Source organism: Azospirillum sp. UENF 211521 (assembly GCF_058780535.1).
This window is the reverse complement of sequence record NZ_JBSNCF010000003.1, coordinates 511,772-627,114: the sequence shown is the minus strand read 5'-3', so window position 1 is coordinate 627,114 and position 115,343 is coordinate 511,772. Positions and strand designations below refer to the sequence as shown.

The 115,343-nt window shown below is 68.7% G+C and carries 88 protein-coding genes and 1 pseudogene (2 of these 89 running past the window's edge); 45 read left to right on the top strand and 44 right to left on the bottom strand.

Annotation, left to right across the window (positions count from 1 at the left end; translation table 11 throughout):
- The 3 genes from ACWPN5_RS27540 to ACWPN5_RS27530 all read right to left on the bottom strand — a co-directional run.
- Nucleotides 1–962 carry the 5' portion of a DUF4862 family protein gene (locus ACWPN5_RS27540; protein WP_492298555.1) on the bottom strand. It extends 1 nt beyond the left edge of the window, so 962 of the gene's 963 nt are visible here — the first part of the coding sequence; its start codon is at nt 960–962; the stop codon is cut by the window's left edge — 2 of its three bases fall inside, at nt 1–2.
- Between the two features lie 100 nt (nt 963–1,062).
- Nucleotides 1,063–2,466 carry an MFS transporter gene (locus ACWPN5_RS27535; RefSeq protein ID WP_492298554.1) on the bottom strand — a complete coding sequence of 468 codons (1,404 nt, stop codon included), beginning with the start codon at nt 2,464–2,466 and terminating at the stop codon, nt 1,063–1,065.
- Between the two features lie 185 nt (nt 2,467–2,651).
- Nucleotides 2,652–3,689: a 2-hydroxyacid dehydrogenase gene (locus ACWPN5_RS27530; RefSeq protein ID WP_492298553.1), complete on the bottom strand. Its 1,038-nt coding sequence runs from the start codon at nt 3,687–3,689 to the stop codon at nt 2,652–2,654.
- 753 nt (nt 3,690–4,442) lie between these two features.
- On the opposite strand from ACWPN5_RS27530, the gene ACWPN5_RS27525 reads away from it, so the two are divergent.
- The 8 genes from ACWPN5_RS27525 to ACWPN5_RS27490 all read left to right on the top strand — a co-directional run bounded on the left by ACWPN5_RS27525 (nt 4,443) and on the right by ACWPN5_RS27490 (nt 30,460).
- Entirely contained in the window at nt 4,443–5,483 is a 1,041-nt protein-coding gene (locus tag ACWPN5_RS27525) for an L-idonate 5-dehydrogenase (RefSeq protein ID WP_492298551.1), read from the top strand.
- Between the two features lie 97 nt (nt 5,484–5,580).
- A complete protein-coding gene (locus tag ACWPN5_RS27520) occupies nt 5,581–6,780 on the top strand; it encodes a mandelate racemase/muconate lactonizing enzyme family protein (RefSeq protein ID WP_145681981.1) in 1,200 nt (399 codons plus the stop codon).
- 45 nt (nt 6,781–6,825) lie between these two features.
- Complete coding sequence (locus ACWPN5_RS27515; protein ID WP_492298550.1) at nt 6,826–7,590, top strand: SDR family oxidoreductase; 765 nt, start codon at nt 6,826–6,828, stop codon at nt 7,588–7,590.
- Between the two features lie 124 nt (nt 7,591–7,714).
- Nucleotides 7,715–8,380, top strand: a complete 666-nt coding sequence (locus ACWPN5_RS27510; protein WP_492298549.1) for a GntR family transcriptional regulator — start codon at nt 7,715–7,717, stop codon at nt 8,378–8,380.
- A gap of 149 nt (nt 8,381–8,529) precedes the next feature.
- Complete coding sequence (locus ACWPN5_RS27505; RefSeq protein ID WP_200476574.1) at nt 8,530–9,348, top strand: FadR/GntR family transcriptional regulator; 819 nt, start codon at nt 8,530–8,532, stop codon at nt 9,346–9,348.
- Nucleotides 9,349–10,195: 847 nt separating this feature from the next.
- Nucleotides 10,196–11,755 carry a ShlB/FhaC/HecB family hemolysin secretion/activation protein gene (locus ACWPN5_RS27500; RefSeq protein ID WP_247888214.1) on the top strand — a complete coding sequence of 520 codons (1,560 nt, stop codon included), beginning with the start codon at nt 10,196–10,198 and terminating at the stop codon, nt 11,753–11,755.
- Nucleotides 11,756–11,776: 21 nt separating this feature from the next.
- Complete coding sequence (locus tag ACWPN5_RS27495; protein ID WP_492298547.1) at nt 11,777–29,692, top strand: filamentous hemagglutinin N-terminal domain-containing protein; 17,916 nt, start codon at nt 11,777–11,779, stop codon at nt 29,690–29,692.
- Between the two features lie 42 nt (nt 29,693–29,734).
- A complete protein-coding gene (locus ACWPN5_RS27490) occupies nt 29,735–30,460 on the top strand; it encodes a SapC family protein (protein WP_145681975.1) in 726 nt (241 codons plus the stop codon).
- Nucleotides 30,461–30,539: 79 nt separating this feature from the next.
- Here ACWPN5_RS27490 and ACWPN5_RS27485 read toward each other — a convergent pair whose 3' ends face one another.
- Together ACWPN5_RS27485 and ACWPN5_RS27480 are read right to left on the bottom strand one after the other, a co-directional pair.
- Nucleotides 30,540–31,046 (bottom strand): hypothetical protein, encoded by a 507-nt coding sequence (locus ACWPN5_RS27485; protein ID WP_492298546.1) that lies wholly within the window; start codon nt 31,044–31,046, stop codon nt 30,540–30,542.
- A 388-nt stretch (nt 31,047–31,434) separates the two neighbouring features.
- Nucleotides 31,435–31,806, bottom strand: coding sequence for an Rrf2 family transcriptional regulator (locus tag ACWPN5_RS27480; RefSeq protein WP_145681973.1), 372 nt, complete (start codon nt 31,804–31,806; stop codon nt 31,435–31,437).
- 332 nt (nt 31,807–32,138) lie between these two features.
- On the opposite strand from ACWPN5_RS27480, the gene ACWPN5_RS27475 reads away from it, so the two are divergent.
- Nucleotides 32,139–33,593 carry a TrkH family potassium uptake protein gene (locus ACWPN5_RS27475; RefSeq protein ID WP_145681972.1) on the top strand — a complete coding sequence of 485 codons (1,455 nt, stop codon included), beginning with the start codon at nt 32,139–32,141 and terminating at the stop codon, nt 33,591–33,593.
- On the opposite strand, the gene ACWPN5_RS27470 is transcribed toward ACWPN5_RS27475, so the two are convergent.
- Nucleotides 33,568–35,205, bottom strand: a complete 1,638-nt coding sequence (locus ACWPN5_RS27470) for a lysylphosphatidylglycerol synthase domain-containing protein (RefSeq protein ID WP_200476570.1) — start codon at nt 35,203–35,205, stop codon at nt 33,568–33,570. The genes ACWPN5_RS27475 and ACWPN5_RS27470 overlap by 26 nt on opposite strands.
- 107 nt (nt 35,206–35,312) lie before the next feature.
- Between ACWPN5_RS27470 and ACWPN5_RS27465 the strand changes: the two genes are divergently transcribed.
- The 6 genes from ACWPN5_RS27465 (at nt 35,313) to ACWPN5_RS27440 (ending at nt 41,767) form a co-directional block, all read left to right on the top strand.
- The gene (locus ACWPN5_RS27465; RefSeq protein WP_145681970.1) at nt 35,313–35,552 is read left to right on the top strand and encodes a hypothetical protein; all 240 of its coding nucleotides are present in this window, start codon (nt 35,313–35,315) and stop codon (nt 35,550–35,552) included.
- A 131-nt stretch (nt 35,553–35,683) separates the two neighbouring features.
- Complete coding sequence (locus ACWPN5_RS27460; protein ID WP_492298544.1) at nt 35,684–37,672, top strand: BCCT family transporter; 1,989 nt, start codon at nt 35,684–35,686, stop codon at nt 37,670–37,672.
- 199 nt (nt 37,673–37,871) lie between these two features.
- A complete protein-coding gene (locus tag ACWPN5_RS27455) occupies nt 37,872–39,512 on the top strand; it encodes a sensor domain-containing protein (RefSeq protein ID WP_492298542.1) in 1,641 nt (546 codons plus the stop codon).
- An 84-nt stretch (nt 39,513–39,596) separates the two neighbouring features.
- Complete coding sequence (locus ACWPN5_RS27450; RefSeq protein ID WP_200476567.1) at nt 39,597–39,986, top strand: hypothetical protein; 390 nt, start codon at nt 39,597–39,599, stop codon at nt 39,984–39,986.
- Nucleotides 39,987–40,069: 83 nt separating this feature from the next.
- A complete protein-coding gene (locus ACWPN5_RS27445; RefSeq protein ID WP_492298540.1) occupies nt 40,070–40,834 on the top strand; it encodes a histidine phosphatase family protein in 765 nt (254 codons plus the stop codon).
- A 39-nt stretch (nt 40,835–40,873) separates the two neighbouring features.
- Nucleotides 40,874–41,767, top strand: a complete 894-nt coding sequence (locus ACWPN5_RS27440) for an NAD(P)H-hydrate dehydratase (RefSeq protein ID WP_145682153.1) — start codon at nt 40,874–40,876, stop codon at nt 41,765–41,767.
- Between the two features lie 25 nt (nt 41,768–41,792).
- On the opposite strand, the gene ACWPN5_RS27435 is transcribed toward ACWPN5_RS27440, so the two are convergent.
- Nucleotides 41,793–41,966 carry a hypothetical protein gene (locus tag ACWPN5_RS27435; RefSeq protein ID WP_186466006.1) on the bottom strand — a complete coding sequence of 58 codons (174 nt, stop codon included), beginning with the start codon at nt 41,964–41,966 and terminating at the stop codon, nt 41,793–41,795.
- 525 nt (nt 41,967–42,491) lie between these two features.
- Nucleotides 42,492–43,799, bottom strand: coding sequence for an MFS transporter (locus ACWPN5_RS27430; protein WP_145681965.1), 1,308 nt, complete (start codon nt 43,797–43,799; stop codon nt 42,492–42,494).
- Nucleotides 43,800–44,009: 210 nt separating this feature from the next.
- Here ACWPN5_RS27430 and cyoA point away from each other — a divergent pair, with 210 nt between their 5' ends.
- The 9 genes from cyoA (at nt 44,010) to ACWPN5_RS27385 (ending at nt 51,981) form a co-directional block, all read left to right on the top strand.
- A complete protein-coding gene (cyoA, locus tag ACWPN5_RS27425; RefSeq protein ID WP_492298538.1) occupies nt 44,010–45,185 on the top strand; it encodes a ubiquinol oxidase subunit II in 1,176 nt (391 codons plus the stop codon).
- 13 nt (nt 45,186–45,198) lie between these two features.
- Nucleotides 45,199–47,205: a cytochrome o ubiquinol oxidase subunit I gene (gene cyoB, locus ACWPN5_RS27420; protein WP_200476565.1), complete on the top strand. Its 2,007-nt coding sequence runs from the start codon at nt 45,199–45,201 to the stop codon at nt 47,203–47,205.
- 3 nt (nt 47,206–47,208) lie between these two features.
- Nucleotides 47,209–47,844 carry a cytochrome o ubiquinol oxidase subunit III gene (gene cyoC, locus ACWPN5_RS27415; protein ID WP_353861087.1) on the top strand — a complete coding sequence of 212 codons (636 nt, stop codon included), beginning with the start codon at nt 47,209–47,211 and terminating at the stop codon, nt 47,842–47,844.
- Nucleotides 47,841–48,257: a cytochrome o ubiquinol oxidase subunit IV gene (gene cyoD, locus ACWPN5_RS27410; RefSeq protein WP_492298536.1), complete on the top strand. Its 417-nt coding sequence runs from the start codon at nt 47,841–47,843 to the stop codon at nt 48,255–48,257. Before cyoC ends, cyoD begins: the two co-directional genes overlap by 4 nt.
- Nucleotides 48,254–48,988: an SURF1 family protein gene (locus ACWPN5_RS27405; protein WP_492298535.1), complete on the top strand. Its 735-nt coding sequence runs from the start codon at nt 48,254–48,256 to the stop codon at nt 48,986–48,988. Before cyoD ends, ACWPN5_RS27405 begins: the two co-directional genes overlap by 4 nt.
- Nucleotides 48,989–49,187: 199 nt before the next feature.
- On the top strand, nt 49,188–50,462 hold the full coding sequence (locus ACWPN5_RS27400; protein ID WP_145681963.1) for an ATP-binding protein: 1,275 nt from the start codon (nt 49,188–49,190) through the stop codon (nt 50,460–50,462).
- Nucleotides 50,452–50,985 (top strand): response regulator transcription factor, encoded by a 534-nt coding sequence (locus tag ACWPN5_RS27395; protein WP_492298533.1) that lies wholly within the window; start codon nt 50,452–50,454, stop codon nt 50,983–50,985. Before ACWPN5_RS27400 ends, ACWPN5_RS27395 begins: the two co-directional genes overlap by 11 nt.
- Nucleotides 50,986–51,111: 126 nt before the next feature.
- Entirely contained in the window at nt 51,112–51,465 is a 354-nt protein-coding gene (locus ACWPN5_RS27390; RefSeq protein ID WP_014241891.1) for a hypothetical protein, read from the top strand.
- A gap of 231 nt (nt 51,466–51,696) precedes the next feature.
- Nucleotides 51,697–51,981, top strand: a complete 285-nt coding sequence (locus ACWPN5_RS27385; RefSeq protein ID WP_014241890.1) for an HU family DNA-binding protein — start codon at nt 51,697–51,699, stop codon at nt 51,979–51,981.
- Between the two features lie 69 nt (nt 51,982–52,050).
- Here the strand turns inward: ACWPN5_RS27385 and ACWPN5_RS27380 are convergent, their stop codons facing one another.
- The 6 genes from ACWPN5_RS27380 to napE are packed head-to-tail and all read right to left on the bottom strand — an operon-like array spanning nt 52,051 to nt 56,841.
- Nucleotides 52,051–52,737, bottom strand: a complete 687-nt coding sequence (locus ACWPN5_RS27380) for a cytochrome c3 family protein (protein ID WP_492298531.1) — start codon at nt 52,735–52,737, stop codon at nt 52,051–52,053.
- A complete protein-coding gene (locus tag ACWPN5_RS27375; RefSeq protein WP_200476553.1) occupies nt 52,734–53,216 on the bottom strand; it encodes a nitrate reductase cytochrome c-type subunit in 483 nt (160 codons plus the stop codon). The genes ACWPN5_RS27380 and ACWPN5_RS27375 overlap by 4 nt, the downstream gene beginning before the upstream one ends.
- A gap of 15 nt (nt 53,217–53,231) precedes the next feature.
- Complete coding sequence (napA, locus tag ACWPN5_RS27370; protein WP_145681959.1) at nt 53,232–55,724, bottom strand: periplasmic nitrate reductase subunit alpha; 2,493 nt, start codon at nt 55,722–55,724, stop codon at nt 53,232–53,234.
- A 45-nt stretch (nt 55,725–55,769) separates the two neighbouring features.
- Complete coding sequence (locus ACWPN5_RS27365) at nt 55,770–56,096, bottom strand: chaperone NapD (RefSeq protein ID WP_200476544.1); 327 nt, start codon at nt 56,094–56,096, stop codon at nt 55,770–55,772.
- Complete coding sequence (napF, locus tag ACWPN5_RS27360) at nt 56,074–56,595, bottom strand: ferredoxin-type protein NapF (RefSeq protein ID WP_145681957.1); 522 nt, start codon at nt 56,593–56,595, stop codon at nt 56,074–56,076. The genes ACWPN5_RS27365 and napF overlap by 23 nt, the downstream gene beginning before the upstream one ends.
- 12 nt (nt 56,596–56,607) lie before the next feature.
- Complete coding sequence (napE, locus tag ACWPN5_RS27355; protein ID WP_145681956.1) at nt 56,608–56,841, bottom strand: periplasmic nitrate reductase, NapE protein; 234 nt, start codon at nt 56,839–56,841, stop codon at nt 56,608–56,610.
- Nucleotides 56,842–57,618: 777 nt separating this feature from the next.
- Here napE and oxlT point away from each other — a divergent pair.
- A complete protein-coding gene (gene oxlT / locus ACWPN5_RS27350; RefSeq protein WP_137105898.1) occupies nt 57,619–58,947 on the top strand; it encodes an oxalate/formate MFS antiporter in 1,329 nt (442 codons plus the stop codon).
- A gap of 141 nt (nt 58,948–59,088) precedes the next feature.
- Nucleotides 59,089–59,577, top strand: a complete 489-nt coding sequence (locus tag ACWPN5_RS27345) for a hypothetical protein (RefSeq protein ID WP_145681955.1) — start codon at nt 59,089–59,091, stop codon at nt 59,575–59,577.
- A 71-nt stretch (nt 59,578–59,648) separates the two neighbouring features.
- On the opposite strand, the gene ACWPN5_RS27340 is transcribed toward ACWPN5_RS27345, so the two are convergent.
- The 3 genes from ACWPN5_RS27340 to ACWPN5_RS27330 are packed head-to-tail and all read right to left on the bottom strand — an operon-like array spanning nt 59,649 to nt 61,870.
- On the bottom strand, nt 59,649–60,371 hold the full coding sequence (locus tag ACWPN5_RS27340; RefSeq protein WP_109139186.1) for a Bax inhibitor-1/YccA family protein: 723 nt from the start codon (nt 60,369–60,371) through the stop codon (nt 59,649–59,651).
- A 60-nt stretch (nt 60,372–60,431) separates the two neighbouring features.
- Nucleotides 60,432–61,319: an anti-sigma factor family protein gene (locus tag ACWPN5_RS27335; RefSeq protein WP_492298527.1), complete on the bottom strand. Its 888-nt coding sequence runs from the start codon at nt 61,317–61,319 to the stop codon at nt 60,432–60,434.
- 2 nt (nt 61,320–61,321) lie between these two features.
- Nucleotides 61,322–61,870, bottom strand: coding sequence for a sigma-70 family RNA polymerase sigma factor (locus ACWPN5_RS27330; protein ID WP_035683374.1), 549 nt, complete (start codon nt 61,868–61,870; stop codon nt 61,322–61,324).
- Between the two features lie 177 nt (nt 61,871–62,047).
- Between ACWPN5_RS27330 and ACWPN5_RS27325 the strand changes: the two genes are divergently transcribed.
- Both ACWPN5_RS27325 and ACWPN5_RS27320 read left to right on the top strand, forming a co-directional pair.
- Entirely contained in the window at nt 62,048–62,332 is a 285-nt protein-coding gene (locus ACWPN5_RS27325; protein WP_014241890.1) for an HU family DNA-binding protein, read from the top strand.
- A gap of 86 nt (nt 62,333–62,418) precedes the next feature.
- Nucleotides 62,419–62,607 (top strand): hypothetical protein, encoded by a 189-nt coding sequence (locus tag ACWPN5_RS27320; RefSeq protein ID WP_492298524.1) that lies wholly within the window; start codon nt 62,419–62,421, stop codon nt 62,605–62,607.
- A 15-nt stretch (nt 62,608–62,622) separates the two neighbouring features.
- Here ACWPN5_RS27320 and ACWPN5_RS27315 read toward each other — a convergent pair whose 3' ends face one another.
- The 7 genes from ACWPN5_RS27315 to ACWPN5_RS27285 form a co-directional block, all read right to left on the bottom strand.
- Complete coding sequence (locus tag ACWPN5_RS27315; protein ID WP_492298522.1) at nt 62,623–62,997, bottom strand: response regulator; 375 nt, start codon at nt 62,995–62,997, stop codon at nt 62,623–62,625.
- 99 nt (nt 62,998–63,096) lie between these two features.
- Nucleotides 63,097–63,828, bottom strand: a complete 732-nt coding sequence (locus ACWPN5_RS27310; protein WP_200476534.1) for a helix-turn-helix domain-containing protein — start codon at nt 63,826–63,828, stop codon at nt 63,097–63,099.
- A gap of 204 nt (nt 63,829–64,032) precedes the next feature.
- Nucleotides 64,033–65,337, bottom strand: a complete 1,305-nt coding sequence (locus tag ACWPN5_RS27305) for a four-carbon acid sugar kinase family protein (RefSeq protein ID WP_492298520.1) — start codon at nt 65,335–65,337, stop codon at nt 64,033–64,035.
- Entirely contained in the window at nt 65,334–66,605 is a 1,272-nt protein-coding gene (locus ACWPN5_RS27300; RefSeq protein WP_492298519.1) for a ribulose-bisphosphate carboxylase large subunit family protein, read from the bottom strand. Before ACWPN5_RS27300 ends, ACWPN5_RS27305 begins: the two co-directional genes overlap by 4 nt.
- Nucleotides 66,606–66,613: 8 nt before the next feature.
- Nucleotides 66,614–67,153: a VOC family protein gene (locus ACWPN5_RS27295; RefSeq protein WP_492298517.1), complete on the bottom strand. Its 540-nt coding sequence runs from the start codon at nt 67,151–67,153 to the stop codon at nt 66,614–66,616.
- A gap of 44 nt (nt 67,154–67,197) precedes the next feature.
- Nucleotides 67,198–69,087 carry a TRAP transporter large permease gene (locus ACWPN5_RS27290; protein ID WP_492298516.1) on the bottom strand — a complete coding sequence of 630 codons (1,890 nt, stop codon included), beginning with the start codon at nt 69,085–69,087 and terminating at the stop codon, nt 67,198–67,200.
- Nucleotides 69,088–69,126: 39 nt separating this feature from the next.
- On the bottom strand, nt 69,127–70,182 hold the full coding sequence (locus tag ACWPN5_RS27285) for a TRAP transporter substrate-binding protein (protein ID WP_492298514.1): 1,056 nt from the start codon (nt 70,180–70,182) through the stop codon (nt 69,127–69,129).
- A gap of 134 nt (nt 70,183–70,316) precedes the next feature.
- On the opposite strand from ACWPN5_RS27285, the gene ACWPN5_RS27280 reads away from it, so the two are divergent.
- Entirely contained in the window at nt 70,317–71,402 is a 1,086-nt protein-coding gene (locus ACWPN5_RS27280) for a LacI family DNA-binding transcriptional regulator (protein ID WP_492298726.1), read from the top strand.
- Here ACWPN5_RS27280 and ACWPN5_RS27275 read toward each other — a convergent pair.
- The 11 genes from ACWPN5_RS27275 to ACWPN5_RS27225 form a co-directional block, all read right to left on the bottom strand.
- Nucleotides 71,368–72,306 carry a DMT family transporter gene (locus ACWPN5_RS27275; RefSeq protein WP_145681948.1) on the bottom strand — a complete coding sequence of 313 codons (939 nt, stop codon included), beginning with the start codon at nt 72,304–72,306 and terminating at the stop codon, nt 71,368–71,370. The two genes, ACWPN5_RS27280 and ACWPN5_RS27275, sit on opposite strands and share 35 nt — an antisense overlap.
- 166 nt (nt 72,307–72,472) lie before the next feature.
- On the bottom strand, nt 72,473–73,420 hold the full coding sequence (kce, locus tag ACWPN5_RS27270) for a 3,5-dioxohexanoate:acetyl-CoA acetone transferase (RefSeq protein ID WP_492298512.1): 948 nt from the start codon (nt 73,418–73,420) through the stop codon (nt 72,473–72,475).
- Between the two features lie 58 nt (nt 73,421–73,478).
- Nucleotides 73,479–75,041, bottom strand: a complete 1,563-nt coding sequence (locus ACWPN5_RS27265) for an acetolactate synthase large subunit (protein WP_492298510.1) — start codon at nt 75,039–75,041, stop codon at nt 73,479–73,481.
- Nucleotides 75,038–76,099, bottom strand: coding sequence for a histone deacetylase family protein (locus ACWPN5_RS27260; protein WP_492298508.1), 1,062 nt, complete (start codon nt 76,097–76,099; stop codon nt 75,038–75,040). Before ACWPN5_RS27260 ends, ACWPN5_RS27265 begins: the two co-directional genes overlap by 4 nt.
- 147 nt (nt 76,100–76,246) lie before the next feature.
- Nucleotides 76,247–77,476 carry a Zn-dependent hydrolase gene (locus tag ACWPN5_RS27255; RefSeq protein WP_492298507.1) on the bottom strand — a complete coding sequence of 410 codons (1,230 nt, stop codon included), beginning with the start codon at nt 77,474–77,476 and terminating at the stop codon, nt 76,247–76,249.
- A 27-nt stretch (nt 77,477–77,503) separates the two neighbouring features.
- Nucleotides 77,504–78,454, bottom strand: a complete 951-nt coding sequence (locus ACWPN5_RS27250; RefSeq protein ID WP_492298505.1) for a ketopantoate reductase family protein — start codon at nt 78,452–78,454, stop codon at nt 77,504–77,506.
- 10 nt (nt 78,455–78,464) lie between these two features.
- Nucleotides 78,465–80,129 (bottom strand): ABC transporter ATP-binding protein, encoded by a 1,665-nt coding sequence (locus ACWPN5_RS27245; protein WP_492298503.1) that lies wholly within the window; start codon nt 80,127–80,129, stop codon nt 78,465–78,467.
- A complete protein-coding gene (locus tag ACWPN5_RS27240; protein WP_145673851.1) occupies nt 80,129–81,001 on the bottom strand; it encodes an ABC transporter permease in 873 nt (290 codons plus the stop codon). The genes ACWPN5_RS27245 and ACWPN5_RS27240 overlap by 1 nt, the downstream gene beginning before the upstream one ends.
- Nucleotides 80,998–81,978, bottom strand: a complete 981-nt coding sequence (locus tag ACWPN5_RS27235) for an ABC transporter permease (protein WP_119507207.1) — start codon at nt 81,976–81,978, stop codon at nt 80,998–81,000. The genes ACWPN5_RS27240 and ACWPN5_RS27235 overlap by 4 nt, the downstream gene beginning before the upstream one ends.
- Before the next feature lie 122 nt (nt 81,979–82,100).
- Nucleotides 82,101–83,711, bottom strand: coding sequence for an ABC transporter substrate-binding protein (locus ACWPN5_RS27230; protein ID WP_145681939.1), 1,611 nt, complete (start codon nt 83,709–83,711; stop codon nt 82,101–82,103).
- Between the two features lie 41 nt (nt 83,712–83,752).
- The gene (locus ACWPN5_RS27225) at nt 83,753–85,066 is read right to left on the bottom strand and encodes a M20 family metallopeptidase (protein ID WP_492298500.1); all 1,314 of its coding nucleotides are present in this window, start codon (nt 85,064–85,066) and stop codon (nt 83,753–83,755) included.
- 222 nt (nt 85,067–85,288) lie between these two features.
- Between ACWPN5_RS27225 and ACWPN5_RS27220 the strand changes: the two genes are divergently transcribed.
- The 4 genes from ACWPN5_RS27220 (at nt 85,289) to rffA (ending at nt 91,128) form a co-directional block, all read left to right on the top strand.
- Nucleotides 85,289–86,302: a LysR family transcriptional regulator gene (locus ACWPN5_RS27220; protein WP_247888210.1), complete on the top strand. Its 1,014-nt coding sequence runs from the start codon at nt 85,289–85,291 to the stop codon at nt 86,300–86,302.
- A 301-nt stretch (nt 86,303–86,603) separates the two neighbouring features.
- Nucleotides 86,604–89,417 carry a carbohydrate-binding domain-containing protein gene (locus tag ACWPN5_RS27215; protein ID WP_492298498.1) on the top strand — a complete coding sequence of 938 codons (2,814 nt, stop codon included), beginning with the start codon at nt 86,604–86,606 and terminating at the stop codon, nt 89,415–89,417.
- A 139-nt stretch (nt 89,418–89,556) separates the two neighbouring features.
- Nucleotides 89,557–89,757, top strand: a complete 201-nt coding sequence (locus tag ACWPN5_RS27210; protein ID WP_492298724.1) for a hypothetical protein — start codon at nt 89,557–89,559, stop codon at nt 89,755–89,757.
- Between the two features lie 84 nt (nt 89,758–89,841).
- Nucleotides 89,842–91,128 carry a dTDP-4-amino-4,6-dideoxygalactose transaminase gene (gene rffA / locus ACWPN5_RS27205; protein WP_492298496.1) on the top strand — a complete coding sequence of 429 codons (1,287 nt, stop codon included), beginning with the start codon at nt 89,842–89,844 and terminating at the stop codon, nt 91,126–91,128.
- A 17-nt stretch (nt 91,129–91,145) separates the two neighbouring features.
- Here rffA and ACWPN5_RS27200 read toward each other — a convergent pair whose 3' ends face one another.
- The 6 genes from ACWPN5_RS27200 to ACWPN5_RS27175 are packed head-to-tail and all read right to left on the bottom strand — an operon-like array spanning nt 91,146 to nt 100,792.
- Nucleotides 91,146–92,411, bottom strand: a complete 1,266-nt coding sequence (locus ACWPN5_RS27200) for a glycosyltransferase family 4 protein (protein ID WP_492298494.1) — start codon at nt 92,409–92,411, stop codon at nt 91,146–91,148.
- Entirely contained in the window at nt 92,408–93,763 is a 1,356-nt protein-coding gene (locus ACWPN5_RS27195; protein ID WP_492298492.1) for an O-antigen ligase family protein, read from the bottom strand. The genes ACWPN5_RS27200 and ACWPN5_RS27195 overlap by 4 nt, the downstream gene beginning before the upstream one ends.
- Nucleotides 93,760–94,986: a glycosyltransferase family 4 protein gene (locus ACWPN5_RS27190; RefSeq protein ID WP_492298490.1), complete on the bottom strand. Its 1,227-nt coding sequence runs from the start codon at nt 94,984–94,986 to the stop codon at nt 93,760–93,762. The genes ACWPN5_RS27195 and ACWPN5_RS27190 overlap by 4 nt, the downstream gene beginning before the upstream one ends.
- Complete coding sequence (locus ACWPN5_RS27185) at nt 94,973–96,238, bottom strand: lipopolysaccharide biosynthesis protein (protein ID WP_145681933.1); 1,266 nt, start codon at nt 96,236–96,238, stop codon at nt 94,973–94,975. The genes ACWPN5_RS27190 and ACWPN5_RS27185 overlap by 14 nt, the downstream gene beginning before the upstream one ends.
- Nucleotides 96,235–98,484, bottom strand: a complete 2,250-nt coding sequence (locus ACWPN5_RS27180) for an NAD-dependent epimerase/dehydratase family protein (RefSeq protein ID WP_492298487.1) — start codon at nt 98,482–98,484, stop codon at nt 96,235–96,237. The genes ACWPN5_RS27185 and ACWPN5_RS27180 overlap by 4 nt, the downstream gene beginning before the upstream one ends.
- A 52-nt stretch (nt 98,485–98,536) precedes the next feature.
- The gene (locus ACWPN5_RS27175) at nt 98,537–100,792 is read right to left on the bottom strand and encodes a GumC family protein (RefSeq protein WP_492298486.1); all 2,256 of its coding nucleotides are present in this window, start codon (nt 100,790–100,792) and stop codon (nt 98,537–98,539) included.
- Between the two features lie 54 nt (nt 100,793–100,846).
- Here ACWPN5_RS27175 and ACWPN5_RS27170 point away from each other — a divergent pair, with 54 nt between their 5' ends.
- From ACWPN5_RS27170 to ACWPN5_RS27120, 11 genes and pseudogenes are all read left to right on the top strand, one after another.
- Nucleotides 100,847–101,005, top strand: a complete 159-nt coding sequence (locus ACWPN5_RS27170; RefSeq protein ID WP_186466002.1) for a hypothetical protein — start codon at nt 100,847–100,849, stop codon at nt 101,003–101,005.
- Nucleotides 101,006–101,446: 441 nt separating this feature from the next.
- A complete protein-coding gene (locus ACWPN5_RS27165) occupies nt 101,447–102,394 on the top strand; it encodes a UDP-glucuronic acid decarboxylase family protein (RefSeq protein WP_200476798.1) in 948 nt (315 codons plus the stop codon).
- Nucleotides 102,395–102,470: 76 nt separating this feature from the next.
- Nucleotides 102,471–104,069 (top strand): undecaprenyl-phosphate glucose phosphotransferase, encoded by a 1,599-nt coding sequence (locus tag ACWPN5_RS27160; protein ID WP_145681929.1) that lies wholly within the window; start codon nt 102,471–102,473, stop codon nt 104,067–104,069.
- 50 nt (nt 104,070–104,119) lie between these two features.
- Nucleotides 104,120–105,199, top strand: coding sequence for an NAD-dependent epimerase/dehydratase family protein (locus tag ACWPN5_RS27155; protein WP_200476799.1), 1,080 nt, complete (start codon nt 104,120–104,122; stop codon nt 105,197–105,199).
- Entirely contained in the window at nt 105,196–106,002 is an 807-nt protein-coding gene (locus ACWPN5_RS27150) for a WecB/TagA/CpsF family glycosyltransferase (RefSeq protein WP_492298483.1), read from the top strand. Before ACWPN5_RS27155 ends, ACWPN5_RS27150 begins: the two co-directional genes overlap by 4 nt.
- Nucleotides 106,003–106,199: 197 nt before the next feature.
- A complete protein-coding gene (locus ACWPN5_RS27145) occupies nt 106,200–107,444 on the top strand; it encodes a glycosyltransferase family 4 protein (protein ID WP_492298481.1) in 1,245 nt (414 codons plus the stop codon).
- A 73-nt stretch (nt 107,445–107,517) separates the two neighbouring features.
- Entirely contained in the window at nt 107,518–108,597 is a 1,080-nt protein-coding gene (locus ACWPN5_RS27140) for a GDP-mannose 4,6-dehydratase (RefSeq protein WP_492298479.1), read from the top strand.
- 27 nt (nt 108,598–108,624) lie between these two features.
- Nucleotides 108,625–108,693: pseudogene (locus ACWPN5_RS27135) on the top strand (NAD-dependent epimerase/dehydratase family protein); the annotation flags it as partial.
- A 52-nt stretch (nt 108,694–108,745) separates the two neighbouring features.
- Nucleotides 108,746–109,633, top strand: coding sequence for an NAD-dependent epimerase/dehydratase family protein (locus tag ACWPN5_RS27130; protein WP_492298477.1), 888 nt, complete (start codon nt 108,746–108,748; stop codon nt 109,631–109,633).
- A gap of 80 nt (nt 109,634–109,713) precedes the next feature.
- Complete coding sequence (locus tag ACWPN5_RS27125; RefSeq protein ID WP_492298722.1) at nt 109,714–111,150, top strand: UDP-glucose dehydrogenase family protein; 1,437 nt, start codon at nt 109,714–109,716, stop codon at nt 111,148–111,150.
- A 124-nt stretch (nt 111,151–111,274) separates the two neighbouring features.
- Nucleotides 111,275–111,811: a response regulator transcription factor gene (locus ACWPN5_RS27120; protein ID WP_145681922.1), complete on the top strand. Its 537-nt coding sequence runs from the start codon at nt 111,275–111,277 to the stop codon at nt 111,809–111,811.
- Here ACWPN5_RS27120 and ACWPN5_RS27115 read toward each other — a convergent pair.
- Entirely contained in the window at nt 111,774–112,553 is a 780-nt protein-coding gene (locus ACWPN5_RS27115) for a response regulator transcription factor (RefSeq protein WP_145681921.1), read from the bottom strand. The genes ACWPN5_RS27120 and ACWPN5_RS27115 overlap by 38 nt on opposite strands.
- Nucleotides 112,554–113,262: 709 nt before the next feature.
- Between ACWPN5_RS27115 and ACWPN5_RS27110 the strand changes: the two genes are divergently transcribed.
- The gene (locus ACWPN5_RS27110) at nt 113,263–114,030 is read left to right on the top strand and encodes a response regulator transcription factor (RefSeq protein ID WP_145681920.1); all 768 of its coding nucleotides are present in this window, start codon (nt 113,263–113,265) and stop codon (nt 114,028–114,030) included.
- 70 nt (nt 114,031–114,100) lie between these two features.
- On the opposite strand, the gene ACWPN5_RS27105 is transcribed toward ACWPN5_RS27110, so the two are convergent.
- Both ACWPN5_RS27105 and ACWPN5_RS27100 read right to left on the bottom strand, forming a co-directional pair.
- Entirely contained in the window at nt 114,101–114,973 is an 873-nt protein-coding gene (locus tag ACWPN5_RS27105) for a LuxR C-terminal-related transcriptional regulator (RefSeq protein ID WP_492298475.1), read from the bottom strand.
- A gap of 355 nt (nt 114,974–115,328) precedes the next feature.
- On the bottom strand, nt 115,329–115,343 hold the final stretch of the coding sequence (locus tag ACWPN5_RS27100; protein WP_247888209.1) for a right-handed parallel beta-helix repeat-containing protein. Its footprint extends 1,488 nt past the window's final position; 15 of the gene's 1,503 nt are visible here — the last part of the coding sequence; the start codon falls outside the window, past its right edge — the gene reads right to left on this strand; it ends in the stop codon at nt 115,329–115,331.

Here is a 115,343-nt window from a genome sequence, read left to right as displayed (position 1 = left end):
CAGCGCGCCGAACGCGCCGCGTCGACCGCATCCAGCGTGCCGCGGATCAGGGCGATGCGGTCCGCCATGGCGGCCTGCCGGGGCCGAACGGCCACCTTGACGCCCTCATAGAGCAGATCGGGCCCGGCGGCTTCGAGCGTCGCCGCGACATGGCCCCGCTCCATCACGGACTCGGCGACCTGTTCGCGCAGCGGCGGATGCACGTCGCTCCAGGCCGGGCCATAGGAACCGTCATCGCCGGTCGCGCCGGAGAACATCACCCCACGCAGCAGCCCGGCCGAGCGCAGCTGGTGTGCGTGCCGCTCGGGGGCCGTCGCGTCCCGCTCCTCGATGGCGGAGCGTCCCCAGTTCACGGCCATGCCCAGGGGCGTCCTTGCCCCGGCGGCGGCGGCCGTCACCGCGGCGCTCTCAATGGCGAGGGGAAGCAGGCCCTTCTGCCAAGGCCCGGCCATGGGGCGGGCGTCGCAATGTTCGACGACGAGCGTCGTGTCGCCCCAGTCCCAGGAGGCGATCTCCCAAAGCGATGTTTCCAGCGCATGGCCCCCCTCTTCGGCCGCCGCCGGCGGAAGGGTCGGGAAGGCGTGGACCTCGACGGCCAGGATGCGCTGCCCGCGCGCCGCGAAGCCCGCGAGCGCCCGGTGGGCCGCGGCAACCAGTTCGATGGCGCGGGCACGCCCGGCCGGATCGGTGGACGCCAGCCCGACCCTTGGGTCCGCCGCCGCCGCGCTGGCGGCCGCACCGATCAGGGTCAGCACATGCCGCCCCTGCGCGCCACGGCTGTCGAACAGCGCGGCCAGAATCCGCTCATCCTCGTCCCAGCCGGGCGCCCCCCAGGAGATTTCCAGGCCGTCGACGCCGGGAAGGGACAGGACGCCCTCCAGATAGGGTTGGCGCTCCGCCGCGGTGTCCGGCTGGGCGGCGTAGGCCCCCACGATGCGAAACGGTTTGTGATGGGAATTCATGATGCTGCCTCTCCGCTTGGCTTGGACGCGCCGAAGGTCGGACGTTCGGGGCCGCTCCCCTGGTCGGAGGGGCGGCCCCGGTTCGTGGATTACGCCCCGGTCAGGCGCGGGATTCGGACGGCCGGGCCTCGCCCCACTCGGCGTCCGTCGGCGTGCTCAGGTCACGGTTGAGCGTCTCGGGCAGCGAATAGGTGACCAGGAAGGAGACCAGCATGGTGACGGCCATGTAGATCGCCACCGGGACCCAGGAGTTGGCGTACCAAGCCAGCAGCGCGGCGCTCAGCAGCGGGGCGATGCCGCCGCCGATGATGGACGAGAATTCGCGGCCCAGCGTCACCCCGGCGTAGCGGTAGCGGCTGCCGAAGATCTCGGGGAAGAAGCTCATGTGCACCCCGGTCACGCCCTGGGCTGCGACCATGTAGCCGAACACGATGATCGCGGTGATCAGGACCGGCGAACCGGTGTTGAGGCCGGGGAAGACCAGGAACGGCGTGACGGTGAGCAGGCCGGTCAGCACGAGGGTCATGCGGCGACGGCCGAAACGGTCGGACAGCATGCCGGTCAGGAAGGCGGCGAAGGACGCGGCGATGGCGGCGGCCAGCTGCACCGGCGGGATGAAGTGGGTGTCGACGCCCACCACGCTCACCAGATAGGTGATCATGAAGACCTGATAGATGTAGGACTGCGTCGACACGCCCCAGTTCATCAGGATCACCTTGACGACGTTCTTCTTGCCGTGCTTTGCGACGACCTTGAGCGGGGCCTGGTTCTTGACGTCCACCTTCTTCTTCAGCTCGATGAAGATCGGGCTCTCGGCGAGCTTCAGCCGGATGATGAAGGCGGCGATGGTGACGAGGATGCTGCTCCAGAAGATGGCGCGCCAGCCCCAGCTCATCAGCATGTCGGTGGGGAGTTGCTGGGCCCCGATCCAGGCGATGGCGCCCAGCGCCGTGCCGAAGGCCGCACCCACCATGATCAGCGACGAGAGCCGGCCGCGCTGGCCGAGGGGGGCCGTCTCGGTCAGCAGCGTGGCGCCGCCCGACTGCTCGGCGCCCGCGCCGAAGCCCTGCAGGAAGCGGCAGAGAACCAGCAGGAGCGGCGCCCAGATGCCCGCCGTCTCATAGGTCGGCAGGCAGCCGATGGCGAAGGTCGCCCCGCCCATCAGGAACAGCGTCGTGACCAGCACCCATTTGCGGCCGTACTTCTCGCCGTAATGCGCGAAGAAGAGCCCCCCGAGCGGCCGCGCCAGGAAGCCGATCGCGTAGGCGCCGAAGCTGGCGATGATCCCCGCCGCCGGCGAGATCGTCGGGAAGAACAGTTTGCTGAAGATCAGGGCGGACGCCGTGCCGTAGATCACGAAGTCGAAGTTTTCGAGCATCGTGCCGATCAGGCCGGCAAGGGCGGCCCGTCGGACGTTGGCGGCGTCGGCGGGGGCCGTGTCCTGTGTGGCTGTGTCCTGGGCGGCGGTGCCCGGTTGGGCGATGGTGCTGGATATCTCGGTCATAGGCTGCTTCCTTCACGAACCACCGGAAGGGTGGAGTGATGATGGCACGCGACGCGCGGCACGCGGTCGTGGGGCGCCCCACGGGGGGAACGGGTCCGGCCGTGCAGGGCGATGAAGGGGGGCGTCGCGGGCCGTCCCCGGTCCGCCGGAAAATCGGCGAACCGGTCCGGCCGGGACGGGCGGTCCTAGCGGGGGAAGACCACGTTGCGCAGCGGTTCGCCGGCGGCGAGGCGACCGATGTTCGCGGCGATGTCCCGCACCCGGCCTTCGAAGGTCTGGCGGGTGACGCCGGAGATGTGCGGCGTCATCAGGACGTTGTCGAGCGAGGCGAAGGGCAGCGGCGACGGCTGGGCGTGGGCGCCGCCGGCCGGGTACTGGTACCAGACGTCGATGACGGCGCCGCCGATGCGGCGCTCCTTGAGCGCCTCGTACAGCGCTTCGGGATCGACCAGCGGGCCGCGGCTGACGTTGACGAGCAGCGCGTCGGGCTTCATCGCGGCCAGCCGCGCGGCGTCGATCAGGTGGCGGGTGTCCGGCCGCAGCGGCAGGCACAGCACGACGACGTCGCTCTCGGCCAGCAGCCGGCCGAGCCCGTCGATGCCGGCCGCCCAGCGCAGCCCTTCCCGTTCCACATCGACCGGACGCGGCGTGACCGTGACGCCCGCCGCGCCGAACGCGCGCATGAGCTGCCAGGTGCGCGACCCGATGTGCCCGTAGCCGACGATTCCGACGGTGGCACCGGCCAGGGAGTTCAGCTGACAGCGCTGCGATTCATAGACCGACGAATCCCAATGACCGGTGCGCAGCGCGCGGTCCTGCTGCAGGAACTGGCGGCGCATGACGACGCTGGTCGCCGCCACATATTCGGCGATCGAGGATTCATGGCAGAAGGTGTTGGCGCAGACGGCGCCGTCGGGCAGGGCCCCGGTGTCGATGCCGTCATAGCCGGCGCCGCCGACATGGACGAGACGCAGGGAGTCGGCCGCGGCCCCCATCGCGGCGGTGAAGCGCGGGCCGACGAAGACGTCGGCGCCCGCCAGATCGGCCGCGACCGCCGCTTCGTCGAAGGCCGGATGCCAGGAGACGACGCTGTCCGCCGGAAGCTGCGCCTCCATCAGCGCGCGGTGAGGCACGAAGTTGGCGTCGGCGATGACGACGCGCAGTGGGTGTGGCGGTCGTGCGACGCCGTCGCGGTCGCCGGCCTGTGATGTCCCGTTGGGCATGGCGCAGATGACTCCCTCTAGAAATTTTTCACTCGGCATCGTTTGGTGACGGCGCAGCGCCGTCGGTGAAACCGATTGTCCGACCCGTTCCCCCGCCGCCCGGCCCTGACCGTTCCGCGTTCGGGAAGCCATGCGTCGCGGGGTCCGCCATTGCGGCCCCTGCGAGGCCTCCCAACTCCCGGCGGTTCCCGCAGGACCGCGATGCCGACGTTTCTGGGATATTGGTACACTGGTCTTCTGAATCATTGGATAGGACAGCGCGCCGTCGCCTGTCAACAGCATAACGCTGGGCATGCGAAATGTTGCGAGGTCGTGCGGCTAACGGTCGCAGCGTGTTCCAGCAGAAAGCGCTTTCCTTCGGCCCGCGCGCGTCTCGTCGGCGTGACGGACGGGTGGCCGGCGCCGGGCATCGCGCTCCGCCGGACTCGCGGGGGCATCGCCAAGACCACAGCAAGTCTCTGATGCAGCTTGATAAACGGATTGTCGGCTCGGAGTGGAGTGCGCTCTGCGCGGAGGGGCAATGCCCCACAAGCCTTGGGACGATGCGCGCGATCCTCACTCTTCGTGTTGACAAGCCGGTGCGTCGGTCGTAGCTATTGAACCAGTATACCAATTTGCAGTTTGGTTCTCTGGAACCACGGCAGCGGATTTTGCCGGGACCGGACGGGACCGGGGCCCACCGTTCCCCCTCGATCAACATCTCACGCGGTTCCAGGCGCGACGACGCGCCGGCCCCCCTTCAGGAGACATCAGATGCGCGGCTGTGTTCTGCACGGACAAAAGGATCTCCGCCTCGAAGCGCTGGACGAGCCGTCCCTGCGTCCCGGCGAGGTCCGGGTCAAGATTGCCGCAGGCGGGATCTGCGGGTCCGATCTGCACTACTTCTTCGAGGGGCGCGTCGGCGACTTCAACGTCCGGGAGCCGATGGTGCTGGGCCACGAGATCAGCGGCGACGTCGTCGAGGTCGGGCCGGAGGTCACCCGGACCAAGGTCGGCGACCGCGTCGCCGTCAACCCCGGCAAGCCCTGCCACACCTGCCCGCACTGTCTGGGCGGCCGGGAGAACCTGTGCGCCAACATGGTTTTCTTCGGCAGCGCCTCGCGGTTCCCCCACGTCCAGGGCGCTTTCCGCGAAACGCTGGTGGTCCGCGACTTCCAGTGCTTCCCGGTTCCGCAGGACACGCGCCACAGCAATCTGGTCTTTGCCGAGCCCTTCGCCGTCGCCCTGCACGCGGTGGCGCAGGCCGGCAGCCTGCTCGGCCGGCGCGTCCTGATCACCGGCGCCGGGCCGATCGGCTGCCTGATCGCGGTCGCCGCGCGGCGGGGGGGCGCCGCCCACGTCACCATCACCGACCTGTCCGACAACGCCCTGGAGATCGCCGCCAAGGTCGGCGCCCATGAGACGGTCAACGTCCTGTCCGACAACGAGACGCCCAGCCGCTGGCAGGCCGACCGCGGCTGCTTCGACGTGAGCTTCGAGGCGTCGGGCAGCGCCAGGGCGGTGGAGACCTGCGTCCTCAGCACGCGGCCCGGCGGCGTGGTCGTCCAGGTCGGCATGCTGGCGCCGGGCCTCACCCCGATCCCGCTCAATCGGCTGCTCGCCAAGGAGGTGACGCTGAAAAGCTCCTTCCGCTTCCACGAGGAGTTCGGCTGGGCCGTCGCCGCTCTGACCACCGGCGGCGTCGACCTGTCGCCGCTGGCCACCGCGCAGTTCCCGTTCGAATCCGCCGCCGAGGCGTTCGACGCGGCGCACGACCGCAGCCGGAACATGAAGGTGCAGATCATCTTCGGGTGATCCCCGGACCGAGCCCTTCCGACGGACCCGTCCCTCCGGCGGGTCCGCCATGGAACCGACCGCTTGCGGACGTCCGCAAGAGCTTTGCGAGTGACCAATGAAAATCACGCAACTGGAAACCTTGAGGACGGAGGAGTTCTCCAACGTCGTTTGGGTCCGCGTCCACACCGACGCCGGAATCGTCGGGCTCGGCGAGACCTTCTACGGGGCGGGCGCGGTCGAGGCGCACATTCACGATGTCCTGGCGGCGCGCCTGCTCGGCAAGGACCCGCTGCGCATCGAGGCCCACGCCCGCGAGCTGGTGAACCTGCCGATGGCGCAATCCTCGACCGGCGCCGAGTACCGCGCCGCGTCGGCCATCGACCTCGCGCTGTGGGACATCCTCGGCAAGGTGTGCGGCCAGCCGGTGCACCAGATGCTGGGCGGCCTCTGCCACGACCGGGTGCCGGTCTACAACACCTGCGCCGGCTACGGCTACGTGCGGTCCAACAAGATCAAGCCGGTCGACACCTGGAACCTCGGCTCCAGCGAGGGTCCCTACGAGGACCTCAACGGTTTCATGACCGACGCCGGCCGGCTCGCCGAGAGCCTGCTGGAGCAGGGCATCACCGGCATGAAGATCTGGCCGTTCGACCCCGCGGCCATCGCCAACGACGGGCGCTTCATCACCGCCGAGCAGATGAAGCGCGCGGTCGAGCCCTTCGAGAAGATCCGCAAGGCCGTCGGTGACCGGATGCAGATCATGGTCGAGTTCCACTGCCTGTGGAACCTGCCGACCGTCAAGAAGATCGCCCGCGTCCTCGAGGACTACGAGCCGACCTGGTACGAGGACCCGATCCGCATGAACTCGGTCAACGCGCTGGCCGAGCTGGCCGGCTCGACGAGCGTGCCGATCTGCGCGTCGGAGACGCTGGGCTCGCGCTTCCCCTACAAGGACATGCTGGAGGCCGGGGCGATCGGTGTGGTGATGACCGATCTGGTGTGGACCGGCGGGCTGACCGAAGGGCGCAAGATCGCCGCGCTCGCCGACACCTACCATCGCCCCTACGCGCCGCACGACTGCACCGGGCCGGTGGCCTACGTCGCCGCCGTGCACTCCTCGCTGTCCAACCCGAACACGCTGATCCAGGAATCGGTCCGGGCCTTCTACACGGGCTGGTACACGGAGCTGGTCACCGAAGTGCCGCGCATCGTCGACGGCCACGTCCTGCCGATGGAAGGGCCGGGCCTCGGCACGGAACTCCTGCCCGCCGTCTTCGAGCGCCCCGACCTGAGCGTCCGCCGCAGCAGCCTCTGACCGGCAGCTTTCAACCGGCAGCATTTCAACGAAAGACCCGCCATCATGACGACCATGTTTGACCTGACCGGCAAGACCGCGCTCGTGACGGGATCGGCCCGCGGCCTTGGCAACGCCATCGCCGAAGGGCTGGCCAAGGCCGGCGCCGCGATCATCCTCAGCGACATCAACCCCACCGCCCTGGCCGACGCCGCGGCCAGGGCGCGCGACAAGGGCTACACCGTCCACGAATCGGCCTTCGACGTGACGGACGAGGACGCGGTGACGAAGGCCTTCGCCGATCTCGACGCGCAGGGGATCACCGTCGACATCCTGGTGAACAACGCCGGCATCCAGATCCGCAGCCCGCTGGTCGATTTCCCGGTGGCGGATTTCCGCAAGGTCATCGACACCAACCTGACCAGCGCCTTCCTCGTCGGCCGCGAGGCGGGCCGCCGCATGGTCGCGCGGCGGGCGGGCAAGATCATCAACATCGGCTCCCTGACCAGCGAACAGGCCCGCGTCACCGTCGCGCCCTACGCCGCGGCGAAGGGCGGCATCCGCCTCCTTACCAAGTCGATGACCGCGGAGTGGGCGGAGTTCAACGTCCAGGTCAACGCCATCGGTCCGGGCTACATCGTCACCGAGATGAACAAGCCCTTGATCGAGAACGAGGAGTTCGATTCCTGGGTGAAGAAGCGCACGCCGGCGCGGCGCTGGGGAAACCCGACGGATCTGGTCGGGACGGCGGTGTTCCTGGCCTCCCCGGCCTCCGACTTCGTCAACGGCCAGCTGATCTTCGTCGATGGCGGCTTCATGGCCATCTACTGATCGCGCAACGGCGCTCCCCCGTCCGCCCCCACGTTGCGGGCGGATGGGAGTAGCCGGTCCCATCGGAACAGGTCCGACCAGAATGAAGCCGACCCCGTCGCGGCCTTGGCATGCCGACTCCCGCATGATCCACCGGGATCTGCGCAACGCCATCGTCTCGTTCCGCCGCCGGCCGGGCGAGACGCTCGCCGAGCGTCCCCTTGCCGAGGCTTATGGCGCCAGCCGCCCGAAGGTTCGGCAGGCGATCAACCGGCTGGCCGACGAACAGCTGGTCGAGCGCCACCCGCACCATCAAGGGATGCGGGTGGCGCGCATTCCCCTGCGGGCGTTGCCGGAGGCCGGGGAAATGCGCAAGGCCCTCGAAACCCGCGTCGTCCGCTACGCGGCCCGCCGGGCGACGCCCGATCAGATCGCGCGCCTGCGCGCGTCCGTCGAACGGCAGCGCGCCTGCGAGACGGCCGGTGACATCGACGGCTTCCACGCGGCGGACGAGGCGTTTCACGCCCTGCTGTCCGAGGTTGCCGGCCATCCTGGCTTCTGGGACACCGTCGGGCGGATCAAGGCGCAGATCGACCGCTGCCGCCGCCTCGGCCTGCTGGTCTTCGGGAGCATGGGACCGGCCATCGAGGAGCATGATGCCATGGTCGCGGCCATCGCCGCGCGGGAGCCCGACCGGGCCGCCGCGCTGATGGCCAGCCACCTCGACGGCGTGGCCGGGACGATCGCCACCTTGCGCCGCGTGGTTCCATGCTATTTTTACGAACCCGACGACCCGTCTTTCTCTCGCTGAGACACGCGCGGGGAGGGCCGGTGCCATGCCGCCGATTGGTGGCGGCAGCCCCTTTCTGCCCAGGCGTGCGGTTGACTTGTCCGCCACGGATGCCTAAAGAACTGGAACCGCTGCGTACCAGCGAACCAGTTCAGCGACCGGAGAGCGGCATGGATGATCCCGAATTCGACGTCTCCCGCCACCTGCAGAAAATCAAGGTCCGGCGCCCACCCGACATCATCATCGAACAGATCAGCGACCTGATCGCGCGCCGCATCATCAAGGCGGGACAGAAGCTGCCGGCGGAACGGGTGCTGGCCGAGCGTTTCGACGTCAGCCGCGGCACGGTGCGCGAGGCGCTCCGCCGCCTGGAATTCTTCGGGATCGTCCGCACCTCGCCGCAGAGCGGCACGGTGGTGGAGAATCTCAGCGAGCATGTGCTGCTCGGCCTGATCAACAACATCCTCAACGCGGACGACACCAGCCCGGAGATGCTGATCGAGGTGCGCGGCGCCCTGGAGGCCCTGTCCGCCCGTCTGGCGACGGAGCGCGCGCACAGCGGCCAGATCGACGAGATCCGCAAGGCCCAGCGGCGGATGCGCGAGCAGGCGGAAGCCAACGCCTACACCTTGGAGGAGGATCTTCTCTTCCACCTCAAGGTCGCGGAGGCGACCAACAACAATCTGCTCCGTTCGCTGATCGCCCTGATGGGGCCGGATGTGCTCCGCTTCTCGCATCAGCACGCCACGTACAAGGATGGCCGCATGCACGCCGCGGCGAACGAGCACGATGCGATCATCGAAGCCATCGAGCGCCGTCAGCCGGAGGAGGCCGAGCGGCTGATGAAGCAGCACATCGACAAGTCCTACGAGCATTACCGCCGCAACGGCAGCGCGGACGATCACCCTGAGAACGACGGGGCCAAGAGCGACAAGCCGGCGCGCACCCGGCGCGCCAAGGGAGCGAAGTCCCTGCGGGAGCCCGAATAAGGGCGCACCCTCCGCCACTCGCTGATTCCGCGCTCGGCCCGCGCACAAGCCACAGCCGCCCGTCCCGCCATGGGCGTCGTCAGTTTCTTGCGGCGAGACGCCTGAGCGCGGCGCCGTCGCGCATCGTCGCGGCCAGAAGACAAATCCGGCGGGTCTTCGTGCCCACCAGCGTCTTCGGCCGCCGGGCCCTCGCCGCCGCCGGACCGCCGCGCGTCGCCGTCCGCCGGATGGATGTCCCCTCGCGCTGCTCCCGTGTTCGCGCCGGATTTCAATAACCTGTTCCTCGCCGAACCGGCCTTTTTTCCTGTCCGTCTGCTTGCTGGACGGGCTGTGAACTCAGGGTGGAAACGTGTCAGGGATCAGGGCGCCGAACACGGCCCGCCCACGCGCCCAACGCGATGATCCTGCCATCCATGACCTTGAAAACGCGCGGGTCGGCGTGAGGTCGGCGCGTGCGAGGACCTATGTCAGGTTGCGGCTCGCCGCTCCGGAAGTCCTCATGACAAGGTTATGAATGTTACAAATTCCGACAAACTAGGACTAACACCATCTCCAAAATCGTATGATAGAAATAGCTACCTCAGATGGAGATCCGACGGGGTCTTCGTTAATCAAAAGTTAGCAACGACCATCGCGCGAAGGTATCGGTCCCATGAATTTGTCCACCAAAGCCGCCCCTTCAATCCCTGTCCTTAAAAAAGATATGGATAAGAAAAAAGCGTCAAGGTGGGCGTGCGTCGCAGCAAGCGCTATTCTTGCTGGATTCGTGGCTCCTGCATTCGCTCAACAGTTGCCGGCGCAGCTCCCCTCGGGCGCGGAACCCCGTCCGGAGGCGCCGCGCCCGGTGATGCCGCTGCCCTCCGTGCCGGGCGGTGCGGTGACCGTGCCGAAGGCTCCGGCGGCGGAAGCCCCGGCGGGGGCCGAGAATTACCGCCTGACGCTGCGGGGCGTCACGATCGAGGGCGCCACCGCCTACAGCCAGGACAGCCTGAAGACCGCCTATCAGGACCTGCTGGGCCGCGAGGTGTCGGTGGCGGACCTGTTCAAGATCGCCAACGACATCGAGTTCCGCTACCGCAACGACGGCTTCATCACCAGCCGGGTCATCGTTCCCGCCCAGACGATCGAGGACGGCACCTTCCGCCTCCAGGTGGTCGAGGGCTTCGTGTCCGACATCACCTATCCCGACGACATCGGCCCGGCGCTCGTCGCGGTGAAGCGGCTGGTGGAGCCGCTGCGCGGCGTCAAGCCGATCAACGTCGCCGAGGTCGAGCGCCGCCTTCTCCTGGCGAACGACCTTGCCGGCCTGACCGTGCGCGCCAGCCTGGAGCCGGCGCCGGACACGCTCGGCGCCTCGGTGGTGGTGGTGAAGACGGACCGCAAGGCGGTGGACGCCCTGGTGTCGGTCAGCAACCGCAACACGCCCTATCTCGGCACCGCCCAGACGACCGCGACGGCGGCGCTGAACTCCTTCGGGCCGAACGCCGACACGGTGAACCTCAGCGGGCGCGTGTCCTCGCCGGCATCGCGGGCCTGGTCGGTCGGCGCCGGCTATCAGGCGCTGGTGACCGGCGACGGGCTGACCTTCTCCGCCACCGGCTCCTATTCCAAGTCGCGGCCCGGCCTGACGCTCGACCCGCTGGACGTGGAAAGCTGGGTGGCAGCTGGCGTGGGCACGCTCAGCTACCCGGTGATCCGCTCGCGCCTGGAAAACCTCCGGGCCGTCGGCGAGTTCGAATACCGCGACGTGAACACCGACATTTCCGGCGACCGCTTCAACCGCGACCGCCTGCGCATCCTGCGCGGCGGCTTCAGCTACGACCGGACGGACGGCTGGGACGGCATCACCGCGGTGCGCGGCCTCGTGCACCAGGGGCTGGACATCCTCGACGCGACGAAGCTGGGTTCCGCCTACGCCTCGCGCGAGCGCGGGCGCAGCGACTTCACCAAGCTGACCGCCGACATCACCCGCGTGCAGCAGCTGCCGGCCAACTTCAGCATCCTCGCGACGGCCACCATGCAGGCCGCCGGCACGCCGCTGCTGGCCAGCGAGCAGATCGCGCTGGGCGGGCCGAGCTACGGCCGCGCCTTCGACGAGGGCGAGATCTCCGGCGACAGCGGCTGGGCCGGGTCGCTGGAGCTGCGCTACACGCCGGTGGTGCCGGAGAACGCCTTCGCGCAGGCCGTCCAGATCTACGGCTTCGTCGATGGCGGCGAGGTGTGGAACCGCTCCAGCCTGGAGCAGAACAGCCGCAATTCGCTGGTCTCGGTGGGCGGCGGCGTGCGCGCCAGCCTCGTGGAACGGCTGTTCGCGACGCTTGAGATCGACAAGCCGCTGACCCGCCGCGTCGCGACCGAGGGCGACAAGGACATGCGGGTCTTCTTCAACATCACTGCGCAATACTGATAGGGCCGGGGGAAACAGGACATGGGCAAGGGCAACGTCACCACCACCTCCGGCTTCACCGAGATCCCCGGCGCGCGCCGTCACCGACAGACGCTGCGCCAGCGGCTGCTGCTGTCGTCCGCGACGGAGGCGCCGCAGCGCGGCGGCGGCACCCGGCGCCAGCGCCGCGCGGCGAAGGCCCGGGGCGGCGTCGACTTCGCGCGGCTGGCGCTGCGCAGCGTGATCGGCGTGGCGCTGTCGACCCTGTTCGCGGGCGCGGCCTACGCCAACCCGCTGGAGGGCACCGTCACCGCGGGTGCTGCGACCATCCAGTCGTCGACCCCGAAGTCGATGGAGATCCTGCAGTCCACCGACAAAGCCATCATCAACTGGAAGTCCTTCAGCATCGATGCCGGTGAGAAGGTCACCTTCCAGCAGCCCTCGGCCGCCAGCGTCACTCTGAACCGGGTCACCGGCGCCGACCCGTCCAAGATCATGGGCAGCCTGTCGGCCAACGGCACGGTCATGCTGGTCAACCCCAACGGCGTGGTGATCGGCGCCGGGGCGAAGGTGGACGTCGGCGGGCTGGTGGCGACCACCGCCAACATCTCCGACGCCAACTTCATGGCGGGCAAGTACCAGTTCGACCAGGCCTCCACCAAGCCGAACGCCATGGTGGTGAACGAGGGCGACATCACCGTCAAGGACAGCGGTCTCGCCGCCCTGGTGGCCCCGCATGTCCGCAACTCCGGCGTCATCCGCGCCAAGCTGGGCAAGGTCGCGCTGGGCGGCGCCGAGACCTTCACGCTCGACTTCCACGGCGACGGGCTGATCAGCTTCGACGCCAGCTCCGCCGTCAAGACGGTGGCGAAGGACGCGGACGGCAAGCCGGTCGCGGCGCTGGTCGTCAATTCCGGCGAGATCGCCGCCGAGGGCGGCAGCGTCACCCTGTCGGCGCGCGCCGTGAAGGGCGTGATCGACAACGTCATCAACACCGACGGCGTCATCAAGGCCACCTCGGTCGGCAGCGCCAACGGCAAGATCGTCCTGTCGGGCGGCGACAGCGGCAAGGTCACCATCGGCGGCACCGTCGACGCCAGCGGGCGCGGGGAGGGGCAGACCGGCGGCACCGTCGTCGCCACCGGCGCCGAGATCGTCGTCAAGAAGAACGCCCGCGTCGACGCCTCCGGCAGCAAGGGCGGCGGCGAGGTCGCCATCGGCAGCAAGACGGGCCGCTCCGGCACCTGGTCGGACAAGGCGACGGTCGAGGCCGGTGCCACCCTGTCCGCCGATGCCGTGAAGTCCGGCAAGGGCGGCAGCGTGACGGTGCTGTCGCAGAAAAGCACGAAGCACGCCGGTAAAATCTCCGCCCGGGGCGGCGCCGAGGGCGGCGACGGCGGCTTCGCCGAGGTGTCCAGCCACAAGGACATCACGCTGACCGGCAGCGTCGACCTGACAGCACCCAAGGGTGCGGCCGGCACCTTCCTGCTCGACCCGGAAAGCCTGCGCATCGTCAGCTCCGCCGGGGGCAGCCAGAACGGCGCCGCGGCGGACGGCACGATCGGCGTCAACGACCCCAACCAGGGCACCGGCGACAACGTCAACACGGTGTCGAAGCAGGTGCTGGAGAGCATCGCCGGCAACGCGAACATCGTGCTGGAGGCGTCGGGCCTCATCACGGTGGAGACCAGCCTCGACCTCCAGACCACGACGGGCCACAGCTTCACCCTGCGGTCGCTGACCTCCAGCGGCATCGCCTTCACCGACGCCAGCTACGAGATCCGCACCGACGGCGGCGACATCGTGCTGGAAGCCAACGGCATGGCCAGCAACCTGACCAACATCGGGAAGCTGACGACCCGCGGCGGCGCGGTGCGGCTGACGGCCACCAACAACGTCCAGCTCGCCAACCTGATCGACACCACGCCGGCCTCGGGCAGCGCCGGCGCGGTCTCCGTCAAGGCCGAGAGCGGCTCGCTGAGCGCGCTGGACGCCGGCCGGATCGTCGGCGGCCCGGTCACCCTGACCGCCGGCGGCGACATCGGCGCCACCGGCGCGGCGGTGTCGACCAGCAGCACCCAGCTCTCCCTGGTCACCGGCGGCAACCTGTTCGTCACCAACGACCGGACGCTGACCGACCTCTCCGTCACCAGCACGCACCGGGCGGCCGGGGTCGACAGCCAGTTCTTCGTGGCCTCCACGGGCCTGACCTTCACCGTCACCGATTCGGCCGGCACCACCGCGCTCGACACGGTCGGCCAGACCGGCGGCCTGAACAGCTTCGCCTTCACCAGCGACCGCAACATCCAAGTCGGCACGGTCAGCGCCGGAACGGGGGCCGTCGCGCTGGCCAGCACCGCCGGCAACATCACCGGCACGGGCGCGAGCCTGCTGACCGGCGGCGCGCTGACGCTGACGGCCAAAGGCTCGTCGGGCAGCAACGGCGGCATCGGCACGTCGCTGCAGGCGCTGAACACCGCCGGCACCAGCCTGACGGCCACGGCCGGCAGCGGCGGCCTGCATCTGTCGAACGCCGGGGCTCTGGCGCTGACCAGCGTGACCACCAGCGGCGGCACCTTCGTGACCGCCTCCGGCGACCTCACGGTCGGCGCGGTGTCCGTCGGCAGCAACACGCTGACCCTGACCAGCAGCGGCGGCAGCATCCTGAACGACGCCGACGCCTCGACCACCATCAGCTCCTACAGCCTGGTCCTGAACGCCGCCGGCAGCGTCGGCACCAGCGGCACGGCCCTGACCGCCAGCTCCTACAACATCGACGCCACCTCCGGCGCGGGCGGCGTCTTCCTGACGACGTCGGGTTCGGCGGTGCTGGGCTCCATCGTCTCGACCAACGGCGACGTCGCCATCACCACCGGCGGCACCACCGCCATCGGGACGATCACCAGCGCCAACGGAACCAGCACCATCGCCGTCACGGCGAACGGCGCGGCGTCGGACATCACCGCGACCACGGTCAATGCCGGGGCCAACGGCGACGTCACCCTCACGACCGCCAACGGCAGCATCTCCGCCCTGTCCGGCACGATCACCGGCGACAACGTCACCCTCGCCGCCGGGGGCAACACCTCGACCGTTATGGTGAACACCGCGGCGAAGCGGCTGACGGTCACCAACAACGCGGGCAACGTCACGGTCATGCAGACCGGCGCCGTGACCGTGGAGAACATCACTTCCACCGGCACGTCGGTTTCGCTCACCGTCACCGGCGGCGCCGCCACGCTGGGAACCATCAAGGCGTCGAACTCCGGCGGGATCTCCGTGACGGCGACCGGTGGCGCGATCCTGGGCAAGGACGCCAGCAACCGGCTGTCCGCCGGCATCATCAGCCTGACCACGGACGGGGCCATCGGCAGCTCCGCCACCCATCTGCGCACCTCGACGGGGTCTCTGACGCTGAGCAATGTCGGGGATCTGTATCTCGACAACAGCGGTGTGATCCTGACCGGTCTGGCGATCACCAACCGCCATGTCGGCGGGGCCGCCAACGCGCTGGACCTGACCTCCGAATACTTCAACTTCGTGGTCGGCGACAACGGCACCGCGACCATTCTGGAAGCGATCGGCAGCCCGAAGCTGTCGACCCTCAGCTTCAACAGCGACATCGACCTGATCGTCGGCGATCTGGCCACGGTGGGGGTGGGCGGCAAGGTCACGCTGACCTCCACCACCGGCAGCATCCGCGACGACGGCAGCGTGAACACGCGGATCGACGCCGACACCGTGACGCTGAGCGCCGCGTCGGGCAGCCTGGGCGACGTCTCCGCTCCGCTGGGGCTCAACGCCACGAAGCTGACGCTGACCACCGGCGGCGACCTGCACGTCACCAACCTGTCCGACATGGCGGAGCTGACCGTCACCAGCACCCATGCCGACACGACTGTGGTGAACGGCTACACGATCACCGCGCCGAACTTCATCTTCGACCTGACCGACGACGCCACCAACGGCTATCTGCTGCGCACGCTGGTCGACACCACCGGCCAGATCTTCTCCTTCAAGGGTGACCGCGACATCCGGCTGGGCCGGGTCGATTTGACCTACAAGAACGGCGTCCTTCCCGACAACGGCACGCCTTCGCCCAGCGAAACCTACAGCATCTTCAACGCCGAGACGACGAACGGCTCCATCCTGGACGACGGCTCGAAGACCACGGTGGTTCTGGCCGGCTCGGTCAATCTGGTCGCCAGCAAGGCCATCGGCAGCGGCACGGGCACCGAATATCTCGACGTCGTCACCCCCGTCCTGAACGCCCGTGCGTCGGACGGCGGCATTTACGTCACCTTGCCGACCTCGACGGGCGTCAGCAACCAGAAGAACCTCGTCACGCTGGGCAGCCGCTTCTTCAGCGCCGCCAACAACCCCATCGTGGTGACGGCGACCTGGGGCGACATCGCCTTCGGCTCCGGCTTCTCGTCCAGCGCCAGCAGCGACATCACGGTGACAGCGACCCACGGGTCGATCCTGAACCCGAACAGCGCCACATTGCGTGGTGGCGACACCGGAACGGTGACCCTCACCGCCGGGAAGGACATCGGCTCCGCGTCCAACGCCCTCGCCGTCAGGGGCGGCACGGTGGTGGCCAATGCGGGCGGCTCCCTGTGGCTCGGCCTGACGGGCGGGAACGCGGTCGCGCTGAACAGCCTGACGGCAGGCGGCGACATCAGCGTCGCGCAATCCAGCGGAACCATGACCGTCGGATCGGTCAACGCCAACAGCGGCACCGGAACGGTCACGCTGACGAACAGCAGCGGCAACATCCAGGACGATTCGAACAGCGCGACGCTCATCGCCGCCGGCAAGGTCATCCTGAGCGCCAACGGAGGCGTCGGCAGCACCAGCGCGTTGAATCTGGCGACGGCGAACCTGTCGGTCACGACGGGCGGGTCCATCGGCATCACCAACACGATGGCGCTGACCGACCTGACGCTGACGCGCGGCTCCTACTCCGGCGGCACGATCGGGATCACCACGGTCAACGGGCAGGTCTTCACCCTGTCGGACAGCTCGTCGCAGTCCACGATCCAGACGGTCACCAGCAGCACGGCGCTGAACTTCGCCTTCAATTCGTCGCGCGCGGTCAAGGTCGGCACCGTCAACGTCGGGTCCGGCGGCAGCGTCGCCATCGTCTCGTCCAGCGGCGTCACCAACACCGGCAACGGCAGCAAGATCACCGCCGGCAAGGTGTCGCTGGAGGCGGGAACCAGCTCCTCCATCGGCGATTCGACCCTCTACGGGGCCATCGGCCTCGACACCGGCGACCTGTCGCTGACCGCCGGGCGGAACATTTACGTCGACAACAACGGGCGTGCCTTCAACAGCCTGGCGATCGCCAGCACGAACAGCACTGTCAGCTCTTCGACGGCGAGCACCTTCTCGATCGGCAGCACCGGTTCCCAGATCTACTCGCTGGCCGACAACGGCACCACGAACACGATCGACATCACGGGTGCGGGCAACAGCAACTTCAGCTTCTCCGGCAAGAAGCACATCGTGGTTTCCGAGATCGTCGCCACCGGCGGCTCGGTCAGCCTGACGACGGCGGGCGGCGGGGAGAACTCGACGATCACCATGTCGGGTGGCGGGGCCATCGCGGCGTCCTCCGTCACCCTGTCGGCCAACGGCACCGGCACCAACGGCGGCTCCATCGGCACCAGCACGCGGGCGGTGAAGACCTCCGCCTCCTCGCTGACCCTGGTGAGCAACGGCGACCTCTACATCAACAACAGCAACACCGCGCTGACCGCGCTGGATGTCACCGTCACGCACAAGACGTCCACCGCTACGGGCACCTATCAGTTCAACGCCCTCGGCTCGAACCGCAGCTTCACGGTGACGGAAGCCAACGGCATCCAGACGCTGGCCCTGTCCACGCCGAGCAATGGCAGCATGAATCTGCGCTACAGCGTGGATCGCGGCATTGTGGCCGGCACCATCGACGCCGGCACCAGCTCCACCGGATCGGTGGCGCTGATCTCCACCGGGTCGGCCTCGGGCGCGTCGGGGGGGCCGTCGATCAACGGGTCGGGCACGATCACGGCGGGCTCAGTCTCCCTGACCGCGACCGGCGGCAGCGGCAACGTCGGCGGCACCAACCAGGTGCAGACCAGCACGCAGAAGCTGTCCATCGCGTCGGGCGGCAACGTGGCGGTCAGCAACAACACGACCCTGACCGATCTGACGCTGGACTTCCGGCACAACAAGTCCGGCGGCGGCACCAACACCTATTCCATCAGCTCGACCGGCCTGACCGCGTCCTTCAGCGATGCGACGACCCAGGAAGGCCTGACGGTGACGAACGTCACCCAGAGCGGGCTGAAGCTGAACATCAGCAACGACAAGGCCCTGCGGATCGCCAAGATCGATGTCGGGAACAGCGGCACCGTCGACCTGACGGCCAATGCCGGCACGTCCGCCATCAACGCCTCGAACAGCAGCGGCGCTGCGATCACCGCGGGCAGCCTGACGCTGAAGGCGACCAGCGTCGGCCACACCAACGGCAGCGGCTCGTACTTCACCACCCAGGTCGGCACGCTGTCGGCCAATCTGACGGGGTCGCTGACGCTCAGCAACACCGGCACCCTGACGCTGAAGGATGTGAAGGCCGGTTCCTCGGCGGACATCAAGGTGACCAGCAACGGGTCGCTGCTGCAGTCCGGAACCAAGCCGCTGAGCGCGGACAGGGTGACGCTGACGGTCGAAGGGGGCTCCATCGGGGCGTCCGGCACGCCGTTGCTGACCGAGACGCGGACCCTGCAGGTGACCGCCGGGCGCAATGTCTATCTGACGAACAGCGCCGACCTGCACGCCCTCAGCCTGGATGTCCGGCACGCCTCGACCGGCGCGCAGAACGTCTACGACATCCGGTCGGAGGCGCTGACCTTCGCACTGACCGACACCAACACCGGCAGCCAGTACACCCTCGGCAACGTCGTGGACGCGAGCGGCCTCGACTTCTCGTTCAAGAGCGACAACAGCGTCGCGCTGGGAACGATCAACGGCGGACTCGCCCGCAATGTGACCATTGAGACCACCGGCACCGGCAAGGACATCCTCAGCAACGGCAGCTCGATGGTGACCGCCGGCACGGTCACCCTCACCGCGACCGGCGGCATCGGTCAGGCGGGATCGTCCTCCAACCACATCGCGACGCTGGCCGACACGTTGGCGCTGACCACGGCGACCGACGCCTTCGTGGACAACGGCAAGGACCTGACCGGCCTGTCGCTGACCAGCTCGCGGACGACCGGCGCCGGCACCTACCAGATCACCGCGCCGCAGCTCGTCTTCACCATGACGGACGACGGCACCACCACCACGCTGTCCAATCTGACCGACACCACCGGTCTCGCCTTCAAGCTGAACACCCAGCACGCGCTGTCCATCGGCACGCTCAACGTGCAGAACTGGGGCACCGTCGACCTGACCAGCGCAGGCGCCATCACGGGCGCCGCCTCGGCGAACGCCGGCAACCCGGCCAACCGCATCACCGCGGGCACCGCGACCCTGAGCAGCGGCGGCGGCATCGGCTCCTCCAGCAACAACATCCACCTGTCGGCGTCGTCGGCGACCTTCAACGTGAAGGGCGATCTCTACGTCGAATCCGACACCCGCATCGGCACGCTCAAGATCAAGAGCGCCCTGTCGACCATCAACGACCGCACCTACAGCCTGACCTCGGTGAACAGGGCGGGCGCGGCCATCGCGCTGAGCGGCCTGGAGAGCAGCGCACAGGCGGTGCTGGTCTCGCTGAACGACGCCGACGGCGTGCGCTTCTCCTTCGACAGCCATCGCAAGCTGTCCATCGGCGGCCTGGACGTCGGCAAGACCGGGACGCTCACCCTGAACGCGGCGCCCGGGATCGTCGGGGTCGGCCATTCCACGCTGAAGATCAACGCCGGCATCGCGAGCCTGACCGCCTCTTCCGGCGCGGTGGGCAAGACCGGGGGCGAGTTCATCGCGGTCACCGCCGGCAACCTGACGGTGAAGGCCAACGACGGCGCGGTGATCAACCTGCGCGGCTCGACGTACATCGACGAGATGGTCATGGGCGGTGCGCTGACCCTGAACAACTCCATCGGCGACATCGCGCTCGGCTCCATCTCCATGAACGGCGCCAACGCGTACATCAACAACCAGGGCGGTTCGATCCTCAGCGGCACGATCAGCGGCAGCAATCTGGTGAACCTGACGGCGACCGGGTCCATCGGCAACGTCTCCGCCATTGCGACGCAGGCCAATTCCACCAGCACCACGCTGACCGCAAGCGCCGCCGGCAGCATCGCGGTGTCGGAAAGCAAGAGCATGATCGCCCAGTCGGTGGTGAGCACCGGCGGGGGTGCGATCAAGCTGTCCACCGGTTCCACGGGGGCCGGCCTGCTGACCGCCGGCACCATCACCACGACCGGGTCGGTGTCGCTGACCAGCGGCGACGGCAGCATCGACGCCAGCAACGGCAATCTGGTGTCCGGCGGCAGCGTCGAGCTGTCCGCGATCAATGGCGGCATCGCCGCCACGGGCTCGACGCTCAACGTCGCGACGACCGATCTGACGATCAAGACGCCCGGCACCTTCAAGGTCGCCGACACACTCGACCTCGCCAAGCTGACCATCGACCGCACGCCGTCCACCGGAACCGCCACGTCCGGCACGATGAGCCTGACGGCGACCAACTTGAACTGGAACGTCACGGACAGCGGCGGCGTTACCACCTTCACCACGCTGACCGACAGCACCGGCCTGGACTTCACCTTCAAGGCTCCGGGGGCCATCGCCATCGGCACGGTGAACACGGGCGCCTCGAGCACGGTCAGCCTGACGGCGACGGGCAACAGCGCGACCGCCGGCAGCATCACGGCGGTGAACAACAGCTCCACCATCACCGCCGGCTCGCTGAAGCTGGACGCCCAGAAAAAGACCAACGAGCAGGGCAACAGCAGCGCCATCGGCAGCAACGCCACGGCGCTGGGCATGAACGTGTCCAGCCTGACCGCCAGCAGCGGCTCGGGCGGCCTGTTCGTCAAGAACGCGGCGGGGTTGAACCTCAGTTCGATCACCACGGGCGGCGCCCTGACGGTGATCGCGGCGGCCGGCGACCTGACCGTCTCCAACCTCTCCTACGACAGCAGCAAGGCGCTGACCCTGACGGCGACGGCCGGCCGGATCCTCAGCGGGGGCTCCAGCCTGAGCCTCGGCTCCGGCAGCGCCACTCTGACGGCGGGGGCCGGCATCGGAACGGCGGATTCGGCGTTCAAGGTCACGACGTCCAGCACCGGGGCATTGACCACCAACGTCACGGGCACGGGCGGAGTCTATCTCAACATCGCCGGGTCTCTGACGGGCGGGCTGACGGCCGCCGTCCAGAACGGCCCGGTGGTGGTGACGAGCAGCGGCAACATCACGCTGACCAACGTCGCCATCGCCACCGACGCGGCGGGCAACTCCATCGCCGTGACCTCGACCGGAGGGTCGATCACCGCCGGGACGGTGACGGCGGGCGCCAACAACGGGTCGGTCACGCTGAGCGCCACCGGCAACGGCGGCAAGATCCTGGCCGCCAACGGCGGATCCGCGGTCACCGGCAAGACCGTGGTGCTCAACGCCAAGGCCGGCATCGGCACCTCCTCCGCCCGCGTCGGCGTGGGCGGCGCCCAGGTGCAGGCGAACGGCGGGTCGGGCGACATCTATCTGAGCACGACCGGGGCCACCGCGCTGGCCTACGCCGCGACGACCGGCGGCAAGATCGACGTGCTGGCCGGCGACCGCCTCCAGGTGGTCAGCGCCAGCACCGGCGGCGGGGCGATCACCATCGCCTCCACCGCGGTGGACGCCGACATCATCGCCGGCGGCATCAACGCCGGCAGCGGGGCGGTCACGCTCAGCTCCACCGGGGGCGGCGTCTATGACGACGGCCTTGCCGAGACGCGGATCGTCGGCGGTTCGGTCTCGCTGACCGGCGGCAAGGGCGTCGGCACCTCCAGCCGGTCCGTCCAGACCACCACCGGCGGCCTGACCCTGGCGAGCGCCACCGGCAGCGTCTACGTGACCGACGACACCGCCGCCGGCGTCACCGTCACCTCGGCCACCGCCTCCAGCGGCTCGGTCACCATCGGGTCGGCCGGCACGATGACGGTCCAGTCGGTGTCGGCCAACACCACCAGCGGAGCGGTGGCGCTGACCGCCGCCGGCTCCATCCTGGGCAGCGGCAACGGCACCCATGTGACCGGCCACTCGGCCAGCCTGACCGCCAACGGCGGCAGCATCGGCACGGTGACCGACGCCGCCACCGGCGCCGGCACGCCGATCAAGATGAACGTGTCCAGCCTGACCGGCCTGACCGCCAACGGCTCCACACCGGTCATCTCGGTCGACAACATCAACAGCGCCGCCCTGACGCTGACCAACAACCTCGTCACCCTCGGGGCGGGCGGGTCCGCCTACATCCGCACGGCCGGCAACCTGGACGCCAGCGCCGGCCTGTCGATGACCAGCGGCAACCTGCTGCTGCAGTCCGGCGGGGTGCTGACCCTGCCGACCACGGCGATCAACCTCGGCACGGGCGCTCTGACTCTGAAGGGCGCCACCGACGTGGTGGCCGCGGGCGCCTCGCCGCGCTCGCTGTCGATCACCGCGGGTTCGCTGACCTTCGCCAGTGGCTCCAGCGGCGGCAACACCACCCTCAACACCACGGTCGGCACCATCGACGCCAGCCTGACCGGCTCCGGCAAGAACCTGACCGTCAACAACACCGGCACGCTGACGGCGGCGACCCTCGGCGCCAACGGCACCGTCACCGCCACCAGCAGCACCGGCATGACCGCGACCTCGGTGACCGGCGTCGGCACGGTCAGCCTGACCGCGACGACGGGCGACCTGACGGTCGGCACGGTCAACGCCGGGACGAACGGAACCATCAACCTGTCGGCGGCGGGTGGCAGCCTGCTGACCGGCAACGGCACCAGCCTGACCGGCGGCGCGCTGAACCTGACGTCGAACACCGGGATCGGGACCAGCACCGCCGCCTTCACCAGCAGCATCGCCAACATCTCGGCGATGGTGACCGGGACGGGTGGAATCTATCTGGCCGGCACCAGCTTCAACCTGGGCAACCTTTCCACCACCAACGGTGACATCGCCGTCACCGCCAGCGGCGCCATCAGCGACGGCAACGCCACCACCGGCATCACGGCCGGGGGCAGCGGCACCATCTCGCTGGTCTCCACGGGCGGGGCGGTCAGCCTGACCAAGGCGGTGACCAGCACCGGTCCGGACGACACCCGGGCGAGCGTGACGGTGCAGGGCACCACCATCGCCCTGGGCACCGTCACCAGCACGGGCGCGCAGACCTACACCGGCAACACCACGCTGGGCGGCGCGCTGTCCGGCAAGTCGGTGACCGTCACCGGGAACCTGGCCCTGTCGGGCGGCAACCGCACGGTGACCGCGACCGGCGGCGACCTGTCGGTGACCGGCACGCTGAACGGCGGCGGCTACGGGGCGACCCTGAACGCGGCGCAGGGCGGCGTGACGCTGGGCGGAGCGGCCAGCAACCTTTCCTCTCTGTCGGCCACCGCCGGGACCATCGACCTGCGCGCCGTGACGACAGCGGGTGCGCAGACCTACACCGGCGCGACCAGCCTCCAGGGCGCCTACGCCACCGGAAACGGCGCCTTCACGGTGACCGGCGCGACGACGCTGGCGGGCGGCACCACGGTGAACTCGGGCAGTGGAAACGTTCTGTTCAGCGGCACGGTGAACGGGGCCAACTCGCTCGTGATCACCAGCAGCGGCGCGACCCAGTTCACCGGCACGGTGGGCGGCACGACGGCGCTGACGACCCTGACCATCGACGCCGGCGGCACCAGCAGCGTGAAATCGGTGACGACCACCGGCGCCCAGACCTACAGCGGCACGGTGACGCTGGATGGTACCTACACCACCGGTGCGGTCTTCTCGGCCATCGGCGCGGTGACGCTGGCCGGCAACACGACGGTGGACGGCACGTCGAGCGTTGTGTTCATGAGCACGGTGGACGGCGCCTATGCCCTGGCGGTCAACAACAAGGGTATGGCGCAGTTCAACGGCACGGTGGGCGGCACGACGGCTCTGGCCAGCCTGACCACCGACGCCGGCGGCACCAGCAGCGTGAAATCGGTGACGACCACCGGCGCGCAGACCTACAACGACGCGGTGACGCTCGACGGCACCTACAGCACCGGCAGCGGCGCCTTCACCGCCAACGCGGCGACCACGCTGGCCGGGGCGACGACGGTGAACGGCGGGGCGGTTCTGTTCGCCGGCACGGTGGACGGTGCCCAGTCCCTGGTCATCAACAGCAAGGCCGCAACCCAGTTCACCGGTACGGTGGGCGGCACGACGGCGCTCGCCAGCCTGACGACGGATGCGGGCGGCACGAGCAGCCTGAAGTCGGTGACGACGACGGGGGCCCAGACCTACAACGACGCGGTGACGCTGAACGGCACCTACACCACCGGCGGCGCCTTCACCGCCAACGGTACGGCGACCCTGGCCGGCGACACGACGGTGAACGGCGGTTCGGCGGTCCTGTTCGCCGGCGCGGTGGACGGCGGCTACGCCCTTGCGGTCAACAACAAGAGCACGACGACGTTCAGCGGCACGGTGGGCGGCACGACGGCGCTCGCCAGCCTGACCACCGACTCCGCCGGCACGAGCAGCCTGAAGTCGGTGACGACGACGGGAGCCCAGACCTACAACGACGCGGTGACGCTGGACGGCACCTACACCGGCGGCACCGTCACCACCAACGCGGCGGCGACGCTGGGCGGGGCGACGACGGTGAACGCCGGGACGGCGACCTTCAACGGCACGGTGAACGGCGCCCAGGCGCTGACCATCGCCGGGACGGGCACGGCGCAGTTCAACGCGGCGGTGGGCGGCACGACGGCTCTGGCGAGCCTGACCACCAACGCGGGCGCCACCGTCAGCCTCCTCAACGTCGCCACCACGGGCGCCCAGACCCACGGCGCCGCCACCACGCTCAACGGCACCTACACCACCGGCGGCGCCTTCACCGCCAACGGGGCGGTGACCCTGACCGGCGACACGACGGTGAACGGCGGATCGGCGGTCCTGTTCGCCGGCACGGTGGACGGCGGCCATGCCCTGGCGGTCAACAACAAGAGCACGACGACGTTCAGCGGCACGGTGGGTGGCACGACTGCTCTGGCGAGCCTGGCCACCGACGCCACCGGCACGAGCAGCCTGAAGTCGGTGACGACGACGGGAGCACAGACCTACAACGATGCGGTGACGCTCGACGGCACCTACACCGGCGGCAGCTTCACCGCCAACGGTGCGGCGACCCTGGCCGGCGACACGACGGTGAACGGTGGTTCGGTGCTGTTCGCCGGTACGGTGGATGGCGCCCAGTCCCTGGTCATCAACAGCAAGGGCACGACAACGTTCGCCGGCACGGTGGGTGGCACGACCGCTCTGGCGAGCCTGACCACCGACGCCACCGGTACGAGCAGCCTGAAGTCGGTGACGACGACGGGTGCCCAGACCTACAACGACGCGGTCACTCTGGACGGCACCTACACCGGCGGCAGCTTCACCGCCAACGGTGCGGCGACCCTGGCCGGCGACACGACGGTGAACGGCGGGTCGAGCGTGCTGTTCGCCGGTACGGTGGATGGCGCCCAGTCCCTGGTCATCAACAGCAAGGGCACGACGACGTTCGCCGGCACGGTGGGCGGTACGACGGCGCTCGCCAGCCTGACCACCGACGCCGGTGGGACGACGAGCCTGCGCAACGTGGTCACCACGGGCGTGCAGACCTACAACGACGCGGTCACGCTGCACGGCCTCTACAGCGCGGGCAATGCCTTCACCGTCAACGGTGCGGCGTCGCTGGCCGGCGACACGACGGTGTACGGCGGTTCGGCGGTGCTGTTCGCCGGCACGGTGGACGGCGCCCATGCCCTGGCGATCAACAACAAGAGCACAACGACGTTCAGCGGCGCGGTGGGCGGCACGACGGCGCTCGCCAGCCTGACCACCGACAGCGGCAGCGCCAGCCTGAAGTCGGTGACGACGACGGGCGCGCAGACCTACAACAATACGGTCACGCTGGACGGCACCTACACGGGCGGCACCGTCACCACCAACGCGGCGGCGACGCTGGGCGGAGCGACGACGGTGAACGCCGGAACGGCGACCTTCAACGGCACGGTGAACGGCGCCCAGGCGCTGACCATCGCCGGGACGGGCACGGCGCAGTTCAACGCGGCGGTGGGCGGCACGACGGCTCTGGCCAGCCTGACCACCAACGCCGGCGCCACCGTCAGCCTCCTCAACGTCGCCACCACGGGCGCCCAGACCCACAACGCCGCCACCACGCTCAACGGCACCTACACCTCGGTCAACAGCCCGATCACCTTCAACGGTGCGACGACGCTGGCCGGGACGACGACGGTGGATGCGGGCTACGGCACGATCACCTTCAACGGGACGGTCAATGGGACGGTCAACGGCGCCCAGGCGCTGACGGCGACCTCGACCGGGGCGATGGTGTTCAACGCGGCGGTGGGCGGTACGACGGCGCTGGCCAGCCTGACCACCGGCACGGGCTACACCAGCCTCGTCAACGTGACCACGGCGGGCGACCAGAGCTACGGCGGCGAAACCAGCCTGATGGGCAGCTACGCCACCGGCAACGGCGCCTTCACCGTCGCCGGGCCGGTGACGCTGGCGGGGACCACCACGGTCGATGCCGGCAGCGGCGCGGTGACCTTCAACGGAACGGTCAACGGCGCCCAGGCGCTGACCATCAACGGCAGCGGCGCCACGCAGTTCAACGCGGCGGTCGGCAACACCACGGCGCTCGCCAGCCTGACCACCGACGCCGACGGCTCCACCAGCCTCAAGGCGGTGACGACCAGCGGCGCCCAGACCTACAACGACGCGGTGACGCTCAACGGCACCTACACCTCCGCCGACAGCGCGATCACCTTCAACGGTGCGACGACGCTGGCCGGGACGACGACGGTGGATGCGGGCTACGGCACGATCACCTTCAACGGGGCGGTCAATGGGACGGTCAACGGCGCCCAGGCGCTGACGGCGACCTCGACCGGGGCGATGGTGTTCAACGCGGCGGTGGGCGGTACGACGGCGCTGGCCAGCCTGACCACCGGCACGGGCTACACCAGCCTCGTCAACGTGACCACGGCGGGCGACCAGAGCTACGGCGGCGAAACCAGCCTGATGGGCAGCTACGCCACCGGCAACGGCGCCTTCACCGTCGCCGGGCCGGTGACGCTGGCGGGGACCACCACGGTCGATGCCGGCAGCGGCGCGGTGACCTTCAACGGGACGGTCAACGGCGCCCAGGCGCTGACCGTCAACGGCAGCGGCGCCACGCAGTTCAACGCGGCGGTGGGCAACACCACGGCGCTCGCCAGCCTGACCACCGACGCCGACGGCTCCACCAGCCTCAAGGCGGTGACGACCAGCGGCGCCCAGACCTACAACGACGCGGCGACGCTGGACGGTGCCTATCAGGCCGGCACGGTCTTCACGGCGGCGAAGGCGGTGACGCTGGGTGGCGACAGCCGGATCACCGGCACCGGCGGGATCGTCCTCGCCTCCACCGTCGATGGCGGGCGGGCGCTGACGCTGACCAGCGGCAGCGGCGACATCCTGCTCGGCGGTGCCGTCGGCGGCACCAGCCGTCTGGGGGCGCTGGCGATCAACGGCGGCGGCACCACCACCGTCACCGGCGCGGTGAAGGCGGCCTCGCTGGCGACCGACGCCACCGGGATCACCATCCTGAACGGCGGCAGCGTCGACACCACCGGTGTGCAGAGCTACGCCGATGCGGTGACGCTGGGGACCGACACCGTCCTGACCGGCACCCAGGTGTCGCTGTCCGGCGGCATCGACGCGGCGGAGGCGGGCCGTCAGGGCCTGACGATCGCCGGCAACGCGGCGCTCACCGGCACCCTTGGCACCCGGCAGGCGCTGGCCGCGCTGACCGTCGGCGGCGAGACGCTGCTGACCGGTGCCACCGCCGTCACCAGCGGGGCGCAGGCCTACGGTGGCGCGGTCCGTCTGGCCGGCGCCCCGTCGGTCCTGACCGGCACCGGCATCACCTTCGCCGGGACCTTGGACGGCGGGCAGGCCCTGGCCGTCACCAGCGGGACCGGCGACGCCGTCTTCGCCGGAACGGTCGGCGGGACCGAGCGGCTGGGCGCCCTGGCGGTGAACAGCGCCGGCCAGACCCGCTTCGCCCAGTCGGTCCGCGCGGCTTCGGTCGTCACCGATGCGGCGGGCACGCTGGCCCTGAACGGCGGTTCCGTCGACACCACCGGGACCCAGACCTACGGGGAACGGGCGGTGCTCGGGACCGACACCCGTCTGACCGGCGGCACGGTCGTGCTGGCCGGCGGGCTCGACGCGGCCACCCGTGGCGGGCAGGGGCTCACCATTGCCGGCAACGCCGTCATCAACGGCGCGGTCGGCGGCACGCAGGCGCTGAGCCGCCTGTCGGTGACCGGCACCGCCGCCCTGAACGGCGGCGCGGTGACCACCGTGGCGGAGCAGAGCTTCGGCGGCGCGGTGACGCTGGGGACCGACACCGTTCTGACCGGCGGGACCGTCTCCCTGCTGAACGGCGGCAGCGCCGCCAGCGCCGGAGGGCAGGGGCTGACGGTCGAGGGCGACGCCGTCCTGGCCGGGGTCTTCGGCGAGACCGGCGCCCTGCGGCAGATCGCCGTCAGCGGCGGCACCCGCCTGGACGGAGCCACCATCACCACCACCGGGGCGCAGCGCTTCGGCGGTGCCCTGACGGTGGCCGCCGCCAGCGCGCTGTCCAGCACCGGCGGCGACCTCGTGTTCGGCGGGACCGTCGACAGCGCCAACCGTTCGGCGCTGTCGCTGGACGGGGCGTCCATCCGGGCGTCGGGCGACATCGGCGCGTCGGGCCTGATGGGCGATGTCACGGTGCGGACCTCGGGCGGCGTCTTCTACGACGGCGCGGTGACCGTGCGCTCGCTGACCCAGACGACGGGCGGCGAGAGCCGCTTCGCCAAGGCGTTGACCGCCACCGGGACGGACGGCCTCCGCCTGACCGGTGCCGGCTTCACCTTCGGCGCGGCGGTGAACAGCGCAGGCTCGCTGGCCCTGGTCACGACGGATGCGGCGGGCACCGTGACCTTTGGTCGTGATGCCACGGTTGTCACGGAGGGAGGCTTTACCCAATCCGGTGGATCGGGCATTGTTCTGCCCGCCAGCATTACGGCCAAGACCGGCCCGATCACGCTGGGCGCCGTGGCGTCCCTGCCGGACGGCCAAGCGTCCATCGCGGCGGGCGGCCCCATCACCATGGCGGGGCTCCAGGGCAAGGCCACCATGCTGACCATGGCGTCCGACGGCGGGGCGCTGCTCATCGGACAGGAGATCGGGACCGCCTTGCAGAAGATCGACGTGCTGAGCCTGACCGTCCCCAAGGCCGGGTCCGCCCGGATGTTCGGCACCGTGGCCGGCAAGACGGACGCGTTGGCCGCCAGTGCGATCGACAGCCCGCTGCGGGCCGCCCCGTACTTCATCAACAACACCCCCTGGGGTCCGACGGAGCAGGTCAGCCGGGTCGCCGCCACCGTGGTGGTGGTGGTCCCGGTTCCCAGCACCCCCGGCGTCACCAGCCTGTTCACCGGCACGACGACCCGCGCCGGGCTCACGCCCAACGCCCTGGCCGCCTACGCCGCGCCGCAGGTTCTCACCCTGGCCGGCACGCCCCCAACCCTGACCGGCGCGGGGGCCCAGCCGGAGGTTCTGTCCACGGGCGCCGGAACCACCCCGTCCACCACCGGCGCCGGCGCGCAGCCGGAGATCCTGACCACCGGCCCCGCGCCGTCCGCCACTGGCAACCAGCAAACGGAGGAGGAGGAGGCGCGCTGAGGCGCGCCTTTCTCCACGGCCTTACCCTTTGGATAGCGAACGATGACCAACCCGACCCTGCCCCTGTTCTACAAGAACCCCCGCCCGCTGGTGGCCGCCCGTGACGCCGATCTGTCGCTGCGGACCGAGCCGAACTTCGCCTTCGCGACCGCCACCAACTCGGTGCCGCTGATGGCGGCGGAGTTCCCCGCGGCCTGCAAGCATTTCCCCATTCTGTTCTCGGAGGGCCCGACGGCCCAGCCGGTGGCGCTGCTCGGCCTGCGCAGCGGGGAGAATCTGTTCGTCGACGCGAACGGCGTGTGGGACGAGGGGGCTTACATTCCCGCCTATGTCCGCCGCTATCCGTTCATTTTCCTGGAGAGCGAGGACAAGTCCCAGCTCACCCTGTGCATCGACGAGGCGGCGGATTCCGTCGTCCCCGGCCGTGACAACCCCTTCTTCGTCGATGGGCAGCCGTCCGCCCTGACCAACAACGCCTTGGAGTTCGTCAAGGAAGTCCAGGCGCAGAGCGCCTACACCACGCAGTTTGTCGAGGCGGTGGTCGCCGCCGGCCTGATGTCGGAGAAGCGCGCCGACATCACCCTGAACAACGGCGAGCGGCTGAGCCTCGCCGGCTTCAACGTGATCGACGAGGCGGCCTTCAACCAGCTTCCCGCCGAGACGCTGGTGGAGTGGCGCGACCGCGGCTGGCTGGGGCTGGTCTACGCCCACCTGATCTCGGTCAGCAGCTGGTCGGGTCTGGTCGACCGCCTCGCCCACCGCGGCTGATCCGGTCCGCCGGAAACGGAAAGGGCGGCGCCACGGTGGCGCCGCCCTTTTTCGTTGCGGACCGGCGGAGGGCCGGCGATCAGAAGCCCTTTTCGATCTTGAAGACGTCCGGCTCGTTCGGCTTCTCGATGTAGGAGAGCTGGAGCGACGGCGGCAGGGCCGGGGTATCGTCCGACGGCTTCGGCGGGACCGCGAGGGTCAGCAGACTCATGCGCCCCTGGCTGTCGGTGCCGCGGAAGACCACCACCTGCGATCCGTCGCCGACCGGCGCGTTGAGCAGCATGCCCTCCTGCCGGTAGCCCTGCGCCACGAAATAGTTGCGCAGCGCGTTGGCCGCGCCGACCAGGGCGTTGGGATCGACCTTCGGATTCACCGCGCCGCCCCACATGATATTGACTTGGAACAGCTTCTGCGTCGAATGGCCGAGGATGTAGGCGACGACCGCCGGGCCGGCGCCGGTTTGCAGGTCGTCAACCTTCACGATCAGGCTGGTGGTCCGCTCCGTCGCGTTGGTCTCGCGGCGGATGTCCTTGCCCTCGATCTTGAAATCCTTGGCGATGGCCTTCGCGACCTCGTCCCCCGTCATGCCGAAGCGCGCGGAGCGGAAGCCTGTGACCTTCGCGGCGGGGGCCGTCTCGGCCGCGCCGGCAGGCCCTGTGGCAGGCCCGGTGGCTGGAGCGGTTTGGGCCGCGGGAGCGGGGTTGCGATCCGTGGTTGCGGCCTGGGCCGCGCCCGTCAGAATTCCGGCCAGGGCAAGGGCGGCGAGGGACAGCCCCAGGGCCGGTCGCCCAAAGGCCGGTCGGTGAAACGGCATAATGGAAACTCCACAGGACATCGAAGCCATTCGGTCGGCGGCTCAAAGCAATCGCGGCGGTCCGCCCGCTTCAGGAAACGGCGACGGGGCAATTGCCGTTGATTCGAACGGGAGTTTAGCAAAATCCGACCCGACTCCGGGGTGAATTATGATCGACCCCTCATGTCCTTTTTCCGACACGGAACGCGTCGGCGAAGGTCTGGACCTTGTCCGACGACACGGAGAGCAGTGCCTTCGTGACCGCCGCCGGGCGTCGGGCCTGTGCGGAGGCGATCTCCCCAACCAAGCGCTCCAGGGCCGGTGTCGCGCTGCGGTAGCGGATGGGATGGTCACCCTCCGCGTCGATCAAACCAGCCTGATGAAGATTCGCCAAGACTTCCTGGAGGATGAGCGTGCTGCTGCGCGATTCGCGAATGATTTCCTCCGAACTCCATGTCCGGTTTGGATCACGCCGCAAAATCAGAAGGATCTCCAGAGTCCACACCGTCTTGATCGAATGCTGAAGAAAGATAAGGGCATCGTCCGAAAGCACGCCGCCAGTCCATTGTCTGTTCCAGTTCCCCGCGGGTCCCGATCATCCGGGAAGGCTCGACGATTTGAGCCGTACGTCTGGGCGGAGTGTGCACAGGATGTCCGCCGCCGTCCAGCCCCGCGCCCCTCTTTGCGGGGGCGCATCCGGCCCGATTCCAGACATCTTTCGGAGTATTTCCGTGCTCACTGGGTGAATTGGCCGGCGTGGCCGGGCGCAATCCGGCCCATTGGGGTAACCCGAAGGAAAAATCGCCGCGCGGATCGGTTCGGGAATGCCGAGCCGGCGCAATCATGACAGTTTAGGCCGCAATTCCGATCGGCTATGGCTCGTGCATGACTGGTTTCGACACCCGCCCCGTCTTCTTCATCATCGGCGCGCTTCTCAGCGTCCTGGCCGTCGCGATGCTGCTTCCGATGTCCGTCGATCTGGCGGCTGGCAATCCGGACTGGATGGTCTTCGCCATCGCCTGCGCCCTGACGTTGTTCTTCGGCGTCCAGTTCATGCTGGCCAACCGCATGGATCGGATCGCGCTGAACGTTCGCCAGGCTTTTTTGCTGACCGCCCTGTCCTGGGTGGTCATCTGCGCCTTCGCCGCCGTGCCCTTCATGGTGTCCCAGATCGATCTGACGGCGGCCGACGCCTATTTCGAGGCGATGTCGTCGCTGACCGCCACCGGGGCCACAGTGATCTCCGGGCTGGACGGTCTGGCGCCGGGGCTGCTGCTGTGGCGGTCGCTGCTGCAATGGCTGGGCGGCATCGGCATCATCGGCATGGCCATCGCCATCCTGCCCTTCCTCCAGGTCGGTGGCATGCAGCTCTTCCGCTCGGAATCCTCCGACCGGTCGGACAAGGTGACCCCGCGGGCCAGCGACCTCGCCATCGCGGTGGGCTGGATCTACCTGTGCCTGACCGCGGTCTGCACGGCGATGCTCGCCTACGCCGGGATGTCCTGGTTCGACGCCGTCAACCACGCGATGACCGCGGTGTCCACCGGCGGCTTCTCCACCCGCGACGCGTCCATCGCCAGCTGGAACAGCCCGGCGATCGAGTGGGTGCTGGTGGTCTTCATGGTGCTGGGCGGCATGCCCTTCGTCCGCTTCATCAGCCTTGCCCAGGGGCGGGCGGCCAGCTTCTGGGCGGACACGCAGATCCGCTGGTACCTCGGCTTCCTCGCGGCGGTCTCCTTCGGCATGTCGATCTGGCTGACTCTGACGCGGGATGTGCCGTGGGATGACGCCATCCGTGTGACCACCTTCAACGTCGTCTCGGTGGTCACCACCACCGGCTACGCCTCCATCGACTACGAGCGGTGGGGGCCGTTGGCGTCGGTGGTCTTCTTCATCCTGACCTTCGTCGGCGGCTGCACCGGATCGACCTCGGGCGGGCTGAAGATCTTCCGGTTCGAGATCCTGTTCATTGTGCTGCGCGCGCTGCAGCGCCGCCTCTACAGCCCCAATCTGGTGATTCCGCTCAACTACAACGGCAAGCCGGTCAGTGCCGACGTGATGATCTCGGTGATGGGTTTCGGCTTCGTCTACCTGATGTCGGTGTTCGTGCTGGCCTTCGTCCTGGCCTTCCTCGGGGTGGACGTGGTGTCCGCGCTGTCGGGGGCGGCGACGGCGGTCAGCAACGTCGGCCCCGGCCTCGGCCCGACCATCGGACCATCCGGGAATTTCGCCACATTGCCGGACGGCGCGAAATGGGCGCTGGCCGCCGGCATGCTGCTGGGGCGGCTGGAGTTCTTCACCATCCTGGTCGTGCTCAGTCCGTCCTTCTGGCGGCGGTGAGGGGGCCGGGGGGCTTCTCCTCCCGTTCCTGTTCCCGCGGGTCGCGGCTGGCCGCCGACACCAGATGGACCAGGGCGGCGCCGAGCGCGATCACGCCCACCGCCACCGACGCCCGCAGGAAGCGGGAGGCGTCGCCGTGCAGCGTGAAGTGCCACCACAGCTCGTCGCTGAAGGCGATGTGCTTGTAGGAGAACAGGCCGAGCCAGAAGGCGCTGGCCAGCGCCACGCCGGTCGCGATGAACCAGCTCGGCGTCAGGGGGTTGCGCAGGATGTTGCCGCGGCGGTGGAACTCCTTGCGGGCCGGCAGCAGGGCCAGGAAGATCAGCCCGGGCACGATGGCCTCCGGCCAGTCGCCGCCCTTCAGCAGGGCCGAGGCGCAGCCGGTCGCCAGCAGCACCAGCGACAGAACCCAGGCGGCGTGCAGCCGCCGCTGCACCGCGTGGGCCAGCAGGATCAGCAGCACCCCGGCGACGCTGCCGGTGAAGTGCGACATCTCCACCAGCGGCAGCGCCGTGGCGTCGAAGGGGGCGGGCAGCGTCTCCTCCGGCGTGGCGCGGGAGAACAGCAGGAAGGCCCCGGTGATGAAGATGCAGGCGGCCAGCACCAGCGGCACCGCTGGGCTGATGGCGGCAGAGATGTCCCGCGACAGGCCGCCGATGCGGCGCCGGGCCTGGAAGGCCTCCACCCCGCCGAACATCAGCCCGGCGATCACCAGCGGCGCCAGATAATAGATCAGCCGGAAGACCAGCAGCCCCGCCATCACGTCGTTGCCCGGCATCGCCGGGGTCAGGCTGACCAGGACGATGGCGTCGAACACCCCCAGCCCGCCCGGCACATGGCTGATGATGCCGGCGACCAGCGCCAGCCCGAAGGCGACCAGCACGTCGGCGTAGCTCACCGCGTCACTCGGCGGCAGGCAGAGATAGAGGACCAGCGCGGCCAGCGACAGGTCGCACAGCCCCAGCAGAAGCTGCCGAATCGCGATGGACGGGCGGGGGAAGGCGATGGCGTGCCCGAACAGCCGCAGCGGCCGGCGCAACCAGAATCCGCCCACCGCATAGGCCGACAGGATCGCCAGCGCCGCCAGCCCCAGCAGAACGGCGCTTCCCGGCGGGACATGCAGCGCCTTCAGCGCCGTGGGGTCGATCAGCATGACCACCGGCATCACCGTCGCCAGCCCGAGCATGAAGGTGGTGACGACGAACAGCGTCACCTGGGCCACTTCCACCCCGCCCAGCCCGTGCGGCGCGTAGAGGCGGTAGCGCACGGTCGCCCCGATGATGCTGGCGAAGCCCAGGCTGTGGCTGAAGGCGTAGCTGGTGAAGGCGGTGAAGGCCACCCAGCGGTAGGGCAGGGGCCGCCGCAGGTGGCGCAGGGCCAGCAGGTCGTAGAGCGTCAGCAGCCAGTAGCTGACCGCCGCCGCCGCCGAGGCGGCAAGAAGCTGCACGCCCGTGATGCGGTTCAGCGCCTGCCGGATGTCGGCGACGCTGTACTGTTCCAGCCAGCGGTTCAGGATGACCAGGGCCCCGGCCAGCAGGGCCAGGATCAGCACCCCCGTGCCGTAGCGCAGGAACCGCTGGGTCCGGGTCGGAGGGCTTTCGGTGTGGGCCATGGCTGACAGGATCGCTCCGGGCGCCTAGGATGACGGGGCTTCGGACAAGAACAACACCGCGCACCGAAAAAGCGCATGGCCGGGCCGGGCTCTTCGGGAGGCAACGGATGCATCTTGTGCTTTATCTCGCCACCGGCCTGTCGGGGACCAACACGCTGATCCTGCTGCTCGCCTATCTCTGGGACAGCTCGGTGACGCTGTTCGGTGGCGCCACGGGCTATGATCTGCGCCCGGACGGCGTGTCCTTCACCCTGTCGCTGCTCACCACGGTCCTGCTGGTCTGGTACGCGCTGATCCTGCGGCGGCGCTCGCGGTCGGAGCGCAAAGCCAGCGCCCTTCGGCAATAGCGGGGCGCCGCTCCGTCCGCCGGAAGCATGAGCGCGGCTTTTTTTTGAAACTCCGGCCGGGTTGATCCGTTGTCTGGACCAAGACGCCGCGCCTCGGATTCGGGTGCGCTGCCCGGACCCGGAGAAAAACCATGCACGGGATCAACAAAACCGTCTCCTTCACCGCAGGGGGGCTGATTCTCCTGTTCGTCCTTCTCGCCAGCGTCTTCACCGAGCCGTTCGGGGAGCGGATTTCCGCTCTTCAGTCCGCCATCGTCGGCAACTTCGGCTGGTTCTACATTCTGTCCGTCGCCGGCTTCCTCTTGTTCGCCTTTTGGTTGTTTTTCAGCCCCTACGGCTCGATCAAGCTCGGGAAGGACGACGACGAGCCGGAATTCAGCTACCTGACTTGGTTCGCCATGCTGTTCAGCGCGGGCATGGGCATCGGCCTGCTGTTCTACGGCGTGGCGGAGCCGGTGCTGCATTTCGCCAACCCGCGGGTCGGCGAGGCGGGAACCCCCGATGCGGCGCGGGAGGCGATGAATCTGGCCTTTCTGCATTGGGGGCTGCACGCCTGGGGCATCTACATCGTCGTCGGCCTGTCGCTGGGCTACTTCGCCTACCGGCACGACCTGCCCCTGACCATCCGGTCGGCGCTCTACCCGTTGCTGGGCGACCGGTTGCGCGGCTGGCCGGGCCATCTGGTCGACATCGTGGCGATCGTCGGCACGCTGTTCGGCATTGCCACCTCGCTGGGGCTGGGGGTCATGCAGATCAACGCCGGGCTCGATTACCTCGGGCTGGTCGGCGTCGGCACGGTGCAGCAGATGGTGCTGATCGCCGTCATCACGGCGATCGCCACCGCCTCGGCGGTCAGCGGCGTCGGGAAGGGCATCCGCCGGCTCAGCGAGCTGAACATGCTGGCGGGGTTGCTGCTCCTGCTGTTCGTCTTCCTGCTCGGCCCGTCGGTGTTCCTTCTGTCCACGCTGGTGGAGAGCATCGGGCGCTATCTGTGGACCTTGCCCTACACCAGCTTCCGCACGCTGCCCTACACCGGGGCGGAGTGGCAGGCGAGCTGGACGATGTTCTACTGGGGCTGGTGGATCTCCTGGGCGCCCTTTGTCGGGATGTTCATCGCGCGGGTGTCGCGCGGCCGCACCATCCGCGAATTCATCGGCGGCGTGCTGTTCGCCCCGGTGGCCCTGACCTTCGTCTGGTTCACCGTGTTCGGCGAGACGGCGATCCATATGGAGATGTTCGAAGGCGGCGGCATGGCGGCGGCGGTCAAGGACAACGTGCCGACGGCCCTGTTCGTCATGCTGGACCGCCTGCCGCTCAGCGTGATCACCTCGGCGCTGGCGACGCTGATCGTCGTCACCTTCTTCGTCACCTCGGCCGACTCCGGCGCCCTGGTGATCGACATCATCGGGTCCGGCGGCAACCAGGACCCGCCCATCGCCACGCGCATCTTCTGGGCGGTGCTGTGCGGCGTGGTGGCGGCGGTGCTTCTCCTCGTCGGTGGGTTGCAGGCGCTTCAGACGGCGGCGGTGACGACGGCGCTGCCCTTCGCGGTGGTCATGGTGCTGATGTGCGTCGGGCTGGTGACCAGCCTGCGGGCGGAGCGCCGGGCGGGACCGGACCGGCGGGTGGCGCGGGTGCCCACCGCGTCGGAGGGCGGCGCCCCGGTGCAGCCGGTGGGCGACGGCGACTGGCGTCAGCAGCTGGCCGCGGTGATCGGGCGCAAGGCGGCCATCGCGGCGACGGCCCCGCCCGGCGCCGCCAGCGCGCGGCGCGAGGTCGCCCGCTTCATCACCGAAACGGTCGAGCCCGCCTTCCGCGACATCGCGGCGGAGCTGGAGCGGCTCGGCCGCCGGGCGGTCATCGAGGTCGGCCCCTTCAACGCCGGTCTGGCCGTGCTGCGCGACGGGGAGGAGGAGTTCAGCTACGACATCCGCGCGCGGGCCTATCACCCGTTGACCTTCGCCTTGCCCGATCTCAAAGAGGCGGACGAGCGGTGGCAGATGCGCGTTGAGGTGATCCTGCGCGGCGGCCTGCACAAACAATTGTTGCCGGCGCTCGCCGGGCGGGAAGCAATCGTCCGCGACTTCGTGCAGGAGTATGGAAAGTGGAGGGGCTGGTGAAAGAGCGCGGCCTCTTGCGGTAGCAGGAGAAGATTGCCTCGAATTATGCTAGAAAGCCGTCCGGTGCTTTCTTCGTGCCGAGGCGGCGGCGACCACCATGGGTCATCAGGCGGATCAGAACCAGTCCGGGGTCGGCGCCCCCGGCGAGGAGGCGTGCGCGTCAACGGGCCGCCCGATGACGGCTCCAATGACGGCTTCGATGACCGTTGCCGACCTTCCCTTGCTCGACGGGCTGTGGGCGCCGGTCTGGCTGCAGGACGGCGGCCGGATGCTCTGGGGCAACCGCGCCGCCCTGGAGCTGTGGAACGCCGCGTCGCTCGCCGATTTCCAGACCCGCGACTTCAGCAGCCAGCCGGAGGGGGCACCGCAGGCCGAAGGAGAGACGGCGGCGGGCCGCTGGACCTTCTATCCCAAGGGACGCCCGGTTGCCGCCTGGGTGCGGCGCAGCGGCATGGCGTTGCCGGACGGGCGCCTGGGCATCCTGCACGAGGCGCAGCTCGCCGCTCCCCTGGCCGATCCGGACCACGGCCGGACCGACACCGAGGCGCTCGACCGCGAGCGCGCCATGCTGCAAAGCCTGATCAACTCAATGCCGGACATCGTCTTCTTCAAGGACGTGAACGGCACCTATCTCAAGGTCAACCGGGCGATGCTCGACTATGCGGGGCGACCGCCGCTGGGGCTGACCGACCACCGGCTGTTCGATGCGGAAACGGCGGTGCGGCGGCGGCGGACCGACCAGATCGCCATGCAGAAGGGATTCTCGCGCAGCGAGGAGTGGTTCGTCCACCCGGACGGCCGCCGCGTGCTGATGGAGACCGCCAAGGCCGTCTGCCTCGACCGCAGCGGCAAAATGCTCGGCGTCGTCGGCATCGCCCGCGACATCACCGAGCGGCGGCAGACGGAGAAGCAGCTTCTGCGGCAGCACGCCCTGTTGCAAGGGATCATCGACACCATCCCCGACGCCGTCTTTTTCAAGGACCGCGACGGCGTGCTGCGCAAGGCCAACCGCGCCTTCGCCTCCTGGACCGGGCGCCCTCTGGAGCAGCTGATCGGGCTGGACAGCCACGAGATATGGCCTGACGAGATGGCCGACGGCATCCGCGCGGGCGATGCCTCGGTCTATGCCAAGGGTCAGCCGCGGCGCAACGAGGAGAGCATTCCGCTGCCCGACGGTGGGCGGATTTGGGTGGAAATCCTGAAGGCGCCGATTCGCGACGCCGGCAACGAGCTTCTCGGGCTGGTCGGCGTCGGGCGGGATATCACGTTGCGCAAGGCCGCCGAGGAGGATCTGCGGCGGAGCGAGGCGGAGAAGGACCACCTCGCCAACCACGACGCCCTGACCGGGCTGCCCAACCGTCGGCTTCTCTTCGACCGGCTGGACGTGGCGTTGGCCCGGTCGCGGCGGTCGGGGCGCCCCTTGGCCCTGCTGTTCATCGACCTCGACGGCTTCAAGGCGGTCAATGACCGCATGGGGCACGATTGCGGGGACGAGGTGCTGCGCATCGCCGCGGCGCGAATCGCCGGATGCCTGCGCCGCAGCGACACGGTGGCCCGTGTCGGCGGCGACGAGTTCACCATCGTGCTGGAGGATGTAACCTCCGCCGCGGACGCCGGTGGCGTGGCGGCAAAAATCGTCGAGGCGGTGGCGCTGCCCATCCCGGTGCAGGGGATGACCGCCGTGATCGGCGCCAGCGTCGGCATCGCCTTGTCCCCGTCCGACGGGTCGGACGCCCGCAGCCTGCTGGTGGCGGCGGATGGCGCGATGTACCGGGCCAAGCAGGCGGGCCGCGGCACCCATGTCTTTTACAAGGATATTCTCCGCAAGAATCCGGACTGACCGGGTGCGGAATCCGCTTGCGGAGTCGGAACAAAAGAAGAACAATACCCGCCTGACCGGTTCTTGACGGGAGAGGATGGGATCATGTTCGTCTGCGTCGATGGTGACCGCACCACCCGCCTGCGCCAATGGGCCTGGCTCGATATCGGTGCCGGTATGGGCGGTGCCGGGACGGGTCCCGGCGAACGCCGCCTCGTCGGCTGGAGCGTCACGGACGAGGCGTGGCTCGTCTCCGAACCGATCGGCGTGGTCGCCACCAGCCCGCTCGGCCGTCCGCCGGGTTGGGCTGTGACCGACAACCAACGCCGGTATCTGCTCGAACAGCCCGGCCTGCCCCATGGGGACGAGCCGCTGGCCGCCATCGACTGTCTGCGGGCGAACGGCAGCCTCGACCCGGCGGCTCCCATCAGCATCGTGCCCTGGCGCCCCGGCAAGTCCACCGCCGAACGCATCTTCGAGCGCCGGACGGCCTGATGGCGGAAAGACGGACTGCTGCGTGACGGAACGGCCATTTTCCCGTTGAAAGCCTTGGTTGAGGCGGGAAGGGGTCGTTCACCATGCAGCAGCGCTGGCCGCAGAGGTTGTGGATCGTCCGTCACGGGGAAAGCGCCGGCAACGTCGCGCGCGACGCCGCCTATGCCGCCGGGGTGGGGCGGATCGACATCGCCGAGCGCGACGTCGACGTGCCGCTCAGTCGCCAGGGGGAGCAGCAGTCCGAGGCGCTGGCGCGCTGGTTCGCCGCGCTGCCGGCGGGCGAGCGGCCCGACGTGGTGCTGACCTCTCCCTATCTGCGGGCCAGGAGGACGGCGGAGATCATCCACGCCGGGGGCGGCCTGCCGGTCGAACCCGCGGAGTTCGTGGTGGACGAGCGGCTGCGCGAGAAGGAGTTCGGCATCCTCGACCGGCTGACCGCGCTGGGCATCGCGCAGGAGCATCCCGAGCAGGCGGAGTTCCGCCGCATCCTCGGCAAATTCTACTTCCGCCCGCCGGCCGGGGAGAGTTGGTGCGACGTGATCCTGCGGCTGCGCAGCGCGCTCGACACCATCAGCCTGCACCATGGTGGGCAGCGCGTGCTGGTGGTCAGCCACCAAGTCGTCGTGCTGTGCCTGCGCTACCTGCTGGAAGGCATGACGGAGGAGCAGATCCTCGCCATCGACCGCGAGGGCGACGTGGCGAATTGCGGGGTCACCGAATACGCCTTTGATCCCGACCAGGGGCACAGCGGGCGGATGCAGCTTCGCCGCTACAACTTCGTCGCCCCGCTGGAGGTGGCCGGAGCGCCGTTGACCGCCGAGCCCGACGCCAACGCGGCTGTCCGATGAGTGTTTTCCGATGAGCGCCGTCCGATGAACGATTCTCCGATGAACGACTCGATCCCGGTCACCCGCGACTTGCTGCGGTCCATGCCGCTGCCTCATCCCGGCGATGGTGCCGACAAGGACGGGCGGGGCCGGGTGCTGGTCATCGGCGGCAGCGTCGAGGTGCCGGGCGCCGTGCTGCTGGCCGGGACGGCGGCGCTGCGCGCCGGGGCGGGCAAGCTGCAGATGGCGACCTGCCGCAGCGTGGCCCCGCATCTCGGGCTTGCCGTGCCGGAGGCGCTGGTGCTCGGCCTGCGGGAGACAGCGGAGGGCGGCATCGCCCCCGACTGCGTCGACACGCTGTGCGAGCGGGCGGCCCGCTGCACCGCGGTGCTGGTCGGTCCCGGCATGATGGACAAGCGGGCGGTCGCCGACCTGACCGGCGCGCTGATCGCCGGGCTGGACGGGGAGGGCGGCCCCGTTTTGGTCATCGACGCCGAAGCGCTGATGGGCCTGGACAACGCCAACGAAGCGCTGTGCCGCCGCGGCGGGCGAACGATCATCACGCCGCACGCCGGCGAAATGGCCGGTCTGTCCGGAATCAGCCGGGAAGAGGTCGAGGCCGACCCACCCGCCGCCGCCCGCCGCGTTGCGAACCTTCACAAAGTGATCGTCGTGCTGAAAGGGGCCTGCACCCACATCGTCACGCCGGACGGGCGGATGTGGGCCTATGACGGCGGCAATGTCGGGCTTGCCACCTCGGGCTCGGGCGACACGCTGGCGGGCGTCATCGCCGGGCTGGCCGCGCGGGGCGCCGACCCGGCCCAGGCGGCGATCTGGGGAGTCCATTTGCATGGCGAGGCCGGCAACCGTCTGGCCCGCCGCGGCCCGCTGGGTTTCCTGGCCCGCGAGCTGCTGGCCCAGGTGCCGGAGATCATGGCCGAACTGTCGGCCTGAGACCGCCGGCCTCGAAACGCCAGTCTCAGAACACCAGTTTGGCGGCCTGATAGAGGACGACCCAGGGAGCGGCGATCAGCCCGCCCCACAGGGCGACCAGCGGCAGGCCGCGCAGCTTCTTGGCCGGGGCCGGAGCGGAGAGGGGGAGCGGGAAGGAAACGGTCTCGGTGGTGCCGACAGCGGGATTGTACTGGGACATGATGACCTGCCGATCTGTGTGTAAGGGCAGGATGCACGCCGATCTCTTAACGACGATTAAAGTCGGGGGTAGCCGCTGTGCGGGATTCCGGCGTACCGCCGCCGGGTAGCGAAGCGCGTTCGAGTGAGCAATTTCGGAAAGTTCCTGGCGTCTTGACAAAGATTGCCAATCGTCCCGAGATGTCCTTCGGAAGAAGGACGTGGTCGATGCAAAGCATGAACAGCGGCCCGCCCGAGGCGCTTCGTCGGCTTCATCGGGGAAAAGGCGGTCGAGCGTGAAAAGCTGGGGAAGCTTCGGCGCGCCATCCTGATGGGCGTCGACGACTGCAAAAACGGCCGCCTGGAAGACCGCCCCATTGCCGCCATCCTGAACGACATTGACGATTGACCGGCGATTACCGGCCGCATCATGAGCGCTGCGAAGCGCCGGCTGTCGTCGTCCTGCGCCTTCTGCATGAAAAGATGGAACCGGACCGGCCGCATCCCGCAAGGACAAGGCCGGTCCGGTTCCCGACGCCTGCTCAGGTCACTTGGCCAGCGTCTTGTTGAGCCACAGGGCCAGCAACGTGCAGACCGCGCCCGACAGCAGGTAGGCGCCGGCCGAGAACAGGCCGTAGTTGGCGGACAACACCAGCGCGACCAGCGGCGCGAAGCCCGCCCCGAACAGCCAGGCGAGGTCCGACGTGATCGCCGCACCAGTGTAGCGGTAGCGCTGGGTAAAGCCCGACGCGACCACGCCCGACGACTGGCCGAAGGACAGGCCCAGGATCACGAAGCCGACGATCATGAAGACCAGTTCGCCCAGCGGCCCGCCGTTCAGCAGCAGGGGCGCCACGCCGCTGAACACCGCGATGGCGGCGGCGCAGCTTCCCAGCAGGGTGCGGCGGCCGATGCGGTCGGCGATCCAGCCGGAGGCGATGATGGCCCCCAGGCCGAAGAAGGCCCCGACCACCTCGATCAGCAGGAAGTCCGCCGGCGTGTCCTGCGTGTAGAGGAAGATCCAGGACAGCGGGAAGACGGTGACCATGTGGAACAGCGCGAAGCTGGCCAGCGGGGCGAAGGCGCCCAGCACGACGCGCATGCCCTCGTTGCGCAGCATTTCGGTCACCGGGACCGGCTGAAGCTCGCGGCTTTCGAACAGGTGGGTGTATTCCGGCGTCACCACGATGCGCAGCCGCGCGAACAGCGCCACGACGTTGATGGCGAAGGCCACGAAGAACGGATAGCGCCAGCCCCAGCTGAAGAAATCCTCGGCCGACAGGTTGCCGGCGAAATAGGCGAAGAGAGCGCTCGCCACGATCAGCCCGATGGGGGCGCCGAGCTGCGGAATCATCGCATACCAGCCGCGGCGGTTCTCCGGCGCGTTCAGCGCCAGCAGCGAGGCGAGGCCGTCCCAGGCGCCGCCCAGCGCGAGCCCCTGGCCGATGCGGGCCGCCGCCAGCAGCCAGATCGCCGCAGCACCGATCTGCTCGTAGCTCGGCAGAAAGGCGATGGCGACCGTCGAGGTGCCCAGCAGGAACAGGGAGAGGGTGAGCTTGGCGCCACGCCCGTGGGCACGGTCGATGGCCATGAACAGCATGCTGCCCACCGGGCGGGCGACGAAGGCCAGCGCGAAAATCGCGAAGGACCACAGCGTTCCGGTCAGCGGGTCAAGATAGGGAAAGACCAGCTTCGGGAAGACGATCACCGAAGCGATGGCATAAACGAAAAAATCGAAGAATTCGGACGTCCGTCCGATGATGACGCCAATCGCGATTTCACCGGGATTCACCCTGTGGTCGCGGGCATTGACCAGTCTTGCGTCCCGTTCGGTCGCCGTGGTCGATGATCCCATGGTCCCCCCACCGTCTGGCAATTGCGTCAGAGGGAATTAAATAGGCACCGCAACGGCATTCTGCCACGCCCATGGGCGCATTGCTTTGATGTGCGTCAATGGCGGCGTGGAATCGCGGCGCATTGGACAAATTGTCCAATGTCCTACCGGGCCCGTGGGGGTTAGCTCTTCGCCCAAATCCAAAGCGAACCCCTGCTGACAGGTCCTGCCTTGACCCGTTTCCGCGCCTTGGCCCTCCTGCCGCTGATGGCGGTTTTGAGCGGCTGCAACCTTGTGGTGATGAGCCCGTCCGGCGACGTGGCGAGCCAACAGGCGAACCTCATCACCATTTCCACCCTCCTGATGCTTCTCATCATCATTCCGGTGATGGTGCTGACGGTGCTGTTCGCGTGGCGCTACCGCCAGTCGAATAGCACGGCCCAGTACGACCCGGATTGGGACCATTCGACGCAGCTCGAGCTGGTGATCTGGGCGGCCCCGCTGCTCATCATCATCTGCCTGGGCGCCCTCACCTGGATGGCGACCCACCTGCTCGACCCCTACCGCCCGCTCGACCGCATCGCCGCCGGGCGCCCGGTCCCGGCCGACACCAAGATGCTCGACGTCAACGTCGTGGCGCTCGACTGGAAGTGGCTGTTCATCTACCCGGAATACGGCATCGCCACGGTGAACGAGGTGGCCGCCCCGGTGGACCGGCCGATCCGCTTCAACATCACCTCCTCGACGGTGATGAACTCCTTCTACATCCCGGCGCTGGCCGGGCAGATCTACGCCATGGCCGGCATGGAGACGAAGCTGCACGCCGTCATCAACGAGCCGGGCAGCTACAAGGGCTTCTCCGCCAACTACAGCGGCGCCGGCTTCTCGCACATGCGCTTCACCTTCCACGGTCTGGCCGCCGACGGCTTCGACAAGTGGGTGGCGGACATCAAGGCGGGCGGCGGCAAGCTCGACCGCGACGGCTACCTCCAGCTCGAGCGTCCCAGCGAGAACGAGCCGGTGCGCCGCTACGGCGCCGTCGACTCGGGCCTGTTCAAGGCCATCGTCGGGATGTGCGTCGAGCCGGGCAAGATGTGCATGCACGACATGATGGCCATCGACGCCAAGGGCGGCCTCGGGCTGGCCGGCATCGACAACGTGATGCCGCTGATGCACGACAAGCTGTCCCGCCGCGGCACCGCCGTTCTCGGCCCAGCGCCGGTCTATGTGGCGGGCATCTGCTCGACCGAGGAACTGACCGGCCGCGCCGTCGAGTCGTCGCTGGGCGTGCTGAACGCTCCCGCCGACGAGTTCCCGATTTCCGGCGCGGGTCTGCCGCGCTCCTCCATCACGCCGATCTCCGCGCCCGCCCCTGCGTTCGGGCCGCGGCTGACGGCCAATCCTTGAGCGGCCCACCGCCATGCTAGACACATCGACCGTCGCAACCCACCCGCTCTTCGGGCGTCTGACCCTGGAGTCCTTCCCCTATCACGAGCCCATCGTGGTCGCGACCTTCGTCGCGGTCGTGCTGGGCGGCCTCGCGCTCGTCGCGGCGCTGAGCTATTTCCGGTTGTGGGGCTATCTCTGGAAGGAGTGGTTCACCACCGTCGACCACAAGCGAATCGGCATCATGTACATGGTGCTGGGCCTGGTCATGCTGCTGCGCGGCTTCGCCGACGCCATCATGATGCGCCTCCAGCAGGCCATGGCCTTCGGCGGCAGCGAGGGCTACCTCAACGCCCACCACTACGACCAGATCTTCACCGCTCACGGCGTCATCATGATCTTCTTCGTGGCGATGCCCTTCGTCACGGGCCTGATGAACTACGTGGTGCCGCTGCAGATCGGCGCCCGCGACGTGTCCTTCCCGTTCCTGAACAATTTCAGCTTCTGGATGACGGTGGGGGGCGCGGTGCTGATCATGGCCTCGCTGTTCGTCGGCGAGTTCGCGCGCACCGGCTGGCTGGCCTATCCGCCGCTGTCCAACATTGCTTACAGCCCTGAGACGGGCGTCGACTATTACATCTGGGCGTTGCAGATCGCCGGCGTCGGAACAACATTGTCCGGCATCAACCTGATCTGCACGATCGTCAAGATGCGCGCCCCCGGCATGACCATGATGAAGATGCCGGTCTTCACCTGGACGTCGCTCTGCACCAACGTGCTGATCGTCGCCTCCTTCCCGATCCTGACCGCCACGCTGGTCCTGCTGTCGCTGGATCGCTACGTCGGCACGAACTTCTTCACGAACGATCTCGGCGGCAGCCCGATGATGTACGTGAACCTGATCTGGATCTGGGGCCACCCGGAAGTCTACATCCTGATCCTGCCGGTCTTCGGCATCTTCTCCGAAGTCACCTCGACCTTCTCGGGCAAGAAGCTGTTCGGCTACACCTCCATGGTCTACGCGACGGTGGTCATCACGATCCTGTCCTACCTGGTGTGGCTGCACCACTTCTTCACCATGGGGTCGGGCGCCAGCGTGAACTCGTTCTTCGGCATCACGACGATGATCATCTCGATCCCGACGGGTGCGAAGATCTTCAACTGGCTGTTCACCATGTACCGCGGCCGCATCCGGTTCGAGCTGCCGATGATGTGGACCGTCGCCTTCATGCTGACCTTCGTGGTCGGCGGCATGACGGGCGTGCTGCTGGCCGTTCCGCCGGCGGACTTCGTCCTGCACAACAGCCTGTTCCTGATCGCCCACTTCCACAACGTCATCATCGGCGGCGTGCTGTTCGGCCTGTTCGCCGGCATCTACTACTGGTGGCCCAAGGCCTTCGGCTTCCGCCTCGATCCCTTCTGGGGCAAGGTGTCCTTCTGGTGCTGGGTGATCGGCTTCTGGGTCGCCTTCATGCCCCTCTACGTCCTGGGCCTGATGGGCGTCACCCGCCGCCTGCGCGTGTTCGAGGACCCGTCGCTGCAGATCTGGTTCCAGATCGCCGCCGTCGGCGCCGTTCTGATCGCCGCGGGCATCGGTGCCTTCCTCCTCCAGATCGCCGTCAGCGTCTGGAAGCGCCGTGAGTTGGTCGACCGCACGGGCGATCCGTGGGACGGCCGCACCCTGGAATGGGCGACCTCCTCGCCGCCGCCGGACTACAACTTCGCCTTCACCCCGATGATCCACGACAACGACGCGTGGTGGGACATGAAGAAGCGCGGCTACAAGCGTCCGCTGGGTGGCTACAAGGCGATCCACATGCCCAGCAACAGCGGCACCGGCGTGATCCTGGCCGGGATCAGCGTGGTCCTCGGCTTCGCCCTGGTCTGGTACATCTGGTGGCTGGCGGCGGTGAGCTTCGTCGCCCTGCTGGCGGCCGCCATCCACCACACCTTCAACTATCACCGCGACTTCCACATCCCAGCGGACGTGGTGGTGCGGACCGAGAACGAGCGGACCCGACTCCTCTCCGGGCAGGTGTAAAGCATGAGCACGACCCTGACAGCCGAGCGGAGCCGCAGCCAGGCTCCGGCCTTCCACGTGGTGGACGAGCACGCGCACCCCGAAGGCTCCAGCACCATGCTGGGCTTCTGGATCTACCTGATGAGCGACTGCCTCATCTTCGCGGTGCTGTTCGCGACCTACGGCGTTCTCGGCGCCAACTACGCCGCCGGGCCGGCGCCCAAGGACCTGTTCGACCTGCCGCTGGTGGCGCTGAACACCGCCATGCTGCTGTTCTCCTCCATCACCTATGGCTTCGCCATGCTGGCGATGGAGAAGGGGCGGGTGTCGCAGACCCAGCTGTGGCTGGCGGTGACGGGCCTGTTCGGCGCCGCCTTCCTGGCGATCGAACTCTACGAGTTCGCCCACCTGATCCACATCGGGGCGACCCCGCAGCGCAGCGCCTTCCTGTCGTCCTTCTTCACGCTGGTCGGTACCCACGGCCTGCACGTCACCTTCGGCCTCGTCTGGCTGGTGACGCTGATGGTCCAGGTCAACAAGCGCGGTCTGATCCCGGCCAATCGCCGGCGCCTGATGTGCCTGAGCCTGTTCTGGCACTTCCTGGACGTCATCTGGATCGGCGTCTTCACCTTCGTCTATCTGATGGGAATGCTGCGATGAGTTCTCACGCCGAACATCATTCCGGTCATCACGGGGCCGGTCACCATGGGGCCGGCCATCACGACCACGGCCACGGGGACGACGGGCACGCCCATGGGACGCTCGGCAGCTACGTGATCGGCTTCGTCCTGTCGGTGATCCTGACGGTCATTCCCTTCTGGCTGGTCATGGACGGGACGATCCTGGACAAGAACATGACCGCGATGGCGATCATGGCGCTCGCCGCCGTCCAGGTCGTCGTCCACATGATCTTCTTCCTGCACATGAACGGGAAGGCGGAAGGCGGGTGGACCATGCTGTCGCTGATCTTCACGCTGATCGTCGTGGTCATCATGCTGGCCGGTTCGCTGTGGGTGATGTACCACCTGAACACCAACATGATGCCGATCCACGACCCGAGCCAATTGCCGTGACCGGCACGGCGACCCACCGTCCGCGCCGGGGGCTGATCCTTCTCGGCATCCTGGCGCTGGCGGGAGTCGCGGTCTTCACGTCGCTCGGCGTCTGGCAGGTCGAGCGGCTGTTCTGGAAGCTGGACCTGATCCAGCGGGTGGAGGAACGGGCGCGGGCCGCCCCCGTTCCCGCCCCCGGCCCGGAGGACTGGCCCGCCGTCACGGCGGCCAGCCAGGAATACCGGCGGGTCGGCGTCACCGGGCGTTTCCTCAACGACCAGGAAACCCTGGTCCAGGCGGTGACCGAGCGGGGCGGCGGCTTCTGGGTGCTCACCCCCTTCCGGACCGACCGGGGCTTCACCGTCCTGGTCAACCGGGGCTTCGTGCCGCCCGAGCGGCGCAGCACCGACAGCCGCCCCGACGGGCTGATCGACGCGGACACCACCGTCACCGGCCTGCTGCGGGTGACGGAGCCGGGAGGCGGTTTCCTGCGCTCCAACGATCCCGCGCAGGACCGCTGGTACTCCCGCGACGTGGCGGCCATCGCGGCGGCCCGCGGCGTGACGGAGGCGGCTCCCTATTTCATCGACGCCGAGGCCAGCCCGCCGGGCGGTTCTCCGGTCGGCGGGCTGACCGTCCTGAAGTTCCCGAACAACCACCTCGTCTATGCGCTGACGTGGTTCGCTCTGGATCTCATGCTGATCGCCGCCGCCCTCTATGTCGCGCGCAGTGAATGGCGCCGCCGCGGTTGAAGAAATAATCTCTTTTTCTTCATGGTCTTTTTGCCGTTTGGAAAGGGATGCCTCGCGGACCCTTCCGCTTGGCTTTTTTGTGCTATCAAGGCCGGACGGAGTCCGGGTCAAGGCTGCCAAGCCGGGCCGTCATGCCCATATGAGTCGGGCCCATATGAATGGGGACCGAAGGAAGCCGGCGAAGGGCCAGACGTTTTCCGTGCGCGACACCACCGACAAGAAGAACCTGTTCCTGCTGGTGCAATTGCGCTGGCTCGCCGTCGCCGGGCAGGTGATCACGATCCTGATCGTGCACCACCGGATGGGCATCACCCTGCCGCTCGACCAGATGGGCGCGGTGATCCTGTTCCTGGTCGCGCTGAACATCGCCAGCGTCCTGCATCTGCGCCGCCAGACCTCGGTGTCGAACACCCAACTGTTCCTGGAGCTGCTGATCGACGTGTCGGCGCTCACGGTGCAGCTTTACCTCAGCGGCGGCGCCTCCAACCCCTTCATCTCGCTCTACCTGCTGCAGATCACCCTGGGGGCGGTGCTGCTGGAGGCGTGGTCGGCCTGGGCGCTGGTCCTGGTCGCCACCGCCTGCTTCACCTTCCTGATCGGCGCCTACCGCCCGCTGGCCCTGCCGCCGGGGCTGGAGGGGCTTCTGCTGGGGCTGCACATCCAGGGCATGTTCCTGTGCTTCGTGCTGACGGCCAGCCTGATCGTCCCCTTCATCACCCAGATCACCCGCAACCTCCGCGCCCGCGACGCCCATCTGGCCGATCTGCGCCAGCGCTCCATGGAGGAGGACCACATCGTGCGCCTCGGCCTGCTCGCCTCCGGCGCCGCGCACGAGCTGGGGACGCCGCTCGCCACGCTGTCGGTGATCGTGAACGACTGGCGGCGGATGCCCGTGGTCAAGGGCGACCCTGACATGGCCGAGGACATCGCCGAGATGCAGAACCAGATCAACCGCTGCAAGGCCATCGTGTCGGGCATTCTGCTGTCCTCCGGCGAGGCGCGGGGGGAGGGCACGCTGCGCACCACCGTGACCGCCTTCCTGGACGATCTGGTGGAGGAGTGGAAGGCCAGCCGGTCGCCGGCCTGCGTCGATTACGACAACAGCGTCCGCTCGCGCGAGGGGATCATCTCCGACCTCGCGCTGAAGCAGGTGATCTTCAATGTCCTGGACAACGCGCTGGAGGTGTCCCCCGGCTGGGTCGGCATCGCCGCCGGGCGGCAGGGCGACAGCCTCGTCCTGACGGTCAACGACGCCGGTCCCGGCTTCGAGGAGCGGATGCTGGCCGAATTCGGCAAACCCTACCGGTCGAGCAAGGGGCGGCCCGGCGGCGGGCTTGGCCTCTTCCTGGTGGTCAATGTGGTGCGCAAGCTGGGCGGCACGGTCGCCGCGCGCAACCGCCCCAGCGGCGGCGCTTCCGTCACCATGACCCTGCCGCTCGCCGCCCTGTCCGCGGGAGAGAACCATGGAGACTGACCGTTCCCTCGTCCTGGTGGAGGACGACGCCGCCTTCGCCAAGGTCCTGCGCCGCTCCTTCGAGCGCCGGGGCTACCGGGTCTACTGGTGCGACACCCTGGACGGGCTGCGGGCTCTGCTGGACACCGTGCCCTTCGCCTACGCGGTGGTCGACCTGAAGCTGGGCAGCGGCTCCGGCCTGGAATGCGTGCGGGAACTGCACGCCAGCGACCCGGAGACGCGGATCGTCGTCCTGACCGGCTTCGCCAGCATCGCCACGGCGGTCGAAGCGATCAAGCTGGGCGCCTGCCACTACCTCGCCAAGCCGTCCAACACCGACGACATCGAGGCGGCCTTCGAGCGGACGGAGGGCGACCCCTCCATCGCGCTGGGCGCGCGGGCGACCTCGTTGAAGACGCTGGAGTGGGAGCGCATCCACGAAACCCTGGCGGAAACCGGCTTCAACATCTCCGAAACCGCCCGCCGGCTGGGGATGCACCGGCGCACCCTGGCCCGCAAGCTGGAGAAGAAACAGGTGCCCTGATTCCGTTTTCTCCTGTCCAGTCGGTCAAAGGATGCGCAAGGCCGCTGGACAATGGCGGCCAGTCCGCCCATTTTTCACGGCCTGTTACAGTCGTGTGTCATACGCAGCAGCAAGGAGCAGTGTGAAGTGTCTCTTTCCACGTCGAGCAGCAGCCCCTCCGATCCGCGGACCGAGGCCCGCCGTCTTCTGACGGACGCCATTTCCACGTACCTGCAGTCGTGCAAGGATCTGGCTGCTGCGACCGAACGCGCGACCGAGACGAGCGGCAGCATCGACACCCAGGCCCGCCGCAAGGCTTACCAGACGCTGACCGAGCTGGGCGATCAGGTCCGTCTCGCGCAGCGCCGCCTCGTCACCGCGGCCAAGCAGGCCCGCCGGGTCATGCCGGTCGCCGAGATCGAGGAGGTCGCCAAGAAGCTGGACAAGCGCGACACCACGGAAAGCGCCGCGGTGCTGGTCAAGGCCGCCCTGGTCAATTGACTTGGACGATTGACTTGGTCAACTGACGTCGGTCGGGGGAGGGCTCGCCTGTTCGGCATAGTCGAATCCGCCGGATTGGCGGGAAACGCCGTTTTTTTGCGGGTCACAGCGTCGCGCCCGGTCGATTCCGGGCGGGAGCATCTTGCGCGCCGCCGCCCGGCAGGGTAGGTCAAAGGCGCCTGGAGCCCTGGAACATGCTGGGGTTCCGCCACGAACAAGGGGAATTTGGGAATGACGAAGGCCGATCTCATCGACGCGATCGCCGGCAAGCTGGGCGGCACGAAGGCCGACGCCGGCAAGGCGCTGGACGCGGTTCTGGAGAGCCTGCAGGACGCGCTGGTCAAGGGGGAGACGGTCAAGCTGCCGGGCTTCGGCCAGTTCGAGATCGCCGAGCGCGGCGAGCGCACGGGCCGCAACCCGCAGACCGGCGCGGAGATCAAGATCGCCGCCTCCAAGGCGCCGAAGTTCTCCGCCGGCAAGGCCCTCAAGGACGCCGTCAACGGCAAGGCCGAGTAAGGCGGCAAGGCCGAGTAACGGAGCCGGTAACCCCTCTCCCTTCCCGGGAGAGGGGATTTCACCGCCCGCTCAATGCGGGTTTGCCGGTCCCGGCGTGGCGTCGGCCAACCAGCGGCCGAGCGGGTCGTCCGGTTCGCTGCCCGTATCGCTGGACGCCTCGCTCCAGCCCGGCGGCACACCGTCCATGTTCGGCAGGCGGTGGGCGATGCCCTTGTGGCAGTCGATGCAGGTGCGCTGACCGCTGAACAGATACTGCTGATGGATGCGCGCCGCCCGCGCGCCCTGCTTGGTGATGTCCATCGATTCCGCGCTGTGGCAGTTGCGGCATTCCAGCGAATTGTTGGCCTTCAGCCGCGCCCATTCATGCTCGGCCAGCTCGCGCCGCTTCTCCAGGAACTTGTCGCGCGTGTCGATTGTGCCGAAGATCTTGCCCCAAACCTCCTTCGACGCCTGCATCTTGCGGGCGATCTTGTCGGTCCAGTTGTGCGGGACGTGGCAGTCCGGGCAGGTCGCCCGCACGCCGGAGCGGTTGGTGAAGTGGATGGTGGTCTTCAGCTCCTCGAACACGTTGTCCCGCATCTCGTGGCAACTCGTGCAGAACTTCTCGGTGTTGGTGACCTCCAGGGCGGTGTTGAAGCCGCCCCAGAACATCACGCCGGCCAGGAAGCCGCCCAGCGTCAGGAAGCCGAGGCTGAGGTAGCGGCTCGGCCCCGCGATGATCCGCCAGGGCCGCAGCAGGAAGTCGGGCAGCTTCATCGCCGGTCACCCCCGTCCGATGGGCGGCTGACGAGGCTGTCCATGTCCCTGAAGGTGTTCGGGACGATGGGCTGGGCCATGGTCTGGGGAACGTGGCACTGCGTGCAGAAGTAGCGGCGCGGGCTGACCGCACCCAGCGTCTGGCCGTCGCGGTCCACGTAATGGGTGATGCTGATCATCGGCGCCTGGGTGGCCCCGGTGAACTGCCGGCTGTGGCAGGTCAGGCACTGGTTGTTGTTCAGGCTGATCTGATAATCGCGGATGTTGTGCGGGATGACCGGCGGCTGCTCCGGATAGTTGCGGGCGACCCGCCGATCGTCGGTGACGTCGGCGGGGATCGGCGGGGCGGGGTCCTCGTCGGTGAACTGGATCGGCGGACGGAAGGGCTCCCGGACCTGTCCGGTTCCCTGGGCGGCGAGCAGTGCCGGCACGAGGCAGGGCAAAGCCGCGGCCAGCGCGAGCATGAGATGGCGGCGCATGGTTGCGGTCCTCCCTCAGACGGCCACGATCTTGACGGCGCACTTCTTGAAGTCCGTCTGCTTGCTGATCGGGTCGGTGGCGTCGAGCGTGCATTTGTTGATCAGGCGCGCCGAATCGAACCAGGGCACGAAGACCACGCCGCGCGGCGGCCGGTTGCGCCCGCGCGTCTCCACCCGCGTGCGCATCTCGCCGCGCCGCGACATCACCCGCACCTCCGAGCCACGGCGCAGGCCGCGCGACTGCGCGTCGTCCGGGTGCATGTAGACCAACGCCATCGGCATGGCCTTGTAGAGTTCGGGCACCCGCATGGTCATGGAGCCGGAGTGCCAGTGCTCCAGCACGCGCCCCGTGACCAGCCACAGGTCGAAGTCCTTGTCCGGCGATTCCGCCGGGGGTTCGTAGGGGAAGGCGAACAGGTTGGCCTTGCCGTCCGGGTTTCCGTAGAAGCGCACTCCCTCGCCCTTCGGGACGTAGGGGTCAAGCCCCTCCCGGTAGCGCCACTTTGTCTCCTTGCCCTCGACCACCGGCCAGCGCAGCCCGCGCACCTCGTGATAGGTGTCGAAGGGCGCCAGATCGTGGCCGTGGCCGCGCCCGAAGGCGGCGTACTCCTCGAACAGCCCCTTCTGGACGTAGAAGCCGAACGCCTTCGACTCCCGGTTCTCGTAGGCGGGGTCCATCTCCGACAGGGGGAAGCGGTCCACGTTGCCATTGCGGAACAGCACGTCGAACAGGCTCTTGCCGCGGAAGTCGGGGTTGGCGTCGAGGATTTCCTTCGGCCACACCTCGTCGGTGGTGAAGCGCTTGGAGAACTCCATGAGCTGCCAGAGGTCCGAGCGCGCCTCGCCCGGCGCGTTGACGAGCTGGTGCCAGAAATGGGTCCGCCGCTCGGCGTTGCCGTAGGCGCCCTCCTTCTCCACCCACATGGCGGCGGGCAGGATCAGGTCGGCGGCGGCGGCGGTCACCGTCGGGTAGGCGTCCGAGACGACGATGAAATTCTCCGGGTTGCGGTAGCCGGGATAGGTCTCGTTGTCGCTGTTGGGCGCCGCCTGGAGGTTGTTGTTGACCATGATCCAGTAGGCGTTGAGCTTCCCGTCCTTCAGCATGCGGTCCTGCAGGACGGCGTGGTAGCCGATCTTGCCGGGCAGCAGCCCCTTAGGGATCTTCCAACCCTCCTCGACGTGGGAACGGTGGGTGGGGTTGGTCACCTGCATGTCGGCGGGCAGGCGGTGGGCGAAGGTGCCGACCTCGCGCGCCGTGCCGCAGGCCGAGGGCTGGCCGGTCAGCGAGAAGGGGCTGTTCCCCGGCTCGGCGATTTTGCCGGTCAGCAAGTGGATGTTGTAGACCATGTGGTTCACCCAGACGCCGCGGACGTGCTGGTTGAAACCCATGGTCCACAGCGACATGACCTTGATCTTCGGGTCGGCGTACATCTCGGCGAGCGCCAGCAGCCGTTCCTTCGGCACCTTGCTCAGCTCCGCCACCTTGTCCAGCGTGTAGTCGCTGACGAATGTGGCGAACTCGTCGAAGCTCATGGGCTTGGAATCGGTCGGGTCCTTGGCGTTCGCGGCGCGCACCTCCAGCACGCTTTCGGGACGCAGGCCGTAGCCGATGTCCTTCTGGCCGAGGCGGAAGCTGCAATGCTTCTCGACGAATTCCTTGTTCACCCGCCCGGTCTGGATGATGTGGTTGGCGATGAAGTTCAGGATGGCCAGATCGGTCCCCGGCTCGAAGATCATCGGCACGTCGGCCAGTTCGAAGCTGCGGTGCTCGAAGGTCGAGAGGACGGCCACCTTCACATGGTTGTGAGCCAGCCGCCGGTCGGTGATGCGCGTCCACAGGATGGGGTGCATCTCCGCCATGTTGGAGCCCCAGAGGACGAAGGCGTCGGCGTGCTCGAAATCGTCGTAGCAACCCATCGGCTCGTCCATGCCGAAGGTGCGGATGAAGGCCACGGCGGCCGACGCCATGCAGTGGCGAGCGTTGGGGTCGAGGTTGTTGGTGCGGAAGCCGGCGCGCATCAGCTTGGACGCGGCGTAGCCCTCCCAAATCGTCCATTGGCCGGACCCGAACATGCCGACGGCGTCCGGCCCCTTCTCCTTCAGCACCCGCTTCCATTGGCGGGCCATCTCGTCGAAGGCCTCGTCCCAGGACACCGGGCGGAACTCCCCGTCCTTGTGGTACTTCCCGTCGCGCATGCGCAGCAGCGGCTGGGTCAGCCGGTCCTGTCCGTACATGATCTTGGACAGGAAATAGCCTTTCACACAGTTCAGGCCGCGGTTGACGTCCGCCTGCATGTCGCCGTGGGTGGCGACGACGCGGTTGTCCTTGGTGGCGACCATGACGCTGCACCCGGTGCCGCAGAAGCGGCAGGGCGCCTTCGACCAGGTGAGCTGGGCGTCCTCGCCCGCCACCATGGATGGCTGGGCCATGGCGGGCAGGCTGATGCCCCCCGCCGTCGCGGCGGCCGCAACCGCCTGCGCCTTGATGAAATCCCGCCGGTCAAGCATGGGTTCCTCCCCCCTTTTTCTTGACGAATGTGAAATCCGGACGCGTCAGAGCTGCGCCGGGCCGGCCTCCTCCGGGGTCCGGGCCGACAGCGGCTCGGCGTGGTGGAAGACCATGACCGCCGACATCACGCCGGGCATCAGGTGGATGGCGGTCATGCGGTCGGCGATGCAGCCCTCGTGGGGACCTTCCACGGTCACCACCATGCGGCCCCGCTCCTCCGCATGGACCTCCACATCGCCCAGCGCGGCGACGGCGGCGCGCACGTCGGGGCTGCGCTCGGGCCGCAGATGGACGAGGATCGAGGCGATGTGCCATTCCGCCGACGCGTCGGCCGGCCGGTCTCGGGCGTCAGGATGCTTGGACGGTCTCATGGACGGTCTCCGCTGGGTGCAGGGTGACGGCGTCGGCGGGGCAGGCGGCCAGGCAGGCGCCGCATCCGGTGCAGGCGCCGTCCTCCACCGTGGGAACCGCCACGCCGCCCGGCGCCAGGGCGAAGCGGATGGCCGATTCCGGGCAGGCGTCGCGGCAGCTCCGGCAGACGATGCGGTTCATGGCGAGGCAGGACGGCGCCATCCGCGCCGTCAGCGTCCAGGGGCGGGCGGCGGCGCGGTCGAAGACCGCTTCTGGGCAGGCGTCGGCGCAGGCGGCGCAGAAGCTGCATTCACCGCGTCGGAAATCGATTTCCGGAAAGCCGCCGTCGCCCCGGCGGACGATCCCCTCCGGGCAGGCCTCGGCACAGGCGCCGCAGCGCGTGCACAGATCGGTGAAGCGGTCCGCGCGGGACCAGGGCGGGCGCAGCGGCGCCGGCGCGGCGCGGCGCTGTCCGCGCAGAAAGCCTCGCCGCCCCAAGTCGACGTGGTCATCGGCCATGGCGTCGCCCCCTCAGACCGGGGGCGGACCGGGCGGACCCATGATGAGTTGCGACATCCAGACCAGGAAGCCGTAGCCGCCCACAATGGCGACCGACAGGATCGGCCAGATCACCACCGCCAGGATCAGGAACATGGCGATCTCCCGCCGCTTTGCGCCGGGATCGGGCAGGGGCGGGTTGGCGGCGGGGCGTGCTGGGAAGCGGACGGGGTCCGGTAACGGGCCCTGGGATTGGCGGCGGTTCATGGCGGCTCCCGTTTATGGCGGGCGGTGGCGTTGCCGGCAGCCGGAAAGGCGGTCGGACGCCCCCAACAACAGGTTGCGCACGCCTTCTGTTCCACGCGGCCGGACTCAGGACGGAAGACACCGCCGGCGCGACGGCTCCAACGCCTCATCGATGGTCGCTGGAGCGAATAATTTGCCAGCCGAACTTTTTTTTGAGGGGGTACGGGATTAAGCGGCGCGCCGGACCGTAAACTGAGTGAAGAGGGGATAAGGAGGTCGGACGGCCTTGGTGTGATTTGGGTCTCCGGATTGTTTATTTCCGATTCGTACAGGGCATGCAGATTAGATCGACGACGAGGTTGCTGATGATCTGAAGTTCTGTAAGATTGGAACAGCCGTTCTTGGTGTAACGGCTTCTCCACTGTTGTGATCGTAAGTGAAGCGAACTCAATCAGAGGCCGCGCCTGCTTTGGCGCGGCCTTTTTTTTGTTATTTCGAAGTCATAGTACGAAAGTGAAGTGTCGCTGATGCTGGCCTTGCGCAGCGCATACCTTCAACGATAGTTGCGACAGCGAGGATTAATTGTGCTGTGATTCCTGAAACGGATGTTGTGTTCCGCTGATTGTGTGGTATACCAAGTACGAAATGCGGAACACCAAGCCTCTCCCAACGGTGGCGGTGGTGCTCCTGCCAAGATGCGAAGGGCACGCAAGCCCCAAAGAAAGGCAATGCGACAACAACCATCGGCCCCGCCCGGCTGAGTTGAGTGTTCGATCACCGCATTGGGGAGGAAGAGTAATGAGTCAGTCCATCGCTGCACCGCCTGGCGGCAAGCAGGCGCCCATTTCCGAAGGCGCGCGTTGGATGCAGATCGTCGTCGGCATCGTCTGCATGGTGGCCGCGGCCAACATCCAGTATGCCTGGACGCTGTTCGTGCCGGAAATCCAGGCCACCCATGGCTGGACCCGCGCTTCGATCCAGACCGCCTTCACCGTCTTCGTCGTCGTCCAGACTTGGCTGACCCCCATCGAAGGCTACTTCATCGACCGTTACGGCCCCCGTGTCATCGTCGCCTTCGGCGGCGTGATGACCGGCCTCTCCTGGATCATCGACAGCTACGCCGGCTCGCTCGGCATGCTCTATGTCGGCTCGGCCATCGGCGGCGTCGGCGTCGGCTGCGTCTACGCCACCTGCGTCAACAGCGCCATCAAGTGGTTCCCGGACAAGCGCGGCCTCGCCGTCGGCCTGACCGCGGGCGGCTACGGCGCCGGCTCGGCCCTGACGATCCTGCCGATCGCCAACATGATCCACTCCTCGGGCTATCAGGCGGCCTTCTTCTGGTTCGGCCTGCTGCAGGGCACGATCATCATCGCCGCTGCCTTCTTCCTGCGCGCCCCGCAGAAGGATCAGGTGAAGTCCTCGACCAAGGTCCTGCAGTCCCGCCGCGACTACACGCTGAAGGAAGCGCTGCAGACGCCGGTCTTCTGGGTCATGATGGTCATGTTCATCTGCACCGTCTCGGGCGGTCTGATGGCGGTGGCCCAGCTCGGCGTGATCGCCCACGATCTGGGCGTGAAGGAAGCCCCGATCAGCCTGTTCGGCATCACCATGGCGGCTCTGCCCTTCGCGCTGATGCTCGACCGTGTGATGAACGGCATCTCCCGTCCGCTGTTCGGCTTCATCTCCGACCACATCGGCCGTGAAGCGACGATGTTCATCGCCTTCACCTTCGAAGGCATCGGCATCCTGATGCTCAGCCGCTTCGGCCACGACCCGATCATGTTCCTGATCCTGTCGGGCATGGTGTTCCTGGCCTGGGGCGAAGTGTACAGCCTGTTCAGCGCCACCTCGGCGGACACCTTCGGCACCAAGCATGCGGCGAAGATCTACGGCGTGCTGTACTGCGCCAAGGGCATTGCGGCCCTCCTGGTCCCGCTGGGCAACCTGCTGATGGAAGCCACCGGCACCTGGGCGACCGTGCTCTATATCTGCGCCACCATGGATCTGTTCGCGGCGGTCTGCGCCATCACCGTCCTGCGGCCCATGTTGCGCAAGCACCATGCCCGCAACGCCGAACTCGCCGCCCAGCAGGGCACGGGTCCGGTCACGGCGGCGGCCAGCCCGTAACCTCCGCTTCAGCGGATCGACCGGAAGGGGACCACGCTCGTGGTCCCCTTTTCGGCGTTCCGGGCCGGCCATGCGGAGCGGAACAGAAACGTGAGACGTGTCGGTGGAGGGGGCATGGACAATCGACGGTGGGGGCAAGGAATGGCAAAGGACGACGGCAGTTTCCGGCTGGTGGTCGCCTGCTCGCTGGGCGGGGTGGCGGTCAGCGTGGCCCTCGGCTCGCTGCTGCTGTCGCGATGGACGCCCCGCACGGAGAACACGGTGGTCGAACGGGCGATCCACAACATGGACCGGGAGACCTGCGAGCGGGTGCTGCACTCCTTCACGCAGCCACAGCCGGTGGGCACCCGCGTGCTGTGGCTGTGGGCGGAGGAATCGACGCCGGGTGTCTTCACCGGGGCGCCCTGGACGTCGCGGGTGACCGGGCCGGGCGTGCAGACGGCGGCGGCCGGGGCGGCTGGAGGGAGGAGCGGGGCGACGGCTGGCCGCTCCCCCCGTCCCTACGCCTTCGATCCGGCATCCCAGGTGGCGCCGGACGCGGCCTGCTCCTTCCCGAACAACTCCCTGCACATCGTGTCGGTGGAGTATCCGCCCAAGCCGGACGCCGCGCCGGCAACGGGCAAGCCGTAAAAAAGAAAAGGGCCGGCCGCGGGAAGCGGCCGGCCCTTTCTGGCAGGCGGTGCGCCGGATGGAAGCGCGCCTTACTCCTCGCGGTTGCCCATGAGCTGGAGGAGCATCTGGAAGAGGTTGATGAAGTTGAGGTAGAGCGAGAGGGCGCCCATGACGGCGAGCTTGGTGTTGCCCTCGTGGCCATGGCCCTCGGCGTATTCTTCCTTGATGCGCTGGGTGTCGTAGGCGGTCAGGCCGGTGAAGATCACCACGCCGATCACCGAGATGGCGAACTGCAGCGCGCTGGAGCCGACGAAGATGTTGACGAGGCTGGCGATGACGATGCCGATCAGGCCCATCATCAGGAACGAGCCCATCTTCGACAGGTCGGCCTTGGTGGTGTAGCCCCACAGGCTCATCGCCGCGAACATCGCCGCGGTGATGAAGAACACCCGCGCCACGCTGGCCCCGGTAAAGACCAGGAAGATCGACGCCATCGACACGCCCATCACCGCGCAGAAGGCCCAGAACAGCCCCTGCAACGCGGTCGCCGACATCGCGTGGAAGCGGAAGGACAGCACCATGATGAAGGCCAGCGGCGCCAGCATCACCACCCACTTCAGCGGGGTCGTGAAGATCGGAACGTACAGCGCCGGCGTGCTCGCCACGAACAGCGCCACAAGCCCCGTCACGCCAAGGCCGAGCATCATGAAGTTGTAGACCCGCAGCATGTGCTTGCGCAGGCCCTCGTCGAACGCCGCGCCGTAGGCCGGCGCCGCGCTGCCGAATTGGTTGCCGTAGAAGGGTCCGCTCATTGTCTCACCATGTCCTTCGGATGCTTATCGTTCGGATGCTTGTCGTTCAGTGCGTCTGCTTCAGAACCAGGCCATGCGGGCGTCGCGGGCATGGGCCAGGATTTCCTTTTCCGGCTGTTCGCCGCACAGCGCGTAGACCGTCGTCCCGACCTGCCAGTAGGCGACCGAGACGTTGCCGATGCGCTCCGCCTGGGGTTCGGTGACGGCGAAGCGGTCGACCTCGCTGGCGAACAGCGTGATCAACTGCGACCCGCCGTGGCGGTAGGCCGCCTGCACCGCGACCCCGCCGTCCCAGGCCACCGTGCGCAGCCCGTCCGGCGCCTGCCCGATGTCGAGCTGCGGGATCGGCACCGCGACCTCCGGGTTGGCGGGGGCGAGCCGGTTGACCAGGGATTGGGCGGCGTCGGCGAAGGGCTTGAAGTCGATCCCGCTGTGCAGCGCCTGCTGGTGGGTCTGCGCCGCGATGGTGATGTAGTGGGTGGCCGCGTGGGCCGTGGCGACCGGGTTGACCGACAGGGACGACACCGCGCTGTGCGCCGTCCAGCCGAGCCCGACGAGGCAGAGAGCCGCGACGGCGCGCCGCCCGCGGACCGAGCCCGTGGCGGCGCGCGCCCGCGCCCGGTTCATCAGCTCCGCCGCCGGACGGCGCCACAGGGCGCCCCACTGCTTGCGGCGCGGCAGGGGTCCGCCGGAACCAACCGCCGGTTGCGCCGGAGCGGGAGCCGGGGCTGCGGCCGGTTCGGGCGCGGCCATCTCCGGCTCCGCCTTTTCCACGGCCGGGCCGGCGATGAACAGACGGATCTCGTCGCGCACCCGCATGTCGTGCATGACGCGGGCGGCCTCCTCCGGGTTGGCCTCCAGATAGGTTTCCACCTCGATGCGGCGCTGCGCGTCAAGCTCGCCGTCCACATAGGCGTTCAGGTCGATGTCGCTGATCGGTTCGTTCATCGTCATTTCACCACGCGCAACGGGGGGCGCTGGACCCGGTCTGATGGGGTTCGGTCGGACTGGTCTGACGCCGGCTGGCGCCCGCCGCCCGTCTTGGCCCGGAGCGCGTCGCGCGCACGGCCCAGGCGGGACATCAGGGTGCCCACGGGGATGCCCAGGCACTCCGCGGCGTCCCGGTAGGACATGCCGTCGAGCGCCACCAGCACCAGGGCCTCCCGCTGTTCGACCGGCAGGGTCATCAGGGCCGCGATGGTCTGGCCGAGATGGACGTGGCTCAACTGCGCGGGCGGGGAGCCTTCCTCCGCCATCGAGCTGAGCTCGCCGGTCGCCTGGCGTTCGGCCTGCTGGCGCCGCCAGCGGTCCACGAAGGTGTTGTGGACGATGGCGAGCAGCCACTTGCGCAGGTCGCGCCCGTCCGTGAAGGACGACGCCCCCTCGATGGCCTTGACGAGCGCCTCCTGGACGAGGTCCTCCGCCTGGTCGGGGTCGCGCATCAGGACCAGGGCGTAGCGCCGCAGAACGTCCAAATGCTGTCCCAGCTCGTCTTTCATCACCGTCCCGGATTGGTTCTTCACACTCGGCATACGGATCATGCCGTGGCTTAATCCGCTCCGGGGGAAAAAATCGCCACGGGATTGGCTTGCGCGCGGACGCGGGGCGGAGTAGGTCAGAAGCGCCTGGAGCCCTGGAGAATGCTGGGGTTCCTCCATGAACAAGGGGAGTAGGGAATGACGAAGGCCGATCTCATCGACGCGATCGCCGGCAAGCTGGGCGGCACCAAGGCCGACGCCGGCAAGGCGCTGGATGCGGTTCTGGAAAGCCTGCAGGACGCGCTGGTCAAGGGGGAGACGGTCAAGCTGCCGGGCTTCGGCCAGTTCGAGATCGCCGAGCGCGGCGAGCGCACGGGCCGCAACCCGCAGACCGGTGCGGAGATCAAGATCGCCGCCTCCAAGGCGCCGAAGTTCTCCGCCGGCAAGGCCCTCAAGGACGCCGTCAACGGCAAGGCCGAGTAAGCCTTCCGCAAGGACGATCCTTGTATCGGATGAAGGGGCGGCGGCAACGCCGCCCCTTTCGTCTTTCCAAATTTCTTGGTGACGACATGAGCAGCAGCAACATCTACCGCTGGATTAAGGTCGAGGGCCGGTGGGAGCCGGCGCAGCAACTGGCCGATGGCTCCTACATGCCGGTCGGCGACATCGTGCCGCTGTCCGCCCGCAGCGTGAAGGTCGGCCCGGTGATCGAGCCGCCGCCCCGCAACGCCGCCCCCAAGGACGACGTCGGCGAATAGGGCTGACGCCCGGTGCTATCCGGTCGTCCCGACCCGGTCGAGCATGGCGCGGACGGCGCCGACCGCCGCCTGGAAGCTGAAGGGCTTGTGCAGAACGCGCAGGCGGTCGGACTCGGGGTGCCAAAGGGCGCCGCTGTCGGCGGTCATGACGATCACCGGCAGGGCGGGCCGCCGCGCCCGCGTCCGGCGAATCAGTTCGTTGCCATCCATCACCGGCATGCGCAGGTCGGTCATCAGCAGCGACGCCGGACCGCTTTCCAGCGCGGTGATGGCTTCCAACCCGTTGTGGGTCAGCGTGACGCGCAGTCCCTGGCCTTCCAGCGTGTCGGCAAGGGCCAGGGCTTCGAGGCGTTCATCCTCGGCGACGAGGATGTGGGGAACGGACTCCATGGTTCGGCCTGACAGTGCAACGCAAAGGGAGTAAGGGGTACGTTGCGGCCGGCCGAATGGATTTCCCCAGATTGCGGAGGGTGATCAGGGCGCTTGGATTCAGGCGCACTCGGCCAGATCGGCCAGGGCCTCGGCGTCCAGCAGCTCGACCCGGCCGCCGTCCAGGATGCGGATCAGGCGCGAGGTCTTCAGCTTGGTGAAGCCGCGGGACACGGTTTCCGTGGTCAGGCCGAGATGGTCGGCGATGTCGCAACGGCTCATCGGCAGGGCGATGGCCCGGCCGGCACCGGCCCGGCGGCTCAGCGCCAGCAGGAAGCTCGCCAGCTTCTCCAGCGCCGACTTGCGGCCCAGCAGCAGCATCTGGTCCTGCGCCGCCACCAGCTCGGAGGTGGTGACCGACAGCAGCCGGCGGGCCAGAGCGGGCTGGGCGTCGAGCAGGGCGTCGAGCTGGCAGCGCGGGATGCGCTGGACGGTGGAGGCGGTGATCGCCTCGGCGGAATAGAGATAGCGGTCGGCGAAGGCCAGCCCGACCATGTCGCCGGCCTGGAGGAAACCGATGATCTGGCGGCGCCCGTCCGGCAGCAGCTTGTAGAGGCGGATCATGCCGTCAACCACCCGGAAGACGGCGTCGGCGGCCTCGCCCTCGGCGAAGATGGACTGCTCGCGGTCGAACACCCGGAACTGGGCGATGGCGGCCAGCGGGTCGATGTCGTTGGCGGCGAAACCGGCGGCGGGACGGGAGGGGGCGACACGCGGCATCGCCATCACGGCGGCCTGATGACCGTGCGGAACGCGCGTCGGCTGGGCGGCGATGGCGGTGTGAGCGTGCATGTCGGGCCCCTCGGCGTTCGTGGAAGCGGCCCGTCCCCGTGGGGCAACCGCTCGATGAGCCGAAGTTATGCGCTGCGAGGTACCCTGTGCAGTTCGGTCTTGTACCTAAGGGGCTTTGCGTACGTAAGACTACCTAGGGGCCATTGCGGAGACCTCAGTGGACGCCTCGGTGGACGCATGGGGGCGGAGGGGGAGCAGGGATGCTCACCCTCCCTGCACCAGCCGTTCGAACAGGTCCTCCGACCCCATCTGCCCGCCCTTGAGCATCAGCTCGACGCCGTCGGTGGGCGGGTGCGCGCTGTGGGTCAGGCTGACCGTCACGCCGGGGCTGAGCGCCGTCCGGTAGGACAGGCCCCACAGGCCCAGCGCCTTCACCGCCTTGCTGGAGGTGTCGCCCCCGGCGATGCCCATGCGGCGCAGCGGCGCCGCGCGGGCGATTGAGGCCACGAAATCCGCGGTGGCGTCGGCGATGGCGGCGGACTGGGCGGTGTCGGGCGTCTCGCCCTCCGCCGGGGCGGTCCACACCAGCACGTTCCGGCCCTGGCCCAGCAGGCCGGCGATCTCGCTCCGCAGCCGCTCGCGGTAGGCGGGATCGCGACACAGGGCCCCGGCGTCCGCCGGCATCCGGTGGAAGGAGTTCGCCGCGGCGATCTGCCGGCGGGTGACCGGCGACAGGCTGCCGGCCAGCACGAAGACCGGTCCCTCCGTGGCGGCCAGTGGCGCGTCGCCGACCGCCCCGTCGGGCTCCCACTGGGTGGCCAGCGCCTGGACCACGCCGCTCGGCCCGACCGCCAGCAGGGGCGAGCGCCGCGCCCGCTCCCAGATCAGCCGCCCGACGGGCGCCAGATCCTCCGCCCGGGCGATGTCCAGAAGGACGGCGGGTGCGCCACCCAACACCATCCGGTCGAGCTTCTCGTCCAGCGCCCCGGCGTCCAACCCGTAATCCGGGTAGTGCAGGGCGCCCATCCCCTCCAGCCCCTGCGCGGAGAGGTGGAGGCGCAGGTCGGCCTCCGTCATCGGCGTCACCGGATGGGCTTTCATGGTCGGGTGGCGGTCGATGCGGTGGACCGTCCCGCCGGTGCCCGCCGCGGCGAACAGCGTGCTGAACAGACAATAGCGCCCGATGTTCGGCTGGCCGCCGACCACCGGCAGGAAGCGGTTGGGGAAGAAGGGCCGCAGGGCCGCCACCGCCGCCCCGATGCTGCCCACCCGCGGCGCGCTGTCGAAGGTCGAGCAGCACTTGTAGTGCATCACCGGCACGCCGAGCCCGGCGAAGAAGCGCCCCACCGGCTCCAGCTCCGCCCGCAGGGACTCCGGGTCCATGGTGCGCGACGCCCCGGCAATCCCCAGCGCGTCCAGCGGGCCGAGGCCGGCCAGCCGCTCCGCGTCGGGAATCTCCAGAAGCAGCAGCGCCCGCTGCCCGGCCTTCGCCAGCGTGGCCAGCGTGTCGGTGGCCCCGGTGAAGTCGTCCCCGTACCAGCCGAGCCGGGGCGGCGGATGGCTCGTCACTTGGAGGCTCCGAAGAACTCCAGGGCGCGCTTCAGTTCCGGCCGGGTCGCGGCGGCGTCCGGCAGGGTCACGCCCTCGCGCACCGCCGCCCAGGCCTGGCGGATGCTCGTCACGCCGGCGGCGGGGCCATCCGGATGGGCCATGATGCCGCCGCCGGACATGAACAGCAGATCGTCCGTCCCCACCGCGTCCCAGGTGACGGGGACGGTCCCCGCCCATTGGCCGGAGGAGAAGGCCGGCATCACCGCGTCGTCGCAGCCTTCGGCCAGCGGGGCGAGGCAGGACGTGGCGCCGTCGATGACCTCCGCGTCGGGCTGGGCGAATTTGCCCTGGAGGCCGTGGACGTGCATGTGGTCCACCCCGGCCAGCCGCCACAGCGTCTGGTAGGCGTCGAAGCCGATGCCCAGGCTGGGGTGGCGCGACAGGGCGCCGAAGCCGTTGCGGTGGCCGTGCAGCACCAGCCCGCTGTGCCGGCGCAGCGTCTGCACGGCGGAGAAGCCGCACCAGTTCAGGCTGACCATCACGCAGCTTCCGCCCTCGCGCTCCACCAGATCGGCGTGGCGGCGCATGGCGTCCGTCTCGTCGCTGATGTTGAAGGCGACCATGACGTGCTTGCCGGTGCGGTCCTGGTGGCGGCGCACCCGGTCCATCACCGCCGGCACGCGCTGGGCCAGCGGGGCGTGGACCGGATCGGCGCAGATCTCGTCGTCCTTGATGAAGTCCAGCCCGGCGGCGCAGAGCGTGCCGACCAACTCGCCGGTCTCCTCCGCCGACAGGCCGAGGTTCGGCTTGATGATGGAGCCGACCAGCGCTCCACGCTCCACCCCGGTCAGCCGCCGCGTGCCGGCCACGCCGTGCTGCGGCGCGTCGAACTGCTTGCGGTAGGCGGCGGGCAGGCGCACGGAGTCGAGCCGCAGGCCGGTGACCTCGCCCAGGTCGAACAGGTTGCCGGCCACCGTCGCGGCCAGCGTCGGCAGGTTGGCGCCGACGTTGCCGGTCGGAAAGCTGATGGTGACGCGGGCGCGCCGCCACGGTCCGGGCCGCCTCTGCCGCTCAAGCCAGGAGTTCGGCAGGCTGGGGGAGGCGGCGGGCTCCAACTCCTCCACCCGCTCCACCACGGCGCGGGCGCGGGCGCGCAGGTCGTCCGTCTCGCCGTGGACGCGGGTGAAGGTGCCGCAGGACTGCTCCCCCGCCATGACCTCCGCCACCTTGGCGGGGTCCAGCGGGGTCTCGATCAGATAGGTCGCCTCGAAGCGGTCGGAGCGCATGGCGAGACTCACAGGCGGCTGAGGTCGGGGAAGGGCCGGACCGGATCGCGGCCGTCCCAGTCGAGGGAGGCGTTGCGGATCAGGTCGAACATCTTGCCCTTCGGCCCGGCGACCTCCGACAGCTCGATCACCGTGCCGGGGTGGTACTCGGTGTCGAAATAGACGAAGCGGCCCTTCTCGCCGACCTCGCCGCTCATCACCGGCTTGAAGCCCTGGCCGGTCAGCCGCTCCAGGTCGGCGTCGTAAGTCTCGGTCCAGTAGGCGACGTGCTGGAGGCCGGTGCGGCCCGCCTTCAGGAAGTCGCGGTACATCGACGGCGCGTCGTTGCGGGTCTGGATCAGCTCCATCTGCAGCGGCCCGGAGTTGGCGAGCGCCACCGAGTTGTGAACCTCGTATTGCTCCCCGCGGTAGGTGTAGTTCTTGATCGGAACCCGCTCGTTGTAGAACCACGGGCCGATGCCCAGGGTGCGGCTCCAGTAATCCATGGCGGCTTCGATGTCGTCGACGACGTAGCCAGCCTGCCGGATCTGGCCGAAGAATCGGCTCATGAAGGAACTCCTGATTTTATCGTTATGGGGGGACCGGCAAGACTTCAGTAGGGAAGGAAGCCGGTGGAAATCCACGGAATGGCGGCGACCACGATCAGGCCCACGAGAAGGGCGGCGACGTAGCCCCAGATGTGCTTCAGGCCTTCGTCCGGGCTGACCTTGCTGATGGCGCAGGCGCCGTAGTAGCCGACGCCGAAGGGCGGGGCGAACAGGCCGATGCCCATGGCGAAGATCACGACCATCGCGTAATGCACCTCATGCACCCCGGCGTCGCGGGCGATGGGGAACAGCAGCGGGCCGAACAGGACGATGGCGGGGATGCCCTCCAGAACGCTGCCCAGGATGATGAAGGCGACGATGGAGATGGCGAGGAAGCCGTAGCCGCCGCCGGGGATGTCAGCCATCCACAGGGCCAGCGCGCGGGAGAAGCCGGACTGCGTCAGGCCCCAGGCCATGGCGGTGGCGCAGCCGACGATGAAGATGATCGCCCCGGTCAGCGACGCCGTCTCGATCAGCATCGGCTTCAGCCGCGCCCAGTCGAACTGGCGGTAGACCAGCAGGCCCATGATGGTGGAGTAGGCGATGCCGATGGTCGACACCTCGGTCGCCGTCGCCACACCTTCCACCACCGCGGCGCGGATGACGAAGGGCAGCAGGATGGCCGGCAGGGCGGCCACGGCCAGACGGGCGATCTCGGACGCCGGCGGGCGGCGGATGTGGCTGAGGTCCTCATGCCGGTAGCGCCACCAGACGACGGCGCAGAGCGCCGCGCCCAGCACCACCGCCGGCAGCAGGCCGCCCGCGAACAGCGCCGCGATGGACACGCCGGTGACCGAGCCGATGGTGATGAGGACGATGGAGGGCGGAATGGTCTCGGTCTGCGCGCCGGTGGCCGACAGCAGGGCGACGAGGTCGCCGGGAGGGGCGCCGCGCTTCTTCATCTCCGGGAACAGCACCGGCGCGATGGCCGCCATGTCGGCGATCTTCGAGCCGGAGATTCCCGACACCAGATACATCGCCCCGATCAGCACGTAGGACAGGCCGCCGCGCACATGGCCGAGCAGGCTGGCGAGGAACTGGATCATGGCGCGGGCCATGCCGGTCATCTCGATCAGCAGGCCGAGGAAGACGAACAGCGGCACCGCCAGCAGGATCAGGTGCGACATCCCCTCGTCCAGCCGCCCGACCATGACGAGCAGTGGCGTCGAGGTGGTCAGCGCCAGATAGCCGAAGGTGGCCAGCGCGAAGGAGAAGGCGATGGGAACGCCGCCGAACACGCAGGCGGCGACCACGCCGACGAAGAAGATGACGAGGTTGGCCTGCCCCAGCGGCTTCAGCGCCGGACCGGCCAGCCAGAAGGCCACGGTCACCGCCGCGGTCAGCGCGACCGCGGCCAGGGTGATCCGGAGGTTGCGCAGCCGCATCAGCCGGATCAGCGCCACCACGGCCATCAGCCCCAGCCCGGTCGGCAGGGCCGCCGCGCGCCAGGCGTTGCTGATCTCCAGCGCCGGGGTGACGATGAACTGCTCCTCCATGGCGTAGTCCAGGGCGGGGTGCAGGATCATCGCCAGGAAGGCGATGGGGGCCGTGATTGCCAGCGTCTCCAGCAGGGCGCGCGGCGTCGGGCCGACGCGGCTGACCAGACCGGTCATCCGCATGTGCTCGCCGCGGCGCAGCGCCACCACGGCGCCCAGCATGGACAGCCACAGGAAGAGGATGGAGGCCAGCTCGTCCGACCACACCAGCGGCGCGTGGAAGACGTAGCGCGCCGTCACCCCGGCCAGCAGGATGACGATCTCGGCCAGAACGATGAGGGCGGCCACGCCCTCCACCGTCGCGGCGAGGCCGCGGTCGAGCCGATCGGTCCAGGAACCGCCGGACGCGGCCCCTGGCATGGCGCCGCCCTCGTCGAGCGCCGTCGCGTGGTGAGACAAAGCCGCACCCTCCCTTCCCGTGTTGTCCACAGCCGTTCTTTAGGCGAGCTTGCCGACGGCGCCTTCCAGCAGCGCCCAGGCCTCGTCGCCGAAGCGGCCCTTCCATTCGCCGTAGAAGCCGCTGTCGCGGAGCTTGGCGCGGAAGCTGTCGGGCGACGGCTGGTTGAAGGCCAAGTCCTTGGACTGGAGGTCGGCCTGCACCGACTGGTTCAGCGCCTTGATGTCCTCGCGCTGCTGGACGCCGGCGTCGTTGATTGCGGTGGAGACGATCTTCTGCAGGTCGGGGGGCAGGCCGCGCCACGCGCGCCCGTTGGCGATGAACCAGAAGCCGTCCCAGATGTGGTTGGACAGGGCGCAGTACTTCTGCACCTCGTACAGCTTGGCGACCTGGATGATCGGCAGCGGGTTCTCCTGCGCGTCGACGATGCGCGTCTGCAGCGAGGAATAGACCTCCGAGAACTGGAGGCTGGCCGGGGCGGCGGACAGCGACTTGAACATGGCGATGCTGAGCGGGCTGACGGGCACGCGGATCTTCAGCCCGTCCATGTCGGCGGCGGTCTGGATCGGCTTGGCCCCGCTGGTCATCTGGCGGAAGCCGTTGTCCCACATCTTCTCGAAGGCGTGCAGGCCGACCTTGGAGATGGCGCCGCGCACATGCTCGCCCAGCTTGCCGTCCATGGCGGACCAGACCTGCCCGTAGTCGGCGAAGGCGAAGCCGACGGCGTTGATGGCGGCCACCGGGACCAGCGTGGCGATGACCAGCGCCGAGGGCGTGAAGAAGGTGATGCCGCCGCTGCGCACCTGCGACAGCATGTCGGTGTCGCCGCCGAGCTGGTTGTTCGGGAAGATCTGGATGTCGACGCGGCCGTTGGTCTCGCGGCGGATGCGCTCCGCCGCCTCGTGCGAGCGGACGTTCAGCGGGTGGGTCAGCGGCAGGTTGTTGCCGTACTTGAAATCGAACTCGGCGGCGCGGGCGATGCGCGGCGCGCCGATCAGAGTGGCGGTGCCGGCCCCCGCGGCCAACCCTGCGGCCATTCCGATCGCCGGAGTGGCGGCCAGCCCCTTGAGCATCTTGCGGCGCGAGAGCGGGTTCATGCTTTCCTCCCAGGAAACGTTGATGTAGTTTGATGTTTGACGGTGATTGTTGGTTGGACGGTATGTGCGCGAATGGCCGGTGTCAAACGCGAATGATGATGTGATTTGATGGTATCGGAGGGTTTTGAGCCGTGATGCAGGATGATGCGGACACCGTCGCCGCAACCCCCGAAAATTCCCGCGGCCTGCCACGGATCGCCGACATCGCGCGGCTGTCCGGGGTCTCCACCGCCACCGTGGATCGCGTGCTGAACCATCGCCCCGGCGTCCGCCCGGCGACCGTGCAGCGCGTGATGAAGGCGGCGGCGGAGCTGGACTACATCCCGGAATCGGACCTCAGCGCGGCGCTCGGGCCGAAGCCGGTGCGGCTGGCCTTCCTGCTGCCGGACGGGACGAACCGCTACCTGACGCGGCTCGGCCAGCTCATCCGCCAGTCGGAGGCGGCGCTGGCCCCGCTGGGCATCCGCGTGCAGGTTGAATTCATCAAGAGCTTCAACCCCGACCTGCTGGCGCGCAGCCTGCTCCAGCACTGGCGCAAGGTCGACGGGGTGGCCTTCATGGCGCTGGAGCATCCCGCGGTGCGCGAGGCGGTGAACGAGCTGGCGGCGCGCAACGTGCCGACGGTGACGCTGATCTCCGACGTGCAGAATTGCCGGCGGGCCGCCTATGTCGGGCTCGACAACCGGGCGGCGGGGCGGACGGCGGGCTATCTGTTCGCGCGCTTCCTCGGTGGGCGGGCGGGGAAGGTCGCGATGATCGCCGGCAGCCTCAGCTACCGCGCGCACGAGGACCGCGAACTGGGATTCCTGAACGTTCTGAAGGAGATGGCGCCGGCCATCGAGGTGGTGGGGCTGCGCGAGGCCCACGACGACGAGGCCAAGAGCTACCGGCAGACGCGGACGCTGCTCAGCCACCACCCCGACCTTGCCGGCATCTACACCATCGGCGGCGGGGCCGAGGGCGTGGCCCGCGCGCTGAAGGAGGCGCGGCGGGAGCGCGAGGTCGTCTTCATCGGCCACGGCTTCACGCCGGAGACGCGCTCGCTTCTGATCGACGGCACGATGGAGGCGGTGATCACCCAGGACCCGCGCAGCGCCCTGATGAGCTGCGCGGCCGTCTTCGCCAACCTGCGCGCGGGCCGGGAGGCGATGCACGGCGTGGAGCCGCCGCGCATCGAGGTCATCTTCAGGGAGAACCTGCCCCCCGCGGCTCCGCCGTGACCGGCGCCGGGGTGGGCACGGGCCGCTTGTCGCGAACCATGACGACCAGCAGGACGGCGCAGAGGATCAGCGCCAGCGCGGCGTAAGTGCGCAGCGGCGGCGTCTCGCCCAGCACGACGATGGCGCCGGTCACGCCGATCACCGGCACGATCAGCGAGCTGACCGAGGCCTGCGCGACGCTCAGCCGCCGCACGATGGCGAACCACAGCAGATAGCCGCCGACCATCGCCACCAGGATGTGGAAGACCAGCGCGACCAGCACGCGGGGCTCCAGCGCCAACGTCGGGGCGGGGTCCATCGCCAGGGCGAAGGGCAGCACCACCGGCAGGGAAATGGCGAACTGCCAGCCGGTGATGGCGTTCGGCCCCATGGTCCAGGCCGTCCGCTTGATGAGGACGTTGCCCAGTGCCCAGCTCAGCGCGCCGGTCAGCATGAAGGCGGGGCCGAGCGGCAGGGCGCCCAGCCGCAGCAGATCGGGGCCGAGCAGAACGGCCAGACCCGTCAGCCCGCAGGCCAGCCCCATCCACTGGCGCGGCCCCGGACGCTCGCCCAGGATCGGGATGGCCAGCAGCGTCGCCCAGGCCGGCATGGTGTAGGCGATGATGGCGGCGCCCGAGGTCGCCATGTTCATCTGCCCGAAGGCGGAGCAGATGTTGAAGCCCGCCATGTTCAGCAGGGCGACGGCGGCCAGCGGCCAGCGCTGCCCGCGCGGCACGGCCAGCGATTCCCCGCGCGACCGCGCGTAGGCGAACAGCACCGCCGCTCCCACGGCGAAGCCCAGGCTGCGCAGCGTCCAGGGCTGGATCTGGGTGAGGATGATCTTGACGGCGGGCCAGTTCAGGCCCCAGCAGACGCTGATGAGGCCGACCAGCGACAGATCCAGCGCCCGAGCGCGGCTTATCATGGCATGGGATTCCGGGTGTGGGGTGGATGTGCTTCATGTCCCCTCTCCCCTCCGGGGAGAGGGTCAGGGTGAGGGGGTTGCGCTTTTGCCGGACGTGTCGTCATGCACATCCCCCTCACCGGCCCTCCGGGCCACCCTCTACCCGGAGGGGAGAGGGCTATGCCGGTCAGAACCTCACCGCGTCGCCGCCTTTCAGCGACAGCATGGTGCGGGCCTCGTCCGGCGTTGCGACCTCCAGGGCCAGCCCCTCGATCAGCTTGCGGACCATGGCGACCTGCTCGGCGTTGGAGGTGGCGAGGCGGCCCGGACCGGCCCACAGATTGTCCTCCAGCCCGACGCGCACGTTGCCGCCCAGGGCCAGCGACTGGGTGGCGATGGGCATCTGGTTGCGCCCCCCGGCCCCCAGCACCGACCACACATACTGGTCGCCGAACAGCCGGTCGGCGGTGCGCTTCATGTGCATCACGTCCTCCGGATGCGGGCCGATGCCGCCCAGGATGCCGAACACCGACTGCACGAACAGCGGCGGCGTCACCAGCTTGCGGTCCAGGAAATGGGCCAGCGTGTAGAGGTGCGAGATGTCGTAGCACTCGAACTCGAAACGCGTCCCGTTGCCGGAGCAGGTCCTCAGGATGTGTTCGATGTCCGTGAAGGTGTTTTTGAAGACGAGGTCGCGGCTGTTCTCCAGATAGGTGCGCTCCCAATCGTGCTGGAACTCGGTGAAGCGGTTCAGCATGGGGAACAGGCCGAAATTCATCGAGCCCATGTTGAGCGACGCGACCTCCGGCTGGAACCGCGCGGCGGGGCGCAGCCGGTCCTCCACCGTCATGGCGGCGCTGCCGCCGGTGGTGATGTTCACCACGGCCTTCGTCGCCTGCTTGATGCGCGGCAGGAAGCGCTGGAACAGCTCCGGGTCCTGGGTGGGACGGCCGGTGTCCGGGTCGCGGGCGTGCAGGTGGACGATGGCCGCCCCGGCCTCCACCGCGGCGATGGCCTCCGCCGCGATCTGATCCGGCGTCACCGGCAAGTGCGGCGACATGCTGGGCGTGTGGATGGAGCCGGTGACCGCGCAGGTGATGATGACTTTCCGCGCGCTCTTCTTGGGCGTGGTCATGGTTTCCTCCCTTGTTCCCCGCGCCCCTTGAGGGGGCGAGGGGATGTGTTGTTGTTCGTCAGATCACCGCTTCGATCAGGAAAGGACCCTTGCGGGCGAAGGCGGTCGTCAGCAGGCGGTTGAAGCTGTCCGCGTCGGTGGCCTGTCCGCCCTCCACCCCCATGCCGCGGGCGAGCGCCACCCAGTCGAGGTCCGGACGGCCCAACTCGGTGCAGTTGCGGGCGTTCGGCCCCATGTCCCGGAAACCGAGGTTGCCCAGCTCCCATTGCAGGATGCCGTAGCGGCGGTTGGCGAAGATGATGGTCACCACGTCGGCCCGCTCGCGCGCTTGGCTCCACAGGGCCTGGAGCGTGTACATGCCGCTGCCGTCCGCCTGGACGGTCACCACCTTGCGGTCGGGGCAGGCGATGGCGGCACCGAGCGCCAGCGGCATGCCGATGCCGATGGCCCCGCCGGTGATGGTCAGCCAGTCGTGCGGGCGCGCCCCGGCGCAGGCCGTGTAGACCATCGGACTGGAGGAAATCCCCTCGTCCACCACGATGGCGCCCTCCGGCAGCAGGGCCGCCAGGGACTGCCCGACGCTGTCGGCGGTGAGAGCGCCGGTCGCCGGGGAGGGCGGTGCGAGCGGCTGCACCGGAACCGGCGTCCCGGCGGCGCCCAACGCATCGGCCAGCCAGCGCAGGGCGGCGAGGGCGTCCGCGCCCGGCGGGGCGACGGTGTGGATGCGGCAGTCCTCCGGCGCCAGGCGGCTGGGCTTGTCGGGGTAGCCGAAGAAGCCGACCGGCTCGCCCGAGCCGATCAGGACGACGTGCTTCGCCCCGGCCAGCGCGGCGATGCCGAGGTCGATGGGGTAGGGGAAGCGCTCCACCGTCACGCGGCCTGCCCCCCGCTCGATGCGGGTAGCGCCGGTGTGTGCGTAGAGTTTGGCGCCGGTCGCGGCGGCGATTTGCCCGGCCAGGGCCAGCCCTTCCGCCCGCGTGGCGCGGCCGTTGAGTAGGACCACCACCCGCTCCCCGCCGCGCAGGGCGTCGGCGGCGGCGCGCAGCGCCTCGGCGTCCGGGCCGGCGGGGGCCGGCGGTTCGACGACGATCGGCTCCACCGAAGCCGTGTCGTCCCAGGAGGAGTCCGACGGCAGGATCAGGGTGGACACGCCGCAGGGAGGGGTCAGGGCGGCGCGGATGGCCTCCGCCGTGTCGGTGGCCACTGAGGCCGCGTCCGGCACCGTGCGCACCCAGGCCGACATGGGCTTCGCCAAGCCTTCCACGTCGGAGGTCAGCGGCGCGTCGACGCCGCGGTGCCACGTCGCGTGGTCGCCGACGATGTTGACCATCGGCACGCAAGCGCGCCGGGCGTTGTGCAGGTTCGCGAGACCGTTCGCCAGTCCCGGCCCGAGATGCAGCAGCGTCGCCGCCGGGCGGTCGGTCATGCGGGCGTAGCCGTCCGCGGCACCCGTCGCCACCCCTTCGAACAGCGTGGGCACGCAGCGCGCGCCGGGCATGCTGTCGAAGGCGGCCAGCGCGTGCAACTCCGACGTGCCGGGGTTGGCGAAGCAGGTGTCGACGCTGTTCGCCATCAGCGTCCGAACCAGGATTTCCGCGCCCGGGATTTTTACGCCGCTCATCGTGCCGCCTCCGTAAGCCCGCCCTCGAAGCCGTCCAGGAAGCTGGCGAGATTCACCGCCAGCGCGTCGCAATCGTAACCGCCCTCCTGCACGACCACGGTGGGCAGGCCGGTGCCGGCGATCTTGCGGCCCAGCGCGGCGAAGCCCGGCGTCGTCACCTTGAAGAAGGCCAGCGGGTCGCCGACGTAGGTGTCGAAGCCCAGCGACAGCACCAGCGCCTCCGGCCCGAAGGCGGCGATGTGGGTCAGCGCCCCGTCCACCGCGTCGAGGAAGGTGGACTCCTCCGTGCCCATGGGCAGGGGGATGTTGAGGTTGCTGCCCAGACCGCGGCCCTTGCCGCGCTCGTGCGCGTAGCCGGCGAACCAGGGGTAGAAGTTGTTGGGATCGCCGTGGATCGACACGACCAGCACGTCGTCGCGCTCATAGAAGATCGCCTGCGTGCCGTTGCCGTGATGGACGTCCACGTCGAAGACGGCGACGCGCGGCGCGCGGCCCTGCTGGGCCAGCACCGGCAGCATCGCCTGGGCGGCGACTGCGGCGTTGTTGATGTAGCAGAAGCCCCCGGCCATGTCGCGGGACGCGTGGTGCCCCGGCGGGCGGCACAGGGCGTAGGCCGCGCGCTCCCGACCGCTCGCCACCATCAGCGCCGCGTGGACCGCCGTGTCGGCGCCGCCGCAGACGGCCTCCCAGGTTCCGGCGCCGATCGGGCAGGCGGTGTCCGCCATGTGCCAGCCCGCCTGACCGACGATGCCCGTGGGATATTCGGCCATGTCGGTGTTGCGGTGGACGTTGGGGACGATGACCTCCGACGCGTCGGGCAGGGCCGACCAGCGGGCGTGGGCGGTTTCCAGGAAGCGCAGGTAATCGGCGGAATGGACCGCCGCGCGCGGGCCGGCGCCGTAGGACGGCGGCTCCTCCACCGTCACGCCGCGCGCCCGCAGGGAGCCGACGAGCGCCTCCGCCCGTTCCGCCTTCTCCGGCGAGGGCTTCGGCTGGCCGCGCACCAGGAAGGTCGGCGGACGATGGCGCAACTGGGCCTCGGCAAAGACGTAGCGCATGGACAGGCTCCCGGAGTGATGTGTTTCCCTCTCCCCTCTGGGGAGAGGGTTAGGGTGAGGGGGGCGCGCATTGCGGCACGCTCGGCAAAAGCGCAACCCCCTCACCCCGGCCCTCTCCCCAGAGGGGAGAGGGGGAAAAGACGGATGTTACCCAGCCGCGGCCAACACCGCGTCGGCCAGCACCGCGCAGCCGGACGCCGCATGTTCGGGCTTGATGTTCTCCGCCTCGTTGTGGCTGAGGCCGTTCTCGCAGGGGATGAAGATCATCGCCGTCGGCACCTTGCGCGCGACATAGACCGCGTCATGGCCGGCCCCGGACACGATGTCGCGATGGCTGAGGCCGCGCCGCTCCACCGAGTGGCGGACGTGGCCGACCAGCTCCGGCGCGAAGGGCGTGGTCGGGAAGGCCCAGAAGTCGGTCAGCTCCAGAGTCAGGCCGCGCTTGTCCGCGATGGCGGCCAGCCGCTCGCGCAGCAGCGCGTCCATGCGGGCCAGCGCATCGGGGTCCGGGTTGCGCAGGTCGATGGTGAACCAGACGCGGCCGGGAATGACGTTGCGGGAGTCCGGGTGGACCTGGACGCGCCCGATGGTCGAGCAGGCGTCGCCGCCGACCTCCAGCGCGATGGCCTCCACCGCCTCCATCATCACCGCTGCCCCGGCCAGCGCGTCGCGGCGCAGGCGCATGGGCGTCGGGCCGGCGTGGGATTCGCGGCCGGTCACCGTCGCCTCGTACCAGCGCTGGCCCTGCGCGCCGGTCACCACGCCGATCTCGACGTCCTCGGCCTCCAGCACCGGACCCTGCTCGATGTGCGCCTCGAAATAGGCGCCCATGGCGTGGCCGGTGACCGGGACCTCGCCCTTGTAGCCGATGCGCGCCAGCTCGTCGCCGAGCCGGACGCCGTCGGTGTCCCGGATGTCCAGCACATGGTCGAGCGTGAAGACGCCCATCGCCACCCCGGACCCGAGCATCGGCGGGGAGAAGCGCGCGCCCTCCTCGTTGGTCCAGACGATCAGGTCGATGGGGGCGTCCGTCTCGATGCCCTGGTCGTTGAAGCTGCGGATGACCTCCAGCCCGGCCAGCACGCCGTAGATGCCGTCGAAGCGGCCGCCGGTCGGCTGGGTGTCCAGATGGCTGCCCATGCAGACGGCGGGACGGTCGGGGCTGCGGCCCGGGCGGCGGGCGAAGATGTTGCCCACCTCGTCCACGGTCACGGTGCAGCCGGCCTCCTCGCACCAGCGCACGAAGAGGTCGCGGCCCTCCCGGTCGAGGTCGGTCAGCGCCAGCCGGCACAGGCCGCCCTTCGGCGTCGCACCGATCGTCGCGAGGTCCATCAGGGTCCGCCACAGGCGGTCGCCGTCGATGCGCAGGTCAGACATGGTCCCTATCCCGATCCCAGTTCCGAATTATTGTCGAGTGTCGGCGCGAACCGCGGTCAGCAGTCCGGTCACCGTGGGCAGGCTCAGCCCCGCCCGTTTTGCCAATTCCAGCGGCGCGTCCAGCACCGCCTCGATCTCCGCCCGCCGGCCCGCAGCCACGTCGGCGCGCAGCGCCGGCCGGATGCGGCCCGGATGCTGGGCCATCGTCCACACATCCTCGACCTTGGCCGTCGCCGGATGGCCGAGCGCCGCCGACAGGGCCAGCACCTCCTCCACCACCGCGGCGAAGGTTGGCTGCAGCGCGTCGTCGTGGGCGATCTCCTGCGCCGTCTTGCCGGTGGTGAGGCCGAGCAGGCCGAAGGCGAAGGGCGCCAGCAGCGCCGTCCACACCTCCGTCCGGATGTCCGGCACGGCCAGCGCGTTGAAGCCGCCTGCCCCGAACAGGGCCGCCAAATCCTTTGCGCTCTCGTTCCTGGCCACAGGACCGAGGGCGAGACGCAGCCCGCCGAGATGCCGCAGGTAGCCGGGGGTCCGCCGCTCCACCGCCACGCGGGCGACGGCGCCGACGATGCGATCCGCCGGGATGGCGTCCGACAGCAGCCCCTTCGGATCGACCGCCGTCAGGGGGCCGCCGAGAGACCCGTCCGCCGGGTACCACCAGGGGATGCCGCCGACCACCGGCACCAGCCGCGTTTTCGCCCCCAGCAGGGGAAGCAGCAGATCCAGCACGTCGGTCAGCAGCGGCGCGGGCACCGCCAGAACCACCACGTCCTGCGGGCCGAGGGCCAGCGTGTCGTCGGTCACCTCGGGCCGCACCGTCACCGGACGGCCCGACGGGCCTTCGACGGTCAGCCCGTCGCGCCGCAGCGTGTCGAGCGTCCGCCGCCGGGCGACCAACGCGGCCGGCAGGCCGGCGGCGGTCAGCCGCGCGGCGATCAGACCGCCGACCGCCCCGGCCCCGATGACGGCGACCTTCATGCCCGCCCCGTCAGGCGCTGCTGCGCAGGGCGGACGACCGCCGCGTCACCGGAACCACGTCCTCCGGGATGGTCCAACCCTTGCCGGGGATGGCGTCCAGGAGGGTGCGGGTGTAGGCGTGCTGCGGGTTGCCGAACACCTCCTTCGCCGGGCCGATCTCGACGATGCGGCCCTTCTGCATGACCGCGATGGTGTCGCAGATCTGGGCGGCGATGCGCAGGTCGTGGGTGATGAACAGCATCGACAGGTTCAGCCGGTGCCGCAGATCCTCCAGCAGGTCCAGAACCTGCGCCTGCACCGACACGTCGAGCGCCGACACCGGCTCGTCGGCGATCAGCAGCTTCGGCTCCAGCGCCAGGGCGCGGGCGATGGAGATGCGCTGGCGCTGCCCGCCGGAGAACTCGTGCGGGAAACGCTCCGCCGCCGAGGCGTCGAGCCCGACGAGCTTGAGCAGCGCCTTCGCCTTGTCGAGCGCCTTGTGGCGGTCCTCGCCGAAGGCCACCGGCCCCTGGGTGATGATGTCGCCCACGGTGTGGCGCGGATTCAGCGAGGCGTAGGGGTCCTGGAAGACCATCTGCACGTGCCGCCGGTAGGGCCGGAAGGCCGGGCGCGACAGCGACAGCAGGTCGACGCCCTCGAACAGGATCCTGCCCGAATCCGGCTTGATGAGGCCGACGATGGAGCGGCCGAGCGTCGATTTGCCGGAGCCGGACTCGCCGACCAGCCCGACCGTCTCGCCCTGGTGGATGGTCAGCGACAGGTCGTCGCCCGCCACCACCTTACGCCCCGGCGTGAAGAAGCCGCCGCCGAGGTGGAAGGTCTTGCACACCTTCTCCGCCGTCAGCACCGGCTGGCGCGCGCGGGTGAAGTCCTCGCGGTGCTCGATCAGGTGCGGGACGGCGGCGATGAGCTGACGGGTGTAGGGGTGCTTCGGACGGTTCAGCAGCTCCTCGGCGGTGCCGATCTCGACGATCTGGCCCCGCTGCATCACCGCCACGCGGTGGGCGATCTCCGCCACCACGCCGAAGTCGTGGGTGATGAACATCACGCCCATGCGGCGCTTGGCCTGGATGTCCTGGATCAGCTCCAGGATCTGCTTCTGGGTGGTGACGTCGAGCGCGGTCGTCGGCTCGTCGGCGATCAGGATGTCCGGCTCCACCGCCAGCGCCATGGCGATCATCACGCGCTGGCGCTGGCCGCCCGACAGGCGGAACGGGTAGCTGCGGCGCAGATGGTCCGGCTCCGGCAGGCCGACCGAGGCGAGAAGCTCCACCACGCGGGCCCGGCGGGCGGCGCGGTCGAGCGTGGTGTGGTAGCGCAGGACCTCGTCGATCTGGTCGCCGACCCGCATCAGCGGGTTCAGCGCCGTCATCGGCTCCTGGAAGATCATGGCGATGCGGCCGCCGCGGAGCGCGCGCTGCTCGCGCTCCGGCAGGCTGAACACGTTGGTGCCCTGGTGACGGATCTCGCCGGAGGAGACTTTCACCGCCTTGGGCAGCAGGCCCAGCACGGCGTGCGCGGTCATCGACTTGCCCGACCCGGACTCGCCGACCACGCAGAGGATTTCCCCGGGCTCCAGCGTGAAGGTCAGGTCCTGGACCGCGTGCGGCCGGTCGGCGCCGCGCGGCAGGTCGATGGTCAGGTTGCGGACGTCGAGGAGAGGCGTCTCGGACATCAGGAACGGCCCTTTCGCGCCAGCTTGGGATTCAGCGCGTCGTTCAGCCCTTCACCCACGAGGTTGAGGGCGAGCACGGTCAGAAGGATCGCGATGCCGGGGAAGAAGCTCATCCACCAGGCCTGACGGATCACCGTGCGGGCGGCCCCCACCATGTAGCCCCAGCTCATCAGGTTCGGATCGCCGAGCCCGAGGAAGGAGAGGGAGCTCTCCAGCAGGATCGCCGTCGCCACCATCAGCGAGGCCGACACGATGATCGGGGACAGGCTGTTGGGCAGGATCTGGCGCCAGATGATCGTCATGTTCGACTGGCCGGTGGTCACCGCGGCGTGCACGAACTCGCGCGAGCGCAGGCTCATGAACTCGCCGCGCGCCAGGCGGGCCAGCGGCGGCCAGGAGACGATGGCGATGGCCAGCACGATGGAGGTCAGCGATGGCGTGAAGATCGCCACCAGCACCACGGCCAGCACGAAGTTCGGGATGGTCTGGAACAGCTCGGTGAAGCGCATCACCAGATCGTCGACGCGCCCGCCGTAGAAGCCGGAGACGGCCCCCAGGAACACGCCGATCAGCACGGCGACGGCGGTCGAGGTCAGCCCGATCAGCAGCGACACCCGCGCCCCGTGGGCGATGCCCGCCGCGATGTCGCGGCCCAGCGTGTCGGAGCCGAGCAGGGCGTCCTCCGACAGTGGCGGCTGGAAGGGCATCGCGGTCATGTCCCACGGGCTGTCCGGGTACAGCACGTCGGCGAAGGCCGCCATCAGGATGATCAGGGTCAGGAAGGCCAGCCCGATCACCGCGCCCTTGTTGCGGGCGAAGGCGCTCCAGAAGCCGGACCCCTTGCGGGACGGTGTGATGGCCGCGGCGGTCATGGCGCCACCTCGATGCGCGGATCGACGAGGGAATAGATCAGGTCGGTCAGCAGGTTGAACACCACCACCACCACCGAGGTCAGAAGGAAGATGCCGAGCAGGACCTGATAGTCGCGCTGCAACACGGCCTCGAAGGCGAGGCGCCCGATGCCGGGGAGCGCGAAGACGGTCTCGATCAGGATGGAGCCGCCGATCAGGTGGCCGGCCTGGAACCCCGCCACGGTGATGACGGGTAGGATAGCGTTGCGCAGGATGTGCACCGACACGATGCGCCATTCCGGCAGGCCCTTGGCCCGCGCCGTCTTGACGAAGTCCATGTCGCGCACCTCCAGGATCGAGGCGCGGGTCAGCCGGGTGTAGACGGCCATGTAGAAGAGGCCGAGCGTGGTCACCGGCAGCACGAGGTGCTTCGCCCGGTCGAGGAAGGCCTCCCAGCCGGTGTAGCCGGCGCCGATGCTCTCCGTGCCGAAGGCGGGCAGCCAGCCGAGATTGACCGAGAAGAGAAGGATCAGCATCAGGCCGATCCAGAAGATCGGCGTCGCGTAGGCGGTCAGCCCGACCACGGTGATGGCGGTGTCCGACCAGGTGCCGGCGCGCATCGCCGCCAGCGTGCCGAGCGCGATGCCGCCCAGCAGGGCCAGCACGAAGGCGGTCAGCGTCAGCGACAGGGTGACGGGCAGGCGGTCCATCAGCAGGTCGAAGACGGGGCGCTGCTGGCGGTAGGAGTAGCCGAGGTCGGCCTGCACCACCTTGGACATGTAAGTGCCGAGCTGCTCGTACAGGGGGCGGTCGAGGCCGAACTGCTGGCGGAGCTGTTCGACGAACTTGGCATCGGCGGCCCCGGCCTCGCCCGCCATCACCGCGGCGGGATCGCCGGGCGCTGCGTGGACCAGGAAGAAGTTGAACACGGCGATCGCCAGAATGACGAAGACCGCCTTCACCAGCCTCTGTGAGATGAATAGGGCGATGCGGGGCATGGAAAGCACTCCTGCGGCGACGGGTGCCCCCTCCCTAACCCTCCCCCGCCTTCGGCGGTGGAGGGAATTCCGCCCCCTCTCCCGCGAAGCGGGGGAGGGATGGGGAGGGGGCAAGCGCGCCCTTACTTCTTGACCATGTAGACGCTGTCGTAGCTCTCGTTCACGCCGATGGCGGTCGTGACGGCGTTCTTGAAGCGCTTGTCCACGAAGGTCGGGAACTCCATTTCCAGCAGCCAGGCGACCGGCACGTCCTCGACCAGGATCTTCTGGGCGGCGGAGTAGAGCTGCTGGCGCTCCTCGTCCTTGTTGGTCTGGGCGGCCTGGGCGAACAGCTTGTCCACCTCGGGGTTGGAGTAGCCCATGGTGTTGGAGAACATCACGCCCTTGCGGATGTTGTCCGAGACGTAGGTGCGCGTGACGCCGAGCGCCGGGTCGCCGTACTGGTAGACGAAGTTGAAGCTCAGGTCGTAGTCCCAGTTGGACACCCGGTTGACCCAGCCGGCGGCGTCGGTGGTCTCCAGCGTCACGTCGACGCCGACGCGCTTCATCGCCTGCTTCACATACTCGCCCAGACGCGTCCAGGTCTCGCCGTAAGGCATGACGAGCAGGCGGACCTTGGCGCGGGTGCCGTCGGCGCCCTTCTTGTAGCCGGCCTCCTCAAGCAGCGCCTCGGCCTTCTTCGGGTCGAAGTCGTACTTCTTGACGTTCGGCTCGAAGAAGCGGGTGACCGAGTTCACCGGGCCGGTCGCCGGGCGGCCGAGGCCGAACCAGATCTTGTCGCGGATGAACTTGCGGTCGATGGCGTGCATCATCGCCTGCCGGAAGCGCTTGTCGTCCAGCGGCTTGTTGCGCGTGTTGATCTCGATCCAGGACAGCGGCGCGAAGAACTCGTAGCCCTTGGTCGTCATCTCGACGTTGGGCAGACCCTTCAGGCGCGGGACGTCGAAGGTCTCGATGTCGTTGAACTGGGTCTGCTGGACGGTGCCCTGCTCCACGGCGACGGCGCGCGAGGCGGCGTCGGGGATCACGCGGAAATAGATGTCGTCCAGGTAGGGCTTGCCGGCCTTCCAATACTCGTCGTTGCGGACGAGGTGGATGTAGGAGCCCTTGTTCCACTCCTTGAACTTGAAGGGGCCGGTGCCGATCGGGGTGGCGTTGGCCGGGTTGGCCTTGAAGTCGGTGCCTTCATAGATGTGCTTCGGCATCATCGGGGCCGACGACACCTCGAAGGCCTGAAGGAACGGGCCGAACGGCTCCTTCAGCGTGAACTGGACGGTGTAGTCGTCCAGCGCCTCGATCTTCTCGCACTTGGAGAAGGTGGCGCGCGCGCGCGGGTGGGTCTCCATCAGCAGCTTGGAGGTGGAGAAGACCACGTCGTGGGCGGTGAAGGGCTTGCCATCGTGCCACTTGGCGTTCTTCACCAGCTTGAAGGTGTAGACCTTGCCGTCGGGCGAGACCTCCCAGCTTTCCGCCAGTTCCGGCTGCGGCTTCAGGTCAAAGCCGAAGGTCAGCAGGCCCTGGTAGATCTTGCCGGCGACCGTCTGCGTCGGACCCTGCTGGTTGAGGCCCAGCACCAGAATCGGCGGCTCGGGCTGGACGATGATGTTCATCGTGCCGCCGCGCTCCTGCGCCGCGGCGACGCCGGGCACGGTCAGCGCCAGCGGCGCCGCCAAGGCGGCGGCCAGCGCCGCGGCGGTCAGGGTTTGACGAAAGTGACGCAAACGATTGCTCATGTCTGAAGCCCCCTTATTGATTGATTCTCGTCACGCGACCGTTATGGATCGATGGATTCGAGGCCGCACCAGTCGGCCATGAACAGGGCGAGCACGGCGGTCACCTTCGCCACGCTGTCGAGCGAGACCGACTCGTCGATGCCGTGGATGCGCTCCGCCTCCGGGCCGTAGCAGGTGGCCGGCGTGTCGCCGTAGAGCAGGAAGTTGCGGACGTCGGTGGTGCAGGTCTGGGCCAGCTTCGGCGCCGGGGTCCCGAAGATCGACCGGTGGGCGGCGTCCAGCGCCTCCAGCATCGGGTGATCGGGGTCCAGCGTGCAGCCCTCCGCCTGGAAGCCGCGGAAGATGACGCGGGCGTCGATGCCTTTGAGGTCGGAGTCGCTGCGGCAGGCCTCGGCCACCGCGCGCTCGATCTCCGCGCTGACCTCGGCGGCGACCCGGCCCGGCGGGAAGCCGAAGCGCAGCTCCATCCGGCAGCGGGTGGGGACCGAGGACGCCCATTCGCCGCCGTCGATGTGCCCGACGTTCAGGTTGTAGGGGTGGTGGTGGTGCGCGTAGGCGGGATGCCGCCCGTCGGGGTGGTTCCAGGCCGACTCCAGCGCCTTCAGATGCTTGAGCACGCGGAAGGCCGCCTCGATGGCGTTCAGACCGGCGCCGGTGTCCAGCACATGGGCGGGGCGGCCGGTCACCTCCAGCTCGCAGCGGATCACGCCGACCTGGGCGATCTGGAGCGTGTGGTTAAAGGGCTCCGGGATCACCGCGGCGTCGGCCTTGTAGCCGCGGGCGACGCAGGCGAGCGCGCCGTTGCCGGTGCATTCCTCCTCCACCACCGACTGGAGATAGACCGGGGCGGCGGGCTGGACGCCCAGGCTTTGCAGCGCCTTGAAGGCCATCACATAAGCGGCGATGCCGGCCTTCATGTCGCCGGCGCCGCGCCCGTAGAGACGTCCGTCACGGACCACCGGCTCGAAGGGCGGGGCGGACCACAGCTCTTCCGGACCGGTCGGCACCACGTCGATGTGGCCGTTCAGGATCAGCGACTTGCCGGTCGCTCGCCGGGGCGTGTGAACGCCGACGACGTTCTCGCGGCCCTCGTAGGAGATCAGCGAGGGGGACCAGCCGGGCTGGGCCTTCAGCGCCTCCTCGTCGATGGCGAAGCGGTCCACCTCCAGGCCCATGTCCCGGAAGATCCGTTCCATCAGATCCTGTGCCGGCCCTTCCTCCCCCAGCAGGCTGGGGCTCCGGACCAGATCGGACAGCAGGCTCACTCCGTCCTCGCGCAGCTTCGCCACCGCGCCCAGGATCGCATCCCGGTCCACGGCTGCAATGCTCCGCCCACCCTCGTGGGATGCGGGCATGACGACTCCGTTCTTACCACTCCGCCGCGCAGTCGTCCTTATGGGTCGGCAAATCTCCGGAAAGAAACCGGGGCGATTTCGACTTTCGGACTAGGACCACCGGATTTGCCCGATTGGGCGAAGCCGGGGATCGACCGCTGACGACCGGCGTATTACAATTCAGCTTCTCATCCTCCGCCAAATCGATAATCCTCATTGCCGACATAAGCAGGATTTATGGCGATGGGTTTTCCCCCGATGACGGCGCGTGATCTGGAGCGGCTCGGCCACCAGCTCGACTGGAACCTGCTGCGCACCTTCATGGTGATCGTGCAGGAGCAGGGGCTGACCCGTGCGGCGCAGCGCCTGGGGCTGACCCAGCCGGCGGTGTCCCAGGCCCTGAAGCGGCTGGAAGACCAGATCGGCCGCAGCCTGATCGAACGCGGGCAGGGCCGTTTCCGGGTGACCGAGGCGGGCGAGATCATCTACGCCGAGGTGCTGGAGATCTACGGCAACATCTCCCGCTTCGCCGTTCTGATGCGCGACATCCGCGAGGAGATTTCCGGCCACATCCGAATCCTGCTGGCCAGCCGGATCCAGTCGCTGCTGTTCGACGCCATTCTGGAGCGCTTCCACGCCACCCATCCGCAGGTGACCTTCCGGCTGGACGTGATGGCGAGCGCCGACGTCCACATGGCGATCCAGCAGAAGACCGGCTCGCTTGGCCTCTGCCTGATGCGGGAGCCGCCGCCGCTGGTCGAGCACGCTCTGTTCGCACGCCAGATCTACCGTCTCTATTGCGGGCCGCGGCACCATCTGTTCGGCCGCACCGGCCTGACGTTGAGCGACCTGCGCAGCGAGGGGTTCGTCTCCTTCACCTCCGACCAGATCGGCGGGGTGCTGTCGCCGCTGGCCGTCTTCCGCGCCCAGGAGGGGATCGAGAGCCGGATCGTCGGCGCCTCGGTCAATCTGGACGAGGTGCGGCGGATGATCTCGGTGGGGCTGGGGATCGGGCCGCTGCCGCGCCATGTGGCGGAGCGCGACGTGCGCGACGGCCTGCTCTGGCCGCTGCCGCCGGAGGAGGGGGTGGCGCCGGTGGACATCCATCTGCTGTGGAATCCCGCCTCGAAGATGAATCGGGCGGAGCGCGCCTTCATCGAGCATTGCCGCGCCGCCATCGCCGGCATCCCGCTCGACCTGCGTTTCGATCCGGTGGCGGTGAGCGAGTGGATCGACCGCCAGTTCGGCACCGACTGATCCTTCCGCGTTTCTGATTCCCTCCAGAAATTGCGTCGTCATCCAGCGGATGACGCGGCGCTTGCGCGCGCGCAAGAGGCCGCAAGCAAAAATTCCCATTCTCTTTTCCGCCTTTTTGATAAGCGGAAGATTCCTTTTTGAAAAACAGGGACTTCCCGGAGTCTTCGCAAAGGAAGCCGGGAATCTCACAAAAATGCCCCGCCGGGCGATTTATCCAAATTGGTAGTAGTGGTCTATGCCTAAAGGCGAAAACGCCGACGAACTCATACCAGAAGACAACATCGTAAGAGAGCATTGACACATGGCCAACCTGTACGGACCGAAGACGCTGACGGCCCCCGCTGGTGCGATCGTCATAGCACCCGGCGCCAACATCCAGTCCATCGTCAATGGCGCTCCCGCTGGCGCGACCTTCTGGTTGCAGCCGGGCGAGTACCGTCTCCAGTCGATCACCCCCAAGGACAACCAGACCTTCATCGGGGCCGAGGGCGCCGTGCTGAACGGGTCGAAGCTGCTGACCGGCTTCACCCAGGACAGCGCCGGGCGCTGGATGGTCGGCGGGCAGACGCAGCAGGGCGAGCGTCGCGCGACGGACGAGGCGACGCCCGGCGCGATGCGCGCCGGCTATCCGGAGACCGTCTACGTCGACGACAAGCCGCTGACGCCGGTGGACGCGCTGTCGAAGCTGAAGCCGGGAACCTTCTACTTCGACTACAACGCCGACCGGATCTACCTGGGCGACAACCCGGCGGGGCACAAGGTGGAGGCCGGGACGACCGCCCACGCCTTCGGCGGCTCCGCGGACGGCGTGACGGTCAAGAACCTCGTCATCGAGAAATACACCCCGCCGGCGCAGGAAGGCGCCATCCAGGGCGACGTCAACTGGACCATCCAGAACAACGAGCTGCGGCTGAACTACGCGGTTGGCGCCACGGCGCAGGACGGCAGCAAGTTCATCGGCAACTACGTCCATGACAACGGCGAGATGGGGCTGGGCGGTTCCGGCGCCAAGATCCTGGTCGAAGGCAACGAGATCGCGCGCAACGGCGCCTGGTCGGGCATCAACGTGTTCTGGGAGGGCGGCGGCACCAAGTTCGCCTACACCACCGATCTGGTGGTCCGCAGCAACTACTCCCACGACAACACCGGCTTCGGCCTGTGGACCGACATCGACAATGTCGGGACGCTGTACGAGAACAACGTCCTCGTGAACAACAGCGGCGGCGGCATCACCCACGAGATCAGCTACGACGCGATCATCCGCAACAACGTGATGGTCGGCAACGGCGCCAAGCCGCAGGCCGAGGGCTGGCTGTGGGGCGGGTCGATCCAGATCCAGAACTCGCAGAACGTCGAGGCCTACGGCAACAAGATCGACATCACCGGAGTCAAGGGCGCCAACAGCATCGTGATGATCCAGCAGGACCGCGGCGCCGGCGAGTTCGGGACCTGGAAAACGACCAACAACAAGATCCACGACAACATCATCGTCTCGAAGGACGGCAACGGCCAGTCGGGCGGCGTCGCCGATTACAACGAGGCCGGCATGCTGAACGGCGGCAACGTGTGGGACAACAACACCTACTACATGCCGGACGGCGACCGCTGGCGCTGGGGCGACTTTCCGGAGGGCGACAGCTGGTCCGCCTACATGAACGCGACCACGCAGGACGAGCATTCGACTCTGTCCCAGGCCTACCCCTCGACCGCCGGCTGGACGACGGTCACGCCCACCGCGCCGCCGGCCCCGACGCCCACGGACACCACGCCGCCCACCGTCAAGGTGAGCATCGCCGACAGCAGCGTGACCAAAAGCGAGGCGCCCCTCGTCACCTTCGCCTTCAGCGAGGCGGTGAAGGACTTCGCGCTGGCCGACACCACGGTGAAGGGCGGCACGCTAAGCGGCTTCAAGACGGTGGACGCGGCCACCTACACCGCCGTCTTCACGCCCTCGACCAACACGAAGATCACCGACGCGAACGTGGCGGTGAAGGCCGGCAGCTACACCGACCTCGCCGGCAACGCGGGCAAGGCGGGGGCGTCCGCCGGCTTCGCGGTGGACACGACGACGACCACGCCGACCGTCCCGACCACGCCGACGGCCAGCGTCACGACGATCAAGGTCAACGCCTCCGGCGCCGCCGCGGGCGGGGTGAACGCGCATTTCAAGGTGCTGGTGGACGGCAAGGCCATCGGCGACGCCACGGTCGGCACGGCGGCGAAGGACTACAGCTTCACCACCAGCCTGACCGCCGGGCAGCCGCACAAGGTGCAGATCCAGTACGACAACGACGGCTTCGTGAACGGGCAGGACCGCAACCTGTTCGTCAACAAGATCACCATCAACGGCACCGCCCACAACCCGACCGACAGCGTCGTCAGCTACGATAAGGGGGCCTTGGACGGCAAGGACGTGGTCAAGGGCCAGTCGTCGATGTGGTGGGGCGGCACGCTGGTGGTCGACGCCCCGGCCAAGGAATTCCCCGCCGGCGGCTCGCTGCCGCAGAGCGGTCCCAGCAGCACGACGATCACCGTCAACGCCTCCGGTTCCGCGGCCGGCGGGGTGAACGCCCATTTCAACCTGCTGGTCGACGGCCAGAAGGTCGGCGAGGGCATGGCCGGCACCACGGCGAAGGACTACATCTTCACCACCAGCCTGAGCGCCGATCAGGCGCACAAGGTGCAGATCCAGTACGACAACGACGCCGTGGTCAACGGGCAGGACCGCAGCCTGTTCGTCAACACGGTCACCATCAACGGCAAGTCCGTCCTGCCCACCGACGGCAACGTCACCTACGACAAGGGGGCGCTGGACGGCAAGGACGTGGTCAAGGGCCAGGCCGGCCTGTGGTGGAACGGAACGCTGGTGGTGGACGCCGACAAGAGCTTCTTCCCCTCGGCCACCCCGGTCGGCGAGGCCACGGCGCTGGCGCTCGACGCCGGGACGGACAGCGTGTGGAGCCACGTCGCGGCCCAGCAGGCGGCGGCCGCTCCGGCGGTCGTGGCCGACGCGGTCGCGGCGGCAAACAGCCTGCACGGGGCCCTGCCGGTCGAGGCCGGCTATGACCCGCTGTTCGACCACATCGACCCGTCGCTGCTGAGCCACGCGGCCTGACGCGACCGCAACGGCGAGGGGCGGTCCAGCCGACCATGGACCGCCCCTCCTTGGGGCCGTTCACCCGCCGTTGGTATTACGCATCGTCCCGATTGAGTCTCGGTTGGGTGAGCGCATCACCATCATTCAATCTAGCTACGTGTCCTGGAAAGGCCGCTTTGATATCATCGGCTCGATAGACGGATTTTCCCGGTTCGATTGTGTGTCGTTGGCCCGCCGCGGTTGGCGCAATCGCGTCAAGACGGCGCGCGGCGGGCAATCTCGACCGACACATAGGAACGCTGTCAACAAGCCATCCAGGAAACACGGATCGCTGGGCCCTTGCGCGGGCGAGCGGTAAAGGGCGCTCAGCCGCGCCCCTTCCGCCGCGCTCGCTCCTCGACTCAGGGCGTGCACCGGCGGGCCCGAGCGCGAGGTGATGCTGATGAGCGACATGAGGATTGGCTTCAACCGCCCCACGTTGGCCGGCAACGAATTGGAATACATCCGCCAATCCCTGGAGCGGGCGCACCTTTCCGGAGACGGGGCGTTCACCAAGCGCTGCCACGCGTGGCTGGAGCGGCGGCTCGGCGCGCCGCAGGCCTTGCTGACCCATTCCTGCACGGCGGCGCTGGAGATGGCCGCCCTTCTGACCGACGTCGGTCCGGGGGATGAGGTCATCATGCCCTCCTTCACCTTCGTGTCCACCGCGAACGCCTTCGTGCTGCGCGGGGCGGTGCCGGTCTTCGTGGACATTCGGCCGGACACGCTGAACATCGACGAGCGCCTGATCGAGGCGGCGATCACGCCCCGCACCCGCGCCATCTGCGTGGTGCATTACGCCGGCGTCGCCTGCGACATGGACGTGATCGGCGCCATCGCCGCCCGGCATGGTCTGGCGGTGATCGAGGATGCCGCCCAGGCGCTGATGGCCGCCTACCGCGGCCGTCCGCTCGGCACCTTCGGCGCCCTGTCGGCCTTCTCCTTCCACGAAACCAAGAACCTGATCTCCGGCGAGGGCGGCGCCCTGGTCGTCAACGATCCGGATCTGATCACCCGCGCCGAAATCATCCGCGAGAAGGGCACGAACCGCTCCCGCTTCCTCCGTGGCGAGGTCAACAAATACACCTGGGTGGACGTCGGCTCGTCCTATCTTCCCTCCGACCTGCTGGCGGCGTTTCTTCTCGCGCAATTCGAGAACGCCGAGCGGCTGGACGCGGAGCGCCATGCCCTGTGGAACGCCTATCACGAGGCCTTGGCCCCGTTGGAGGAACGCGGCCTGCTGCGCCGTCCGCAGATTCCGGCCGAGTGTCGGCACAACGCCCATCTGTATTACGTCCTGGCGCGCACGGCCGGTGAGCGCGATGCGCTGATCGCCCACCTCCGAACGAACGGCATTCAGGCGCCGTTCCATTACGTGCCGCTGCACAGCGCGCCGGCCGGGCGGCGTTATGCCCGCGCCGCCGGGGAATTGCCCGTCACGACCGATCTCTCCGCAAGGCTGCTGCGTCTTCCAATGTGGTACGGCCTGGGTGCCGGAGCCGGGCAGGTGGTCGAAGCCGTGCAGGAGTTCTTCCGCACGGTCGAGGCGGGGGCGGCGGCAACGACAGGCCATGCCGCGTCAAGGGCGTTGGCGCGTCATCTGGCTCGGGTGCGAAGCGCGTCCGGCGAGGTTTTCCCGGCGCCGCCCGCAACGCCATCCGAAACGCCACTTGAGGCGCCACCGGCCTGACCGTCTCCAGACGGCCCTCACGCCGTCGCCGGCGTGTAGAGGTCGGGGGTGATGCGGCAGCTCGCGAAATCCCGGGCGCGCGCGTGGGCGGCGCGGCTCATGGCGCGCAGGCGCGGGCGGTCGCGGTCCAGCGTCACGATGGCGTCGGCCAGCCCGTCGATCACCTCCGCCGCCGCGCGCCCGCGGCAGGGAACGGCGAAGCCGCAGGAGGAGTCGATCATGATTCCCGACCCGCCGAGATCGAGGCAGATCACCGGCTGCGCGTTGGCCAGCGCCTCCATGATGACGTTGGCGGCAGAGTTGTGCAGGCTGGGGAACAGCAGCGCGTCGGAGCTTCGCAGCACCTCCATATAGTCGGGCTGCGACAGCCATTCGACGAAATCGACATGTTCGGCGATGCCCAGCCGGTCGGCGAGAGTCTTCCACTCCTCCGACTGCGGACCGCTGCCGATCATCTGAAGCCGTGCCCGCGCCCCCTTCTCCAGTGCCCTGGCCAGCGCCGCCAACGCGTAGTGGCCGCCCTTCCAGTAGAGGAAGCGGCCCGAGAAGCGCAGCTTCAGCGGCGCTCCGGCTTCGCCGCCGGTGTCGGCCTTCATCGGCACGAAGCGCTCGGGCGGCAGGGAGCAGCCGAAATGCTGGCGCGCCTTGTGGCGGTCCCCGGCGGGCAGGACATGGCGGCTCTCATGGGTCTTCACATAGATCAGGTTGTAGCGCCGGTAGGTCAGGCGCAGGAAGGGATCGATGCGCGTCATGGCGATGGCGACGTCGCGGACCAGCTCTGTCGCGATGGCCTTCCAGCCCAGCGGGCGGATCAGCGGCCAGGGCGCCCGCTCCCCGCCGCCGACCGGGCCGATCACCGACAGGGGCGCCAGCCCGCCGCAGAAGGCGGGGAAGCGGATGCCGCCGATGGTCACGTTGTGGATGATGTCGAAGGGCCGCCGGCGCACCAGTTCCTTCACCACCGCCCGGCAGCGCCATTGCCACGCGATGTAGGACAGCTGGAACCGCGTCTTGCTGTCGTGGTGCGCCATGGTGTCGGGGCGGTCGATGTACACGAAGTCGTCCGGTTCGAAGGCGGTCTCGCCGCGTTCGATCTTGCCCAGGATCTTCGGGCGCAGTCGCCCCTGCGTCACCACCGTCACGTGGCAGCCCGAGCGCTTCAGCCCCTCGCCCCAGTTCCAGCCGTTGGCGGATTCCGACCCGCTGTCCGGCTCGCAGGCGAAGGCCACCAGAAGAACCGATTTTCCGGCATTGGCGGACCCGTCGGCGAACGGTTTGCTCATCGTCCATCCTCCCTCAATCGATGCGGCAGCGGGGACCGGTTTTCGAGTTCGTTGCGGTAGATCAGGCCGGCGGCGATGCCGACGCCGAACAGCACCCAGAACCAGATGCCCAGCATCGGCCCCTCCAGCGTCACGTCGAAGGAGGCGTTGATGACGATGGACAGCCAGTAGCATAAGAGGAAGACGAACAGCCGCGCCCAGGCGCGGTCGCCGTTGCGGCGGGCCAGCAGGAAGGCGCGCATCATAAAGACCGACCAGCTTCCCAGCAGCGCCGCCCACAGTGCGAAGCCGGGCACCCCGGCGCGGGCGAGGATCGTCATGTGGGCGTTGTGCGGGCTGCGCAGCACCTGCCCGTCCTCGGCGTCGACCACCTGGAACCCGTCGTCGTCCGCCAGATTGATGCCGAAGCCCTTGCCGTCCCAGAAATGGTCGCCCTGCACGGTGTAGCCGATGATCTTGTCCCACCACATGATGCGCCACTGTTTGGTGCCGTCGAGCGTGGCGGTGTCGGTGGTGCCCAGGATGCTCGTCACGTTGGTGACGAGCTGGTCGACCGACAGCTTCCGCGAGGACACCTCGATCTCCAGGTCCAGCACCAGCGCCACGATGACGGTGACCCCGGCGATGCCCAGCAGCGGGGCGAACTGCCGGCTGCGCGGCACCAGGGCCAGCGCGATGGCCAGCGGCACGACGATGGCGAGCATCCCGCCGCGGCTGTGCGCGGCGACCAGCGCCATGCCGAACACCAGCATCGCCAGATGCAGCGGGTTCAGGCGGCGGAAGCCCAGCAACACGAACAGGGCGACGCCCGCGAAATGCACGCCGACCTCGCCGGGGCGCAGGCTGATGAAGGGGACGCCGTAGCGCGGCCAAGTGGGGATCTGAGCGTTCAGAAGCTGGAACAGCGGGTAGACGACCGGCATCACCGTGACGAAGAACACCGCGAAGCCGCCATAGGCCAGCACGAGGCGGCGCAGCCGCTCCGGCTCGTCGTACAGCAGGGCGATGACGACGAAGGCGAGCAGCCCGTACATCACGATCACGCTGTCGCGCAGCGCGTCGAAGCTGTAGGTGCCGAAGTAGGGCAGCGTGCGCGCCAGCACCCAGACGATCAGGATCGCCAGAAGCGTCCCCGGCAGGCTGGAGACCGTGGCGAAGACCCCGCCGATGCGCAGCATGACCAGCAGACCGGTGAGCAGCAGCACCTCCCCGATGAACAGCGGCGGCGCCCCGATGTAGGCGAAGCCGCGCCCGGCCAGGGAATAGCCCAGCAGGACGACCATCAGGAAGGTCAGGTAATGGTCCGCGGCGCGGGTCCCGCTGCGCCTTGGCGAGGCGAGGACGGCGCTCATGACGGGCGTCCGTAGGCGGCGGCGCGCAGCCGTGCCGCGATCCGCCCCCAGTCGCCGATCGCCACCACCATGCGGTGGGCGTTGGCCGCCATGGTCTGCCACGCGTCAGGGCCGGTGCGCTCGGCCCGCGCCAGCGCGTCGGCCACCGCTTCCGCCGTCAGGGCCGACACGCCGAAACCGGCGCCGTGGCCCTCCACATAGGGGACGAGGCCGGTCTCCCGCGTCACGATCAGCGGCAGGCCGGTCAGGGCGGCCTCCAGGCAGCCGGTCGGCATGACGTCGTAGCGCGAGGTCAGGACGAAGTGGTGCCAGCCGGCCATCATCGCCGCCTTCTCCGCCCCGAAGATCGGGCCGTGGATGCGGATGTGGGTGCCGAGGCCGTGGGCCTGTGCCCGCCGCTCCAGTTCGGCGCGGGCGGGGCCGGACCCCGCCAGTTCCAGTGCCCCGCGTCCGCCGGCGCGGCGGTAGGCGGCGAAGCCGTCGATCAGCAGGTCCACGCCCTTGTGGTCGATCTCGTAGCGCGCGCAATAGCCGAACGTCAGGCGGTCGCCGTCCGGTGCCGCGCGCGGAACGGCGGCGGGGAGCCCGCCGCGCCGCGCCGACCAGGCGGTGTTGGGCAGAAGGCGGATGGCGGCGCCGGGGGCCACCCGGCGGACGATGGCGGCCTCCTCTTCGGTGATGGCGTGGACGAAGCGGGCGCGGGCGAAGGCCGGGCCGTCGAAAACGCGCAGCCACGCGGCGGGCAGGCGGCGGCGCACCCGGCCCGCGACGTCGTAGACGTGCGAACACTGGCCGTGCAGCGTCACGCCATAGGCGACGCCGCGCCGGTGCAGCCCGCGGGCGAGCGCCGCGAACAGCGGCTTCACCGCGCCGTGGATGTGCACCACCGTGTCCGGCCCGGCGCCGTCGAGCAGGCGGTCGAGAGTCGCGTCCGCGATGGTCAGCGACCGCCCCGACAGCCGCGGCCCGCCGAGGGGGAAACGCTGCGCCGGGCAATCCGCCGGGATGCCGGTCAGGGCGTCGGGATCGTCGGAGAACAGGCACAGCCGCGCGTCGTCGCCCATGGCCCGCTGCTCGGCGATCAGGCTGCGCACCACATTGTGCAGCCCGTTCGCCGAGGAGGGGTGGGCGATGGCCGGCTGGATCACGACGTGCCGGAGGTCGAGCGGGCGCAGCGGCGCCTCTTCCACCGCGAACGCGGCGCTGCCGTCAGCGGGCGACATGGGCGGTCCTCGTCTTGGAGAGGTAATAGTGGGCGGCGCCGACGCGCAGCAGGCTGGAGAACAGCAGGGCCATGCACACCCCGGCGACGCCGTACATCGCGGCCAGCGGGCCGACCACCGCGAACACCGCCAGCGTTCCGGTGACGTTCACCACCAGCGCGAACTGGCTGCGCTGCACGCCGTAGAAGTAGCTGCAGACCATCTCCGCCAGATAGCCGCTGAGCGCCCCGATGGAGAGCAGGCGCAGCGGCCATTCCTGGTCGGCGTAGGGCGACATGGCGCCGTAGACGATGTGCAGCATCTGGTCGGGGATCAGCAGGCCGAGGCTGTAATAGACCAGCAGCGGCGCCGCCCCGATGACGACGTAACCGCGGATCGCCAGCCACGCCTGCTCGTCCGGATGGAGCCCGCCGGTGCCGGACGCCAGGGTGCTGCGCCCGCGCGCGGCGATCTGCGGGACGAGGTTGCCCATGCCGATGATGATCGGGTTGGCGATGTTCACCAGATTGACCACCGCCTGGAACGCCGCGGTCGACGCCATGCCGTCCATCGCCGCCATCAGCCAGACGAGGCTCTGCACCCGCAGCATCAGGAACAGGTTGTTGGCGAGCGCCCAATGCCCGATCGACCAGAAGCGGCGGATTACCGCCGGCAAATCGGACAGGCCGTCGAAGCGCGGGCGCAGGATCGCAAAATGGACGACCGCCCCGGCCAGCGCCGGACCGGTCATGGCGATGAACACCCGCTCCAGCGTCAGGTGGCCGCCCAGCGCCATCAGGTTCAGCACGGCGATCTGGCCCAGGTAGGTGACGCTGTCGCCCCACAGCGCCTTGTCGTGCTTCAGCCCGGACATCAGCCCGCGCCGCCCGATCTCCTGCACCTGCCAGACGATGAAGTAGAGCACGGCGGGGCCGACCAGGTCCGGCATGCCCAGCCCATAGCCGACCAGCGCCACGATGCCGGACAGCGGCAGGATCGAGCCGGCGGTCATCAGGACGGCGCGGCCCGCCAGGGTCCGGCGTTCGGCGCGGTCCAGCACCGCGCCTTCCACCGACAGCGGGTACTGGATCAGGCTGACATTGACGACCTGAAGCGCCAGCAGCACCGACAGGAAGAAGACGAAGGTCCCGTATTCCTCCGACGGGAAGGTCCGGGCGAGCTGGATGTTGATGGCGAACATGCCCAGGCTGACCACGCCCTGGTCGGCAAGGGTCCAGAAGCTGCGGACCAGCGAGGCCGGGATCATTGTCATGCGTTGCCGACCCGCGTCGTCTCGGTGGAAGCGGGCAGGGGATGCCGGTCCTCGTTGGCGGGCCGATTGGCGGCCGGGGTGGCGCCCGGGGCGGTGCGCGGCACGTCGCGGTAGGCCCAGCGCAGATAGTCCGCGGTCAGCGCCATGCCGTCCTCGAAGGGGAAGCGCGGCGCGTAGCCGAGCAGGCGCCGCGCCTTAGTCAGGTCGATGAGCGCCTTGGCCTGATAGAGCGCCAGCTTCTGCGCGTCGGGCAGCCAGAGCTGGTTCCGGCTGGCCTTCTTCTTGAGGAAGTAATGGACCATCACGAGATGGCGCAGCCGCGGCGGCAGGCTGTCGAACCCGCCCTGGAGCAGCCGGCGGGCCGGCCGCCAGCGCACGATGATCTGAATGATCTTCTTAGGGTCCTGAAGCACCATGGCGATGTCGCGCCGCAGACTCTTCATCTCCTTGCGGATGGCCTCGGCGGGCTGGAAGCGCAGGCTGTCCACGCCCAGCGCCTCCTGAAAGCGCCCGAAGACGGCGGCCCAGGGCGGGGCGTCGGGGCCGGAGATCACGAAGCGCTCCCCGATGGCTTGCGGGCTGCGGGTCGCCGCGATCATCGCGTCCACCAGATCGTCGATGTAGACGGCGTTGCACAGGCCGCTCTCCTGCGGCAGCACCACGGTGCCGCTCAGCAGCATCTCGGCGGGGGCGTTCGTCCAGGGCTTGCAGAAGGGGCCATAGACAATGGAGGGCTGGAGCACCACCCCCGGCAGGCCGCGCTTGTGCGCCGCGTCGAGCACCATCTTTTCCAGATCGAGCTTGTTCTGGACGTAGCTCCAGGCCCGGTCGCCATCGCGTGTTTCCTCCGACAACGGGCCGTCGGGCAGCGGTTCGTAGACCGAGAAGGTGCTGAGATGGACGAAACTCTCCACCCCGTTGGCGAGGCTGGCGTCGATCAGCGCGTTCATCCCGTCGATGTTCTGGCGGCGCGAGCGCACATCGTAGGCGCAGTGGAAGACCCAGTCGGCGCCGGCCACCGCCTTGCCGATGGCCTCGCGGTCCAGCAGGTCGGCGCGGACGATCTCCACCGGGAAGCGGGCCAGACGCACCGCCTGCGCGATGTCGCGGACGATGCAGCGGACCTTGGCGCCATGCTCCAGGCACAGCCGCTCGACCAGCCGCCCGCCGATGAAGCCGGCGGCGCCGGTCACCACCACGGTGGGGCCTTCGGTGCGGGGTGACGCCGCTGCGTTTCCGTCCACCCAGGGCAGGATCAGCGGCTTGCGGCTGGCGTAGCAGCGCTCGATCAAGGCGGTGGAGGGCAGGGCCTCGCGCCCGCCGACGGTGGCCGGGCGGCCGTCGCGGATGGCGTCGGCGAAGTCCCTCAGCTCCGCCTGGAACAGGTCGCCGAAGATCTGCGGCGGGATGTGGTTGGCGGAGAAGCCGTCATGGACGAAATCGAGGATCTGCGGCACGTCCGACGCGATCTGGTTCTCGTAGAGATGGACCTCGACGCTGCCCTTGGTGCCGTAGACGCGGATGGTGTTGCGCAGGGCGCGGGTGCGGCTCAGCTCCAGCGTTCCGGTGGCGCCGGACGCCATGGTCAGGGACAGCCGGCAGTCGGATTCCAGCCCGCCGTGGCTGTCGTCGCTGTAATCGACCTCCGTCGCCTCCCCGAACCACCACAGCAGCAGGTCCAGCGTGTGCGACCCGGTGTCCAGCAGGACGCCGCCGCCCGCCCCGTCGCGGCGCAGCATCGACGGGGAACTGATGCCCCAGTTGTAGACGAAACCCTCCCGCGCCTCGAAGCGCAGGATGCGGCCAAGCTGGCCGGAGTCCACCAGCGCCTTCAGCCAGCGCACGCCGTTGACGTAGCGGCGCATCAGACCGACCGCGAGCACCCGTTGGCTCGCTTCCGCGGTGTGCACCATGCGCTCGGCGTCGGCCAGCGTGACGGCCAGGGGCTTTTCCATGAAGACGTGCTTGCCGGCCTCCAGCAGGCTTTGGCCGACCGGCGCGTGGACCATCGGAGGGGCCGCCACCAGCGCCGCGTCGAACTGGTCCGCCGCCTCCCGCCAGTCGGCCACGGCGACGGGGGCGCGGTTGCGGCCGAGCAGGGCCTGCACCGCCTCCAGCCGCTCCGGCGTCGGATCGACGAGCACGCTCGGCCGCCAGCCCAGGCGGAGCAGCGCCGGCAACAGGTGATGGCTCACGATGCTGCCGCAGCCGATGATGGCGAGCCGCGGGAACTCGGCGTTGGTCATGGAATCCTCGCTTTTGGGATTGCCGTCGCGTGGGCGCCGTCCGTCGGCGCCGTCAATGCCGCGCGGGCGCGTGCAGGGCGTAGTAGTAGGCGTCGTCCTTGTGGCCGTACTTGACGTGCTTGGACGCGACGACGCGCGACAGCACGACGCCGCCGACCGCGCTGTCGATCGACTTCAGCTTGTTGAAGCCGGCCGTCACGGTGTCGAGCGGGGTGTGCTGCCAGCGGACGACGTAAATCACGCTGTCGGCCAGGAAGGACAGGGCCAGCGCGTCGGAGAACAGCATCACCGGGGCGGAGTCGATCACCACCACGTCGTAGTTGTGGCGCGCCCACGCGATCAGGTCGCTCATCGCCTGGGAGCTGATGCGGTCGTGCGCGTCGGGCGTGCCGACGGTGTTGCCCAGGACGCCGAGGTTGGTGGTTTCCTGGTGGATCAGGTCGTCGATGCCGACACGGCCGTCCAGCAGATCGGCGACGCTGCCCTGCGGCTGGTAGCCCAGCAGCGTCGCGATGGAGGGGCGGCGGAAATCCGCGTCGATCAGCAGCGTGTTCAGCCCCAACCCGGCCAGCGACCGCGCCAGATTGGCCGCCAGCACCGATTTGCCTTCCTTGGGAAGGGAGGAGGTGACGAGCAGCACCTTGGGCGGCGTCCCCCGCTTGCGCGGCATGCAGGCCATGGTGCGGACGGTCTGGATCGCCTCGCGGAAAGCGCCGATCTCGCGGGCGCGGCGGCTGTCGGGCCGATTTTCAGGGTACAGGGGCAGGTTCCAGGTCGCCTCGTTGCGGGGAAGCGACGGGACCATGCCGAGGCAGGGCACGCCGGTCGCCCGCTCCACCTGGGCCGGCGTGCGCAGGCCGGAGCTGAGCCGTTCCAGCAGCAGCACCAGCGCCACCGCCAGCGCCGTGGAGCCGACCAGCCCGACGCCCAGCGACATGCGGAGCTGCGGGAAGGCCGGGCGGATCGGCGGCAGGGCGGGGGCGCTGAGATGCGCGTCCAGCGCGCCGGTGTTCTTCAGCGCCATCGTCTGCTCGTAGCGTTCGGCGAGGCTGCGGTAGAGCGTGCGGTGCGCGTCGGCGGAGCGTTCCAGGTCGCGAAGCTGGATGCCGGTCGCCTCGATGCCCTTCTGCTGTTCCTGCAGGTCGGCGATGCTCTTCAGCAAGGTGGCCTCGCGGATGCGCGCGACCTCCAGATCGGCGTCCAGTCCCTTCTGGATCTTGCCGACCTCGTCGCGGATACGCGCCTTCAGCTCGCCAATGCCGCGGCGCAGATTCACGATGTCCTGGTGCTTGTCGCCATAGACCTGCTGAAGCTCGGCCAGCCGGCGCTCCAGCATCGCCTCGGCCTCGCGCAGCTTCTGGATCAGCGGGGAGGCCAGCACCTCCGGGATCGCTGCGGCGTTGTTGGCGGCGGTCTGGTCGCGGGCTTGGCGCACGCGCGCCTCGGCCGCCGCCTTCTGCGCCTGCGCGGCGGTCAGCTGTGTGGCGAGTTCGTTCATCTGCTGCTGGACCATGTTGCGCCCGTCGGGCGGCAACTCCAGCAGGCTGTTCTCCTTGCGGAAACCGCGGATGGCCTCCTCGGCGCCGCGCACCGCCTCGCGCGCCTCGATGAGCCGCCCGCCGAGCCATTGGTTGACCCGCTCGGTCATGTCGCGGTTCATCTCGGTGCGGTAGTCCAAATAGGCTTGGCCGAAGGCGTTGGCGATGGCCGCGGCCTTGGCGGGATCGACCGACGACGCCTCGATGATGATGGTGAAGGAGCGGTCGTCGTTGCGCGCCTCGATCCGGCGCAGCAGCGTGTCGATGGTCAGCAGGCGGGCCTGGTCCGGGTCGCGGGCGACCGGCCCGTCGTCGGCGCGGAACAGCGCGGTCGTCTCTTGCACGATCCGGCGCAGGACGTCGTTGCCTTCCGGCGGCAGCGCGCCGACGCCGGCCCTGGTGACGCGCTTCAGCCAATGCTCGTCCGCGCCGTCCGGCGCCTTGAGCGTCGGGTTGAATTCAGGGTCGTTGAGCAGGCCCAGCTTTTCGACCACCCGCTCCGCCAGGGCGCGCGAACCGACGATGGACACCTCGCTGCGCACCGCCGGCGCTTCGGGCGTCAGGTTGGACACCACCGACTTGAACTCCGCCAGCTCGACCCGCCGGGAGTCGAGCTGCACCATCGCGGTGGCCCGGTACATCGGCTTCAGCGACTGCATGACGTAGGTGATCGTCGCCGTCCCCAGCAGGATGACGGTGAGCAGCAGCAGCTTGCGCCGCCACAGCACGGCCAGCGTGGCGAAAACGGTCGCCTCCTGCCGGCTGCGCACGTCGGTGGACTCCCCGGCGGCCGATTGCAGAAGACTGTCCGGAAGGACGCTGGCGTGCGCTTCGTGGCCTGGAAGCGTTCCGCCTTTGCCGATCGAAGAATTCACGTCGTCGCCCCTTTCGTCTTGCTGGCTGGCGGTCCGGCCCGGGATGGGCGTGGCGGATGGCTGCAAAAGGACGCGCTGCGCCTTTTTGTTTTCTTTGAAGATAACTGAGAATTCGGCCGCTTTTTAAGGTGCGGGGCCAAATGGTCCGTGATGTTCCGCTGCGGCAACCGTTGCCGGACAGACTTCGAGTACCGTGAATGGCGTCGCTCAACAATTGAAAAAAAGAAGGCCCATCCGTCGCTGTGCTTACGACGGCGGCCCTCATAAATAATCATATCCGATACCCCGTCCGCGTGTTTGACGGTCAACTCCGCGCCGGTCACAGTTCGCCGGGTGCAGCGGAGCCGGCTCTGGCTTCAAAACGCCGAACAACTCCAGACATGGTCGTGCAGTCCCGCGTACAGACGGAATACCCGTCCAATTCGTATGGTGGCGCGCCGCACCTCGTCTCCGGATTTTAAAATATTCGCGACAGCGGGATGGCGCGGTGTCTCCGCGTGCCGCCGCCGTCCGGTCGAATTCCCCGGTCAAACTCCATGGAGAGGCTCAATGACGTCCACGACTGAGCGCGTTCTTGTGACAGGTGGCGCCGGGTTCATCGGATCGCACCTGTGCGAGCGTCTTCTGGCCGCCGGGAAAGAGGTCCTGTGCGTCGACAACTATTTCACGGGTGCGCGTTCGAATATTGCGCATCTGCTGGACAACCCGAAGTTCGAGGCGGTGCGCCACGACATCACCTTCCCCCTCTATGTCGAGGTGGACGAAATCTACAACCTCGCCTGCCCGGCCTCGCCGGTGCATTACCAGTTCGACCCGGTGCAGACGACCAAGACGTCGGTGCACGGCGCCATCAACATGTTGGGGCTGGCCAAACGGGTGAAGGCGACGATCCTCCAGGCCTCGACCAGCGAGGTCTACGGCGATCCCTTCGTCCACCCGCAGCGCGAGGATTACTGGGGCAACGTCAATCCCATCGGCCCGCGCGCCTGCTACGACGAGGGCAAGCGCTGCGCCGAGACGCTGTTCTTCGACTACAACCGGCAGCACAAGGTCCCGATCAAGGTGGCGCGCATCTTCAACACCTACGGGCCGCGCATGAATCCGAACGACGGGCGCGTGGTGTCGAACTTCATCGTCCAGGCGCTGAAGGGCGACCCGATCACCATCTACGGCGACGGCTCGCAGACGCGATCCTTCTGCTACGTCGACGATCTGGTCGAGGGGCTGCACCGGCTGATGGAAACGGACGGGACGGTGACCGGCCCGATCAACCTCGGCAACCCCGGCGAGTTCACCATCCTGGAACTGGCGGAGACCGTCATCCGGATGACCGGTTCACGCTCGCGGATCGAGCGGCACCCGCTGCCCCAGGACGATCCGCGGCAGCGCAAGCCGGACATCACCAAGGCCCACGCCTACCTGAAATGGATGCCGCACGTGCCGCTCGAAGAGGGGCTGGAGCGCACCATCGCCTATTTCGCCAAGACCTATTTCTGAGCGCGGCACGGCAGCCGGCAGCGCCGCCGCATCGCTGGGGTGCGGCGGCAGGGAATGGGCCAACAGGGAACGGCGGATGTTCGAACTCCCTTCACGAAACAGCCCGGCGAAGCCGGACTACGGCGCGCGCGTGGGGATGGCCTTCCAAGGCCCGCGGCCGGACTCCGCCTCGCCGGTTGCCGCCGCGGCCTCCGCCCCGGCCCTGCTGTGCGGGCTGGTCGCCGCGGACGCGCTGATGGTCGTCGGGACGGGGCTGGCGGCGGAGGGCATCGCCGCCCGTTTGCTGCGGGCCGCCCCGGCTGATCCGGCCTTGTTCACGGGTGCCGTCACCTCCTTGGCGGGTGTCTTCAACGCGGCGGTCGGTCCGCTGGCGGTGCTGTCGCTGATGTGCTTCTACAGCGCGGGCTGCTACCGCAACCTGCGCCCCAAGGCGGTGCGGCGGACCATCGGTGCGCACGCGGGGCCGCTGTTCGGGGCCTGGACGGCGGCTTTCCTGGTGCTCGTCCTTCTGCTTGGCGTGACGGGGGACCTGCGGCGGCTGGACACGGCGGCGGCGGGGACGCTGTGGCTGTGGTACGGCCTCGGCCTGTTCGGGCTGACCGCGCTGCGCACCTTGTTCCTGCGGTTGGCGCGCGACTGGAATCTGGCCGGCGGGTCGCGGCAGCGGACCCTGCTGGTCGGCACCAACGATCTGGCCTTCGAATGGCTGGACCGCCTCCAGCGGACGGAGGGGGCGGGCTATCAGGTGATCGGCGCGGTGTCCACCGGGGCGGACCGGCCGTCGTCCGTCGCCGCGCCACCCCTGACCACCGCCCGGCTGGCCGGGGTGCCGGTGCTGGGGGGCGTGGCCGGGCTGGTCGAGCAGGTGCGCAAGAACCGCGTCGACCTCGTGGTGGTGGCCCTGCCCTGGAGCGCCGAGGCCGAGATCACCGACATCCTGGAGCGGCTGCGCGTCCTTGCGGTGGACGTCCGCCTGCTGCCGCACCGGCTGATCGCCCGCACCGCCGGGCTGTCGGTCGATGCGACGGCGGGCATTCCGCTGCTGGGCGTCATCCATCACCCGCTGGCCGGCTGGCGCGGCGTGCTGAAGCGGTCGGAGGATCTGCTGATCGGCGGCGCGGCCCTGGCGGTCCTGGCGCCGGTCCTGCTGCTGGCTGCGGCGGCGATCAAGCTGGAAAGCCCCGGCCCGGTGCTGTTCCGCCAGAAGCGCTTCGGCTTCAACAACGAGGAATTCGAGATCTGGAAGTTCCGCACGATGCACACCGACCGCGGCGACCAGTCGGGCGCGCAGCGGACGGTGCGCAACGACCCGCGGGTGACGCGTGTCGGGCGCTTCCTGCGCCGCACCAGCATCGACGAGCTTCCGCAGCTCTTCAACGTGCTGCGCGGCGACATGTCCATCGTCGGGCCGCGGCCCCATCCCGTCGCCATGAAGGCCGGGGACGTGCTGTACCACGAGGCGGTGGAGAACTACGCCTGCCGCCACCGCGTCCGCCCCGGAATCACCGGCTGGGCGCAGGTGAACGGGCTGCGCGGCGAGATCGACAACCTCCACACCGCCGCCCGCCGCGTCGAGCACGACCTCTACTACGTCGACAACTGGTCCCTGGGGCTGGACGCCGAGATCATGGTGCGCACCGCCCTCCTCCTTTTCTGGGACCGCAACGCCTACTGACGAAGCCCCCCTGCCGAACCAACAAACAAACCGCGAAGGAGTTTGACGTCATGTCCGTCGCCCTTGTCACCGGTTCCTGCGGATTGATCGGGTCGGAGAGTTGCCTGCATTTCGGTGCGCTGGGAATGGACGTCGTCGGCATCGACAACGACATGCGGCGCATCTTCTTCGGCGACGAGGCCTCGACCGCGTGGCAGCGCCAGACCCTGGAGCAGACGCTGCGCCAGCGCTACCGCCACCACGCCATCGACATCCGCGACGCCGCGGCCATCGACGCGCTGTTCGAGCGGCATGGGTCCGCCATCTCCCTGGTCATCCACACGGCGGCCCAGCCCTCGCACGATTGGGCGGCGCGTGATCCCCAGATGGATTTCTCGGTGAACGCCAACGGCACGCTGAACATGCTGGAGGCGGCGCGGCGCCATTGCCCGGACGCGGTGTTCATCTTCACCTCGACCAACAAGGTCTACGGCGACACGCCGAACCGCCTGCCGCTGATCGAGACGGAGACGCGCTACGAGATCGACCCGTCCCACCGCTACGCCGGCGGCATCGCCGAGGACATGTCGATCGACGCCACCCTGCACAGCCTGTTCGGCGCCTCCAAGGTGGCGGCCGACGTGCTGGTCCAGGAGTATGGCCGTTATTTCGGGATGAAGACGGTGTGCTTCCGCGGCGGTTGCCTGACCGGGCCGAACCATTCGCCGACGCAGCTTCACGGCTTCCTGGCCTATCTGATGCGCTGCGCCGTCACCGGCACCCGCTACGACGTGATCGGCTACAAGGGCAAGCAGGTTCGCGACAACATCCACAGCAACGACCTGATCGCCGCCTTCCAGGCGTTCCACGACGCGCCGCGCAGCGCCGAGGTCTACAACATCGGCGGCGGACGCGCGAGCAACTGCTCCATCCTGGAGGCGGTGGCGCTGTGCGAGGAGATCACCGGGCGCCCGATGGATCTGGCCTTCAAGGAGGCCAACCGCATCGGCGACCACATCTGGTGGGTCAGCTCGCTCGACCGGTTCCGCTCCCATTACCCGTCCTGGGACATCCGGCACGACGTGCGGAACATCCTCACCGACATTCACGACAGCAATCGGCGCCGTTGGCGCGTGGAGGCCGTGGCATGATCGACCATGGGAAAAAGGAAGTGCTTGGCGTCTACGTCAACGCCGTCGATTACGAGGCCGGCGTGCGCGCCATCATCGACGCGGCGGAACAGCAGAAGCCCTTCGCGGTCAGCGCACTCGCCGTGCATGGCGTGATGACCGGGGCGCTCGACCCCGAGCACCGCTACCGCCTGAACGCCATCGACCTCGTGACGCCGGACGGCCAGCCGGTGCGCTGGGCGCTGAACCGGCTGCACGGCGCCGCCCTGCCGGACCGCGTCTATGGTCCGAACCTGATGCTGCGCACCTGCGCGGCGGCGGCGGCGAGGGGACTGCCCATCTACCTCTACGGCGCCACGGCGGGTCTGCTCGCCACCCTGACCACGGCGCTGACGGAACGCTTCCCCGGTCTGATCATCGCCGGCGCCCGCCCGTCCGCCTTCCGCACCCTGAGCGCCGAGGAGCGCGCGGCGGTGGACCGTGAGATCATCGAGTCCGGCGCGCGGATCGTCTTCGTCGGGCTGGGCTGCCCGCGCCAGGAGACCTGGGTCTACGAGCACAAGGCGGCGCTGTCGATGCCGCTGATCGCGGTCGGCGCCGCTTTCGACTTCATCGCCGGGAAACAGCCGCAGGCGCCGATGTGGATGCAGAACAACGGCCTGGAATGGCTGTTCCGGCTGTCCACCGAACCGCGGCGGCTGTGGCGGCGCTACGTCATGCTGAATCCGGCCTTCCTGTTCCTGCTGGCCTGCCAGGCGGTGCAGATGCCGCTGGTCCGCAGCGGCCAGGCGCGCCGTCCGAAAGGAGAGCTTCGATTTGGCTAGACGGTGATGGTTGTTTGATGATTGCCAAAGAGAAACGCCGTTATTAAAAATGAAAACGCCTCCGATGCTGTGTCTGTGAGTGCCGTTTTAAAATGAAACGGCCTTGCATCGGCGGATTTTCCTGAACGACCTCGGAACAGCGCCGTGAACCGCGACCGATGCGGCCCGCGCTTCCATGACAGTCGGGGATTCCTGCAATGAGCCTGAAGATCCTGTCGGCGATCGTCGTGCCGCCGCATCTGGCGGTCAGCGGCGCCAGCAAGGCGGCGGAGAAGCTGAGCGTCGCGCTGCAGGCGCACGACCGCATCGACATCGCGAACATGGGCATGGCGAGCCGGGTCCCGATGGATCTGAGCAAGCCGGGCGAGCGCATCGAGGTGCAGACCTCCAGCCCCTTCGTTGGGCTCGACGCCGTCCTGCCCAACCGCGCGAAGACCCTGTTCTACCAGTCGAGCATCCCGGCGCTGATCCGCCACGGCTCCTACGATCTGGTGCACATCCACAACCCGATCCCGGCGCTGGAGATGATGCGGGTGGCCCGCGCCTGCGTGGCGAAGGGCGTGCCCTACGCGGTGTCCACCCACGGCTTTGTGGAGATCGGCAACCCGGCGGCCTTTCGGCGCATGGACGCGGCGCGGCGGCTGGCCTGGGACCTGCTGATCGACCGCCCGGTCCGCTACGTCGTCCGCAACGCCGCGGCGATCTGCGCGATCTCGCCCGTCGACCTGCCCATCGTCCGCGGCTTCGGCTTCACCGGGGACGACATCGCCGTCATTCCCTACGGCGTCGACCGCCCGGACGACTGGGGCGCGCCGACCCCGGCGGACCGGGACATCCACCGCCGTTTCGGCATCCCGGAGCGGGATGAGGACGGCGGTCCGTTCACCGCCTTCTTCCTGGCCAACCACACGGCCAACAAAGGGCTGGGCGTGCTGCTCGACGCCTTCGTGGGGCTGTCGATGCCGTTCCGCCTGATCGTCGGCGGCGAGAAGCGCGACTTCGTCGATTACGAGGCGTACCAGCGCCGCTGCGGGCCGGGCCAGACCATCCATCTCACCGGCAATCTGGCCGAGGCGGAGGTCGCCGCCATGTTCCGCCGCTCCGACCTGTTCGTCTTCCCGACCCTGGCCGACACCTTCCCCAACGTGATCCTGGAGGCGATGGCCTTCGGCGTCCCGGTGGTGGCGAGCCGGGTCGGCGGCATCCCCCATCAGGTCGATGACGGCTGCGCGGTGATCGTCGAGCCGGGCGACCCGCAGGCCCTGCGCGCCGCCGTCGAGCAACTGGCCGCCGACCCCGAGCGGCGGGCGCGGATGGGTCGCCACGGCCGCCTGCGCGCCACCCAGCGCTTCGACTGGGCCGCCGCCGCCGCCGACACCCATCGGCTTTACGACGCGGTGATCCGCCGCCCGGCGGGCGCCGCCGTCCTCAAGGCCGCCTGAACCCCTGTCCAACGCCCTCTGCCCAACGCCCTCTGCCCAACCGGTAAAAGCCGCAGCAATGGAGAAGACACCTATGGAAGGCAAGACGCTCGTGACCGGCGGGGCCGGCTTCGTCGGCTGCAATCTGGTCAAGAACCTTCTGGAGGACGGGCGCGACGTCGTTGTCCTGGACGCCCTGCTGCGGCCGGGCAGCGAGCGGAACGCGGCGTGGCTCCAGACCCTCAACGCCGGGTCCCGCCTGACCTTCATGAAGGCCGACGTGCGCGACTTCGCCGCCGTCAAATCCTGCATGGCCGGGGCGGAGGAGGTCTACCACCTCGCCGGGCAGGTGGCGGTCACATCGTCGCTGGACGATCCGCGCACCGACTTCGACATCAACGCGCTCGGCACCTTCAACGTGCTGGAGGCGGCGCGCCGCATGAAGACCCCGCCGAAGGTGGTCTTCACCTCGACCAACAAGGTCTATGGCGGGCTGGAGCATGTGGCGGTGGAGCAGACCGACAGCCGCTACCGCTTCGTGGACCGGCCGCTCGGCGTCTCGGAGGCGGAGCCGCTGGACTTCCACTCGCCCTATGGCTGCTCCAAGGGGGCGGCGGACCAGTATGTGCGCGACTACGCCCGCATCTACGACCTGCCGACCGTCGTCTTCCGGATGAGCTGCATCTACGGGCCGCGCCAGTTCGGCAACGAGGACCAGGGCTGGGTCGCGCATTTCATCATCTCGGCGCTGAGCGGGCGGCCCATCCACATCTACGGCGACGGCATGCAGGTGCGCGACGTGCTGTTCGTGGAGGATCTCGTGCGCGCCTTCCGCCTCGCCACCGAGAAGATCGAGGTCAGCCGCGGGCAGGTCTTCAACATCGGCGGCGGGCCGGAGAACACCATCTCGGTCTGGCGCGAGTTCGGGGAGATGCTGTCCACCCTGCGCGGCGCGCCGGTGGAGGCCGATTTCTCCGACTGGCGGCCCGGCGACCAGCCCTGCTACGTCAGCGACATCCGTAAGGCCGAGCAGGTCCTCGGCTGGCGCCCGCAGGTCGACCGCGACACCGGCATCCGCCGCCTGTGGGACTGGGCGGAACGCTATCTCGCGCAGAACGGCCTGCCCACGGACCAGACCCAGCTCGAACCGGGCCGCATCGCCCTCAGCGCGTAACCCGACCCCTGTGCGGTGGAGGAACCAATGAACGTGCTTGTAACGGGCGGGGCCGGATTCATCGGCTCCCACATCACGCACCGCCTCGTGTCGCTCGGCCACCGGGTGACGGTGATCGACAACGAGTTCCACCGGGCTGCGTTCCAACGTGCCGGCGGAGGTGCGCTACATCCGCGGCGACGTCACCAACCCCGCCGACCTCGACGCGGCGTTCGAGGAGGTGCCCGACGCGGTGATCCACATCGCCGGGCAGGTGTCGATCATCCGTGCCTTCAGCAACCCGGTCGGTGACCTGCGCACCAACGTGGAGGGAACGGTGAACGTCCTCCAGCAGTGCGTCGAGCGCGGGGTGAAGCGCCTGCTCTACGCCAGCTCGATGAGCGCCTACGGCAACGCCGCGGTGGTGCCGACGCCGGAGGACACGCCCTGCTCCCCAGTGTCCTACTACGGGGTGACGAAATACGCGGGCGAGCGCTACGTGCATCTGACGGCGGAGCGGCCCGACCTGCCGGGCGCTCTGGCCGTCACCTCCTTCCGCATGTACAACGTCTACGGGCCGCGGCAGGCGGTGGACAACCCCTACCAGGGGGTGCTGGGCATCTTCCTGGGCAACATCATCCGCGGCGAGCCGATCCGCATCTATGGCGACGGCAAGCAGACCCGCGATTTCGTCTTCATCGACGACGTGGTGGACGCCTGGGTCGGCGCGCTCGACAACCCGGCCAGCCACGGCAGGATCTTCAACCTCGGCAGCGGGCGGCAGACCAGCATCAGCGAACTGGCCGACCTCGCGCTGGGAGCGCTCGGCCGGACGCGGGCCGACCATCCCGTGCTCTACCACCCCGAACGTCCGGGGGAGCAGCGCAGCGTGCAGGCGGACGTGGCCTACGCCGGGGCGGTGCTCGGCTGGACGCCGCGCACGCGTCTGGAGCAGGGGCTGGCGGAAACCGTGCGCTGGGCGCTGCGCGAGAACGGCCGGGACGATGTCCAATCGAGCGGCCAATCAAGCGGCATGGCGGAGCGCGCCGTGGCCTGACGGTCATTTTTCAAGCCGGCCAACCTTCGAGCCGGCCAGGGATGGCTTCGGCAACGCCATCAAGCAACAGGAGTGGAATGATGCGGATCGCTGTTGTGGGGACCGGCTATGTCGGTCTCGTGTCCGGCGCCTGCTTTGCCGAATTCGGCATCGACGTGTGCTGTGTGGACAAGGATGAATTGAAAATCCGGCGCCTGAGGGGCGGCGAGATCCCCATCTACGAACCCGGCCTGGACGTCCTTGTGGCGCGCAACATGGCGGCGGAGCGTCTGTCCTTCACGTCCGACCTCGCGGTCGCCATGGAGGGGGCCGACGTGGTGCTGATCGCGGTCGGAACCCCCTCCCGACCCGGCGACGGCGGGGCCGACCTGACCTACGTTCACGCGGCGGCGGCGGAGATCGCGCGGACGATGACCCGCTACACGGTCATCGTGACCAAATCGACGGTGCCGGTCGGCACTGGCCGCCAAGTCGCCGCCATCGTGCGGGACATCAACCCGCGCGCCGAGTTCGACGTGGTGTCCAATCCGGAATTCCTGCGCGAAGGCTCGGCCATCGGCGACTTCATGCAGCCCGACCGCGTGGTGATCGGTGCCGATTCCGACCGCGCGCGGACGGTGATGGACGCTCTCTACCAGCCGCTGATCCGCGCCGGGACGCCCTTCGTGCATACCGGCATCGAGACGGCGGAGCTGACCAAATACTCGGCCAACGCCTTCCTGGCCTTCAAGATCACCTTCATCAACGAGGTGGCCGACCTGTGCGAACGGGTGGGGGCCGACGTGCAGGACGTGGCGGCGGGCATGGGGCTGGACGGGCGCATCGGGCGGCCGTTCCTGAACGCCGGGCCGGGCTTCGGCGGCTCCTGCTTCCCCAAGGACACCGAGGCGCTGGTGCGCACCGGGCGGCAGCACGGCGCGCCGGTCCGGCTGATCGAAACGGTGGTGGACGTGAACCGGGCGCGCAAGCGGCTGATGGCCGCCCGGATTCTCCAAGCCTGCGGATCGGACGCGGCGGGCAAGAGGATCGCCGTGCTGGGCATCACCTTCAAGCCCGACACCAACGACATGCGCGAGGCGGCGAGCCTGGAGATCATCCCGCTGCTTCAGCAGGCCGGCGCCACGGTTCACGCCTACGACCCCGCCGGCATGGAGGAGGGACGCCACCTGCTGCCCGGCGTGGTCTGGCACGACGACGCCTACGCCCCGCTCGCCGAGGCCGACTGCGTCGCCATCCTGACGGAATGGAACGAGTTCCGCGCGCTGGATCTGGGCCGCGTCCGCGGCCTGATGCGCCGCCCGGTGATGATCGATCTGCGCAACGTCTACGACCCGGCGGCCATGGCGGCTGCGGGGTTCCATTACGGATCCGTTGGCCGGCGCGATGTGCGGCCCGACGCGGCGAAGCGGCGCAAGGCGGCGGAGGCGATGCTGCTCAGCAACAGCTTCGCGGGCGACGCCTGTATCCTGCCCTTCTCCGGACAGCTTGCGGCCGCCGCTTCCGACCTGGCGGATTGACGCGGGCGCGGTGCCCGTGCACTCCGGCCACGCAGCGGTGCCCTGACCGGGCCGTCCCCGCTCCGGCGATGGCGGCCCGGCGCGGGGAGCCGGCTGGGATCTCCCGATTCCGAAAGACACAGCCATGTTCGGGTTGGACGCGCTGGCCGGCATCCGTCGAGACTTCATGCCCCGTGCGCCGGCCGGCGCGCGGGGCGGTGCCCGTCCTCCCCGTTCCGATGCGCGGACCGGCGGGCGGGCACCGATCGCCGTGCTGCTGATCGACGACCGCGCGCTGTTCGGCGAAAGCCTCGCCGCGGCGATCACCGCCTTCGCGCCGGACGTGGCGGTCAGCCACCAGCGCAGCACCACGGCGCTGGCCGACCTTCCCGCCGCCCTGCGCGGCGCCGACGTGGTCCTGGTCAGCATCGGGCGCGCCGACCCGGCGAAAGGCGGCGTCGGCCACCTGCTGGACGCGCTGTCCGGTGGTGGTCCTCATCCCCCCGTGGCGGTTCTCGCCGACCGGCCCGGCGCGGCGGTGGCCGCCGCCGCGGCGCGTCTCGGGCTGCGTGGGGTGCTGAGCGGACGGATGCCGCTGGCCGAGGTGATCGCTGCCCTGCGGCTGATCCACGGCGGCGGGACGGTCAGTCCAGATCCGGACCCTGATCCCGACTCCCGCTGATCGACTCCCGGGCGGACGGTTCGGCCGGCTGCCACGCCTTGCGCACGGCCTCGGCGCGGTTGGCGGCGCCCAGCGCCCGCAGGATGCCGCGGACATGGACCTTCGCCGTGTTCTCGCTGATCCCCAGTTCCTGCGCGATGACGCGGTTCGATTTCCCCTCGCGAAGCCGTTGCAGCACGCCGCGCTGGCGCGCGGTCAGCGCCGCCCCGCCGGTCGGCGCGGGCGGGTCGTCCTCCACGGCCTCGCCATGATGCAGCGGGCGGTTCAGGAAGGGGGAGGGGAAGAAGGTCCCGCCGCCGGCCACCAGACGGACCGCCTCGCGGGCGACGGCGAGGCCGACGCTGGTCGGCAGGCACCCCCGCACGCCCAACCGGCTGGCCTCCCGCGGCAGATCCGTCTCCTCCCCATCGGTCAGCACGACCAACGGCGTTCCGCCGAAGGCCCCGGCAAGACCGCGCAGCGTCGCCAGGACGCTGCCCCCGGGCGGGGTCAGGCTGGCGACGTTGCACAGCACGACGGCGGGAGGGGTTCCGGCGGCAAGGATCGTCCTCGCCTCGTCCAGGGACGCCGCGGTCCGCACCTGGAGGGACGGATCACGCAGGCTGAGACCGGCGGACAGGCATTCGCGGGTCAACGGGCTTTCGTCGAGAAGAAGGGCCGCGATGCCCCGGTGCCCGTTTGCCGGTCCGGGAGCGTGTGCGCCGCCATGGGGTGATGGAGCCGCCGTCCCGTACGATGCCATGAAGGATGTCTCCCGACCCATTATTCGAACCTGATGCTGCACTGCACCCTGTCCACCGTCAACGTCAATCCCGCGCAGAATTAGCCAAGTCGGCCTTGGTCTTTACCTCCTATTTGAAATATTTCCCATCGAACCCCGTGTATTCCGGAGGGGTTCGGGTGGTGCACATCCTGAAGCGCAGCGCTTGGTCTCTCTGATCTTTCCATTGGTCAGAGCATATCGCACCCTGACTTGCACCATTTGGGCCTGTTCTTTCGGATGCGAAGGAGACATGGGGCGTCGGCAGCCCCATCCGGCCCGGTCCCAAGATGCGGCGGGATGCACGGTCTACACCGCCCCCATCCGCACAAAGGCGTACGCGCCCTGGGAAACACGGCCTGAAGGGCGCCGAAATGAGTACGGACTAAAACGCGGCCCCATCACAACCTTGCATCGAAGTGCGTATTTACCGGTCCTGCTGTTCTGGTAACGTTGAAAACATCAAATGCAGATCGCGCAAGCATTCCTGATGATCTTCCAACAGAAACAGGCCAACCGGTCGGCAGGGGAAGACGCTGAAAATGGAAAAAATAAAATCTTTCCGAGTATCCGCGAGCGGACGCGCTCACCCGAGAATTGAAGCCCCACTCACCGGCAAGGGCGGATCGCGGTCCGCAACTCCGGTTTGAAGAGATGGGACGCATTGGCGTTTGACCGAAAGGGGGAGCGGATGACGACGGACATCAAGCATCAAGCGGGGATCGCCCCAGGGATCATGCCCGGCATCGTTCCAGGCATTGCGGTGGTCCTGGCCGACCCGAACAGCCTGACGCGGGATTGCTTCTCGCTCGGGCTCGGCACGCTGTGCCGGGACATGACCGTGCGGTCGGTGGCCTCGCTGAAGGACGCCGCCGGGGCCCTGGCGCGGGACGGGCGGGCGGAGGTCGTGCTGTGCAACATCGGCGCGCAGGCGGGGCTGAACGACGTCCTGTGCGCGGCCATCCGCGACGCCGTGTCGGCCTGCCTGCCGGTGCCGCTGGTGATCATCTCCGACCGCGACGACGGCGGGATGATCCTGGAAAGCCTGCGCCTTGGCGTGCGCGGCTACATCGTGCCCAGCCTCGGGCTGGGGGTCATGCTGGAGGCGATCCGGCTGGTCGCTGCCGGGGGCACCTTCGTGCCCGCCACCTCGCTGCAATCGCTGATCGCGCCGGCGCCCGGCACCATCACCGTTCCGCCGCCGGGGCCGGGCGCCGACCTGCCGGTGACCGACCGGATCGGCGGTCTGACGCCGCGCGAGATGGCCGTGCTGACCTGCATGCGCGAGGGCAAGTCGAACAAGCTCATCGCCTACATGCTGGGCATGTGCGAGAACACCGCCAAGGCCCATGTCCGCAATGTGCTGAAGAAGCTGGGCGCCACCAACCGGACGGAGGCCGCCTTCATGGCCCACGCCCATCTGTCCCGCGGCGCTCCCCTGGAATCGAACCGGCCCTGAGCGGGCGGCCCCCGATGGATGGCCGGCGCAGGAACGGTGCGGGGCGTCCCCGCACCGTTCCTGCGCCGGCTCACTCCTCCTCGCGCATGACGCGGCAGACCGCTTCCGTCCGGTTGGTGGCGCCGAGCCGCCGCAGGATGTTCCGCACATGCACCTTGACGGTGCTTTCCCGCATGCCGAGCTGGTGGGCGATGACCTTGTTCGGCTTGCCCTCCTGAAGGCATTCCAGGACGGCGATCTGGCGCGGTGTCAGTTGGGTCAGGTGGGGCTTGCCGTTGACCGCGGGCGTCGGCACGGATAACGCGGCGTGCAGCAGCGGCTCCGTCACCGTGCCCTGGTCCAGGATCAGCCGGTGCAGGATGGTTGCCGGAACGAAGATGCCGCCGGCCGCGACCAGACGGATCGCCTCCAGCGCCATGGTGAGTCCGACGGTGGTGGAGATGTAGCCGTGCGCGCCCTGGCGGATGGCCTCCAGCGCGGTCGCCGTCTCGTCGGAATCCGACAGCATGATGAGCGGGATGCCGTCCAGCACCTCCAGAAGTTCGGCCAGCCTCGGCCGGAACTCCGGATCGGAGGCGAGCCGCCCGCTGAAATTGGCCAGCGCGACGTCCGGCGCGCCGTCCCGCCGCACCACGCTTTCCAGATCGGCCAGGGAGGCCGCCGTCAGCACCCGCACCCCGCGCCCGCACAGGTTCAGGCTGGTGGACAGGCTTTCCCGGGTGAGCGGCGTCTCGTCATGCAGGATGGCCGTGACGATCTGTTCCTCCCCCAGGGGCCGTCCACCTCCGGACATCCGGTAATAGGAGCCGAACGGGCCGGAGTTGTTCATCGGGGCGGCGGTCAGGGAAAAGGCTGCCAGGATACGGTTGGGCGTGACGGTCGTGAGCGATGGGGTGCGGCGGGCGGCGTTGGGCGAGCGCGCTCCGTCTTTGCACGGCAACATACAAGACCTCCTTCTGCCACACCCATGGACACACCGAACCGCGGAGCAGGCCAGGACCGCCGCCAACATCGCCGTCAACATCGCTGCTGCGAAGACTTTGGCCCTGTTCGGTCAAGTGAACCGGATCGCGAGGGAAAGCGATGCCGCGAGAGGATTTTGCGACTGCTTCCATGCTATAACATCCCAGGAGTTTTTGACCGTCAATCGCAAACAAGATCATAATACTGTGCGCAGATATCCGCAAAATACCTCCAAATTAGTAAGTTTTTCAAAATTGTAACAGTGAGTTTTTTAATTTTTGATTGTTAGGTCCTGATAGATTTTCTCTTTATGGACGTGCGAGGGAGGGGTCCGGTCAGCGTTTTCCTTC

Coding starts and splice junctions, on each gene's coding strand:
- ACWPN5_RS27535 (WP_492298554.1), bottom strand. CDS start 2,466: ATGACCGAGATATCCAGCACCATCGCCCAACCGGGCACCGCCGCCCAG.
- ACWPN5_RS27530 (WP_492298553.1), bottom strand. CDS start 3,689: ATGCCCAACGGGACATCACAGGCCGGCGACCGCGACGGCGTCGCACGA.
- ACWPN5_RS27525 (WP_492298551.1), top strand. CDS start 4,443: ATGCGCGGCTGTGTTCTGCACGGACAAAAGGATCTCCGCCTCGAAGCG.
- ACWPN5_RS27520 (WP_145681981.1), top strand. CDS start 5,581: ATGAAAATCACGCAACTGGAAACCTTGAGGACGGAGGAGTTCTCCAAC.
- ACWPN5_RS27515 (WP_492298550.1), top strand. CDS start 6,826: ATGACGACCATGTTTGACCTGACCGGCAAGACCGCGCTCGTGACGGGA.
- ACWPN5_RS27510 (WP_492298549.1), top strand. CDS start 7,715: ATGATCCACCGGGATCTGCGCAACGCCATCGTCTCGTTCCGCCGCCGG.
- ACWPN5_RS27505 (WP_200476574.1), top strand. CDS start 8,530: ATGGATGATCCCGAATTCGACGTCTCCCGCCACCTGCAGAAAATCAAG.
- ACWPN5_RS27500 (WP_247888214.1), top strand. CDS start 10,196: ATGCCGCTGCCCTCCGTGCCGGGCGGTGCGGTGACCGTGCCGAAGGCT.
- ACWPN5_RS27495 (WP_492298547.1), top strand. CDS start 11,777: ATGGGCAAGGGCAACGTCACCACCACCTCCGGCTTCACCGAGATCCCC.
- ACWPN5_RS27490 (WP_145681975.1), top strand. CDS start 29,735: ATGACCAACCCGACCCTGCCCCTGTTCTACAAGAACCCCCGCCCGCTG.
- ACWPN5_RS27485 (WP_492298546.1), bottom strand. CDS start 31,046: ATGACGGGGGACGAGGTCGCGAAGGCCATCGCCAAGGATTTCAAGATC.
- ACWPN5_RS27475 (WP_145681972.1), top strand. CDS start 32,139: ATGACTGGTTTCGACACCCGCCCCGTCTTCTTCATCATCGGCGCGCTT.
- ACWPN5_RS27470 (WP_200476570.1), bottom strand. CDS start 35,205: ATGGCCCACACCGAAAGCCCTCCGACCCGGACCCAGCGGTTCCTGCGC.
- ACWPN5_RS27465 (WP_145681970.1), top strand. CDS start 35,313: ATGCATCTTGTGCTTTATCTCGCCACCGGCCTGTCGGGGACCAACACG.
- ACWPN5_RS27460 (WP_492298544.1), top strand. CDS start 35,684: ATGCACGGGATCAACAAAACCGTCTCCTTCACCGCAGGGGGGCTGATT.
- ACWPN5_RS27455 (WP_492298542.1), top strand. CDS start 37,872: ATGACCGTTGCCGACCTTCCCTTGCTCGACGGGCTGTGGGCGCCGGTC.
- ACWPN5_RS27450 (WP_200476567.1), top strand. CDS start 39,597: ATGTTCGTCTGCGTCGATGGTGACCGCACCACCCGCCTGCGCCAATGG.
- ACWPN5_RS27445 (WP_492298540.1), top strand. CDS start 40,070: ATGCAGCAGCGCTGGCCGCAGAGGTTGTGGATCGTCCGTCACGGGGAA.
- ACWPN5_RS27440 (WP_145682153.1), top strand. CDS start 40,874: ATGAACGACTCGATCCCGGTCACCCGCGACTTGCTGCGGTCCATGCCG.
- ACWPN5_RS27435 (WP_186466006.1), bottom strand. CDS start 41,966: ATGTCCCAGTACAATCCCGCTGTCGGCACCACCGAGACCGTTTCCTTC.
- ACWPN5_RS27430 (WP_145681965.1), bottom strand. CDS start 43,799: ATGGGATCATCGACCACGGCGACCGAACGGGACGCAAGACTGGTCAAT.
- cyoB (WP_200476565.1), top strand. CDS start 45,199: ATGCTAGACACATCGACCGTCGCAACCCACCCGCTCTTCGGGCGTCTG.
- cyoC (WP_353861087.1), top strand. CDS start 47,209: ATGAGCACGACCCTGACAGCCGAGCGGAGCCGCAGCCAGGCTCCGGCC.
- cyoD (WP_492298536.1), top strand. CDS start 47,841: ATGAGTTCTCACGCCGAACATCATTCCGGTCATCACGGGGCCGGTCAC.
- ACWPN5_RS27395 (WP_492298533.1), top strand. CDS start 50,452: ATGGAGACTGACCGTTCCCTCGTCCTGGTGGAGGACGACGCCGCCTTC.
- ACWPN5_RS27385 (WP_014241890.1), top strand. CDS start 51,697: ATGACGAAGGCCGATCTCATCGACGCGATCGCCGGCAAGCTGGGCGGC.
- ACWPN5_RS27380 (WP_492298531.1), bottom strand. CDS start 52,737: ATGAAGCTGCCCGACTTCCTGCTGCGGCCCTGGCGGATCATCGCGGGG.
- ACWPN5_RS27375 (WP_200476553.1), bottom strand. CDS start 53,216: ATGCGCCGCCATCTCATGCTCGCGCTGGCCGCGGCTTTGCCCTGCCTC.
- napA (WP_145681959.1), bottom strand. CDS start 55,724: ATGCTTGACCGGCGGGATTTCATCAAGGCGCAGGCGGTTGCGGCCGCC.
- ACWPN5_RS27365 (WP_200476544.1), bottom strand. CDS start 56,096: ATGAGACCGTCCAAGCATCCTGACGCCCGAGACCGGCCGGCCGACGCG.
- napF (WP_145681957.1), bottom strand. CDS start 56,595: ATGGCCGATGACCACGTCGACTTGGGGCGGCGAGGCTTTCTGCGCGGA.
- napE (WP_145681956.1), bottom strand. CDS start 56,841: ATGAACCGCCGCCAATCCCAGGGCCCGTTACCGGACCCCGTCCGCTTC.
- oxlT (WP_137105898.1), top strand. CDS start 57,619: ATGAGTCAGTCCATCGCTGCACCGCCTGGCGGCAAGCAGGCGCCCATT.
- ACWPN5_RS27345 (WP_145681955.1), top strand. CDS start 59,089: ATGGCAAAGGACGACGGCAGTTTCCGGCTGGTGGTCGCCTGCTCGCTG.
- ACWPN5_RS27340 (WP_109139186.1), bottom strand. CDS start 60,371: ATGAGCGGACCCTTCTACGGCAACCAATTCGGCAGCGCGGCGCCGGCC.
- ACWPN5_RS27335 (WP_492298527.1), bottom strand. CDS start 61,319: ATGAACGAACCGATCAGCGACATCGACCTGAACGCCTATGTGGACGGC.
- ACWPN5_RS27330 (WP_035683374.1), bottom strand. CDS start 61,870: ATGAAAGACGAGCTGGGACAGCATTTGGACGTTCTGCGGCGCTACGCC.
- ACWPN5_RS27325 (WP_014241890.1), top strand. CDS start 62,048: ATGACGAAGGCCGATCTCATCGACGCGATCGCCGGCAAGCTGGGCGGC.
- ACWPN5_RS27320 (WP_492298524.1), top strand. CDS start 62,419: ATGAGCAGCAGCAACATCTACCGCTGGATTAAGGTCGAGGGCCGGTGG.
- ACWPN5_RS27315 (WP_492298522.1), bottom strand. CDS start 62,997: ATGGAGTCCGTTCCCCACATCCTCGTCGCCGAGGATGAACGCCTCGAA.
- ACWPN5_RS27310 (WP_200476534.1), bottom strand. CDS start 63,828: ATGCACGCTCACACCGCCATCGCCGCCCAGCCGACGCGCGTTCCGCAC.
- ACWPN5_RS27300 (WP_492298519.1), bottom strand. CDS start 66,605: ATGCGCTCCGACCGCTTCGAGGCGACCTATCTGATCGAGACCCCGCTG.
- ACWPN5_RS27295 (WP_492298517.1), bottom strand. CDS start 67,153: ATGAGCCGATTCTTCGGCCAGATCCGGCAGGCTGGCTACGTCGTCGAC.
- ACWPN5_RS27285 (WP_492298514.1), bottom strand. CDS start 70,182: ATGAACCCGCTCTCGCGCCGCAAGATGCTCAAGGGGCTGGCCGCCACT.
- ACWPN5_RS27280 (WP_492298726.1), top strand. CDS start 70,317: ATGCAGGATGATGCGGACACCGTCGCCGCAACCCCCGAAAATTCCCGC.
- ACWPN5_RS27275 (WP_145681948.1), bottom strand. CDS start 72,306: ATGATAAGCCGCGCTCGGGCGCTGGATCTGTCGCTGGTCGGCCTCATC.
- kce (WP_492298512.1), bottom strand. CDS start 73,420: ATGACCACGCCCAAGAAGAGCGCGCGGAAAGTCATCATCACCTGCGCG.
- ACWPN5_RS27265 (WP_492298510.1), bottom strand. CDS start 75,041: ATGAGCGGCGTAAAAATCCCGGGCGCGGAAATCCTGGTTCGGACGCTG.
- ACWPN5_RS27260 (WP_492298508.1), bottom strand. CDS start 76,099: ATGCGCTACGTCTTTGCCGAGGCCCAGTTGCGCCATCGTCCGCCGACC.
- ACWPN5_RS27255 (WP_492298507.1), bottom strand. CDS start 77,476: ATGTCTGACCTGCGCATCGACGGCGACCGCCTGTGGCGGACCCTGATG.
- ACWPN5_RS27250 (WP_492298505.1), bottom strand. CDS start 78,454: ATGAAGGTCGCCGTCATCGGGGCCGGGGCGGTCGGCGGTCTGATCGCC.
- ACWPN5_RS27245 (WP_492298503.1), bottom strand. CDS start 80,129: ATGTCCGAGACGCCTCTCCTCGACGTCCGCAACCTGACCATCGACCTG.
- ACWPN5_RS27240 (WP_145673851.1), bottom strand. CDS start 81,001: ATGACCGCCGCGGCCATCACACCGTCCCGCAAGGGGTCCGGCTTCTGG.
- ACWPN5_RS27235 (WP_119507207.1), bottom strand. CDS start 81,978: ATGCCCCGCATCGCCCTATTCATCTCACAGAGGCTGGTGAAGGCGGTC.
- ACWPN5_RS27230 (WP_145681939.1), bottom strand. CDS start 83,711: ATGAGCAATCGTTTGCGTCACTTTCGTCAAACCCTGACCGCCGCGGCG.
- ACWPN5_RS27225 (WP_492298500.1), bottom strand. CDS start 85,066: ATGCCCGCATCCCACGAGGGTGGGCGGAGCATTGCAGCCGTGGACCGG.
- ACWPN5_RS27220 (WP_247888210.1), top strand. CDS start 85,289: ATGGGTTTTCCCCCGATGACGGCGCGTGATCTGGAGCGGCTCGGCCAC.
- ACWPN5_RS27215 (WP_492298498.1), top strand. CDS start 86,604: ATGGCCAACCTGTACGGACCGAAGACGCTGACGGCCCCCGCTGGTGCG.
- rffA (WP_492298496.1), top strand. CDS start 89,842: ATGAGCGACATGAGGATTGGCTTCAACCGCCCCACGTTGGCCGGCAAC.
- ACWPN5_RS27200 (WP_492298494.1), bottom strand. CDS start 92,411: ATGAGCAAACCGTTCGCCGACGGGTCCGCCAATGCCGGAAAATCGGTT.
- ACWPN5_RS27195 (WP_492298492.1), bottom strand. CDS start 93,763: ATGAGCGCCGTCCTCGCCTCGCCAAGGCGCAGCGGGACCCGCGCCGCG.
- ACWPN5_RS27190 (WP_492298490.1), bottom strand. CDS start 94,986: ATGTCGCCCGCTGACGGCAGCGCCGCGTTCGCGGTGGAAGAGGCGCCG.
- ACWPN5_RS27185 (WP_145681933.1), bottom strand. CDS start 96,238: ATGACAATGATCCCGGCCTCGCTGGTCCGCAGCTTCTGGACCCTTGCC.
- ACWPN5_RS27180 (WP_492298487.1), bottom strand. CDS start 98,484: ATGACCAACGCCGAGTTCCCGCGGCTCGCCATCATCGGCTGCGGCAGC.
- ACWPN5_RS27165 (WP_200476798.1), top strand. CDS start 101,447: ATGACGTCCACGACTGAGCGCGTTCTTGTGACAGGTGGCGCCGGGTTC.
- ACWPN5_RS27160 (WP_145681929.1), top strand. CDS start 102,471: ATGTTCGAACTCCCTTCACGAAACAGCCCGGCGAAGCCGGACTACGGC.
- ACWPN5_RS27155 (WP_200476799.1), top strand. CDS start 104,120: ATGTCCGTCGCCCTTGTCACCGGTTCCTGCGGATTGATCGGGTCGGAG.
- ACWPN5_RS27150 (WP_492298483.1), top strand. CDS start 105,196: ATGATCGACCATGGGAAAAAGGAAGTGCTTGGCGTCTACGTCAACGCC.
- ACWPN5_RS27145 (WP_492298481.1), top strand. CDS start 106,200: ATGAGCCTGAAGATCCTGTCGGCGATCGTCGTGCCGCCGCATCTGGCG.
- ACWPN5_RS27140 (WP_492298479.1), top strand. CDS start 107,518: ATGGAAGGCAAGACGCTCGTGACCGGCGGGGCCGGCTTCGTCGGCTGC.
- ACWPN5_RS27125 (WP_492298722.1), top strand. CDS start 109,714: ATGCGGATCGCTGTTGTGGGGACCGGCTATGTCGGTCTCGTGTCCGGC.
- ACWPN5_RS27120 (WP_145681922.1), top strand. CDS start 111,275: ATGTTCGGGTTGGACGCGCTGGCCGGCATCCGTCGAGACTTCATGCCC.
- ACWPN5_RS27115 (WP_145681921.1), bottom strand. CDS start 112,553: ATGGCATCGTACGGGACGGCGGCTCCATCACCCCATGGCGGCGCACAC.
- ACWPN5_RS27110 (WP_145681920.1), top strand. CDS start 113,263: ATGACGACGGACATCAAGCATCAAGCGGGGATCGCCCCAGGGATCATG.
- ACWPN5_RS27105 (WP_492298475.1), bottom strand. CDS start 114,973: ATGTTGCCGTGCAAAGACGGAGCGCGCTCGCCCAACGCCGCCCGCCGC.